The organism is Burkholderia sp. L-4, assembly GCF_056856535.1.
In genome coordinates this window covers 3,393,871-3,505,365 of the sequence record NZ_JBXEOX010000001.1, presented here as the reverse complement: position 1 = coordinate 3,505,365, position 111,495 = coordinate 3,393,871, and the positions used below count along the sequence as shown (strand labels likewise).

Here is a 111,495-nt window from a genome sequence, read left to right as displayed (position 1 = left end):
GTGACGTCGCCCGTCACGCGATCCTGGCCGTTGTAGGTGCCGACGAAGCCGTTCTCGCAATACTGCTCGAGCCCTTCGGCGCAGCTCGGGCAGGTGCGGCACGAATCGACGAGGCAGCCGACGCCGACCAGCTCGCCGACCTTGAAGCGCGAGACCTGCGGGCCGGTCGCCGTCACGCGGCCGACGATCTCATGACCCGGCACGACCGGGTAGATCGTGTTGCGCCATTCGTTGCGCGCCTGGTGCAGGTCCGAGTGGCAGACGCCGCAGTAGAGGACGTCGATCTGGACGTCGAGGTCGCGCAGCGCGCGACGCTGGAATTCGAACGGGGCGAGCGGCGACTGCGAATCGGTCGCCGCGTAGGCATAGGTAGTGCTCATGCGATGGGCTCCTTGTCCGGAACGGATCCGGCGAAACAGACTGCCGTCGCATCATGTGGCGATGCGGCGAGGCAGGACGTCATCGTAAGGATCGCGGCGCGCCGGCGAAATACACGAAGGTCTCGAAGATTTGCCTATTCCTCTTGAACTGCACGCGAACAGCCGTCAAAACGCGTGCAGGCTGCTACATTGCAAGCCAGATTCTCTTGCCGCGCAGGACCACGCCGATGAGCTTCCAACCCCTTTTGGCCGACGCGGGCGACCGCGTGCAGCGCCGCATGATCGAGCTGCACACGCATCTCGCGCCGAACGAGGGCGATACGCTCGCGGCGCTCGACGGCGTGCGCCTGATCCGCGTGAGCCGTCCCGTGCCGCGCCTGCCCGTGCTGTACGAACCGAGCATCATTGTCGTGTGCCAGGGGCGCAAGCTCGGCTATCTCGGCGACCGCTCGTTCGTCTACGACGCGCAGCAGTACCTGGTGCTGTCGGTGCCGCTGCCGTTCGAATGCGAGACCTTCGCGAGCATGGACGAGCCGTTTCTCGCGATCTCGATCCGCGTCGACCTCGCGGTGATCGCCGAGCTCGCGATCCTGCTCGACGAGACGCTCGGCGCGGCCGTCAGCGAACCGCTCGGCGTCTATTCGACGCCGCTCGACGCGCCGCTGGCCGACGCGGTCGTGCGGCTGCTCGAAGCGCTCGCATCGCCGCACGACACGCGCGTGCTGGGGCCCGCGATCATGCGCGAGATCGCCTATCGCGTGCTGACGGGCGAGCAGGGCGACGCGATGCGCGCGGCGCTCGTGCAGCAGCATCACTTCGGCCGTATCGCGAAGGCGCTGCGGCGCATCCATGCGGAACTGAACGCCGACCTCGACGTCGAGACGCTCGCGCGCGAGGCCGGAATGAGCCTCGCGGTGTTCCACGCGCAGTTCAAGCACGTGACGGCGACGTCGCCGATGCAGTACGTGAAGGCCGCGCGGCTGCACCAGGCGCGGCTGATGATGGTGCAGGACGGGATGGGCGCCGGCACGGCGGCCGCGCGCGTCGGTTATGCGAGCGCGTCGCAGTTCAGCCGCGAGTTCAAGCGGCTGTTCGGCCGCAGCCCCGGTGACGAGGTGCGCTGGATGCGTGAAAGCGGGGTCCGCCCAGTCGCGACCGGGGTGGACGCGTAGCGTCCGGCGTTACCCGGCGGCGCGCCGGACGACCTTGCGCCGTTGCGCGCTGATGCCCGCATAGTCGGGCAGCGCGTCGACCCGCTTGCCGATCGCCTTCGCATACAGCGGAATCAGGTCGGGCAGCCGGTTCAGCAGGTCCTGGCGTCGCGCGGTGCTGTACGGATGCGTGTAGATGAAGCCCGTCGCCTTGTTCGCGCGCGTCGCGACCGCGAGCTTGTCCCACAGCGTGATCGCGGCGCGCGGATCGAAGCCCGCGCGTGCGGCGATGTCGCCGCCGATCACGTCGGCTTCGGTCTCGTCGGTCGGCTCGTAGTGAAGCGACTGCAGGCGCTCGCCGAGATTCAGCGCCTGCGGCAGCGGATCGCCGACGCCGAACAGCGGCGGCAGCGCGGCCGCCCGCAGCGACGTCTGCGACGTCGCGCTGAAGTTGCTGCGCGCGTGTTCGCGCAGCGCGTGCGCGATGCCGTGCGCGAGCAGCACGCCGAGCTCGTCGTCGTTCAGGCGGATGCGGTCGAGCATGCCGCCGTACACGAGCACCTTGCCGCCCGGCAGGCAGGTCAGGCGGATGTCGCGCGAGCGGATCGCGTTGACGTCCCAGGCCCAGCTCTTCACGCGGTCGTTCCACTTCACCGAATACGGCGCGAGCTTCGCGACGATCGCGCGCAGGCGTTTCACGCGCGGCTGGTTCGCGGGCAGCAGCCGGTTGCTGTCGGCGGCCGTCTGCACGATCTGCGCATATTCGTTCGCGGTGAGCTGTTCGAGCAGCGGCGACGGGATCAGCGTGCGGAACGCGATCGCGTTGCCGTAGCGGACCTGCTGCTGAGGCGTTTGCGCATACGCCTTCGCCGGCGCGGCGGCGCCGGTCGGCTGCGCGGCTTCGGCGGCGGACGGCGCCACGGGCGCGGCGGAAGTCGCCGGCGCGGGCGGTGCGGCGGGCCCGGAGCCCGCCGCGGTCGCGGCGGCGTCGGATGCGTGCGCGAACGACGCCGCAAGTGCCGCGGCGCCGATGCTCAGCGAGGCCGCCGCGCGCGCGACGCGGTGCAGGCGGTCACTGCGCACGGCTGGCCTCGCCGTTGCGGGCGGTACCGTTCCACGGCGCGATCTTGAACAGCAGCAGCATGCCGGGAATCGCGAGCGCGGTACACACGATGAAGTAGTCGAACCAGCCGATCTTCGCGACGATGAAGCCGCTCGCGGCCGACGCGAGCGTGCGCGGCACCGACGCGAGGCTCGTGAACAGCGCGAACTGCGTGGCCGTGTAGCGCGGGTCGGTCGTGCTCGCGATATAGGCGACGAACGCGGCCATCGTCAGGCCCGTCGTGAAGGTTTCGAACCCGTAGACGATCGCGAGCGCGACCGTCATCGGGCTGAATTGCGGCGCGACGGCGATGCCGAACACCGACAGCGCCGATGCGATCGCATGGCTCGTCGAGACGGTGAAGTCGTACAGCATCGCGAGTACCGGCGAGCCGGGGCCGAGCTGCGCGAGCCACGCGAAGCCGAGCGTCGACACCATCTGCAGCGCGCCGAAGATCCACAGCCCGCGACCGATGCCGATCTTCACGAGCCAGATGCCGCCGATGATGCCGCCGGCGACGCTCGCGACGAGCGCGGTGGTCTTCGCGACAATGCCGATCTCGGTGCGCGAGAAGCCGATGTCGAGGAAGAACGACGTCGACAGCGTGGTGGCCATCGTGTCGCCGATCTTGAACAGGAAGATGAACGCGATGACGAGCAGCGCGCCGGCCCAGCCGTCGCGCTGGATGAATTCGCGGAACGGCAGCACGATCGCGTCGCGCAGGTTGCGCGGCGGCGTGCCGACCACTTCGGGCTCGCGCACGAGCAGCGTCATCAGGATGCCCGGCAGCATGAACGCGCCGGTGAGCGCGAACACCGCGTCCCACGGCATGTGGTCGGACAGGATCAGCGCCAGCGAGCCGGGGATCAGCGCGGCGAGCTTGTACGCGTTCACGTGCACCGCGTTGCCGAGGCCCTGCTCGGTGTCGCGCAGCAGCTCGCGGCGGTACGCGTCGATCACGATGTCGGAGCTCGCGCCGAAGAACGCGACGAGCGTCGTGAGCGCGGCGACCGTCCAGATCGAGTCGCGCGGCGACACGAAGCCGAGCGCGGCGATCGCGCCGGCGACCAGCACCTGCGTGAGCAGCATCCAGCCGCGCCGGCGGCCCGGCCGCCAGCCGGGCAGGCGCGGGATGTAGCGGTCCATCAGCGGCGCCCACAGGAACTTCCACGTATACGGGAACTGGATCAGCGCGAACAGGCCGATTTCCTTCAGGTTCACGCCCTCGGAGCGCAGCCATGCCTGCACCAGGTAGACGAGCGTGAAGAGAGGCAGGCCTGACGTGAAGCCGAGGAACACGCAGATCAGCATGTGCGTGTTCAGATAGGCTCGCCAGCCGGGGTGATCCTCGTGAGCGGTGAGTGCGGGCGCCTCGTGTGGCGTTTTCGACATGGACTGGAACTGGGTAGCGTTGACTGATTGCGGCGGCAGCGCGCGGCGGGGGCGGCGCGGGCCGGGCCCGGCGTCCGTCAACGGCCCCCCGGCTCAGCTGCGCTTGACGCGGTAGACAGCAAGACTACCACGCCAGTTCGCTCCCCATCGAATCGGCTGGCCCTCGTGCAGCACGACGCGGTCGAGGATCGTGACGCCGACTTCGGGCGCGAGCGCCTCGAAATCCTTGATCGTCAGCACCCGCACGTTCGGCGTGTTGTGCCACTGGTACGGCAGCGATTTCGACACGGGCATGCGGCCGTGCAGCACCGACAGCCGGTGCGGCCAGTAGCCGAAGTTCGGGAACGACACGATGCACTCGCGGCCGACGCGCGCCGTTTCGCGCAGGATCGCGGCCGTCTGGTGGATCGTCTGCAGCGTTTGCGACAGGATCGCGATGTCGAAGCTGTGGTCCTCGAACAGCCGCAGGCCGTCCTCGAGATTCTGCTGGATCACGTTGATGCCGTTCTTCGCGCTCGCGAGCACGCCCGCGTCGTTCAGCTCGATGCCGTAGCCGGTGACGTCCAGTTCCTCCATCAGCAGCGCCAGCAGCGAGCCGTCGCCGCAGCCGAGGTCGAGGACGGTCGAGCGCGGCTCGACCCAGCGCGCGATCGTGCGGAAATCCGCGCGCGCGGACAGGGAATTCAGCGCTTGCTGGTTCATGCACCCACCTCGTTGGCGATTCGTTCGTAATACGCGCGGATCAGGTTGTGATAGCGCGCGTCGTCGAGCAGGAACGCGTCGTGACCGTGCGGCGCATCGATTTCCGCGTAGCTGACCGTGCGCTTGTTGTCGAGCAGCGCCTTCACGATCTCGCGCGAGCGCGCGGGCGCGAAGCGCCAGTCGGTCGAGAAGCTCGCGATCAGGTACTTCGCCTGCGTGTGCGCGAGCGCGGCCGTCAGGTTGCCGTCGAACGCCTTCGCCGGGTCGAAGTAGTCGAGCGCGCGCGTGATCAGCAGGTACGTGTTCGCGTCGAAGTAGTCGGCGAACTTGTCGCCCTGGTAGCGCAGGTACGATTCGACCTCGAATTCGACGTCGAAGCTGAAGTTGTACGCGTCGAGCGCGCCGTCGGCGCGGCGCAGCGCGCGGCCGAATTTCTCGGCCATGTCGTCGTCGGACAGGTACGTGATGTGGCCGATCATCCGCGCGACGCGCAGGCCGCGCTTCGGTTTCACGCCGTGCGCGTAGTAGTCGCCGCCGTGGAAGTCGGGATCGGACAGGATCGCCGAGCGCGCGACCTCGTTGAACGCGATGTTCTGCGCGGACAGCTTCGGCGTCGACGCGACGTCGATGCAGTGCGCGACGCGCTCCGGATACATCAGGCTCCACGCGAGCGCCTGCATGCCGCCGAGGCTGCCGCCCATCACCGCGGCGAAGCGCTCGATGCCGAACGCGTCGGCGACGCGCGCCTGCGCATGCACCCAGTCCTCGACGGTCACCACCGGGAACTTTGCACCGTACGGCTTGCCGGTCGACGGATCGATGCTCATCGGGCCGGTCGAGCCGAAACACGAGCCGAGGTTGTTCACGCCGATCACGAAGAAGCGGTTGGTGTCGAGCGGCTTGCCGGGGCCGACCATGTTGTCCCACCAGCCGGTGCTGCGCGGATCGTCCGCGTAGACGCCGGCGACGTGGTGCGACGCGTTGAGCGCGTGGCAGACGAGCACCGCGTTCGAGCGCGCGGCGTTGAGCTCGCCGTACGTCTCGACGACGAGCTGATAGTTGCCGATCACGCTGCCGCTTTGCAAGCGCAGCGGTTCGGCGAAGTGCATGGTCTGTGGAGCGACGATGCCGATCGATTCCATTCGTTCCGCCTTATGACTGGGCGGCTAAATGGTGTCGGCGAGGCGCGGAGTCGGAGATGCGCGGCTGACGACCTCTTTAGCCGCATTTGTAGTGAACCGCCGGGACGGAGACATCGTCAACGCCCGGCCGGTTCGCGCGCCCGCAATCGAGTCAGCAAATCGGCGCGCTCCGACCTGCCGCCCGAGGAGCGACAGTCGGCAAAGTATAGCGGAAATTGCGCGGCGCGGATTCCGGCACGCATGGCGCGGCGTGCCGCCGGGCGCCGATCACTGCAGGATCAGCCGCAGATGCGCATCGGCCTGCTCGCCCGGCGGCTTGTGGAATCCGCCTTTCGCGAAGCGGTGCCAGCGGCCGATCACGTAGCTGACGAGCAGGCTCGCGCGGGCGGCGGGATCGTAGTCGGCTGGCAGCACGAAGGGCGTCGCGCCGTCGGGCGCCTGCGCCTCGGTGCGCGCGACGCGCAGGCATTGCTTGACGGTCGCCTCGATGCGGTCGAGCAGCTGGTTCACGCGCTCGGTCAGCCGCTCGTCCTCGCCGACCAGCGCCTCGCCGGTCAGCACGCGCGTCATCCCGGGGTTCTTCGCGGCGAAATTGAGCATCGTCAGCGCGATCGTTCGGGCCTGCAGCACGCCGTTCGGTTCCTTCGCGACGATCTGGTTGACGAGCCCGAACAGCGCCTGCTCGATGAACTCGATCAGCCCTTCGTACATCTTCGCCTTGCTGGCGAAGTGCCGGTACAGCGCGGCTTCCGACACGTCGAGCCGGGCCGCGAGCGCGGCGGTCGTGATCTTCTCGGGTTTCGGCGCCTCGAGCATCGTCGCGAGCATCTGCAGGATCATGACGCGGCGCTCGCCCGGCTTGGGGCGCGGGCGCGAGGGGGTAGCCTGGCTTTCGGTTACGGCTTGGTCCTGCGGGTAAGTCGGCTGCATTTTTGTCGCCCCGATCGTGTGCCCAGTCGGAGCGATTTTAGCGAACGAATGCGCTGGTCGACATAGTGGGGACGCCCGGTAACGGGCAGATGGCCCGGCAGGTGGCCGGTGATCCATACCGTGCCGATGCCGAGACGCTTGTAGCGCTTCAGGTGGCCGCGCGTATCCTCGACGAGGATCGCGTCGGACAGGCGGGCATGCGCGGCGCGCAGCGTCCGGCGCAGCATCGTGTGATCGGGCTTCGCGCGCCACGTGCGGCGGTCGCGCATGTGCTCGATCGCGATCACGCGCTCGAACAGCCGCTCGATGCGCAGCTCGCGCAGCACCGCGCGCGCATAGTTTTCCGGCGCGTTGGTCAGGATCAGCTTGCGGCCCGGCAGCGCGGCGACGATGCGCGCGAGGCCGCGCTCGGCGCGGACCATCGCGGGCAGGTCGGAAAACGTGTGGACCACGCGCAGGAAGTCGTGCGGGTCGATCGGGTGATGGCGCGTGAGGCCGAGCAGCGCGGCGCCGTAGCGCTCGGTGTAGCCGGTGCGCAGGCGGTCGGCTTCGGCGCGCTCGACCTGCAGCGTGTCGACGATGTACTGCGTCATCGCACGGTTGATCTCGGGAAAGATCGCGTGCGACGCGTGGTGCAGCGTGTTGTCGAGGTCGAACAGCCAGACGGGCGCGCCGGCGCGCGGCCGGCTGCGCGAGATGCGCCGGCGCCGCAGCGGGGCCGGCAGGTCGGGGCCGGGCGACTGGCGGCGTGCGCTCAATGCGAGCGGATCATCGTGCCGAACGGCTGCTCGGTCAGGATTTCCAGCAGCACCGAATGCTCGATCCGGCCGTCGACGATGTGTACCGACTTCACGCCGCTCTTCGCCGCGTCGAGCGCCGACGAGATCTTCGGCAGCATGCCGCCGGAGATCGTGCCGTCCTCGAACAGCGCGTCGATCTCGCGGGCGGACAGATCGGTCAGCAGGTTGCCGTCCTTGTCCATCACGCCGGGGATGTTGGTCATCATCAGCAGCTTCTCGGCGTTCAGCACGGTCGCGAGCTTGCCGGCGACGAGGTCGGCGTTGATGTTGTACGAGAGGCCGTCTTCGCCGAAGCCGATCGGCGAGATCACCGGAATGAACGCGTCGTCCTGCAGCGCCTTCACGACCGCCGGGTTGATCGCCTCGACTTCGCCGACCTGGCCGATGTCGATGTACTCGCCCGGGTTGTCGCGGTCCGGCATCAGCAGCTTGCGCGCGTGGATCAGGCCGCCGTCCTTGCCCGTCAGGCCCACCGCGTGACCGCCGAAGTGGTTGATCAGCATCACGATGTCCTGCTGCACTTCGCCGCCCAGCACCCACTCGACGACTTCCATCGTCTCTTCGTCGGTGACGCGCATGCCCTGGATGAAGGTGCCGGCCTTGCCGATCTTCTTCAGCGCGTGATCGATCTGCGGACCGCCGCCGTGGACGATCACCGGGTTGATGCCGACCAGTTTCAGCAGGATCACGTCGCGCGCGAAGCCCTGCTTGAGCCGCTCTTCCGTCATCGCGTTGCCGCCGTATTTGATGACCACGGTCTTGCCGTGGTAACGGCGGATGTACGGCAGCGCCTCGGCGAGGATTTCTGCTTTCAGCGTCGGGGCGATCTGCGAGAGGTCGATGGGCTCGGACATGGCGGCGGCTCTGGCTGGGAACGGTTGAAACACGGCGAATTGTACAGGAGTGGCGCAGCGCAGCATCGGGTTTTTGGGCGGCCCGGAATGCCGGCGGCGCGAGGTGGCACGGCGTGCGGCGGCCCGCCGGCTATGGCGCGGCGCGATTCCGGCGGCCGGGCGCGCGCGGTCGCGGCAGGGCGATGCGCGCCGGTTGGCGGCGGACGTCGGCCGGGCGGCCGGCGTGCAAAATCCGTGCGCCGCGCTATGCTTGTCGCGTGGGGCGGCTTTCCGCCCGTTTCCGCGATTGCGCCATGACCGACTCCGCCGCCGACGCCCGTTCCGTCCCGCGCCGCGCGCGTTGCCCGCACTGCGGGCGCGGCTTCGACTGCGGCGCGCGTACGCAGCCGTTCGACTGCTGGTGCGCGTCGATGCCGGTGCTGCCCGGCGGCGCCCCGCCGGCGGCCGGCGCACGCTGCCGCTGCCCCGAATGCCTCGCCGACGAGATCGCGCAGCGGCTGGCCGGCACGACCGGCTGACGGCGTCGGCCGTGCCGCGGTTCGCGCCGTCCGTGCGCGCCGATCCGGCCCCGCTAGAGGCGCCGCCCGCTAAACGGGTAAACTGCTCGGATGCAACGAATTACCACTACCGGGCGCGTCAACCTCAGTCACCTGTTCTGGCTTCGCAATCTCGCGATCATCGGCCAGCTCGTGACGATCGGCGTCGTGCAGACCTATTTCGGCGTGCATCTGCCGTTGCCGGCGATGCTGATGGTCATCGCGCTCGAGATCGTTTTCAATGCGCTGACCTGGGTGCGCGTGCTGCGCGCGCGGCCCGAGACCAATTTCGAGCTGCTCGGCCAGCTGTGGGTCGACCTCGGCGCGCTGTCCGCGCTGCTGTTCCTGTCGGGTGGCACGACCAACCCGTTCGTGTCGCTGTACCTGCCGTCGCTCGCGATCGCGGCGGCCGTGCTGCCCTGGCACCTGATGATCTGGCTCGCGGCGTTCGCGGTCGCGTGCTACGCGGCGCTCGGTTTCGATTCGGTGCCGCTCAACATGGACAATCCGGCTAACCTGTTCGACTACTACCGTACCGGCATGTGGGCGAACTTCATGGTGAGCGTCGGGCTGATCGCGTGGTTCGTCGCGCGCATGTCGAATGCGCTGCGCCAGCGCGATGCGGCGCTCGGCGAAGCGCAGCAGCATCTGCTGCGCGACGAGCGGGCCGTTGCGCTCGGCGTGCAGGCGGCCACCGTCGCGCACGAGATGGGCACGCCGCTGTCGACGATCGCGATGCTCGCCGAGGAACTGCGCGACGCGGCGCGTGCCGATCCGGGGCTCGCGCGCTACGAGGCCGACCTGAAGGTGCTCGAGGAGCAGATGACGCTCTGCACGTCGGCGCTCGCGCGCCTGCGCAGCCGCGCGAGCGCGCCGGCGAGCCGCCAGCCGGTGGACGACTGGCTCGACACGTTCGTCGAGCACTGGCGCCTGCGGCATCCGCATGTGCAATTCGAGCTGCTCGGCGCGCGTCCGGCGGGCGTCGCGCTCGACGACACGGTCGCGGCCGGCCAGATCCTGACGATCCTGCTCGACAACGCCGCGCGCGCGAGCCCGCAGCACGTGACGCTGGCCGCGAAGGTCGCGCATGGCGGCACGGCCGACGAGATCGAATTCGAGGTATGCGACGACGGGCCCGGCATTCCGGCGTCGCTGCGCGAATCGCTCGGCGCGATGCCGGTCGACAGCACGCAGGGCGGGCATGGGGTCGGCCTGTATCTCGCGTTCAGCGCGGCCGCGCGGCTCGGCGGCGAGATCGAGCTGTCCGATGTCACGCCGCGCGCGGCGGGCGGCAACGGGCGGGCCGGCGGTGCGGCGAACGGCCATGCCGCTGCCGCATCGGGACCACGCACGGGCCAGCGCACGGGCGAACGGGCAGCCGAACGGCCGGCCGGCACGCCGGACAGCCGCGCGACCGCCGCGCGCGGCACGCGGGCCGTGCTGCGCCTGCCGGTCGTGCGCGTCGCGGCGCCGGCCGCCTCAACCAACACGTAGACGGAGAAACCACATGAGCGAGAACAATTTCCTGGTGATCGACGACAACGAGGTGTTCGCGGGCACGCTCGCGCGCGGCCTCGAGCGGCGCGGTTACGCGGTCCAGCAGGCGCACGACAAGGAGGCGGCGCTGCGGCTCGCCGCCGGCGGCAAGTTCCAGTTCATCACCGTCGACCTGCACCTGGGCGAGGATTCGGGCCTGAGCCTGATCGCGCCGCTGTGCGACCTGCAGCCCGACGCGCGGATCCTGGTGCTGACCGGCTACGCGAGCATCGCGACGGCCGTGCAGGCCGTGAAGGAAGGCGCCGACAACTACCTCGCGAAGCCGGCGAACGTCGAGTCGATCCTGGCCGCGCTGCAGACCAACGCGACCGAGGTGCAGGCCGACGAGGCGCTCGAGAACCCGGTCGTGCTGTCGGTCGACCGGCTCGAATGGGAGCACATCCAGCGCGTGCTGGCCGAGAACAACAACAACATCTCGGCGACCGCACGCGCGCTGAACATGCACCGCCGAACGCTGCAGCGCAAGCTCGCGAAAAAGCCGGTGCGCCAGTAAGCGGGCGCACCAACGAAAACGGGCGGCCCGCCGGGCCGCCCGTTTCGTATCCGGTGCCGCGCGCGTTACAGCACGTAGCGCGACAGGTCCTCGTCCTGCGACACTTCGCCGAGTGCGCGATCGACATACTTCGCGTCGATCGTCACGCGCTCGCCGGCGTGGTTGCCGGCCGAGAACGACACTTCCTCGAGCAGCTTCTCGATCACCGTGTACAGCCGGCGCGCGCCGATGTTCTCGGTCTTCTCGTTGACCGCGAACGCGATCTCCGCGAGGCGGCGAATGCCGTCTTCGGCGAATTCGAGCTGCACGTCCTCGGTCGCGAGCAGCGCCTGGTACTGCTTGACGAGGCTCGCGTCGGTGGCGACGAGGATCGCTTCGAAGTCGTTCACCGACAGCGAGTCGAGCTCGACGCGGATCGGGAAGCGGCCTTGCAGTTCGGGGATCAGGTCGCTCGGCTTCGCGAGGTGGAACGCGCCGCTCGCGATGAACAGGATGTGGTCGGTCTTCACCATCCCGTACTTCGTGTTGACCGTCGTGCCTTCGACGAGCGGCAGCAGGTCGCGCTGCACGCCCTGGCGCGACACTTCGCCGCCGCTGCCTTCGTTGTTGCGCGACGTGATCTTGTCGATCTCGTCGAGGAACACGATGCCGTTCTGCTCGACGTTCTGCACGGCCTTCGTCTTCACTTCCTCTTCGTTCAGCATCTTCGCCGCTTCCTCGTCGGTCAGCAGCTTCAGCGCTTCCTTGATCTTCACCTTGCGGCGCTGCTTCTTGCCGCTGCCGAGGTTGGAGAACATCGAGCGGATCTGCTCGGTCATCTCTTCCATGCCCGGCGGCGCCATGATGTCCATGCCAGCCGACGGCTGCTCGAGGTCGAGCTCGACTTCCTTGTCGTCGAGCTGGCCTTCGCGCAGGCGCTTGCGGAAGGTCTGGCGCGTCGCGTTGTTGTCGTCGTTCGCGTGTTCGGCATTGCCGCCGAAGCCCACCGCGCGCGGCTGCGGCAGCAGGATGTCGAGGATGCGGTCTTCCGCCTGGTCGGTCGCCTTGCTGCGCACCTTGCGCATCTCGGTCTCACGCGTCTGCTTGACGGAGATCTCGATCAGGTCGCGCACGATGCTGTCGACGTCGCGGCCGACGTAGCCGACTTCGGTGAACTTGGTCGCTTCGATCTTGATGAACGGCGCATCGGCGAGCTTCGCGAGGCGGCGCGCGATTTCGGTCTTGCCGACGCCCGTCGGCCCGATCATCAGGATGTTCTTCGGCGTGATTTCCTGGCGCAGCGGATCGGCCACCTGCTGGCGGCGCCAGCGGTTGCGCAGCGCAACCGCGACGGCCTTCTTCGCCTTCGCCTGGCCGATGATGTGCTTGTCGAGTTCCGAGACGATCTCGGCAGGGGTCATGGTGCTCATGGTGCGGTCCTTACTCGATCGTTTCGATGATGCGGTTGTGGTTCGTGTAGATGCACATGTCGCCGGCGATCCCGAGCGACTTCTCGACGATCTCGCGCGGCGACAGCTCGGTGTTCTCGACGAGCGCACGGGCCGCGGCCTGCGCGTAGGCGCCGCCCGAGCCGATCGCGCAAATGCCGCCTTCGGGGTCGAGCACGTCGCCGTTGCCGGTGATCACGAGCGTGGTGGTGGCGTCGGCCGTGATCAGCATCGCCTCGAGGCGGCGCAGCATCCGGTCGGTGCGCCAGTCCTTCGCGAGCTCGACGGCCGCACGGGTCAGGTTGCCCTGGTGCTTCTCGAGCTTCGCCTCGAAGCGGTCGAGCAGCGAGAACGCATCGGCGGTGCCGCCCGCGAATCCGACCAGAACCTGGTTGTTGTAGATCCGCCGCACTTTCCGCGCGCCACCCTTCATGACGATGTTGCCGAGGGTTACCTGGCCGTCGCCGCCGAGCGCGACCTTGTCGCCGCGCCGGACCGAAACGATGGTCGTGCCGTGAAATTGCTCCATCTGCGTTCCTTGAGAAAAACGGGGAAGAGTCGGGCGGCGCGACGCGCCGCCGCGTGAATCCGCAGTGCGCCGGGGAGCGGCCCGGCGCGCGTCCGTTTCATTTTAGGGCGGGCACCGGGATATCAAGAGGCGGGGGGCAAATCGGCACACCGGGAACCGGTGCCGGAAAAACAAAAAGCGCGCGGCAGGCCGCGCGCTTTCGGGAAGCAGCGTGTCTGAGCGGAACGCCGCTCGATCAGTCGCCGAACAGCTTCTGGCGTAACTCGCGGCGCTCCTGCGCCTCGAGCGACAGCGTGGCGGTCGGACGGGCGAGCAGCCGCGGAATGCCGATGGGCTCGCCGGTCTCCTCGCACCAGCCGTAATCGCCGGAATCGATGCGGGCGAGCGACTGCTGAACCTTCTTGAGGAGCTTGCGTTCGCGATCGCGCGTACGCAGCTCGAGCGCGTGCTCTTCCTCGATCGTCGCGCGATCGGCGGGATCGGGGACGATCACCGTTTCGCGCAGGTTCTCGGTCGTCTGGCCTGCATTCTTGAGGATGTCCGCCTGCAACTGTTCGAGCCGATTTTTGAAGAAGGCGAGCTGATCCTCATTCATGTAATCCTTGTCGCTCATCTTCAGGATTTCGGCTTCGGTCAAGAGTTTCTTCGTCATCTGCTTGCTTCTTCAATGTGCGGCAAATCAAGAGATATTGCCTGCACTTTGGGATTACCCGCAACCGCGTTTGCATTCATTTGCGATTTGCCGCCGCGGGGCCGAAAGCCTCTGGAAAACCGGTTCTCAAATACCAGGATAGGCCTGGCGCGGAGTTGCGCGCGCTGCGAACCGGTGTGCTGCGCGGCACATCGCATCGGCCGCGGCCGGGAGGCGGATTGGCGATCCGGCGCGGTTGCGATGCCCGGAAAACTGGTTCAGCAAGAACCGGGCCTGTTTGTTGCCGTACTCCAGCGGGCACGTATTGTAACTGAATCGCAAGCGGGCGCCGTATCGGGTCGATCCCCGTCGGCTGCGCCAATATCTAGAAAATATAACGCGCAAATCGCGAAAAAGCGATGACGGCGAAACCCTGCCCGGAAAGTGCGCCGCGCGGGCGCCTCGGCCGCCGGGAAAGGCGGCCGGGCGACACCGTGCGCGGCGGTGCCCGCGCGTGTCAGGCGAGGCAGGCGTCGAGGCCGTCGGTGATCAGGTCCTGCGGCAGGTCGACGCCGATGAACACCATCTTGTTGGTCTTCTTCTCGACCGGCAGCCACTTCGCGGCGAGGTCGCTGCCCATCATCTGGTGCACGCCCTGGAACACGACCTTGCGGTCGACGCCCTTCATGTACAGCACGCCCTTGTAGCGCAGCATCCGCTCGCCGTAGATCTGCAGGATGCCGCCGAGGAAGTCTTCCAGCTTGTTCGGGTCGAACGGGCGGTCGTTGCGGTACACGAACGACTTGATCTTGTCGTCGTGGTGCGCGTGGTGGTGATGGTGGTGGCCGTGGTCGTGATCGTGCGCGCATTGGCCGTGATCGTGATCGCAACCGGCGTGATCGTGCTCATGGTCGTGATCGTGGTGGTGATGCGCGTGGTCGTCTTCGGCGAGGAAGTCGGGGTCGATCTCGAGTTTCGCGTTCAGGTTGAAGCCGCGCAGGTCGAAGATTTCCTTGATGTCGGCTTCGCCGAAATTCACGACCTTGATCGCGGCCTTCGGGTTCATGTGCATCAGGCGGTGCTTGAGGCCGGCGACGGTCTGATCGTCGACGAGGTCCGACTTCGTGATGAACAGGCGGTCGGCGAAACCGACCTGGCGCTGCACCACTTCGTGCTCGTCGAGCTGCGCGTTCGCGTGCTTCGCGTCGACGAGCGTGATGACCGCGTCGAGCAGGAAGTCGTCGGCGATTTCGCTGTCGATGAAGAAGGTTTGCGCGACGGGGCCCGGGTTCGCGAGGCCGGTCGTCTCGATCACGATGCGGTCGAAGTCGAGCTTGCCTTCGCGCTTCTTCGCGGCGAGATCGCCGAGCGCGCGGGCGAGGTCGCCGCGGATCGTGCAGCAGATGCAGCCGTTGCTCATCTGGATGATCTGCTCGTTCGAATCCTGCACGAGGATTTCGTTGTCGATGTTCTCTTCGCCGAATTCGTTCTCGATCACGGCGATCTTCATGCCGTGCTGTTCGTTCAGGATGCGCTTGAGCAGGGTCGTCTTGCCGCTGCCGAGGAAGCCGGTGAGGATGGTGACGGGAGTGGCCATGTCGGTCGCCTGTGGTTCGTGAATCGGGGTCAAAACCAGGATGTGCGTCGCGCCCTCGCGCTGCGAGCCGGGGCGCACAACCATCCATTGAAACATACCTGTCAAGCCCGCGCCCGTCGTCCGGACGACAGGGGCGAGCGCTGGTCCGCCAGGCGCGGAGGGCCGGCGGACGCGGGTGTGCGTCTAGATCGGGGCGATCAGACGATTTGCAACAGCAGGCCCTTCAGATATTCGCCTTCCGGGAACGCGGCGAGCAGCGGGTGGTCGACGCCCGCGCCGAGCCGCTTCAGGATGCGCGCGTCGACCTTCGCGTCGGCGGCCGCGCCCGCGACGATCTTCTGGAACAGGTCCATGTCGATCGCGCCCGAGCACGAGTACGTGAACAGCAGGCCGCCCGGACGCAGCAGCTTGAAGCCGCTCAGGTTGATGTCCTTGTACGCGCGCGCCGCGCGATCGACGCTGTCGCGGGTCGGCGCGAACTTCGGCGGATCGAGCACGATCAGGTCGAAACGCTCGCCTTCGTCGACGAGGCGGCGCAACGTCTTGAACGCGTCGGCGTCGAGCCAGGTCGCGCGTTCGGCGTCGAAGCCGTTGGCGACGACGTTCTGCTGCGCGAGCGCGAGCGCATCGCCCGACGAGTCGATCGACACGACGCGCGTCGCGCCGCCCTTGAGCGCCGCGAGCGAGAAGCCGCCCGTGTAGCAGAAGCAGTTCAGCACGTCGCGGCCGGCCGCGTACTGCGCGACGAGCGCGCGATTGTCGCGCTGGTCGACGTAGAAGCCCGTCTTGTGGCCGTTCGGCACGTCGACGTGATAGCGCACGCCGTTTTCGTTCGAGATCAGCGTCGCGGGCGGCGCATCGCCGGCCAGCACGCCGGTCGTCTGCTCGAGCCCTTCCTTGTCGCGGATCGACACGTCCGAGCGCTCGTACACGTTCGGGCAACCCGTCGCGCCGGTGAGCGCCGCGACGATCGCGTCCTTCCACGCTTCGACGCCGGCCGCCATGAACTGGCAGACGAGCTGGCCGCGCGGCGCGGCGCCGGCTTCGGCGGTGTCCGCGACGTAGTAGTCGACGATCAGCCCCGGCAGCCCGTCGGCCTCGCCGAACACGAGCCGCACCGCGCCGGTGCCCGACACCATCGTCGTGCGGTGCGCGACCGCGCGCTGCACGCGGCGCTTGAAGAAGGCGTGGTCGATCGGCTCGTGCTCGTCGAAGCTCCACACGCGCACGCGGATCTGCGACTGCGGGCTGTACGCGCCGCGCGCGAGGAAGCGGCCGTCGTGCGCGCGCACGAGCACGGTCGCGCCGGGCGCGGGCTTGCCGTCGACGCGGTCGATCGCATTCGCATAGATCCACGGATGGCGGCGCAGCAGCGATTTTTCCTTGGACGGCTTGAGGGTGACGGTTTGCATGATGAGATCGAAATGGGCCGCGACGGAAGCCGACCGTTATCGGTCGCCGTGCGCGGCGGGTAGCACGGGAAGGGCGTCAGTCGCGCTTCTTCGCGCGCGGATGCGCGCTGTCGTAAATCTTCGCGAGATGCTGGAAGTCGAGCGACGTATAGACCTGCGTCGCGGCGACGCTCGCGTGGCCGAGCAGTTCCTGCACCGCGCGCAGGTCGCCGCTCGACTGCAGTACGTGCGTCGCGAACGAGTGGCGCAGCACGTGCGGATGGACGTTGGCCGGGATGCCCGCGGCGAGCGCCGCGCGCTTCACGCGCTCGCGCACGACGCCCGGCGACATCCGGTTGCCGCGCACGGACACGAACAGCGGATGCGGGTCGTGCCTGACGAATTCGCCGCGCACCGCGAGCCACGCGTTCAGCGCGTCGATCGCCTTGCGGCCGACCGGCACCTTGCGTTCCTTGTTGCCCTTGCCGCGCACGGTGACTTCGGCTTCGGCGAGATCGAGCCAGCCGGTCGAACGGTAGCCGTCGGCCTGCGTATACATCACGTCGAGCCCGATCAGTTCGGCGAGGCGCAGCCCCGACGAATAGAACAGCTCGAGGATCGCGTGATCGCGGATGCCCTCGGTCGTGCCGGCGAGCGGCGCGTCCATCAGCGCGGACGCGTCGTCGACCGACAGCGCCTTCGGCAAGGTCTTCGGGCGTTTCGGCGCGCGCACCGCGGCAACCGGATTCGCGGGCATCTCGACGCGCTGCGCGAGCCAGCGGTAGAACGCGCGCCAGGCGGACAGCCGGTGCGAGATCGACCGCGCGGACAGCCCGCCCGCATGGGCGCGCGCGACCGCGCCGCGCATGTCGGCGGCCGTCAGCGCGTCGAGCGGCCGGCCGGCCGCGAGCTTCTTCAGTTCGTCGAGTTCGTGCGTGTACGCGCGCAGCGTGTGTTCCGACAGCTGCCTGACGTGTTTCAGGTTCGACAGGTAGGCGGCGATCGGGTCGTCGGTCATCGTGGGCGGCGGATCAGTGCGGCAGCAGGCGCGTGAGCGCGGCGCTCGCGAGCGTCGCGATCTGCGCGAGGAAGTCGGTGGCCATCCCGTCGTGGAAGCGGCGCGGATCGGGCGAGCCGAGCACGAGCAGGCCGAACGCGGGCGCATCGGTGCCGGCGAGCGGCGTGCGTAGCGCGAGCAGCGCGACCGAGGTGGCCGCGCCGTCGCCGGCCGGCGCGGCTTCGGCGCCTTCCGCTGCATGCGCGGCCGGCGCGGCGACCGCGGGCGCGAGCCACTGCGCCGCTTCGAAGCCCGTGTTCGCGCCGCAGTACGGCGTCGACAGCCCGTTCGTGAACAGGCGCACTTCCTCGCCGACTTGGCGGGCGAAGTCGGCCTGCGCGTAGGTGTCGGCGACGTCCCACACGCGCAGCGCCGTCTGCGGCACGTCGAACACGTCGGCGATGCCGTCGGCGATCGTGCGCGGCAGTGCGTACGGATCGCGTTCCGCGATCACGCGCGCGGTCCAGCGGCTGAACTTCGCGGACAGGCTGTCGTTCTCGTGGCCGTAGCGCACGAGTTCGGCCAGCCGGCGCTCGAGATGCTTGTTCTTGTCGCGCAGCATCTCCATCTGCCGCTCCTGCAGCGAGATCGCGGCCTTGCCGTGCGGGTTCGCGAGACGGATCGTCGCGAGCAGTTCGGCGTGCTGCGCGAAGAATTCGGGATTGGCGAGCAGGTAGTCGGCGACTTCGCGATCGTTCATGTGGCTGGCGCGTTCAGTTATCAAGGACGTTGCAGGGTCAGGCGTTCAGGTCGATCTCGCCTTCGAACACGGTCGCGGCGGGGCCGGCCATCATCAGCGCGGCGGCTTCGTCGCGCGCGCCGTCCCAGCCGATCGTCAGCGTGCCGCCGTGCGTGTGCACGGTCACGGGCGAGTCGAGCAGGCCGCGCCGGATGCCGGCCGCGACCGCCGCGCACGCGCCGGTGCCGCACGCGAGCGTCTCGCCCGCGCCGCGTTCGTACACGCGCAGCTTCACTTCGTTGCGCGACACGATCTGCATGAAGCCGGCGTTCACGCGCTGCGGGAAACGGGCATGGCGTTCGATCAGCGGGCCTTCTTCCAGCACCGGATACGCGTCGGTATCGTCGACGACCTGCACCGCGTGCGGATTGCCCATCGACACCGTCGAGATCCAGCGCGTCGCACCGCCGACGTCGAGCGGCCACAGCGTGTCGCGGCCTTCGCGGCGGCCGTCGAGGCCCGCTGCATCGAACGGCACCTGCGCCGGCGCGAACACGGGCGCACCCATGTCGACGACGACTTCGCCGTTGTCCTGCAGCGTCAGCGTGATCAGGCCCTTCATGACCTGCACGCGCACGCTGCGCTTGTCGGTCAGGCCGCGGTCGCTGACGAACTTCACGAAGCAGCGCGCGCCGTTGCCGCAGTGTTCGACTTCGCCGCCGTCGCAATTGAAGATCCGGTACTTGAAATCCGCGCCGTCGACGGTCGGTTTCTCGACCAGCAGCAACTGGTCGGCGCCGATGCCGAAATGACGGTTGGCGAGTGCGCGCACCTGCGCGTCGGTGAGCGGCGGCAACGCGCGCGAATAGCCGTCGAGCACGACGAAGTCGTTGCCCGCGCCGTGCATCTTGGTGAACGAGAGTTTCACTGGGTCCGGAATTCCATGACGAACAAGGCGGTCGGCACGGCATGAACGGCCGGCGGCCGGGCCGGGCGGTGTCGTTCGTCGTGCAGATCTCAACCGCAAATGATACATGCAGCCGACTGGGGCGTCCCGCGCGGGGGCGACGCTTCGCGTCGCGCCGGCGGGCGGTATCGGTCGATCGGTCGACTGGTCGGGCAGGTGACGGGCAGGCAAATTGTCGGGATACGGCGGGCGCCGTCGCGGCGAAAGCGGCGCTGGCGATGCGTGCCCGCCGCGCGGCGAAGGTACGGCGCGATCAGGACGCGCGTTTTCGTACCGGTCAAATCGGATATTCGGCGGTCAGCGTCAACGGCAGCTGGCGGCTGACGTTCCGGTTCGAAGGCGCCGATGCCGTGCTGGTCAACGACCAGGACCATCACTGAGGTGATTCAAGCCATGACCCGCGTCTTCAATCCGCCCCATCCGGGCGAAACGCTGCGCGACGACGTGCTGCCGGTGCTGGGCCTGAGGTCACCGAGGCCGCGTCGCAGCTGGGTGTGACGCGAGCCACACTGTCGCGCATCCTGCACGGCCATGCGGGCATCTCGCCGGACATGGCGCTGCGTCTCGAAGCGTGGCTCGGCGAGGACGGCGAGGGGCGGGCCGATCTGTGGCTCGCGCAGCAGTCGGCCTACGATCCGTGGCGGGCGCGCGCGAAAGGCGCGCCGAAGGTGGCGAGAGCGCAGGCGCGCACGTGACGGCGCGCCCGCGGGTTTCGCGCGGCAGGGTCAGTACAGGCTCGGCTCGCCGGGCGGGCGCGTCTTGAAGCGCTTGTGGACCCAGTAATACTGCTCCGGCATCAGCGGGATCTGCTCCTCGAGGAATGCGTTCATCCGCCGCGCGTCGAGATCGTCGTCGCCGGTCGGGTAGTGATCCCACGGCTTGAATACCTTCAGACGGTAGCCCTTGTAGTTCGGCAGCACCTCGCCGATGAACGGCACGACCTGCGCGCGGCCCGTCTTCGCGAGCCGGCCGACGGCCGTCAGCGTGCAGGCCGGCACGCCGAAGAACGGCACGAACGTCGAGTTGCGCAGCCCGTAGTCCATGTCGGCGCCGAGCATCACGGGCTTGCGGTCGCGCAGCCAGCGCAGCACGACGCGCGCGCTGTCCGCGCGGCCGACCATCTCGGCGTCGAAGCGCCCGCGCGCCTTCTTCGCCGCTTCCTCGAGCACCGCATTCGAGAACGGCTGGTACAGCGACCCGCAGCGGCGGTGCAGCGAACGATTCAGCCAGATCGAACCGGCCTCGATGCCGACGAAGTGCAGGCCGAGGAACAGCGTCGGCGGCAGGTCGGGATCGTCGAGATCGACCGCGCTGTCGACCTGGATCAGCTTCGCGAGCTTTTTCTCCGAGCCGAACCACTGCACGCTGCGCTCGACGTAGCTGCGGATCGCATGGCGGAAATGCTGGCCCGCCACTTCCTCGCGCCGCGCGTCGCTCCAGTCCGGGAAGCAGAGTTTCAGATTGGTGTGTACGATGCGCTTTCGCCGGCTGGGGATCTGGTACAGCAGCCAGCCGAGACCATCGCCGAACCGTGCGGTCAGGCCGTACGGCAGCAGGGCGAGCAGTTTCAGCAAGCCGATGGCGAGGTGCGTGGCTAGACGACCTAGCATGCGAAACCTCCGAGGGACCGGCTGGCCGGCATGTCGAGAACAGGGTGGTAAGACAGCGGAAGATGCAGCACGGGCGGCGCTCTGTGACAATTCAGGAAAGCCGCTATAATACGGGCTTCGCCGAGTTAACTGACAACTTGCGGGGCGAAGCCGGCTGGTGCCACACGCACTGCCCGGTCCTGGTAATCCGCTAAAGCGTCGCCGCTTCAGGCCCAACGAAGCTGGCTACGTGAAACCAACCGTAACCACACAGGAGCCTGAAAAAGTGGCAAACGATTATCTCTTCACGTCCGAATCCGTCTCCGAAGGCCATCCGGACAAAGTCGCGGACCAGATCTCGGACGCGATTCTCGACGCCATCCTCGAGCAGGACAAATATTCCCGCGTAGCGGCCGAAACGCTGTGCAACACGGGTCTCGTCGTTCTGGCCGGTGAAATCACCACGACGGCCAACATCGACTACATCCAGATCGCGCGCGACACCATCAAGCGCATCGGCTACGACAACACCGACTACGGCATCGACTACAAGGGTTGCGCGGTGCTCGTCGCGTACGACAAGCAGTCGCCGGACATCGCGCAGGGCGTCGATCGTGCTCACGACGACAACCTCGACCAAGGCGCGGGCGACCAGGGCCTGATGTTCGGCTATGCGTGCGACGAAACCCCGGAACTGATGCCGCTGCCGATCTACCTGTCGCACCGCCTCGTCGAGCGCCAGGCCAGCCTGCGCCGCGACGGCCGCCTACAATGGCTGCGTCCGGACGCGAAGTCGCAGGTGACGGTCCGCTACGTCGACGGCAAGCCCGATTCGATCGACACCGTCGTGCTGTCGACGCAGCACGCACCGGACATCGAACTGCCGGCGCTGCGCGAAGCCGTGATCGAGGAAATCATCAAGCCGACGCTGCCGGCCGAGCTGATCAAGGGCGACATCAAGTTCCTCGTGAACCCGACCGGCCGGTTCGTGATCGGCGGCCCGCAGGGCGATTGCGGCCTGACCGGCCGCAAGATCATCGTCGACACGTACGGCGGTGCCGCACCGCACGGCGGCGGCGCGTTCTCGGGCAAGGATCCGTCGAAGGTCGACCGTTCGGCCGCGTATGCAGGCCGCTACGTCGCGAAGAACATCGTCGCCGCCGGCCTCGCGTCGCGCGCGCTGATCCAGGTGTCGTACGCGATCGGCGTGGCCGAGCCGACCTCGGTGATGGTCAACACGTTCGGCACGGGCCGCGTGTCGGATGCGGTGATCACGAAGCTCGTGCGCGAGCATTTCGACCTGCGCCCGAAGGGCATCATCAAGATGCTCGACCTGCTGCGCCCGATCTACGAGAAGACCGCTGCCTACGGCCACTTCGGCCGCGAAGAGCCGGAATTCTCTTGGGAAGCGACCGACAAGGCGCTCGCCCTGGCCGAAGCGGCTGGCGTCGAGCCGACGGCACGCGTCGCGTAAGCGTCGTTCGCCCGCAAAGAAAAACCCCGGCTTGCCGGGGTTTTTTTACGGGTGCCGATCGCCGGCGCAACGGCGGCGATCGTGGCGGGGCGGGTGTGCCCGCCGGCGCGCGTTCAGCGTGCGCCGAACCCGAACCAGCCGTTGCTGGCCGCGAGGCGGCGCGGGCGGTTGATGCGGCGCTGCGGGCCGAGCGCGCGGCGCAACGCGAGCGCGCGCAGCGACGACGGCTTCTGCAGCAGCGAGCGCAGGCCGGCACGGCGTGTGAATGCCTGCGCGCTCATCATCGAGAAAAATGCGTGGAACCACGCACGGATACCGTCCAGCCGGCTGTGCGCGGGCGTACGCTCGGCCAGCGCCTGCGTGCGGGCGCGGTGATGGCGCAGCGAGCGGGCAGGAGCGGGCGGCACGACGCGCTTCGCAGCGCGGTTGAAACGGGAAGTCAGACGGAATGGCATGTGAACGATGCTTCGCTTGTATGGGTGGCGCCCTGGAGAGCGCACTGGTATGAACGGCCTCGGATGGCGCAACGGATCTTACCGAAACTCGCTGCGCGCCGCGCCCGCCAGAATTGACAGGCCGCGACAGGCTACAGGGGATTCATGACGGGCAAAAGTCGCGATAAACCCTTGAGCCGCAAGGCGTGTGCCGCATACCGCCTGTCGGTGAGGCAGGTGTCGCGACGAACAGTTCCCTTGAGCCGGATCAAATCCGCGATTGGCATGCCCCTGCGCACGACAATGGCGCTGTTCGCGGCATCCGGCGCCGATTTACAATCGTCACATTCACACAATAAACGTCTGGCATCCCATGTCGTCTTCATTGCAGTCGGAATCGATCCGCGCGCAAGTCGCGGAATTGCGCGAGCGCGGCTTCGTCGTCGCGCGCGGCCTCGTCGGCGAGCAGCAGTGCGCGACGCTCAGGCAGATCGCGGAGCGCCAGTTGCGCGAGGCCGCCGAGCCGATCGAATTCGAAGCCGATCTGCGCTACCCGGGCGCGCCCGAGTCGAAGCATGCGCCGGGCGGGCACACGGTGCGGCGGCTGCTCGATGCGTACTCGCGCGATCCGGCGTTCGCCGAACGGGCGATCGCCCCCGAAATCGGCGCGTGGATGCGCGAGTATTTCGGTGAAGAGCCCGTGCTGTCGCGCGCGCATCACAACTGCATGATGACGAAGCATCCCGCGTACGGCAGCCTGACGGGGTGGCACCGCGATTTCCGTTACTGGTCGTTCGCGCGTCCCGACATGGTGTCGGTGTGGCTCGCGCTGGGGCCGGAAACGAACGAGAACGGCGCGCTGTGGCTCGTGCCGGGCTCGCATACGGCGGAATTCGGGCCGGAAGCGTTCGACGACGCGAAGTTTTTCCGCGGCGACCTGCCCGAGAACCGCAAGCTGATCGACGCGGCCACCTGCCCGCCGCTGCAGACGGGCGATGTCGTGTTCTTCCACTGCAACACGCTGCATTCGGCCGGACAGAACCGCTCCGACCAGGTGAAATTCTCGCTCGTGTACACGTACCACGGCGCGAGCAACCGGCCGGTGCCCGGCACGCGCTCGGCGTCGAAGCCGGAAGTGCAGTTCTAGGTGTGAATCGGGCGGCGCGCAGATGCCGCGACGTATCGGGCGATGCGGCGCATCGCCGGCGCATGAAGCAACGGGCGGCCTGGCCGCCCGTTTCGTTTGGCGCGGCCCGATCGCAGGACGCGGGCCGTGCGTGCGCGGTGCGGCCGCGCGATCAGCGCTTGGCGCCCGGCATCGCGAGGCCGATCAGGCCGACGAGCGATGCGACGGCCCCGCCGACGATCAGCAGGATCGTCTTCGTCGCGGGCGAACCGGTGAAGAAGCGCGACACGTTGTCGTTGATCGAATGGAACGACTGGCCGCCGAAGTACAGCAGCACGACGCCGCCGACGAGCAATGCAACCGAGATGACCCGGGACATACCAACCTCGCTGAAACGGTGATTCGAGACGCCGCAGTGTAGGCGACGACCGCGGTCGCGTCCATCGCGACGCGGCCGTGCGCGTTCCGGCCGCTTTCGCTAACATAGTCGTCGTACGACTCCTTCGCCGCCGCCGCGCCGTGCGCGGCCGGCGCGCGTCCTTCTGTCCGATGTCCTGACGGGAATTATTCATGGCCTACGAAGCAGCTTCCGAACGTTATGCCGGCATGCAATACCGCACCTGCGGCAAATCCGGGCTCAAACTGCCCGCCCTGTCGCTTGGCCTGTGGCACAACTTCGGCGACTCGACGCCGATCTCGACGCAGCGCGAGATCCTGCGCACCGCGTTCGATCTCGGCATCAACCATTTCGATCTCGCGAACAACTACGGGCCGCCGTACGGCAGCGCCGAAACCAACTTCGGCCGGCTGCTGAAGGAGGATTTCCGGCCGTATCGCGACGAGCTGCTGATCTCGACGAAGGCCGGCTGGGACATGTGGCCGGGGCCGTACGGCAGCGGCGGCGGGTCGCGCAAGTACGTGCTCGCGAGTCTCGACCAGAGCCTGCAGCGCATGGGGCTCGACTACGTCGACATCTTCTACTCGCACCGCTTCGATGCGCACACGCCGCTCGAGGAAACGGCGGGCGCGCTCGCGTCGGCCGTGCAGCAAGGCAAGGCGCTCTACATCGGCATCTCGTCGTATTCGGCCGCGAAGACGCGCGAGATGGCCGAGCTGCTCGCGCAGTACCGCGTGCCGCTGCTGATCCACCAGCCGTCGTACAACATGCTGAACCGCTGGATCGAGGGCGACCTGCTCGGCGCGCTCGACGACGTCGGCGCGGGCAGCATCGCGTTCACGCCGCTCGCGCAGGGCCTGCTCACGTCGAAATACCTGAACGGCGTGCCGGCCGACGCGCGCGTGAACAAGCCGGGCGGCGGCTCGCTGAAGCAGGATCACCTGAGCGCGGACAACCTCGAGCACGTGCGCAAGCTCAACGCGATCGCCGAGCGGCGCGGGCAGAGCCTCGCGCAGATGGCGCTGGCGTGGGTGCTGCGCAATGGCCGCGTGACGTCCGCGCTGATCGGCGCGAGCCGTGCGGAGCAGGTGCGCGAAAACGTCGGTGCGTTGAAGAACCTCGAATTCTCGGCGGAGGAACTGGCGGAGATCGATCGTTACGCGACCGAAGGCGGCATCAATCTGTGGGAAAAGCCGTCCACCGATCAGGCGATCTGACCGGCAGTCGATACGGCATGCGAAACGATCTCGCGTGCCGTATCGCGGGCGTGCGGGCAACCCCTCGCATCGCCGCGGCGCAGCGATGCGTGCGATAACGCCGGGTTGCCGCGCTAGATCAGCGCAGGCAGGCCTTCGACGAGCAACACCGCGACGCCGACGCCGAGGATGACGCCGAGCACGCGCAGCAGGTTGTGACGGAATTCGGTGGCGCACGGTACCGCGCCGAGAAACAGCGCTCCGGCCAGCGCCATCGGAATCAACAGGATGAAGTCGCCGATCGTGAAATAGGTCGTCATGCGTGTCTCCAGTGCCGGCCGGAGTCAGCGCGTTGGCGCTTGATTCGGCCCCATGCCGGGTGTTTCTAGTGTTGGCCCGACCCGTTTGCGAGCGGGACGGTCAATTCGAGTATAGGCAACCGGCGGCGCTTTTCGCTATCCGAACCATTAAAAATCAGCGGAAAGCCCGCGGAAACACGCATTTTTTCCGCAAGCCAGACGAACGCCTTGCGCGTATCTTTCCCGTTCCTTTCGTTTTTCGCGCAATGGGCGCATGTGTCCGATGCGGGCCGCCGCACCGCAGCGCGGCGCGGCGGCCCGCACGCTTACGCGCGCTCGGGTTGCGCGCGGGCGGCCGATGCGCGGAACACGAGCGCGAGCCCCGCGACGATCGCCCCCATGCCGGCGAGCGCGAGCGGCTCCGGCCGGTTGCCGAGCCACACGGCATCCATCAGCGTGGTGACGACGGGCACGAGATAGAACAGGCTCGTCACGTTCACGAGATCGCCGCGCTGCATCAACCGGTAGAACAGCAGTTGCGCGATCACCGAAATCACGACGCCGAGCCACAGCAGCGGGACGACGAACGCCCAGTTCATCTCGAACGACACCGGCCGGAACGGCACGATCGCGACGCACAGCGCAAGGCCGATCGCATTCTGCAGCGGCAGCACGTCGGCGGGCGCCGCGCGTACGCGCTTTTGCAGCAGCGAGCCGGCGGTCAGCGCGACGAGCGAGGTGAGCGCGCACGCGATGCCTGCCGCCGACAGGCCGCCCGCACCGCCGCTCGCGCCCCGGCACACGACGAGCGCGAGCCCGGCCAGCGACAGCGCGAGACCCGCGACGCGCACGGGCTGCCAGCGTCGCTCGACGATCGCGAGCGTGAGGATCGGCTGTACGCCAAGGATCGTTGCGAGCACACCGGGCGCGATCCCGCGCTCGAGTGCGAGCAGGTAGAAGATCGAATAACCGCCCATCATCAGCACGCCGGTCAGCGCGGCCATGCGCCGCTCGCCGCGCGGCGGCAGCCAGCGTTTGCGCATGAAGGCCAGCGCGAGCAGCACGAGCGACGCGAGCGCGAAGCGCGCGGTGAGAAAGGCGAATGCGGACGCGTGACGCAGACCGAGTTCGGAGAAGATCGCGCCGCTGCTCCACAGCAGCACGAAGAGCGATGTCGCGCCATGCGCGGCGAGCGCGCGTTTGAACGAAACCATGTGAATCCACCTGTCGAACGGATCGGAACGTTCCATCCGCGCGCGCGGCAACAGGCGGTACGTGACGACGCACGCACTGCGGCCAGCGGGGGCGAATGGAAGACGAAACGGCAGCCGGCTGGTCAGCCGGCGCGCGCTGCCGGAGGGGGCGGCGCGGCGCCGACGAGCGGCGGTGCGACAGGAGGAGGCAGGACCGACGGATGCGCGCACGCCTGCGGCCGCGAGTCGAACTGCGGCCGGGATTGGGCGAGGGCGGACGTGAGCGGATGCATCGTGTCGGAAGGCGATTGAACGCGGATGAAGGCCAAAGGTACCGCAAGGCAAGGATCGAGCGCAACCCTTGTCGGCGGCGTCGCATCACGAACGACGCGATGCGTCGATCACGTGCGTGCCGGCGTGCCGGGCGGTTTCGGCGGGCAGTCACATTCGACAGGGTATGATGGGGGTAACCGGGCGGGCAAGTACGTGCCCGGCGCAGTGGTTGATTGGAGACATTCGACGAATTCGCGGCACTTCGCCTGCTTCTTCTTCTTTTCGTGCTTCGATAAACCGTGAACAATGGGATGACGCGCAACGCTTCGTCGAGAGCGGCGCGGATCGTGCATTTGCCGGCCCGCCAGCGGGCCGGGTTTCAAGAGTCAAGAGTGGGGAACCATCATGCATATCGGGTCGATTGTCTGCACTACCCATATCGCGGTGCCGAAGGGCGCGCGCGGCATCGTCCAGCGCATCCTGGGCGACATGGCCATGGTGACCTGGTACGCGGGCGTGCCGGGTGAGTCGAAAGAACTCAACACCGAGCCGTTCTTTCTCGAGGACCTGATCGACACCGGCGAATCCGTGCTGCCGGCCGGCGCGGCGCTTCACTAAGCGGGCGCCACACCGGACGCTCGTCTTTCGGTCCGGCTGGCGGCACAATGCGGGACATGACAGACGCCACTTCCGCTCCCGCTTCTCCCGCCAGCCCGCCGTTCGCCGGCCTCACGCCCGAGTGCGTGCTCGACGCGCTCGACAGCGTGCTGATACCGGCCGGCCTGCGCACCGACGGGCGCCTGCTCGCCCTCAACAGCTACGAAAACCGCGTCTACCAGGTCGGCATCGAAGACGGCCCGCCGGTCGTCGCGAAGTTCTATCGCCCGGCACGCTGGTCGGACGACGCGATTCTCGAAGAGCATGCGTTCGTCGCCGAACTCGCCGCGCGCGAGATTCCGGCGGTGCCCGCGCGCACATTCGACGGCCGCACGCTGCACGCGTTCGACGGCTTCCGCTTCTCGATTTTCGAGCGGCGCGGCGGGCGCGCCCCCGATCTCGACCGCAGCGACACGCTGGAATGGCTCGGCCGCTTCATCGGCCGGATTCACGCGGTCGGCGCGACCGAGCCGTATGTCGCGCGTCCCGTGCTCGACATCCATACGTTCGGCTACGAGCCGCGCGACTACCTGCTCGCGCACGATTTCATTCCGGATGACGTACGACCGGCCTACGAGACGGCCGTCGCGCTCGCGCTCGAGGGCGTCGAGGCCGCGTTCGAACGCGCGGGCGACATCCGCCTGCTGCGCACGCACGGCGACTGCCATCCGAGCAACGTGTTGTGGACCGATGCCGGCCCGCATTTCGTCGACTTCGACGACAGCCGGATGGCGCCGGCGGTCCAGGATCTGTGGCTGCTGCTGCCGGGCGATCGCGAAGGCGCGTCGCGCGCGCTCGCGGACCTGCTCGCCGGTTACGAGGATTTCTGCGAATTCGAGCCGCGCGAGCTGCATCTGGTCGAAGCGCTGCGCACGCTGCGGCTGATCCACTACGCGGCATGGCTTGCGCGGCGCTGGGACGATCCCGCGTTTCCGGCCGCCTTCCCGTGGTTCAACACGCACCGTTACTGGGAAGCGCGCGTGCTCGAGTTGCGCGAGCAGATCGGCGCGATGCAGGAAGGGCCGCTCTGGCCCGTGTGACGGCACGCGCGGCATCCCCGCCGCGCGGCAGGCTGGCGAGGGCCGCGGCGCGATGCGGGCGGCCCGTCCGATACGGCTGCCTCAGAGCTTCAGCATCAGCTTGATCAGCGCGGCGAAGCGCTTGCCGTACGGCGGCGCAAGCAGGTTGCGCGTGTTCAGGCGCGCCTGCGTGAGCACGGGCTTCATCTTCGAGAACGTCACGAAACCGTCGTAGCCGTGGTATGCGCCCATGCCGCTCGCGCCGACACCGCCGAACGGCAAGCTGCCGCACGCGATGTGCATCAGCGCTTCGTTGATCGTCACGCCGCCCGAGATCGTTTCGCGCATCACGCGGTCGATCGTGCCGCCATCCTCGTCGAACAGGTAGAGCGCGAGCGGACGCGGGCGGGCGTTCACGTACGCGATCGCCTCGTCGAGCCGCTCGTACGGCACGAGCGGCAGCAGCGGCCCGAAGATTTCCTCCTGCATCAACTGCGACGCGGCCGGCACTTGCGTGACCGCGCACGGCACGAAGCGGCGCGAAGCGGGATCGGAGGGCGCGTCGGACAGCGGATGCAGCTGCGCGCCGGCGGCCTGCGCGTCGCTCGCGAGTTGCTGCAGGCGCGCGTAGTGACGCGGCGACACGATCGTCGTGTAGTCGCCGTTCGTCGCCAGGTTCGGATACAGCTTCGCGAAGCGTGCCCGTGCGCGCTCGATGAACGCGGCTTCCATCCCGCGCGGCAGCAGCACGTAGTCGGGCGCGATGCAGGTCTGGCCCGCATTCAGCGACTTGCCGGCGACGATCGCGTCGACGGCCGCGTCGAAGCGCGCGTTCGGGCCGACGATGGCCGGCGACTTGCCGCCGAGCTCAAGCGTGACGGGCGTCAGGTTGTCGGCGGCCGCACGCATCACGTGGCGGCCGACATGCGTCGAACCGGTAAACAGCAGGTGATCGAACGGCAGCGCGCTGAACGCGGCGCCGACCTCCGCGTCGCCGTTCACGACCGCGACGTGGTCGCGCGTGAAGGTCTTGCCGATGAGTTGCTCGAACAGGGCCGACGTGCGCGGCGTCAGTTCCGACATCTTGATGATTGCGCGGTTGCCGGCCGCGAGCGCGCAGATCAGCGGCCCGGCCGCGAGCAGCACCGGATAGTTCCACGGCACGACGATGCCGACCACGCCGAGCGGCTGCGGAATCACCTTCGCGCGCGCTGGCCGCAGCCACTTGTTCATCGGCTTGCGGATCGGCTTCATCCAGCGCTTGCCGTGCTTCAGCGCGTCGTCGATCTCTTCCTTCGCCATCCAGATTTCCGACAGCAGCACTTCCTGCTTCGCGCGATGGCCGAAATCGGCGCTGATCGCCTCGGCGAGTGCGTCCGCATGGTCGATCAGCATCGTGCGCAGCGCGCGCAGGTGCTGCATGCGCGTCTCCCATGCCGGATACGGTGCGCGCAGGTACGCCGCGCGCTGGTCGCGCAGCAGCGCCGTCAGCGCGTCGACCGACGGCAGTGCTTGCGGGGCCAGTTCGGGCAGGTCGTTCTTCATGTCGTCTCCTCCAGTTGGACCGGGCGGGCCGGCCGGCCGTCACGCCGCACGCTCGGCGAGCGCGGCGGCGCGGATCGGGTGATGCGTGTCGCGCGGCGCGGGGCCGGATGCGACGTGTACTCGAAAACCGGTTGCATCCCGCGGCGGGCGTCGCATCCGCGCGACGGTGTCCGCCGTCGACACGCGTGTCGCACGGCACGCGTGCGCGCCCCGAGGCGGTGACGAGCGGTCGTGCGATGCTGCCGCGCGATCGCATGCCGGCGCACCGAAGCAGCGCCGGGCGACGTGTCTGCCGATCCGTATCGCGATGCATCGTGCGGCTGCGGCGATACGTTATCCAAACGGTCGGCGACGACCCGTGCCGTTCGATTTCGATCGACCGCGCGCATGATGCCGAGCGTCGCCGCGGGGGCGGCCGTTTGAAATGAAATGCGGGCCGCGCGCGTGACATCCGGACCACCCGGTCGGCACACGGCCTGCAGAATCCGGCGCTGCATCGTCGTCCCTCCCGTTTCGCGACGGACCGGCTTCTCGTGGCCGGCGTATCGCGCGAAGCGAATCGATACATCTTAAATTTAGTTCACGCGGGCGTTTAGAGGAATCGCTCTTGAATCCGCGCGCCGTGCATGCGACGGCCGTTCCTACAATGCCCGAACATTACAAGAGGAGACGCGGTCGCGCGGCGGTGCCGGGCGCCCTCCATGACACGACGGAGACGTGACATGCAATACGACTACATCATCGTCGGCGGCGGTTCGGGCGGGTCGAGCCTGGCCGGCCGTCTCGCCGATGCCTGCCCCGATGCGACGATCGCGCTGATCGAGGCCGGCTCGCATACGGAGCGCAACCTGCTCGTCAACATGCCGGTCGGCATCGCGGCGCTGGTGCCGTTCAAGCTCGGCACGAACTACGGCTACGAGACGGTGCCGCAGCCGGGCCTCGGCGGGCGGCGCGGCTACCAGCCGCGCGGGCGCGGGATGGGCGGCTCGAGCGCGATCAACGCGATGATCTACACGCGCGGCCATCCGGGCGACTACGACGAGTGGGCGCAGCTCGGCGCGACGGGCTGGGGCTGGCAGGACGTGCTGCCGTATTTCCGCCGCGCGGAAGGCAACGAACGCGGCGCCGATGCATGGCACGGCGCGGACGGCCCGCTGACGGTGTCGGATCTGCGCTTTCGCAATCCGTTCTCCGAACGATTCATCCAGGCCGCGCACGCGGCCGGCTATCCGCTGAACGACGACTTCAACGGCGCGACGCAGGAAGGCGTCGGCTTCTACCAGGTCACGCACCGCGACGGCTCGCGCTGTAGCGTGGCGCGCGCGTACATCTACGGCCGCAACCGGCCGAACCTGCACGTGATCACCGATGCGACGGTGCTGCGCGTCGGCTTCGACGGCAAGCGCGCGGTCGGTGTCGCGGTATCGCGCAACGGCCGCGTCGAGACGCTCGGCGCGCGCGCGGAGGTGATCCTGTCGGCCGGCGCGTTCAATTCGCCGCAGCTGCTGATGTGTTCGGGGATCGGCCCGGCCGAGCAACTGCGCCGGCACGGCATCGCGGTCGTGCAGGATGCGCCGGACGTCGGCACGAACCTGATCGACCACATCGACTTCATCATCAACACGCGCGTGAATTCGTCGGAGCTGGTCGGCGTGTGCGTGCGCGGGATCGCGAAGATGACGCCCGCGCTCGCGCGCTATTTCTCGAGCCGCACGGGGATGATGACGAGCAACGTCGCGGAGGCCGGCGGTTTCATCAAGAGCGATCCGTCGCTCGAGCGTCCCGACCTGCAGCTGCATTTCTGCACGGCGCTCGTCGACGACCACAACCGCAAGATGCACTGGGGGTTCGGCTATTCGCTGCACGTGTGCGCGCTGCGGCCGTTCAGCCGCGGCACGGTCGCGCTCGCGAGCGGCGATGCGCGCGACGCGCCGCTGATCGATCCGCGCTTCTTCAGCGATTCACGCGATCTCGACCTGCTCGTGCGCGGCACGCAGGCGATGCGCCGCATCCTGTCGCAGGCGCCGCTCGCGTCGCAGGGCGGGCGCGAGCTGTACACGCGGGCGGACCAGAGCGAGGCCGAGCTGCGCGCGACGATCGTCGCGCATGCCGACACGATCTACCACCCGGTCGGCACGTGCCGGATGGGCTCGGATGCGCGTGCGGTCGTCGATCCGCAGTTGCGCGTGCGCGGCGTCGAAGGGCTGCGGGTGGTCGATGCGTCGGTGATGCCGACACTGGTCGGCGGGAACACGAATGCGCCGTCGGTGATGATCGGCGAGCGCGCGGCGGACTTCATCGTCGCGGCGCGCAAGGGCGGGGTACCGCGCGGCGAGGCGGCTGCCGCGGTGCACGGCCGCTGAGCGCGGCGCGCGCACGGCAGCGGCCATGCTCAGGCAAACGTATCGACGAGGCCGGCGCGGCTCACGCTCGCGGCGGCCGGTGCGGATTGCGCAACGTCGGCCGGTGCATCGACGGCTGACGGTTCGCCGTTTCCGCGCCGCGACGACTGGCCGCCGGAGAAGGTCTGTTGCGGGTTCTGCTGCGGGGAAGCGAAGCCGCCGTCGCTGACGGTCGTGCTGCCGAGCCCGAGCCCGCCCGCTTCCATCGCCTCGCGCAGCTTCGGCAGCGCGGCTTCGACGGCTTCGCGCACCTGTGCGTGCTGCGACACGAACAGCGCGTGCGCATGGTTGTCCGCGACGCGCAGCACGACCTGCAGCGGCCCGAGATCGGGCGGGTTGAGCGTCAGCTCGGCGCTCTGCTGGTGCGCATTCGACAGGAACACGACCTTCTGGCTCAGGGCGTCCGTCCAGTCGGCGCTGCCGACGTGCGGCGCGAGTACGTGCGCGTTGGCGGAGGCGATCGCACCGGCGGCCGGCGACAGCTGCAGGTTCGCCTGCGCGGCGGCCGCGGCCGTTGCGCCGGCCGCGAGCGTCGCGCTGGCGGCCGGATCGGTCGCGTCGCCGGCGGCCGCGAGGGCATGCTGCGCGCCGGACTGCGCGTTCGCTTCGGCCTGCAGCGCCTGCGGCGTGGCCTGGGCCGGCGCCTGCTGGGTGGCGAGCGCGCCTTTCGCATCGGCGAGCGTACGGTCGAACGTCGGCACCTTCGGCGTCAGCGGCGCGGCGGCGCTCGACGCGGTAGCCGCCGGCGCCGAGGTCGTTGCCGCTGCGGACGTGCCGGTTGCCGGCAGCGCGATCGCGCCCGCACCGCCCGTCAGCTTGGCGAGCGCGGCTTGCAGCGCGTCGCGGCTCGACGCCGGTTCGAGCGGCTGGGCAGCCGTATCCCGGGTTGCATGATCGGCCAGCGTCGCCGTGGCGTCGGGCTGGCCGGACACGGCCGTTTTTTGCGTCGTGTCGGCGACAGCGGCAGCGGCGGCGGTGCCAGCCGCATCGGCCGGCGTCGTCGCGTTGTCCGTGCGCGCCTGCAGTTGCGCCTGCACGGCCGCCGCTGCCGCGAGCGCGGCGGCGTCCGGACTGGTCGTCGCGTTCGCGGCGTCGGTCGACTTGTCGTCGTCGTCCGTGCCCGACGGCTTCGTGCCGGCGGCCGGCTTCGACGCGGCCTGCGTCGTCGACGCATCGGGCGCGGCGGTACTCGACGCGTCGCGACGCGTGACGACGCTTTGCTTCAGCGTCTGCGCGAACGGCACGGCGGTCGCGGTCGCCGATGCATCGTTGCCGGCGGCGGACGAACCCGCGCCGCGGGCGGCCTTGAGTGCGGCGCCGGCGGTATCGAGCAGCGCGCCGAGCAGGGGCAGGGGAGGCATGTCGGTTCTCTCGTTCGAATGCGGTGGTCGGTTACGACGAGCGGGCCGCGTCGGCCCGCATGCGCAGGATCTTCGCGGCGTGTTCGTCGGCGTCGCGCTGTTCGCGCCGGGCCTCGCGCGTCGCTGCCTGCGCGACGCCGCGCGCCTGCAGGATTTCATACGAGCCGACGGTGCGTTTCTTTTGTTGCCAGTTCGGGCGCGCTTCGTCGATGCGGACTTCGGCGGCGGCCAGCACGTTGCGCTGCTGCGCGATCGCCGCGTCGAGCGTGTCGATGAACGCCTGGAAATTGCGCCAGTTGCCGGCCGGCATCCCGTGTTGCGCGGACTGCGCGAAGCGTGCGTGATATTCGTCGCGGTAGCGCAGCAGCGCGTCGAGCTGTTCGGCGGCCGCGGTGCGGTCGCGCTGCGCGGTGCCGAGCTGCTTCGCGGCCGAGTCGAGGTCGTCCTGCGCACGGTCGAGCAGCAGTTGAAGGGGAAAGCCGTGAGCCATCGGGATCAGCCTCCGTAAGCGTCGAACAGCGCATCGAGCGCGGCGAGGCTCGGTGCGAACGGCGCGCATTCGCGAAAGCCCTGCTGCAGGAATGCCTCGATGCGCGGATAGAGCGCGATCGCGCGGTCGAGCTGCGCGTCGCGGCCGGGTGCGTAAGCGCCGACCGCGATCAGGTCGCGATTGCGCTGATAGCGCGACAGCATCTGCTTGAACTGCCGTACATGATCGAGATGGCCTTCGTCGATCAGCGCCGTCATCGCGCGGCTGATCGACGCCTCGATGTCGATCGCCGGATAGTGGCCGGCCTCGGCGAGCGCGCGCGACAGCACGATGTGGCCGTCGAGGATCGCGCGCGCCGAATCGGCGATCGGATCCTGCTGGTCGTCGCCTTCGGTCAGCACCGTGTAGAACGCGGTGATCGAGCCGCCGCCCTCGGGCCCGTTGCCGGTGCGCTCGACGAGCGCGGGCAGCTTCGCGAACACCGACGGCGGATAACCCTTGGTCGCGGGCGGCTCGCCGATCGCCAGCGCGATCTCGCGCTGCGCCATCGCGTAGCGCGTCAGCGAATCCATCAGCAGCAGCACGTGCTTGCCCTGGTCGCGGAAATACTCGGCGAGCGAGGTCGCGTACGCGGCGCCCTGCATCCGCAGCAGCGGCGACACGTCGGCCGGCGCGGCGACGACGACCGAGCGCGCGAGCCCGTCCTCGCCGAGGATCTGTTCGATGAATTCCTTCACTTCGCGGCCGCGTTCGCCGATCAGCCCGATCACGATCACTTCGGCGCTCGTGTAGCGTGCCATCGTGCCGAGCAGTACCGACTTGCCGACGCCCGAGCCCGCGAACAGGCCCATCCGCTGGCCGCGGCCGACGGTGAGCAGCGCGTTGATCGCGCGCACGCCGACGTCGAGCACGTGGTGGATCGGCTCTCGATCGAGCGGGTTGATCGACGGCGCCGACAGCGGCGCATCGACTTTCGCGGTGAGCGGGCCGAGGCCGTCGAGCGGGCGGCCCGACGCGTCGACGACGCGCCCGAGCATCTCCCAGCCGACCGGCAGCCGCTTCGCGCCCGCGAGCGGATCGGCGACGGGCGCGGCCTCCCTCGGCCACACGCGCGCGCCGGGCAGGACGCCGGCGACGTCGGTGGTCGGCATCAGGAACAGACGGTCGCCGGCGAAGCCGACGACTTCGGCTTCCGCATGCGGCAGCGTGCTGCCGGGCGGCAGTTCGATCGTGCATTCGGCGCCGACCGACAGGCGCAGCCCGATCGCCTCGAGCACGAGGCCGGCCGCGCGCGTGAGGCGCCCGCAGGGCCGCAGCGGCAGCGCGCGGTGGCTGCGCGCGGCGAGCCCGTTCAGATGCGTGCGCCAGTGCGCGAGATGCGGATTGTGCGGCGCGCGCGGTGCGGCCGCGGCGGTGTCGGCGCCCGCGTGGGGCGCGGCGGGGCGGGTGGCGTCGGGCGCGGCGGCCGGCCCGAACGACGCGAGCGCGAGCTCGCGCTCGAGCGGCGTCATGCCGTCGTGCGCGAGCGCCTCGGGCGGCCGCGTTACCACGTGCTCACCTTGCCGATCGCGGCGGCGACGCGCTGCCAGCGGGTGGGCAGCGTCGCGTCGACCTCGCCGGTCGCGGCGTGCGCGCGGCAGCCGCCGCGCTCGATCGACGCGTCGGTGCGCACGGTCCAGCCGAGCGTATCGAGATCGTCCTGCAGATAGGCTTCGACGACGGGCAGGTCGGCCGGATTCACCGCGAGATGCGGCGCGCCGGACAGCGCGGGTTCGGCCGCGAGCACGTCGCGCACGGCCGCGACCAGCGCGGCCGGGTCATGCTTCACGTGCTGGCGCACGACCTGCTGCGCGATGTCGAGCGCGAGCTGCGCGATGTCGGACGCGAGATCGTGCTCGATGTTCGACACGGCCTCGCGGAACGATGCGGCAAGCGCCGCCAGCTGCGCGGCCTGTTCGCGCGCGTCGGCCTGGCCGGCCTCGAAACCCTGTTCGCGGCCCTGCTCGAAACCGGCCTGATAGCCGAGCGCCTGGCCTTCGACGTGGCCGGCGGCATGGCCTTCGGCGTGCGCGGCGTCGCGCACGCGCTGCAGGTCCTTGGCGAGCGCGGCGGCAGCGGCCGCCGCGTCGTCGGGCGGCGGCGGGGGCGGCGGCGGGTCGAACGACGCCATCTCCCACCGCTGGTACGCGGTGAGGGTGCCCACGCGATCGCTCGCCGAATCAGACATACGCGTCTTCCGCCTTGCCGCCGATCACGATCTGGCCGCTCTCGGCGAGATTGCGCACGATCTGCAGGATGCGGCGCTGCTGCGTCTCCACTTCGGACACGCGCACCGGGCCGCGCGCGTCGAGATCCTCGGCGAGCAGTTCGGCCGCGCGCTGCGACATGTTCGCGAGGAACTTCTGGCGCAGGGCGGGCGGCGCGCCCTTCAGCGCGATGATCAGCGTTTCCGACTCGACTTCCTTGAGCACCATCTGGATCGCGCGATCCTCGAGGTCGAGCAGGTTCTCGAACACGAACATCTGGTCGACGATCTTCTGCGCGAGATCGGCGTCGTACTGGCGCACGCTTTCGAGCACGCCTTCCTCGTGCACGCTCGTCATGAAGTTCAGGATCTCGGCCGCGGTGCGGATGCCGCCCATCGGGCTGCGCTTCAGGTTGTCGCTGCCGGACAGCAGGCCCGTCAGCACGTCGTCGAGTTCGCGCAGCGCGGCCGGCTGGATGCCGTCGAGCGTCGCGATCCGCAGCAGCACGTCGTTACGCAGCCGCTCGGTGAAGCACGATGCGATCTCCGATGCCTGGTCGCGGTCGAGGTGCACGAGGATCGTCGCGATGATCTGCGGATGCTCGTTCTTGATCAGTTCGGCCACGGCGCCCGAGTCCATCCACTTCAGGCCCTCGATGCCGCTCGTGTCGCTGCCCTGCAGGATGCGGTCGATCAGCACGCCGGCCTTGTCCTCGCCGAGCGCCTTCGTCAGCACCGAGCGGATGTAGTCGCTCGAATCGAGCGACAGCGCGGTGTGCTGCTCGGCTTCCTTCGCGAACTCCTGCAGCACGTCCTCGACCTGCTCGCGCGTGACGTTCTTCAGCGCGGCCATCGCGGCGCCGATCTTCTGGACCTCGCGCGGCGCGAGGAACTTGAATACCTGCGCGGCCTCTTCCTCGCCGATCGACATCAGCAGCAGTGCGCTCTTGGTCAAGCCTTCAGCGTTCATCGGACACCCAGTTCTTCACGACGGTGGCGACGATCTTCGGATCCTGGCGGGCGATCGTGCGCGCGTAGTCGAGGTTGCGTTCGTAGCGGTTCTTCTCGGTTTCGAAGCCGAGCAGCATCGTGTCGGGCTCCTCCGTCTTGGCCGGCGCGGGCAGGCCGTCGAGCGCGACCGGATCCTCCGGCGCCGCGAGCGCCGGCGCGGCCGGCTCGGGCGGCGGGAACGCGCGGCGCATCGCCGGGCGCACGAACATGAAGTAGAGCGCCGCCGCGGCCACCGCGATGCCGAGCCACTTCGCGGCTTCCTTCGCCATCGCGATCATGTCGGGCTGGCGCCACCACGGCAGGTCGGCGTACGGGTCGCTCGCGGTCGAGAACGCGCTGTTCACGACGTTCACCGAGTCGCCGCGCTTCTCGTCGTAGCCCATCGCGTCCTTCACGAGCTGCTCGACCTGCGCGAGCTTCGCGGGCGGCAGCGGCTGCATCGTCACGTGGCCCTTCGCGTCGGCGACCGGCTGGTAGTTGACGACGACCGCGACCGACAGCCGCTTCACGCTGCCCATCGGCTGTTCGAGGTGACGGATCGTCTTGTCGAGTTCGTAGTTGGTCGTCTGGTCCTTGCGGTCGCTGACCGGCGTCGTCTGCGGCGCGTTCTGGCCGTTGCCGGCGACCACCGGCGCGGACGCCGGCTGCGGCGGCGTGTTCGACAGCGCGCCCGGCACGCCGGAGGCGCCGCCCTGCGCGAGTTCGGTCGAGCTGCTGGTCTGCTGGCTGCGGATCGCCGATTGCTGCGGATTGCCGTTCGGGCCGTAGCTTTCGGACGTCTGCTCGACCTTCGAGAAATCGAGGTCCGCGCTGACCTGCGAGCGCGCGTTGCCGGCGCCGAAGATCGGCGCGAGGATCGCGTCGATGCGCTTCTGCGTGTTGCGCTCGACCTGCTGCACGTACTTGAGCTGGCTCGCGTCGAGGCCGGAGGCGGACGCGGTCTGGGTCAGCAGGTTGCCGTCCTGGTCGACGATCGTCACGTTCTTCGCGGGCATGTCGGGCACGCCGGACGACACCATCCGCGTGATCGCCTGGACCTGTCCCTCGTCGAGCACGCGGCCCGGGTAGAGGTCGACGAACACGGACGCGCTCGGCGCTTCCTTGTCGCGCACGAAGACCGACGGCTTCGGGATCGCGAGATGCACGCGCGCGCTGCGCACGGCGTTGATCGATTCGATGGTGCGCTGCAGCTCGCCTTCGAGCGCGCGCTGGTAATTGATCTGCTCGGCGAACTGGCTGATGCCGAATTTCTGGTTGTCCATCAGCTCGAAGCCGACCGAGCCGCCCTTCGGCAGGCCCATCGCGGCGAGCTTCAGGCGCGTTTCGTGCACCTGGTTCGACGGCACGAGGATCGCGCCGCCGGCGTCGGCGAACTTGTAGGGAACGTTTGCCTGCTGGAGCGCGGCAATGATCGCGCCGCCGTCGCGGTCCGACAGGTTGCTGTACAGCACGCGGTAGTCGGGCGCGCGGCTCCACAGCACGAGCGCGGTGATCGCGGCGATCGCGAACGCGACGGCGATCAGGAACGGCAGCTTCGGGTTGCCCTTCATCCGCGAGATGCCGGGAATGCGTTCCGCGAAGCCGCCCAGCCCGAAGTCAGCGCCGGCGACGCCCGCGCCCGGCAGCGCGGCGGCCGCGGCGGCGCCGGGCGCCGGGCTGGCGAGGCCCGCGCGGGCGTCGGGGTTGATCAGCGAGTTGGCCTGCGAATCCATGCGTCGAGTTTCTCCGGAGCGGGACCACTGAGCCCGCTCGGACGAGCGGGCGGACAATGACACGATGCGATTATCGGCATCCGACGCGCACTCCGATCGACCGAAAAGAGCGGGGTTTCCCCCGTACTTTCTCGGCTTTGACAGGCGGCGCGCTGCTATCCTTTTTTGCGATCCGGCATGGTGCGCGTGGTGCGGCGCCGGCGGAACGCCCGGTGCGTCCGGGTCTCTTCTCTAAGTCTGGGGACAGCATGACTGCGAACGTCAGCGGAATCGGTTCGGTGTTGCAACAGATGCAGTCGATGGCCGCGCAGGCGTCCGGCGGCGTCGCGAGCCCGACGGCGGCGCTTGCCGGCTCGGGCGCGGCGACGGCCAGCACGTTCGCGAGCGCGATGAAGGCGTCGCTCGACAAGATCAGCGGCGACCAGCAGCACGCGCTCGGCGAGGCGAAGGCGTTCGAGGTCGGCGCGCCGAACGTATCGCTGAACGACGTGATGGTCGACATGCAGAAAGCCAACATCGGCTTCCAGTTCGGGCTCCAGGTCCGCAACAAGCTCGTGAGCGCCTACAACGACATCATGCAGATGTCGGTGTGACGGGCGTGCCGGGCGGGGCCGGCGGGCCGGCTTCCCGAGTCGGCGGCCGCCGCTTGCGCCTAAAGGTTTTCAAATCCCTTCCGATAACTCCGGAGAAGGCCGCGCCGTGCGATGCACGGCGGCGGCGACCGTATAGCCAAGGCAAGACAAGGAGAAGCGCATGTTTTCCCCAGGGCACGCTGGAGCCAGTGCATACGCGCGTGTCGGCGTCGAGACGGGGGTGATGGGCGCCTCCCCGCACCGGCTGATCGCGATGCTGTACCAGGGCGCGCGGCAAGCGATCGCGCTGGCGCGCATGCATTTGCAGCAGGGCAACGTGCCCGCGCGCGGCGACGCGATCGGCAAGGCGATCCGGATCGTCGAGAGCGGCCTGCAGGCGTCGTTGAACCACGACGCGGGCGGCGAGATCGCGGACCGGCTGGGCGCGCTGTATGCGTATATCGGCCGGCGCCTGCTCGACGCGAACGCGCAGGCGAGCGACGCGATGCTGGTCGAGGTCGACGGGCTGCTCGCGACGCTCGAGGAAGCTTGGACGGGCATCGCCCCGGAAGTCGCGCGGATGGCCGCGCAACAGGCAGCGGAAGCATCACGATGAATCACAAGGCCGAATACTTCGCACGTTACGAGGCGCTCGCCGCCGTGTCGGGGCGCATGCTGTGCGCCGCCCGCGGCGCCGACTGGAGCGCGTTGCCGGGGTTGCAGGCCGAATTCATGCAGCTTGTCGACGGGCTGAAGGAAGCCGATCCGGGCGTCGCGCTCGACGAATCGGATCTCGGCCGCAAGCTTGACCTGATCCGCCGCATCCTGGCCGACGACGCGGCGATCCGCGATCTCGCGAGCCCGGACGTCGCGCGGCTGTCCGCGCTGTTCGAGGCGCGGCGCTCGACCCAGGTATTGACCGATCTCTATCGCGCGCGCGGCTAGGGCCCGTCGACGGGAGAGGCCGGCGCGCCGTACCCGCGGATGGCACCGGCGTGCCGTGCCCGGATTCGCAACGAAGTGGCTGAGGTGAGCAGGCTCCGATCATGACCGGTATCGACTCCGTTGCGGCCGCGCTGCTGGCAAGCCGCCTCGACAGCCTGCTGACCGACACCGTATCGGCACCCGCCGGCGGCGGCGCGACCGCGCAGGTCGGCACGCCGGGCAGCGGTGCGCCGTCGTCGTCGCCGGCCGGCAGCCCGCCGGCCGCGCCGCCGGCCTCCACGCAGACCGCGCTGTCCGATGTCGGGCGCGTGCTCGACGCGATTTCACGCGCGGGCGGCGATGCGACGCCCGCGATTGCCGGCCGCACGCCGCTGCTGGCCGATCCCGCCGTGCTGCTGACCGATCCGGCCGTGCCGGCGCCCGTTGCCGCCGCCCCCGCGTCGGCTTCATCCGCGCCGGCTGCGCCGTCCCCGCCGGCCTCCGCGGCGGCATCGTCCGCCGCGGCCGCCCGTGAAGCGGCCGCGCCGCTGCCGGTCGCCGCGCTGCGCGCGGCGCTCGCGCAGGCCGTGAGCGAGAGCGGCCTCTTCTACGAATCCCATCTGGCGCAGTGGCTGGCCGGCCAGCGTCCGCTCGCGGCGCTGATGCGCGAGCCGCAGGCGCGCCTGACGGCCGCACTCGCGCCGGCCGATCCCGATGCGTTGCCGCCCGGCTCGACCGATGTGCTCGACGAGCTGCTGGCGCAGCGTCCGCCGCCGCCTGCGACCGCGCGGGCGGCCGCGCAGCCGGGTACGCCGGCGCAGGGCGGGGGCGCGGCCCGCGATCCCGCGCAGGCCCTGCCGACGGCCGCCCGGCAGGGCGCATCGTTGCCGCCCGATCCCGCCGATCCGCTGGGCACGCATGCCGACACGCGCTGGACACCGGCGCGGGCTGACCTCGCTGCCGCATCGTCCGATCCGCAGGCGCAGACGCTTGCGACCGTCCATCCGGCCACCGTGCCGATCGTCCGGCAGCAGCTCGATGCGCTCGCGACCGACCAGTTTCGCTGGACCGGCGAGGCCTGGCCGGGCGCGCGGCTCGACTGGACGATCGAGCCCGACGCGCCGGACAACCGCGGGCAGCGCGGCGGAGGGGACGACGCGGGCGACGGCATCGCCTGGCGCACGCGCCTCACGCTGACGCTGCCGTCGCTCGGCACGGTCGATGCGGAACTGGTGCTGAACGGCGCGCAGCTCGTCGCGCGGCTGCGCGCGAACCAGACGGGCGCCGAGCGTCTCACGCGAAACGAGGCCGCGCTGCGGCAGCGGCTCGAGGGGTCGGGGCTCAAGGTCGGCGGACTGTCGATCCGCGCGGTCGACGACGGGCCGGACGGCTTCGACCTGTTCGCGGCCCAGGCGGCCGCCGCCGCGTATGCGCGGGGAGCGGCCGGCGCCCCGCCGACGCAGGTGGCCGACGACGAGGCGCCGCGATGAGCATGACGTCCCGCAAGCGCGCGGCCGCGCTCGTCTACGACCCGAAAGGCGGCGACACGGCGCCGCGTGTGGTTGCGAAGGGTTATGGCCTGCTCGCCGAGATGATCGTCGCACGCGCGCGCGACGCGGGGCTGTACGTGCATACGGCGCCGGAGATGGTGTCGCTGCTGATGCAGGTCGATCTCGACGACCGGATTCCGCCGCAGCTCTACCAGGCCGTCGCCGATCTGCTGGCGTGGCTGTACGCGCTCGATCGCACCGAGGCCGCGCCGGACGACACCGCGCCGCGCTTTCCGCTGCCGCCGCTGCGCTGACGCGCCTGGCGTCGCGCGACTTTCTTACGAAATGCTGTCTGGTCGTGTCGCGCCAGTCCGACGGCATTTGCCGCATATCGATCGGCATTTCCGTGCAACGCGCACTCATCAGCCGAATCTCTCCAGGCATGATGGGCCGCCGCCGGCGACCGTGACGGATTGAGCCGGCGATCGATTTATGTAATGATATCCATTCTCATTTTCATGTTGCCCGGCCGACGCGCACGCACTGCGCGCCGGCCGTTGTTTTGAACGAATGGAACCTTTCGCGTGAACGCGCCCGAAACGATCGACCCGCCCAAGACGGGCATGCCGCGCGCCGGCGTCACCGTGCTGCACCCGGCGGGCCGCCCGCTCAGCGACGACGAACTGGCCGCGCGCCGCCAGCGCTCGCGGCGCGCCACCTTCATCAAGTGGCTGCGCAAGGTGCACGGCTGGGTCGGGCTGTGGGGCGCGGTGCTGGGGCTGCTGTTCGGCGTGACGGGCGTGCTGCTCAATCACCGCGCGCCGCCGCTGAAGATCCCGACCGGCGAGCCGCAAGTCGAGGAGATGCAGATCGCGCTGCCGGATCCGGTGCCGAAGACGCCCGCCGCGATGACGAAGTGGCTGCAGCAGGAGCTGCATTTCGACGGCAAGCCGGGCCGCATGCGCAAGGAGCCCGCGCAGGCCGTCGCGTGGGGCGACAAACGCGTGATGCAGCCCGAGCACTGGCAGTTCGGCGTGTTCGGCCCGCACCAGAACCTGCAGGCCGAATACTGGGTCGGCAACGGCTACGTATCGGTGAAGCGTACCGGCAATACGTTCCTGACGACGCTGAACAACCTGCATCGCGGCGTCGGGATGAACCTCGGCTGGGTGCTGCTGATGGATACGATCGCGGGCTCGCTGATCCTGCTGTCGCTGACCGGCGTGCTGTTGTGGACCGAGCTGAACAAGCGCCGCACGGTCGGCGTCGTGCTGGTGGTCGGTTCGGTCGCCGCGGCGCTGGCCGCCGGCCTGGCCTGATCGGGGTTCGCGCCGGGCGGTCGCCGGCGCGATCGTCGTTGGCCGCCGCGGCGGCTCAGAGCCCGCAGGCCGCGCCGCTGTTCGCCGCGATCTCGCGGGCGGCTTTCGCGCCTTCGACCTGCAGGATCGTCGGCAGCGACACGTGATTCTTCGCGGCCGTGACCTCGGCGAGGATCGAGATCGCGATTTCCGGCGGCGTCCTGCTGCCGATGTAGATGCCGGCCGGCCCGTGCAGCCGGCCCAGTTCCGCTTCGTTCAGGTCGAATTCGCGCAGCCGTTCGCGCCGCGCCGCATTGTTGCGCCGCGAGCCGAGCGCGCCCACGTAGAACGCGGGCGTCTTCAGCGCTTCCATCAGCGCGAGATCGTCGAGCTTCGGGTCGTGCGTCAGCGCGATCACGGCCGAACGCGCATCGAGCTTCATCTCGAGCACCGTATCGTCGGGCATCGTGCGCACGACGCGCGTGCCCGGCACGTCCCACGCATCCGTGTATTCCTCGCGCGGATCGCACACCGTTACCTGGTAGTCGAGCCCGACCGCGATCTGGCACAGATAGCGCGACAACTGGCCGGCGCCGATCACGAGCATCCGGTAGCGCGGCCCGTGGATCGTCACGAGCCGCTCGCCGTCGAACGCGAGCCCGTCGGTGGCCTGGGCAGGCGACAGCGACGCGCGGCCGGTCGCGAGCGTCATCGTGCGCGTGACGAGGCGGCCGGCCTCGACTTCCGCGCACAGCGCGGCAATCCCGCTGTCGCGCGTGAGCGGCTCGAGCACGAGCTGGATCGTGCCGCCGCACGGCAGCCCGAAGCGGTGCGCCTCCTCGGCCGTCACGCCGTACTTCAGCGCTTCCGGGCGCGCGTCGGCCGCGATGCCGCTCGCGTGCACGCGGGCGATCAGGTCGTCCTCGATGCAGCCGCCGGACACGGAGCCGACCACCAGGCCGTCCTCGCGCACCGCGAGCATCGCGCCTTCGGGGCGCGGCGACGAGCCCCACGTCTTCACGACCGTCACGAGCAGCACGCGGCGCCCTTCTTCGAGCCAGCGCGCGCTGGATTTCAGTACATCGAGATCGACACTTTCCATCGTGTTTTCCTGTTGCCGGACGGCCCTTTGCCCGGGACCGTCGTTCGATGGCGGGATTATGAACCGCGCGGCGCACGCGTGCAGGCGGCGTGGCGGCCCGTGCGGGCAAATCCGGAGAATCGGGCAAGAGATCGCGACGATCGGACAGCGATCGCGCGCGGGAACGGCGCCTGGCCGGTTCGGGGGAGGGGGCGCGCAGGGCCGGTGGCGGCCCCGCGGATGTCGCGTTCGTCGTCGCGCGGCATGGGCGCGCGACGACGGCGCTCAGTGCGCGTCGTGGTGGCCGTGCGCGAGCTTCGAGTGGTGCCGCGAGTACAGGAAGTAGATCGCGAGACCGATCACGAGCCAGATGCCGAATGCGGCCCACGTGACGGGCTGCAGGTTCAGCATCAGGAACAGGCAGGCCGCGACCGCGAGGATCGGCACCACGGGCACGCCCGGGCAGCGGAACGCGCGCGGCAGGTCGGGGTGCGTGCGGCGCAGCACGAGCACCGCGATCGACACCATCGAGAATGCCGCGAGCGTGCCGATGTTGATCAGTTCGGCGAGCACGTTGAGCGGCACGAGCGCGGCGATCAGCCCGAAGAACAGGCCGACGAGCCAGGTCGTCAGGAACGGCGTCGCGTAGCGCGGGTGCACGCGCGACAGCATCGCCGGCAGCAGCCCGTCGCGCGACATCGCGAAGATCACGCGCGTCTGGCCGTAGCTCATCACGAGAATCACGGTCAGCATGCCGAGCACCGCGCCGAGATCGATGAAGCCCGCGACCCACGTCTCGCCGGCAACCTGCAGCGCGTACGAGATCGGGTGCGAGATGTTCGCGTACCGGGCCGCCGGCACGATGCCGGTCGCGACCGCGGCGACCGTCACGTACAGCACCGCGCACACCGCGAGCGACGCGATGATGCCGATCGGCAGGTCGCGTTTCGGGTTCTTCACCTCCTCGGCCGCCGACGACACCGCGTCGAAGCCGATGAACGCGAAGAACATCACGGCCGCGGCGCCGAACACGCCGTTCCAGCCGTGCGGCATGAACGGCTTCCAGTTCGCGGGCGTCACGTGGAACAGGCCGACCGCGATCACGAGCAGCACGACCGACACCTTGATGAACACCATGATGTTGTTGATGCGGGTCGACTCGCGGATGCCGATCGACAGCAGCGTCGTGATCACGATCATCACGAGGAACGCGGGCAGGTTGAACCACGTGACGACGCCCGGCACGGCGCCGGGCGCGGCCGTCAGCACGGTCGGCAGCGACAGTCCGAAGCCCTGCAGCAGCGACTGCAGGTAGCCCGACCAGCCGACCGACACGGCCGACGACGCGAGGCCGTATTCGAGCATCAGGTCCCAGCCGATGATCCACGCGACGAGCTCGCCGAGCGTCGCGTACGAATACGTGTAGATCGAGCCGGCGACGGGGATCGTCGACGCGAATTCCGCGTACGACAGCGCCGCGAGGCCGCACGCGATCGCGGCGATCACGAACGACAGCATCAGCGCGGGGCCGGCCTGCACGGCGCCGGTGCCGGTCAGCACGAAGATGCCGGTGCCGATGATCGCGCCGATGCCGAGGAAGGTGAGGTCGATCGCGCCGAGCGCTTTCTTGAGCCCAGCGGCGTGCGCGCCGGCGATCATGCGATCGACGTTTTTCTTGCGGAAGAGAGACATTGCGGATGAATCGCCGGCGCGCGCAGGGGCGGCGCGCTGACTGAGTGAAAACCCGTAATTTTAGCCGATTTGACGAACAAGACCCGCTGCGGCGCAGCGGCGTGTCGCGGAATCGTCCGGAAAAACAAGCGCTTGCGCGCGAAACGGGGGCGGTTTGAGGGCGACGCGGCACGTGCCGCGTCGTGGAATCGGACGAATCCGAGGTAGCGGGCGAATCGGGCCGGCCCAACGCCGGCGGGCCGGTCAGGCGCCGGTCGCGGGCGCCATGTCGACCAGCCGGTTGCTCATCACGTAGAACGTGAGTTCCGCGTTGTTCGACAGCCGCATCTTCTCGAGCAGCCGCGACCGGTACACGCTCACCGTCTTCACGGACAGCGACAGCGTGTTCGCGATGTCGGTGAGCCGCTTGCCCGACGCGAGCATGCAGAGCGTCTGGTATTCGCGGTCGGACAGCTTCTCGTGCGGCAGCGGCTCGTTCTCGAACGACACGTATTCGGCGAGCGCCTCGGCCATCGCGGGGCTCACGTACTTGCGGCCGGCCGCGACCTGCTGGATCGCGCCGATCATCTGCGCGGCGTTGACCGTCTTCGACAGGTAGCCGGCCGCGCCGGCCTTCAGCGCGCGTACCGCGTACTGGTCCTCGCGGTACATCGAGAACATCAGCACCGGCGTGCGCGGCAGCTTGCGCTTGAGGCGCTTGAGCACCTCGATGCCGTTGGTGTCCGGGAGCGAGATGTCGAGCAGGATCACGTCGAATTCCTGCTTGTCGACGGCCGCCATCGCGTCGCCGCCGGTCTCGGCCTCGGTGACGTCGCGCGCGATGCCGCGGTCGATCAGCAACTGGCGAATCCCTTGCCGGACGATCGCGTGATCGTCCACGAGCAGGATGTTCAGGCTCATGACGACCTCACGAAAGCGACGCGCGGCGGGCCGCGACGGGCACCGCGAGCAGCGAATCCCACGCGAAACGGGCGGTGACGCGCGTGCCGCGGCCGGTTTCCGGCGTGGCCGTCTCGAAGCCGCCGCCGAAGGCCTCGCAGCGGGCGCGCATGCCGGCGAGGCCGTAGCCGGTGCGGCGGCTGCGCGCGAAACCGGTCCCATCGTCGGCGACAATCAGTGACAGATGCGTGCCGTCGGTGACGATCCGTACGTCGACCGACGTCGCGCGGGCGTGCTTCGCGACGTTCGACAGCGCTTCCTGCGCGACGCGGAATATCGCGAGTGCGCTGGCGCCGGCGATCTGCGTGAGGCGCGCGTCGGCCGCACACACGAAGCTCGTGCGCAGGCCGGTGCGCGCCGCGTGCGTGTCGATCCACGACGACAGCGCGCCGATCATGCCCGCGTCGAGCGCCGGCGTGTCGCGTTCGTCGATCAGCCGGCGATTCGCGTCGGTGGCGGCGTCGAGCGCCTGCTGCGCCAGCTCCAGCGCGCGCAGGCAGCCGTCCGGCGCATCGGCCGGCAGCCACGTTTGAACGTTTGCGAGAGCGAAACGGGCAGCGGTCAATTCGGCGCCGAGCCCGTCGTGCAGCTCGCCGGCCAGATGGCGGCGGGCGGCTTCGTCGGCGGCGAGCAATTGGGCGGACAGGGCCGCGATCCGTGCGGCGGAGGCGTCGCGTCCGGACGCGGTGTCGGGAACGGGCGGAGTCGCGGCGCGGTTGGGCACGCGCTGCTGCGACGGGAACGGGGCGTGGGCGCCCGCGGGCGCGTTAAGCGACGTATCCATGACTCTCCCTGCTGTCAGAAAGCGGTTCAGACACCGGCTGGCTGCGTGAATCGGCTGCCGTTTCGATGACGGTCGCCGCCAGAGAATCGCTCCATGCCGAGGTAACAAAAGTTACACCTTGTAACACTTGCATCCGACCCTTCCACTCTCATTCGAACGACAACCACGCGCGCCGAATAATATCTCAAAATTTCCGAAAAGGTCATGTCGGGCGGACATTTAAGGGTAAATGTGAATAATCGGAATGAACCTGTTGTAGGAAAAACACTGACACCCGACGACCCGGCGATGACGTATCCAAATGTAACTATTTGAGATGAGATGGTCCCAGTTTGTTACGAATTCGCCAAGTGCGGACGAAAAAAAACCGGAGCTTTTGCTCCGGTTCTTGACGATGCGCAAATCTGGGGACCGATCAGTCCACGAACGCGCGCTCGATCACGTAGTGGCCCGGTGCGCTGTTCTTGCCTTCGACGAGGCCGGCCTGCTTCAGCAGGTCGGTCGTATCCTTCAGCATCGCGGTGCTGCCGCACAGCATCACGCGGTCGTTTTCCGGCGAGAACGGCGGGACGTCGAGATCCGTGAACAGCTTGCCCGTCGCGATCAGGTCGGTGATCCGGCCCTCGTTGTCGAACGCTTCGCGCGTGACCGTCGGGTAGTAGACGAGCTTTTCCTTGATGATGTCGCCGAGGTACTCGTGGCCCGGCAGGTCGTGCTTGATGTAGTCCATGTACGCGAGCTCGCCCTTCAGGCGGCACGTGTGCGTCAGGATCACCTTGTCGAAGCGCTCGTAGATCTCCGGATCGCGGATGATCGACATGAACGGCGCGAGGCCCGTGCCCGTCGACAGCATCCACAGCGTCTTGCCCGGCAGCAGGTTGTCGGCGACCAGCGTGCCCGTCGGCTTCTTGCCGATCAGCACGGTGTCGCCCACCTTCAGGTGCTGCAGGCGCGACGTCAGCGGGCCGTTCTGCACCTTGATGCTGAAGAATTCGAGATGCTCTTCGTAGTTCGGGCTGACGATCGAGTAGGCGCGCGCGAGCGGCTTGCCGTCGACCTCGAGGCCGACCATCGTGAATTCGCCGTTGTTGAAGCGCAGGCTCGCCTCACGGGTGCAGGTGAAGCTGAACAGCGTGTCGGTCCAGTGATGGACGGATTGGACGGTGGCGGTGTCGTATTTGCTCATGGCTTTGAAAACGGACGCGCGTGGCGAACGCGTGTAACGGGCCCAAAAACGGGCAAAAAAACCGAGTGCGACGGCCCGATCCTGGATCGGCCGGCCGGCGCGTCGGACACGCGCCTTCTCGATGACAGACGTTTGAGGAACTCGTTATTTTACCCTGTTGACGCCGATCGCGGGCTTGACCCCCGCGGCTGCGCGGATTTGGCGCAACAAATGCTTGCAACGAGCTTTCAGCGATCGGCCGCGAGTTTCGCGCCGAGGCCGACGAGCGCGACGCCGCACAGCGCGTCGAGCGGGCGCCGCACGCGCCGGTAGCCGCGCTGCGCGCGCGGGCTCGCGAACAGGTACGCGACGCACGAATACCAGCCGGCCGACAGCACGCCGATCGTCACCAGCACCGCGCCGTCGAACCACAGCGGCACGTGCGCGGGCAGCATCGCCGCGAACACGCTGGTCCAGAACGCGCACGACTTCGGGTTCGTCAGGCACGTGAACAGGCCGCTGCGGTACGCGCGCAGGTAGTCGCGCGCCTGCGGCGCGGCCAGCGGCGCGGCGGCGTCCGGCGCGTCGACCGGCGCCGCGTCGCGGCGCACGCCCGCGCGCAGCAGTTTCAAGCCGAAATACACGAGATACACGGCGCCGCCGATGCGGATCGCCTCGTACAGCCATTCGACCTGGTGCAGCACGGCCGCGAGACCGAGCATCGCGAGCGTCGCCCACGCGACCGACGCGGTGCCGACGCCGAGCGCCGACGCGGCGCCCAGGCTGCGCCGGCCGGCGAGCGACAGTTGCGAAATCATGAAGAAATTCGGGCCGGGCGTGATCGCCGCGACGAGGTAGACGACGGCGATCTGCAGCAGGATCGGCAGGTAGGTCATGGCGGCGCGGCCCGGCGGCGGGGCGAGGGCGGAATGGGCAAGCCGTTACTGTAGCGCGCGCGGTGCGGCCGCGCTTCGGCGGCGCGCGAGCGGGCCGCTATTGCGGATCGAGCCGCAGGCGCGCGATGTACGGCAGGTGGTCGGACAGCCACGCGGCCTCGCCGGACGGCGCGCGCCATTCGAGCGGCGTCAGGCCGCGCACGAACATCTTGTCGAGCGCGAGCGCCGGCGAGAACGCGGGGAACGTGCGGCCCGATTCGCCGAGCAGCGTCGCGACCTCGGACATCCCGATCTCGCCGAACAGCGCGACCGAGTCGTTGCGCCAGTCGTTGAAGTCGCCGGCGAGCATCAGCGGGCCGTCGCCCGCGTTGCGCACGATCCAGTGCGCGATCCAGTGCATCTGGCGCAGCCGCGCGGCGCGCGTGAGCGCGAGGTGCGCGCACAGCAGCGTGACCGGGCGCGCGCCCGCGAGCGTCGCGCGCGCGACGAGCAGCCCGCGCCGCTCGAAGCGGTGCGCGGAGATGTCCCAGCGGCCGCCGAGGTCGAGCGGGTGCGGCGACAGGATCGCGTTGCCGTGCCGCCACGACGGCTTGAAGACGTTCGGCCCGAGCGCGATCTGCCAGTCGAGCGCATGCGCGATCTCGGTGGCCTGGCAATGCCACACGTCGTCGACCGCGTCGTCCATCTGCGCACCGAAGCCGGGCGCGAGCACGGGGCGCGGCATGCGGCGCGCCATCGCTTCCTGCAGGAAATACACGTCGGCGTGCGTCGACTGCATCCAGTTGCGCATCGCGTTCCACGCGGTGAAGCCGAGCGGCGAGCGGCCCTTGTGCAGGTTCCAGCTGACCGCGGTGATTTCGTCGGGCGCGGCGTGCGGTTCGGCGAACGGCAGGGACAGGGCGTCGGCGGACATGACGCTCAGTCCTTCGCGACGTGCGCACGCACGCGGTACACGAGGTGCGGATGCTGCTCGACGAGCGTCCAGTCGGTCCACGCATCGCCGCCGACCGACAGGCCGGGATGGCTCGCGACGATCTGCCGCGGCGACGCCGGTATGCACGGATCGCTGCGCGTCGCGTTTTCGTCGTCGAGCGTTTCCTGCACGTCGAGCGCGAGCGACACCGTGTTCGCACCGGCATCGACGGCGAGCGGCGCGACGGTGACCGAACGCGTGCGCTCGGCCGGCACGACGCGCGCGGCATTGCCGCAGCCGACCGGCACGGCGGACGGATAACGATGGGTATCCGTGCGGCTCTGACCGACGGTGGTGCGCTGCTGGAACGTGTCGATCGTCTGACCGTCGCGCACCACCTGGATCTCCCACGCGACGGAGGCCGGCGCGGGGCTTTGCGCATGGGCGGCGAGCGCGACGCTCGCAAGCAGGACGGCCAGGCCGTGTTTCAGCATGAAACGTCTCCGGAAACGCGCGATAACGGGGAACGGACGCACATCTTACGCCCGATCGATTTCGCTCGTGATGTGACAGGACAGGCGGCGACAGGTTCGCCGCAAGATGCGGTCCTGCCGGAAAGGTAGGGCCGCCGCACGCGTTTTCAAGCGAAGAAGCGCGCGAACTCGGCGACGGGCGCGCGTTCGGTGACGAGGCGGTTCTCGATCGCGTCGGGGTCCGCGTGGCCGAGCGACATCCCGCAGACGAACTGTTCGTTGGCGGGAATGCCGAGGTGGCCGGCGATGATCCGGTGAAACGGCACGAACGCGGCCTGCGGGCAGGTGTCGAGCCCGCGTGCGTGCGCGGCCGTCATCACGCCCTGCAGGAACATCCCGCAATCGAGCCACGCGCCGTGCGTCATCACGCGGTCGAGCGTGAAGAACAGCGCGACCGGCGCATCGAAGAAACGGAAGTTGCGCGCATGCTGCGCATGCATGCGCGCCTTCTCGTCGCGGCCGATGTTCAACAGGCCGTACAGGTCCCAGCCGACCTTGCGGCGCCGGTCGACATACGGCGACACCCATTCGCGCGGGTAGTAGTCGTATTCGGCGACGTATTTCTCGTCGCGCGCGGGATCGTCGTGCGCCGCGGTCAGCGCGGCAGCGAGCGCATCGCGCGTGGCGCCCGTCGCGACGTACACGCGCCACGGCTGGATGTTGGTGCCCGACGGCGCGCGGCTCGCGGCTTCGAGGATCGCCTCGAGCGTGTCGCGCGGCACGGGCGTCGGCAGGAAGGCGCGGATCGCGCGGCGCGACGTGAGCGCCGCGTCGACGGCGTCGATCGCATCGGCATGAACGCGCGGGGAAGCAGTGGGGACGGACATCGGCATACCTTCGGGCCATCGGGCGACGCGCCGCGCGGGCGCCGTCGGCAACACCGGCGCGGCGGGTGGGTGAACCGACGATCATACGCCGCGGCGCGCGGCCGTGCAGCGCGCGCGAGGTGTTAGCAGCAGACTCGCCCGGCTGCTTGCTTGCGCGGTGATGCGGGATCGCTACACTGAAATCGTAAGGGTCTGATGATCATGTGATGGCAAGTGCAGCGAGGTTGGTATGACGACGGCGATGGTGAAACATGAACTGGCGGTGGCCTCCTTCAGCACGGTGTACGACCTCGAGCAGGTCGAGACGGCGCTGAGCGACCTGAACGAGAGCGCGAGCGACGCACTGCGCGCCACTTACGAGCGGATGCTCAAGACGGGGAATCTGCGCTTCTGCGTGAAGCCGAACCGGATGCCGTCGTTCGATGAGCTCGGCGAAGCATTGCCGAATTTCGGCGAGCCGCTCGACGACGTGCGCAAGCAGGTCGCGCTGTGCCTCGAAACGGACGACCGGCTCGAACTGATGCCGATCCTGCTGCTCGGGCCGCCCGGGATCGGCAAGACGCATTTCGCGAAGGCGCTCGCGCACCTGCTCGGCACCGCGTACCACTACGTGCCGATGAGTTCGCTGACGGCCGGCTGGATCCTGTCGGGCGCGTCGTCGCAATGGAAGAACGCGAAGCCCGGCAAGGTGTTCGAGGCGCTCGTGAACGGCAGCTACGCGAACCCGGTGATCGCGGTCGACGAGATCGACAAGGCCGGCAGCGATGCGCAATACGATCCGCTCGGCGCGCTGTACGCGTTGCTCGAGCACGACACGGCGCGCGCGTTCGTCGACGAATTCGCGGAAGTGCCGATCAATGCGGGCAACGTGATCTGGATCGCGACCGCGAACGACGCGCAGGCGATTCCGGAGCCGCTGCTCAACCGGATGAACGTGTACGAGATCGCGCCGCCCGATGCGGCCGGCGCGCGCCGGATCGCGCAGACGATCTACGACGAGATCCGCACGTCGCATGCGTGGGGGCAGCGCTTCCCCGACACGCTCGGCGACGACGCGCTCGACGTGCTGGCCGCGACGCCGCCGCGCACGATGCGCCGCGCGCTGCTGCACGCCTTCGGCGCCGCGCGGCTCGACGGCCGCGATGCGATCGGGCCGCACGACATCCGCGCGGACGAAGGCGCCCAGAAGCGCCGGCCGATCGGCTTCTGACACGCTGGCGCGTGCACGGCCGCGGGGTGGGCGGGGTGGGCGCGCTGCACGCGCCGCCGCCCCGCCGGCGGCCCCGTCGCGACGCGATGCAACCGGGTTCGGCAAGCGAATGAACCGGGACGTACAATTCTCTTCTCCCCCTTCGACGCGTTAGCGGCGCGAAATGTCATGGAGCAGATGGATTGTGTCGTGATCGGCGCGGGCGTCGTCGGTCTGGCGATCGCGCGGGAACTGGCCGCGCGCGGGCGTGAAACGATCGTACTCGAGGCGGCCGACGCGATCGGCACGGGCACGAGTTCGCGCAACAGCGAAGTGATCCACGCGGGGCTCTATTACGCGCGCGGGTCGCTGAAGGCGACGTCGTGCGTGCATGGCCGCGACATGCTGTACGAATTCTGCGAAACGCATCACGTGCCGCACCGGCGTGCGGGCAAGCTGCTCGTCGCGACGAGCGCCGCGCAGGTGAAGCAGCTGAAGGCGATCGCCGCGCGCGCGGTCGAAAACGGCGTGCTCGACCTGCTGCCGCTCACGCGTGCCGAGGCGCAGACGCTCGAGCCCGCGCTCGAATGCGTGGAGGCGCTGTTCTCGCCGTCGACGGGCATCGTCGACAGCCACCAGCTGATGCTCGCGCTGCTCGGCGACGCGCAGCGCGACGGCGCGATGTGCGCGTTGAAATCCCCGGTCGAATCGATCGACGTGCTGCGCGGCGGGCGCTTCGTCGTGCGCACGGGCGGCGACGCGCCGACCGAGATCGAGGCCGCATGCGTGATCAACAGCGCGGGGCTCGGCGCGCAGGCGCTCGCGCGCCGCACGCACGGGCTCGACCCGCGCTGGGTGCCGCCGCTCTATCTCGCGCGCGGCAATTACTTCAGCCTGTCGGGCCGCGCGCCGTTTTCGCACCTGATCTACCCGATGCCCGATCGCGCGGGGCTCGGCGTGCACCTGACGCTCGATCTCGGCGGGCAGGCGCGCTTCGGCCCGGACGTCGAGTGGTGCGATTCGCTGCGCTACGAAGTCGATCCGGCGCGCGCGGGCGCGTTCTACGCGTCGATCCGCGCGTTCTGGCCGGGCCTGCCCGACGGCGCGCTGCAGCCGGCGTACGCGGGCATCCGGCCGAAGCTCGCGGGGCCCGGCGAGCCGCCGGCCGATTTCATCGTGCAGGGTGCCGCGCAGCATGGCGTGCGCGGGCTCGTGAACCTGTTCGGCATCGAGTCGCCGGGGCTCACCGCGTCGCTCGCGCTCGCGCAGCGTGTGGGAGAGATGACCGCCCGCCGTTGACGCGGCGCGCGTGACGGCAGTGCGAAATCCCTTATCTCCGGAATTTCGGCGCGCACATTTATTCGCTTGAGCGTTATTCTGTCGAACGGCTGTCGCCAGAACAGCTTTCAAATCGATAACGTTGGAGCGAGTCCCCCATGAAAACATCCCGTCGGAGTTTCCTGATTACGAGCATTGGTGCCGTGTCCGCGCTGGCGCTGTCGCGCGAAGCGCTGGCCGATGCGCCGATGCTGTCGGAGACGGATCCGACCGCCGTGGCGCTCGGCTACAAGGCCGATGCCACCAAGGTCGACAAGACGAAGTACCCGAAATACGCCGCGGGCCAGGATTGCGCGGCCTGCATGCTGTACCAGGGCAAGAAGGGCTCGGCTTCGGGCCCGTGCGGCGCCTTCCCCGGCAAGCAGGTGTCGGCGAAGGGCTGGTGCAGCGCCTTCTCGAAGATGGGTTGAGGCCCGTGCGGCATCGTGCGATGCCGCATTGTGGCGAAAACCGCACAACGCCCGCCGTCGAACGATGGCGGGCGTTTTTTATTGCTTGAAAACGGTTCCGTCGCTTTCTACACTCGCTGCAAACCTGCGCGCCGCGGCCCACCCGCGCGACGCGCCGCCCGATACGGTGAATTCACGAGGACGACACACGCATGGCGACGATTGCGAATTCAACCAAAACGGTGCGGCCCGAGCGTGCGCTGAACCGCCGCGCGGTGGCCGCCGCCGTGATCGGCAACGCGCTCGAGTGGTACGACTTCACGGTGTTCGGCTTCATGACCGTCGTGATCGCCGAGCTGTTCTTCCCGACCTCCAGCGAATACTCGTCGCTGCTCCTCACCACCGCGACGTTCGGCGTCGCGTTCTTCATGCGCCCGATCGGCGGCATCGTGTTCGGGCTGTACGCGGATCGCGCGGGCCGCAAGGCCGCGCTGTCGCTCGTGATCCTGCTGATGACCGCCGGCATCTTCCTGCTCGCGATCGCGCCGCCCTATGCGGCGATCGGCATCGGCGGCCCGATCCTGATCGTGCTCGGCCGGCTGCTGCAGGGCTTTTCCGCGGGCGGCGAATTCGGCAGCGCGACGGCGCTGCTGATCGAAGCCGCGCCGTTCTCGAAACGCGGCTTCTACGGCAGCTGGCAGATGGCGAGCCAGGCGGCCGCGCTGCTGATCGGCGCGCTCGTCGGCGCGGCCGTCACGCGCGGGCTGTCGCACGACGCGCTGCGCAGCTGGGGCTGGCGCGTGCCGTTCGTCCTCGGGCTCCTGATCGGCCCGATCGGCTTCTACATCCGCCGCCATCTCGCCGATTCCGAGGCGTTCCTGCATGCGCAGCAGAGCGCGCGCCGCGCGACGCTCGGCGAAGTGTTCACGCGCCACCCGCGCGAGGTGCTGTGCGGGCTCGGCTCGGTGATCGCGCTGACGGTGACGATCTACGTGCTGATCAGCTATCTGCCGACCTTCGCGGTGAAACAGCTGAAGCTGCCGTACGCGGAATCGTTCTACGCGGTGATCGTCGGCAACCTGCTGCTGATGGTGTTGTCGCCGGTCGCGGGCGCATGGTCCGACCGCATCGGCCGCAAGGGGCTGTCGCTGTGGTCGCTGGTGCTGACGCTCGCGCTGATGTATCCGCTGTTCGCGTGGCTCGACGCGGCGCCGAGCATCGGGCGGCTGATCGCGGTGCAGGCCGTGCTGTCGGTGACGCTCGCGGGCTACTACGGGCCGTTCGGCGCGATGATCGCCGAGCTGTTCCCGGCCAACGTGCGCTCGACCGGGCTGTCGATTGCATACAACGTCGCGGTGATGCTGTTCGGCGGCTTCGGGCAGTTCATCGTCACGTGGCTGATCAAGGTCACGGGCACGCCGCTCGCGCCGACCTACTACGTGATGGCCGGCATCGCGCTGTCGATCGTCGCGGTCGCGTTCGTGCCCGCGCGCAGCGCCGACCTCGATGCGCCGGCGTGATCGCATGACGGATCGAGGACGGTCATCGGATCGTTTCGCAAAACGCAATGATGGACGGGTGGCAAAACGATGAAAACAGCCGCCGCCCCCCACGCGTTCGCGCCCGAATTGTTTAGTTGTCGAACGAAACTTGCGCCGGATGAACGGAACTGCCGTTCGCGCGCGTTCTCGCATTTCCCGCGGGGGCGAAACATCGGCAAAAACCCGCGCAAGGGCGTCGAGAAGAGTTTTTTCTCCAGCTTGTTGCAGCATCGCTAGCTCAAGTAATATCCGCGTACGCCGGACCCTGGCGGGAACGGTTCCGATCTGGAGACCTGGAGGAAACATGGAATACAACCGTCTGTTGCACACCCTGCGTGTTACAGCCATTGCAGGCGTGGCAGCGGCATCGCTCGGCGTCGCGGGCTCTGCATTCGCACAGATCCCGAACAAAACGCTCGTCTACTGCTCAGAAGGCAGCCCGGCGGGTTTCGATTCCGCGCAATTCACGACCGGCGTCGATTTCACCGCCGCCACGTTCACCGTCTACAACCGTCTCGTCGAATTCGAGCGCGGCGGCACGAAGGTCGAGCCGGGCCTTGCCGAGAAGTGGGACGTGTCGTCCGACGGCAAGGTGTATACGTTCCATCTGCGCCACGGCGTGAAGTTCCACACGACCGACTTCTTCAAGCCGACGCGCGAATTCAACGCGGATGACGTGCTGTTCACGTTCGAGCGCATGCTCGATCCGAACCAGGCGTTCCGCAAGGCGTACCCGGTGTCGTTCCCGTACTTCACCGACATGGGCCTCGACAAGCTGATCACGAAGGTCGAGAAGGTCGATCCGTACACCGTGAAGTTCACGCTGGCCGAGCCGAATGCGCCGTTCATCCAGAACATGGCGATGGAATTCGCGTCGATCCTGTCGGCCGAATACGGCGACCAGCTGATGAAGGCCGGCAAGGCCGCCGACATCAACCAGAAGCCGATCGGCACGGGCCCGTTCATCTTCCGCAGCTACACGAAGGACGCGACGATCCGTTTCGACGGCAATCCTGATTACTGGAAGAAGGGCGAAGTGAAGCTGTCGAAGCTGATCTTCTCGATCACGCCGGATCCGGGCGTGCGCGTGCAGAAGATCAAGCGCAACGAATGCCAGGTGATGAGCTATCCGCGTCCGGCCGACATCGCGACGCTGAAGGCCGACGCGAACGTCGACATGCCGTCGCAGGCCGGCTTCAACCTCGGCTACCTCGCGTACAACGTCGAGCACAAGCCGGTCGACAAGCTCGAAGTGCGTCAGGCGCTCGACATGGCGATCAACAAGAAGGCGATCCTCGAGTCCGTCTACCAGGGCGCCGGCCAGGCCGCGACCGCGCCGATGCCGCCGACCCAATGGTCGTACGACAAGAACCTGAAGATGGCCGCCTACGACACCGCGAAGGCGAAGGCGCTGCTCGCGAAGGCAGGCTTCCCGAACGGTTTCGAGATCACGCTGTGGGCGATGCCCGTGCAGCGCGCGTACAACCCGAACGCCCGCCTGATGGCCGAGATGATCCAGGCCGACTGGGCGAAGATCGGCGTGAAGGCGAAGATCGTCACGTACGAGTGGGGCGAGTACATCAAGCGCGCGCACACGGGCGAGCAGGATACGATGCTGATCGGCTGGACGGGCGACAACGGCGATCCGGACAACTGGCTCGGCACGCTGCTCGGCTGCGAGGCGATCAAGGGCAACAACTTCTCGCACTGGTGCTACAAGCCGTTCGACGAGCTGGTCCAGAAGGGCCGCACGACGACGGGCCAGGACGCCCGGACGAAGCTCTACACGCAGGCCCAGCAGATCTTCGCGCAACAGCTGCCGTTCTCGCCGATCGCGAACTCGACGGTCTACCAGCCGGTGCGCAAGAACGTGGTCGACATGCGTATCGAACCGCTCGGCTATGCCCGCTTCGACGGTGTTAGCGTGAAGTAACGCGCCTGTCGTAAGCTGTCGCGAAGACCGGCTAACTCATCCGGCGGCGGGAGGCCAAAAGCTTCCCGTCGCCGGTCGCACATTTCCCACAAGAAAATACGAGACGCATCATGTTCAGATTCGTGTTGCGCCGCGTGGGCATGGTGATCCCGACCTTCATCGGCATCACCATCCTGGCGTTTGCGCTGATTCACCTGATACCGGGCGACCCCATCGAAGTGATGATGGGCGAGCGTGGCGTCGATCCCGCGATGCATGCGGAGGCGATGAAACGCCTCGGGCTCGACCAGCCGCTGCCCATGCAGTACATCCACTACATCGGCCGGGCGCTGCATGGCGACCTTGGCACGTCGATCATCACCAACACGAGCGTCGCGGGCGAATTCTTCGCGCGCTTCCCGGCGACCGTCGAGCTGTCGCTGTGCGCGCTCGTGTTCGCGCTCGCGGTCGGGCTGCCGGCCGGCGTGATCGCCGCGCTGCGGCGCGGCTCGGTGATCGACCACGGCGTGATGGGGACCGCGCTCACCGGTTACTCGATGCCGATCTTCTGGTGGGGGCTGATCCTCATCATGGTCTTTTCGTCGTACCTCGGCTGGACGCCCGTGTCGGGGCGCATCGCCGTCGAATACGATTTCCCGCATCCGACGGGCTTCATGCTGATCGACGCGCTGCTCGCGCCGGACGAAGGCTCGTTCAAGTCGGCGGTCAGCCACCTGATCCTGCCCGCGATCGTGCTCGGCACGATCCCGCTCGCGGTGATCGCGCGGATGACGCGCTCGTCGATGCTCGAAGTGCTGCGCGAGGATTACATCCGCACCGCACGCGCGAAGGGGCTGTCGCCCGTGCGCGTGGTCGTCGTGCATGCGCTGCGCAACGCGCTGATCCCGGTCGTCACCGTGATCGGCCTGCAGATCGGCACGCTGCTCGCGGGCGCGGTGCTGACCGAGACGCTCTTTTCGTGGCCCGGTGTCGGCAAGTGGCTGATCGATGCGATCGGCCGCCGCGACTATCCGGTCGTCCAGGGCGGCATCCTGTTGATCGCGACGCTCGTGATCGTCGTGAACCTGGTCGTCGACCTGCTGTACGGCGTGCTGAATCCGCGCATCCGCCACACGAGGTAATTCCATGAGCAATCTGCAAAATACCCTGCCGACCGAATCCGCGCCGGCCGGCGGCCGTGCGCTCGCGCTGCGCGAGTTCTGGGCCAACTTCTCGCGCAACCGCGGCGCCGTCGGCGCCGGCATCGTCGTGATCGTGCTGATCCTCGTCGCGCTGCTCGCGCCGCTGATCGCGCCGCACAGCCCGGTCGAACAATACCGCGACTACGTGAAGATCCCGCCCGCGTGGCTCGCCGGCGGCAATTGGCAATTCATCCTCGGCACCGACGAAGCGGGCCGCGACATCCTTTCGCGGCTGATGTTCGGCGCGCGGATGTCGTTCTGGATCGGCTTCGTGTCGGTCGTGCTCGCACTGATCCCGGGCATCGTGCTCGGGCTCGTCGCCGCGTTCTTCCAGAAGTGGGCCGACACGCCCGTGATGCGCATCATGGACGTGCTGCTCGCGCTGCCGTCGCTGCTGCTCGCGGTCGCGGTCGTCGCGATCATCGGCCCGGGCCTCACCAACACGATGTTCGCGATCGCGATCGTCGCGCTGCCGGCCTACGTGCGCCTCACGCGCGCATCGGCGCTCGGCGAGCTGCAGAAGGAATACGTGACGGCGTCGCGCGTGGCCGGTGCCGGCACGCTGCGCCTGATGTTCTCGCAGGTGCTGCCCAACTGCACGGCGCCGCTGATCGTGCAGGCGACGCTCGGCTTCTCGTCGGCGATCCTCGACGCTGCCGCGCTCGGCTTCCTCGGCCTCGGCGTGCAGCCGCCGACCGCCGAGTGGGGCGCGATGCTGGCCTCCGCGCGCGACTACATCGACAACGCGTGGTGGATCGTGACGATGCCGGGCCTGTCGATCCTGATTTCGGTGCTCGCGATCAACCTGCTCGGCGACGGGCTGCGCGACGCGCTCGATCCCAAACTGAAACGGATGGCATGACCATGAGCACTCTTCTGACCATCCGCAATCTCGCGGTGAATTTCAACGGCCTGCCTGCCGTCGACCGGATCAACCTGTCGATCGCGCCGGGCGAGGTGGTGGGCGTCGTCGGCGAATCGGGCTCGGGCAAGAGCGTGACGATGATGGCGCTGATGGGCCTGATCGACGCGCCGGGCAAGGTGACGGCCGACGAGGTCACGTTCAACGGCGTCGACCTGCTGAAGGCGTCGCCGAAGGCGCGCCGCAAGATCGTCGGCAAGGACATCGCGATGGTGTTCCAGGACGCGCTGACGAGCCTGAACCCGAGCTACACGGTCGGCTACCAGATCAAGGAGGTGTTGAAGCTGCACGAAGGGCTGCGCGGCGACGCGCTGAACCGGCGCGCGCTCGAACTGCTCGACCAGGTCGGTATTCCCGACGCGAAGAACCGCATCGCGTCGTTCCCGCACCAGATGTCGGGCGGGATGAACCAGCGCGTGATGATCGCGATGGCCGTCGCATGCAACCCGAAGCTCCTGATCGCCGACGAGCCGACCACCGCGCTCGACGTGACGATCCAGGCGCAGATCATGGATCTGCTCGTGAAGCTGCAGAAGGAGCGCGGGATGGCGCTCGTGCTGATCTCGCACGACCTGGCCGTGGTGTCGGAGGTCGCGCAGCGCGTCGCGGTGATGTACGCGGGCGAGATCATCGAGACCAACAGCGTGCCCGACATCTTCCGTGCGCCGCATCATCCGTACACCGAAGCGCTGCTCGCCGCGATTCCCGAGCACAATCAGGGGGCGCGTCGCCTTGCCGCATTGCCGGGCATGGTGCCGGGCCGCGATGATCGCCCGTCCGGGTGCCTGTTCGCGCCGCGCTGCAAGTACGTCGTCGACGATTGCCGCAAGGCGCGGCCGGCGCTCGACACGCTGGTGCCGGGCAACGACGCGATGCGCGCGCGCTGCATCAAGCCGCTCAATGTTTCCAACCTCGACCTGACGGGAGGCGCACGATGAATGCAGTCCAAGATACGCGCCACGCGTCGCCCGACGAGGACGTCCTGGTGGCCGACAGCCTCGCGAAGCACTATTCGGTGAAGCGCGGGATGTTCGGGCAGGGCACGGTGAAGGCGCTGAACGGCGTGTCGTTCTCGCTGAAACGCGGCAAGACGCTCGCCGTCGTCGGCGAGTCGGGCTGCGGGAAGTCGACGCTCGCGCGCCAGCTCACGATGATCGAGACGCCCACGTCGGGCAGCCTGACGATCGACGGCAAGAATGTCGCCGGCGCGAGCCGCGACACGATCGCCGAGCTGCGCCGCCGCGTGCAGATGGTGTTCCAGAACCCGTTCGCATCGCTGAATCCGCGCAAGACCGTCGAGCAGACGCTGTCCGAGCCGCTCGAGATCAACGCGAACCTGACGGCTGCCGAGCGTGCCGCACGCATCGCGCAGATCATGCGCACGGTCGGCCTGCGGCCCGAACACGCGAAGCGCTATCCGCACATGTTCTCGGGCGGCCAGCGCCAGCGTGTCGCGATCGCGCGCGCGATGATCCTCGATCCGCGCATCGTCGTCGCCGACGAGCCGGTGTCCGCGCTCGACGTGTCGATCCAGGCGCAGATCCTGAACCTGTTCATGGACCTGCAGGAGCAGTTCAAGACGAGCTACGTGTTCATCTCGCACAACCTGTCGGTGGTCGAGCACGTCGCGGACGACGTGATGGTGATGTACTTCGGCAGCGTCGCCGAGCTCGGCGACAAGGCGACGATCTACGCGCGGCCGCGCCACCCGTACACGCGGGCGCTGATGTCGGCGACGCCGGCGATCTTCGAGGAAGACCGCCGCGTGCAGATCAAGCTGCAGGGCGAACTGCCGTCGCCGCTCAATCCGCCGTCGGGCTGCGCGTTCCACCAGCGCTGCCCGTATGCGGTCGAGCGGTGCCGCGCGGAGGAGCCGAAGCTGCGCGAGGTCGACGGCCGGCAGGTGGCCTGCCATCGCGCCGAGGAGGTAGGGGAGGCGAATGCCTGAAGCGTTGGCGGCGCGCGTGTCCGGCGTGCGCCGTGCGGGGGCAAGCGGGGCGCGCGTGATGCGCGCGTACCGCGACGCGCGGCGCTGGAGCGTGCGTACCGTCACGGGCGCGGCGCTGGCCGGCGCGTGCGTGGCGGCCAGCCTCGTGGTTCCCGTCGAATCCGCGCGCGCCGAAGGGCGCGCGCCGGCCACGTCACCGATCCATCCGTCGCAAGTCCCGCCGCCCGGCATGAGCCTGCCGGGCTTCCACGCGCCGTCCGTATCGGACGGCACGGTGTCGCGCGGCACCGTGCGCGTGCAGCCCGCGCGCATGCCGTTCTACGTCGCGACCAAGGGTAACGTCACGCTGTACGTGCTCGGCACGCTGCATACCGGCGACCCGTCCGATTACCCGAGCGCGCAGCCGTTCCGGCCGCGCATCCTGGCGGCGCTCGCCGCGTCGCCGACGCTTGCGCTCGAACTGTCGCCCGACGATCTGCTCGAATCGCAGGACGACGTGTCGAAGTACGGCGTGTGCCGCTACCCGTGCCTGCAACGCCTGCTGCCCGAGCCGTTGTGGCAGCGGCTCGCGGCACGCCTGCGCGGCAACCCGGCCGCGCTCGCCGAGATCCGCAAGATGCGGCCGTGGCTCGCGGCGCTCGTCGTCGAGACCTACGATTCGCTGTCGGCCGGCCTGCAGACCGAATACGGCACCGAGGCCCAGCTGCAGAACGTGTTCCTGAAGAAGAAGGGCGGCCGCGTGATCGGGCTCGAGACGCTCGCCGAACAGATGCGCGCGTTCACCGGGCTGACGCTGGCCGAGCAGCGCGAGATGCTCGCGCAGGACATGGTGCAGACACCCGCGCAGAACGCCGACGACATCAAGGCGCTGCACCGGCTGTGGCGAATTGGAGACGCCGACGCGATCTCCGCGTGGGCCGTCGCGAAGAGCGAGCGGCTCGCGCGTTCGAAGGTGCTGTCGGCGTCGATCGACAACAAGATCGTGTACGAGCGCAACCGGCGCTTCGTTGCACGGATGACTGCAATCGCCGCGCCGAACCGGCCGCTGTTCGTCGCGATCGGCGCGCTGCATCTGGGCGGCCCGCGCGGCGTGCTCGAATTGTTGCGTCAACAAGGTTACAGGGTCGACGCGAACTGATCGCCGCCGTCGCGCCCGAACCGATCCTCCCCTGTTTGATCGACGTCGTTCGGGCCACGTCAAACGCTTGTTTGTACACGCGATTCGATAAGGAAAACCCTCGATTCGTCGGAAAATAGCGTTTCAAACGATTGACATCCCGTTCCGCCAATATCTATTCTTCGATCCACAAGTTGAAAAATTGAAAAGAATAGAAAAAGTTCTACGGGGTAGCAGAAAACAAAGCGCGGGGTGAGCGCGTTGCCGGCACGTGGTGCACACGTGTCGGCCGCGGAAGTGTCTGCATGTACGGCGGGGCCAATCATCGTCGGACAACAACAATACATGCAGGCCGACTTGCGGATAAGCGACGCTCCGTCGTCTGACCGGGGAAGGCAGTGATCGGGCGGCGGCGGACGTTTTTTAATCCGGAATATTTTTCCGGTCCCGTCGAAAGACGGTTTCGGGGGGCGAATCGACAGACGGCGAAGCCGCAGCGATTGCGCCAACGGAAAAGCGCCACGAGGGCGCTTTTTTCTTTTGGGCGGCCGAGATGACGATGCGCGTTACGCGCCTTCGTCGGCCTGCAGCGCGCCGGGGGCCACCACGTCGACGCCGGCAGCCTCCAGCGCCGCGCGAATCCGTTTCGCGAACGCCAGCGCATGCGGCCCGTCGCCGTGCAGGCAGACGGTCTGCGCGTTGAGCGGCACCCATTCGCCGCTCAAGGCACGCACCTGCCGGTTGCGCACCATGTCGAGCGTGCGCGCGAGCACCGCATCCTCATCGTCGATCAACGCGCCGGGCTGGCTGCGCGGCACGAGCGAGCCGTCCGCGCGGTAGCCGCGGTCGGCGAACACTTCTTCCACCGCGGCGAGCCCCGCATGCCGCGCGGCCGCGACGAACACGCTGTTCGCGAGCCCGAACACCGCGAGCGACGGATCGAAGTCGTGGATCGCGGACACCACCGCATCGGCGATCATCGGGTCGCGCGCGGCCTGGTTGTACAGTGCGCCGTGCGGTTTCACGTGCGCGATGCGCCCGCCTTCGGCCTGCGCGATCGCCGACAGCGCGCCGAGCTGGTACAGCACGCCCGCGTAGATGTCGCCGGCCGGCAGCTGCATTTCCTTGCGGCCGAAATTCTCCGGATCGTGAAAGCTCGGGTGCGCGCCGATCGACACGCCTTTCTGCACGGCCCAGCGCACGCAGTCGCGCATCGCGTTCGCGCCGCCCGCATGCCAGCCGCATGCGATGTTCGCCGACGTGACGAGGTCGAGCAGCGCCTCGTCGGATCCGCATCCTTCGCCGAGATCGGCATTCAGATCGATTTCCATGATGTTCCTCGTCCACTGATGGCGTGGCGCGTCTTTCGTTACTGCTTCCGCCAGGGTCACGCTGCGCGCGATTGGGCGCGGCGGCGCGCTTCTTCTCGCATGTCGATCGCCACGTCGATCTGCCGCAGATAGGCACGTTCCGCGGCGAGGGCGGCGCGCGCGGCGTCGGGGGTCGTGCGCACGAAGCGGATCGGCAGGTTGAGCCGCGCCTGTGCGAGTTTCCACAGATCGGCGCGGATCACCGTGCCGATCTTCGGGTAGCCGCCGGTGGTCTGCGCGTCGTGCATCAGCACGATCGGCTGGCCGTTCGGCGGCACCTGGATCGTACCGGGCAGCACCGCGTGCGACAGCAGCTCGACCGGCTGTTCGCGCACGAGCTCGGCGCCCGCGAGGCGATAGCCCATCCGGTTGCTGTTCGCGGTGACGAGCCATTCCTCGTCCCAGAACGCCTGCTGCGAATCGGCCGCGAACGAGGCGTAGTCGGGGCCCGGCAGCACGCGCACGGGCATCGCCCACGGCGCATGCGCGGGGCGGTGGCGGCGCGGCGGCTCGTCGACGCGCACGAAGGCGCACCACGCGGGCGCCTTCACGCCGAATTCGGGCGCATCGGCCGCGAGGCAGCCCGCGCCGGCCGGCGGCACGCCGACCGGGAGCCGGTCGCCGTCGCGCAGCGTGCGGCCGCCGAGGCCGCCGAAGCGCGACGCGAGATCGGTGCTGCGCGAGCCGAGCATCGGCAGCACGTCGATGCCGCCCGCGATGCACAGATAGCCGCGCATCCCGCGTTTCGCGGCCGGCAGCACGAGCGTCTGGCCGGCCTCGACCGGCAGGCTCCACCACGAATACACGCGCCGGCCGTCGAGCGTCGCGCCGAATTCGGTGCCGGTGATCGCGATGCGCGTCGCGCGCGGGAAGCGGAACGCGGCGGGGCCGATCGTGATCTCGACGGCCGCCGCGTCGGGGCGGTTGCCGACGAGCCGGTTGCCGACCTCGAGCGCGAGGCCGTCGAGCGCGCCGCCCTGCGCGACGCCGAGGTGGCGTGCGCCGCGGCGCCCGAGATCCTGCACGGTCGACAGCGGGCCGGCGCGCAACACCTCGATGGTGCCCGGTGCGTTGCTCTGGGTCATGACGCGTCGACTCCCGCAATGGTGAAGCGCACGCGATCGCCGGGCAGCAGCAGCGTCGGCTGCGGCCGCGCCGGATCGAACAGCACCTGCGACGTGCGGCCGATCAGCTGCCAGCCGCCGGGCGACGTGGCCGGGTAGATGCCCGTCTGCGCGCCGCCGATGCCGACCGAGCCGGCCGGCACCTCGAGGCGCGGCGCCGCGCGGCGCGGCGTGTGCAGCGATGCGTCGAGGCCGCCGAGATACGCGAAACCCGGCTGGAAGCCGACGAAGAACACGACGTATTCACCGGCCGCGTGGCGGGCGACGACCTCGTCGGCCGGCAGGCCCGTGTGCGCGGCGACGGCCGCCAGGTCGGGGCCGGCGGCCCCGCCGTACTCGACCGGGATCTCGACCTCGCGGCCGTCCGCGTGCTCGACGTCGGCCGTCTCCCACGCGTCGCGCAGCGCGGGCGTGAGCGATTCGGCCGTCGCGGCGAGCGCGTCGAACACGATGGTCAGGTTGTTCATGCCGGGCACGACGTCGATCACGTCGGGCCACGCGCGCGCGGCCTCGGCAACGGCCCAGACGCGGCGCTGGCAATCGAGCGTGGCGGGCGGCGGCACCTCGCAGACGAGGGCGGCATCGCCGAGCGGATAAATGCGGGGTTGCGTCATCGGGCTGGCACGGTTCGGACGGCAATGTTAGCGCACATTGTCAATAAGATATCGATAAGTTACCAATAAGCGTTTTCGCCTAGCCCGTATACAGCGGCTTCTGGCGTACACTCGGCACACCCTGACATCCTGCTTGCGCCGCCTTTCCATGAAGCGTCATCCGACCAAGATCGTGTCATCCGAACACCTCGTTTCCGATTCGAGCGCGGAGCTGTCGGAGCTCGAATACGGGCTCATCATGGCCGGCAACGCATTCAACCGCTGGATGGTGCGCTGCATGTCGGCGGCCGGCGCGAAGGACATGACGGCGGTCGAGGTGTCGCTGCTGCATCACGTCAGCCATCGCGAACGCAAGAAGAAGCTCGCCGACATCTGCTTCGTGCTCAATATCGAGGATACGCACGTCGCGACCTATGCGCTGAAAAAACTGATCGCGCGCGGCTATGTGAAGAGCGAGAAGAGCGGCAAGGAAGCCTTTTTCTTCGCGACCGACGCGGGCCGCGAGCTGTGCCTGAAATACCGCGAGGTGCGCGAGCACTGCCTGATCGAGACGCTGAAGGACAGCGGGCTCACCAACGAGCAGATCGGCGACGCGGCGCAGTTGCTGCGCCACGCGTCGGGCCTCTACGACACGGCCGCGCGCGCGGCGGCGTCGCTGTAAACGATTGCCCGGGCGGTTGCGCGCGGCGTTGCGCTGACGGGCCGGCGACGACGATCGCGGCGCCGCGCGCCGCGTCATCCGGCGGCCGGGTAGAGCGCGCCGTCGGTCACGATCCAGCGCAGCGCGAGATCGTGCGCTTCGGCCGGCAGCGCGTCGACGCGGCACGCTTCATAGGCGATGCCGACCGTCACGGGCGGCGCGTCGCCCGGCCACGCGGCGAGCGTGCGGTCGTAATAGCCGCCGCCGTAGCCGAGCCGGTAGCGCTCCGGATCGAATCCCACACAGGGAATCAGCAACAGGTCGGGCACGACGACGATTCCCGACGCCGGTTCCGGAATCCGGTGATGACCTTCGCGCATCGGCGTGTGCGCATCCCATGCATGGAACGCGAGCGGCGCATGACGCGCGCCGATCACCGGCAACGCGGCGCGCCGGCCGGCGCCCGCCGCGCACCAGGCGAGCACCGCGTCGCGCGCATCGAATTCCCCGGGCAGCGGCCAGTAGAAGCCGACCGTGCGCGGCGCCAGACGGTCGAGCAGCAAGCGCAGGCGGGCGTCGAGCGCGGCGTTCGCGGCGGGCTGCGACGCGGCGTCGCGACGCGCGCCGGACAGCGTTTTGCGCAGCGCAACCTTCGGGTTCGGCACAGGGTTGCGTGCTATGCTTTCGCTCACTTCGTGCTCCATTCAAATCGATGTCGAACAGCCTTTTCCGAGTATATCGCGCGGTCGCGCTGACGCTTTCGGCCGCCGCGCTCGTCGCCGGTACGGCCGCGTGCGCCGCACCGAACGACGACACGGTCGCCGGGGATGACCAGATCTTCGTACAGCTTCGCGAAGCCGCACGCCGCAACGACGCCGCGAAAGCCGCGCAGCTCGCGTCGATGATCCCGAACTATCCGGTCCCGTCCTACGTCGAGTATTTCCAGATCAAGCCGCAGCTGTTCGATTCGACGGGACGCGCGCGCGTCGATGCGCCGGACGCGCCCGTGCAGTCGTTCCTGCAGCGCTACGACGGCCAGGCGATCGCCGACCGCCTGCGCAACGATTACCTGCTCGTGCTCGGCGCGCGCCACGACTGGCGCAACTTCGACGACCAGTACAAGCGCTTCGTGCTCGACGACGACACGCAGGTCAAGTGCTACGCGCTCGAATCGCGCGCGGCGCGCGGCGAGAACGTCGCCGACGCGGCGCGGGCGCTGCTCGTCGAGCCGAAGAACTACGGCGATGCGTGCGTCGACCTGATCACCGCGCTCACCGTCAACCAGCAGTTCACGAGCGACGACGTGTGGCAGCAGGCGCGCCTCGCCTACGAGCAGAACTACACGACGCTCGGCGGCAAGATCGTCGACGCGCTCGGCCCGCGCCCGGTCGGTTTCGACCAGGCGACGAGCGCGCCGCCGCTGTACCTCGCGCGCGGCGTCGGCGCCGACGCGACGTCGCACCAGCTCGCGCTGATCGCACTCGGCCGCATGGCGCGCAACGATCCGGACGCCGCCGCGGGGATGCTGACGACGGTCGCGCCGTCGCTGACCAAGCAGGAACAGGCGATCGCGTGGGGCGCGATCGGCTACCAGGGCGCGATCAAGCGTTCGCCGCTCGCGTCGGTCTGGTACGCGAAATCCGCGAACGCGCCGCTGTCGAATCCGGGCTACGAATGGCGCACGCGCGCCGCGCTGCTCGCCGGCAACTGGCCGATGGTGCGCTGGTCGATCGAGCAGATGCCGCCGTCGCTGCGCAACGATCCGGCGTGGATCTACTGGCATGCGCGCGCGCTCAAGCAGAGCGGCGACACGCTGCAGGCGAACCAGGAATTCGAGCAGGTCGCCGGGCAGTTCAACTTCTACGGGCAGCTCGCCGGCGAAGAGCTCGGCCAGCGCACGTCGATCCCGCCGCGCACCAAGGTGAGCGACGCCGAGATCGACGCGATGGGCAAGATTCCGGGCTTCGCGCTCGCGCAGCGCTTCTACGCGCTGAACCTGCGCCTCGAAGGCAATCGCGAATGGAACTGGCCGCTGCGCGGGATGACCGATCGCCAGCTGCTCGCGGCCGCCGAATACGGCAAGCGCGTCGAGCTGCTCGACCGCACGGTCAACACGGCCGACCGCACGAAGGCCGAGCACGACTTCACGCTGCGCTACCCGTCGCCGTACCGCAACATCGTCGAGCGCTATGCGCAATCGACGGGCCTCGACGTCGAATGGGCGTACGGGCTGATCCGCCAGGAATCGCGCTTCATCATCAGCGCGCGTTCGTCGGTGGGCGCGGGCGGCCTGATGCAGCTGATGCCCGCGACGGCTCAGATGGTCGCGAAGAAGCTCGGCATGGGCACGATCACGCGTGCGCAGATGCACGACATCGATACCAACATCCAGCTCGGCACCTGGTATCTGGCGGACATCTACAACAACTTCGACAGCTCGCCGGTGCTCGCCACCGCCGGCTACAACGCGGGCCCGGGCCGGCCGCGCCAGTGGCGCCAGGTGTTGACGCAGCCGGTCGAAGGCGCGATCTTCGCGGAGACGATTCCGTTCAACGAGACGCGCGACTACGTGAAGAACGTGCTGTCGAATACCGTCTACTACGCGGCGCTCTTCGAGGGCAAACCGCAGTCGTTGAAGAAACGTCTAGGCATGATCTCGCCCTGATACGCAATCTTCACACTGCCGCGCGAGACGCGGCAGTGCTCTTTTGAGGTTCCGAACATGGATCGCCAGACCGTCGCGCTGCTGGGCGGCACCGGCTTCATCGGCAGCCGGCTCGTCAATGCGCTGATCGACGCCGGCAAGCAGGTACGGATCGGCACGCGCCGGCGCGACCACGCGCGCCACCTCCAGATGCTGCCGGTCGAGATCGTCGAGCTCGACGCCCTCGACACGCGCACGCTCGCGCGCTTCGTCGCCGGCGCGCACGCGGCGATCAACCTGGTCGGCGTGCTGCACGGCGACCGCGGCACGCCGTACGGGCCCGGTTTCGAGCGCGCGCACGTCGCGCTGCCGGCCGCGCTCGCGAGCGCCTGCACCGAGGTCGGCGTGCGGCGCCTGCTGCACATGAGCGCGCTCGGCGCCGATTCGCGCGGCCCGAGCATGTACCAGCGCTCGAAGGGCGACGGCGAAGCCGCGCTGCATGCGGTCGCGGCGACCGATTCGCTCGCGCTGACGATCTTCCGCCCGTCGGTCGTGTTCGGCCCCGGCGACGCGTTCCTCAACACGTTCGCGAACCTGCAGCGCACGGTGCCCGTGCTGCCGCTCGCGATGCCCGATGCGCGCTTCCAGCCGGTGTTCGTCGGCGACGTCGTGCGCGCGTTCGTCAACACCCTCGATCTCGCGGCCGCGCACGGCAAGACCTACGAACTCGGCGGGCCGACCGTCTATACGCTCGAGCAGCTGGTGCGCTATTGCGGCACGCTGGTTGGCCGGCAGGCACGCATCGTGCGGCTGCCCGACGCGCTCGCGCGGCTGCAGGCGCGCGTGTTCGAATGCCTGCCCGGCGAGCCCGTGATCACACGCGACAACCTCGCGTCGATGTCGGTGCCGAACGTGCTGTCCGGCCCGCTCGCGCCGGAACTCGGGATCTCGCCCGCGAGTCTCGAAAGCATCGCGCCCGCGTATCTCGGCGAAGCGACGAAGCGCTCGCGCTTCGACTGGTTCCGCTCGCGCCGCTAGCGCGCCGCGCGGGGCGCGGACGTTCAGCCCCTTTCCGTTTCCTTTTTGCGTTGTCCGGAAAACCGTCATGAAACTCGTCATTGGTGACAAGAACTACTCGTCGTGGTCGATGCGCCCGTGGGTGCTGCTCACGCATTTCGGCATCCCGTTCGACGAGATCGCGGTCGAGTTGCGCCGCGACGACACCGCCGCGCGCATCCTCGAGTATTCGCCGTCCGGCAAGGTGCCGTGCCTCGTCGACGATCACGGCGTCGCGATCTGGGATTCGCTCGCGATCGCCGAGACGCTCGCCGAGCGCTATCCGCAGTTGCCGATGTGGCCGGCCGACCCGCTCGAGCGGGCGCATGCGCGCTGCGTGTCGGCCGAGATGCACGCGGGCTTCGCGGCGCTGCGCACGCAGATGGGCATGAACGTGCGCGCGTCGATGCCGGGGCGCGGCGCGACGCCGGATGCGCTCGCCGACGTCGCGCGCATCGATGCGCTGTGGAGCGCGTGCCTCGAGGCGTCGGGCGGGCCGTTCCTGTTCGGCGAATTCGGGATCGCCGATGCGATGTACGCGCCGGTGGTGATGCGCTTCAACACGTATGCGCCGGGCCTGTCGCCGGAAGCGGCCGGCTACGCGGCGCGCGTGACGGCGCTGCCGGCCGTGCAGCGCTGGATCGACGCCGCGCGCCGCGAAACGACCGTGATCGCCGAATACGAGCCGACGCCATGAATATCTACGCAGTAGGCGGAGCGATCCGCGACGAATTGCTCGGCGTGCCCGTGCAGGACCGCGACTACGTGGTGGTGGGCGCGACGCCCGAGCAGATGGCCGCGCAGGGGTTCCGGCCGGTCGGCAAGGATTTCCCGGTGTTCCTGCATCCGCAGACGCAGGAGGAGTACGCGCTGGCGCGCACCGAGCGCAAGACGGCGGCCGGCTATCACGGCTTCCAGTTCCACTACGCGCCGGACGTGACGCTCGACGAGGATCTCGCGCGGCGCGACCTGACGATCAACGCGATGGCGCGCGAGGTGAGCCCGGAAGGCGGGCTGGTCGGGCCCGTGATCGATCCGTTCGACGGGCAGGCCGACCTGCGGGCGCGCGTGTTCCGGCACGTGAGCGACGCATTCGTCGAGGATCCGGTGCGGATCCTGCGCATTGCGCGCTTTGCCGCACGGTTCGCGGATTTCACGGTGGCGGACGAAACGCTCGCGCTGATGCGCCGGATGGTCGACGCGGGGGAGGTCGACGCGCTCGTGCCCGAACGCGTATGGCAGGAAATCGCGCGCGGGCTGATGGAGGCGAAGCCGTCGCGGATGTTCGCGGTGCTGCGCGAGTGCGGCGCGCTCGTGCGCATCCTGCCCGAGGTCGACGCGCTGTGGGGCGTGCCGCAGCGGGCCGACTACCACCCGGAAGTCGATACCGGCGTGCACGTGATGATGGTGGTCGACTATGCGGCGAAGCAGCGCTATTCGCTGCCGGTGCGCTTCGCGGCGCTCACGCACGATCTCGGCAAGGCGACGACGCCCGCCGACGTGCTGCCGCGCCACGTCGGCCACGAAGGCCGCAGCGTCGACCTGCTCAAGCCGTTGTGCGAGCGGCTGCGCGTGCCGAACGAGTGCCGCGATCTCGCGCTGGTGGTCGCGCGCGAGCACGGCAACCTGCATCGCGTGATGGAGATGGGCGCGGCCGCGCTGGTGCGGCTGTTCGAGCGCAGCGATGCGCTGCGCAAGCCCGCGCGTTTCGCCGAGATGCTGCAGGCGTGCGAATCGGATGCGCGCGGGCGGCTCGGGCTCGAGACGCAGCCGTATCCGCAGGCCGAGCGGTTGCGTGTCGCGCTCGCGGCGGCGCGCAGCGTCGATGCCGGCGCGATCGCGCGCGGCATCGGCAACGACGCGGAGAAGATCAAGGATGCCGTGCATCGCGCGCGGATCCAGGCCGTCGCGCAAGCGCTCGAGATCGGCGAATAAGGGCGGCGAACCGGGCGGCGCGCGCCCGCGGCCGCTACGACTTCTTCTTGCGCGCCGGGGTGGCGGCCGCCGCGCGTTTGCCGGGGGCCGCGCGCGGCTTCGCCGAAGCCTGCGGGTCTGCCGTACCGGCCTTGGCCGGCCGTGCCGCATCGGCGCCACGATCGCCGCGTCGGGTCACGCGCGGCTTACCCGCCGCCGGCTGCCTGATGTCCATCGTCGCCGACGCCAGTTCGGCACACCGGTCGTCGAACAGCGGGAGCGTGCCGACCGCGATCAGCTCGGCCGGCCCGTCGCCGACGTTCGCGACCCGATGCCGCTTGCGCGCATCGAAGTGCAGCGAATCGCCGGGCGCCAGCGGGTAAACCTTCTTGCCGATCGTGTAGCAGATGCGGCCGGCCAGCACGTACACGAACTCGTCGCCGCCGTGCGACACCCATTCCGAGCGGTAGCCTTCCATCATCCGCACCTTGAGCGCGTGGACCTGGCTGCCGTCGAAGGTGGTGGAGAGCCGCTCGTACCACTGCGACGTGGCGTCGAGCGCGTACGGCTGGCGGCTGCCTTCGTGCGAATCGGGCTGCGCCTGGCGCGGCTGGTCGATCAGCGCGCCGAGCGGGACGTCGAGCGCCTTGGCGACGTTGACGAGCGAAGACAGCGAGATGCCGGTGAGATGCCGCTCGACCTGCGACAGGAACCCGACCGACAGCTTCGCCTCGGTCGCGACCTCCAGCAGCGTCTTCTTCGCTTCCCGGCGCAGGCCGCGAATGCGCAGGCCGATACGCATGATGTCTGAATCCATGAATCTCTTTCGTGGCAACGAGTCGGCAGGCGAGCGGAGAGGCGGTGCAGTCGCCGGGACTTGCTTTCCGCGCATCGCACGAAGCACGGCCGCCGGGACGGCGATGCCGGCGCATTGTACCGCGCGGTGTCGCCGGGCGATCTGGCGCTGTGCCGGGATCCGCAGCCATCGTGCCGATTTTAGTCCTACGAAAATTTTAGCTTGACCTCAATTTCAGCGTGCTCTAGATTCTGTCGCGCATCAAACAAAGTTAAGTGAGACAAAAATTCCCCGAGGGCCTGCTGCCGGAACGGCACCGCGGCCCGGCTGCGCGCCGGGCCGTGCGTGATCCGCGTCAGGGCGGCGTGTCGCTTCAGGCATGCGCCATGCCGCGTCACGCCGCCGGCCGCCGACAACAATGAATAACGGGCACACGATGATCGATCGACTGAAATACAGCTTCTCCGGCCTGCCTCCGTACGACGCGTCCGTCGCCGACACGCAGGCCGGCCTGTCGCGCCTGCTCGACGCCGCGCGCCTCGACGCGGTGGTCGTCACGTCGCAGGACGAATACGTGACCGAGTACCTGCCGCGCAGCAACAATCCGCGCTACGCGCTGTCGGGCTTCGACGGGTCGGCCGGCTGCGGGATCTTCGTGAGCGCGACCACCGCGCAGGCGCTCGGCGTGCCGCCGTTCGTGCTGTTCGTCGATGGCCGGTATCACCTGCAGGCCGAGCAGCAGTGCGATCCGGCGCGCGTGCATATCGAGAAGCTCGGGATGAACGTGACGATCTGGCAGGCGATGGCCGACTGGCTGGTTGCGCATGCGAGCCGGCTCGAGCGGGTCGGCTACGACGCGCTGCGGATCAGCGTCGCGCAGCGCGACCGGCTATTCGCGCAGACGCAGGCCGCGTCGCTCGACTGGACGGGCCTCGCCGATCGCGAGATCGACCGCGCGATCGCGCTGCCGGGCTGGATCGTCGAGCGGCCGATCTTCGAGGTGCCGGAATCGATGACGGGCCTGAGCGTCGCGCAGAACCTCGACACGCTGAACCGCCGGCTCGCCGCGCATACCGGCGCGGCCGACGGCAAGACCGCGTTCTTCTCGTGCGCGTCGGACGATCTCGCGTATCTGCTGAACAGCCGCGGTTATCACATCCCGAATGCGTCGTCGCACCTCGGGTTCCTGTTCGCGGTCGGCGGCCAGGTCGTGCTGTTCCTGCCGGAAGGCTGCGATCGCTGCCCGGTCGCGCTCGATTCGTATCCGGCGCTGCACGTGATCCGCCGCGATGTCGCGGCGCTCGAGCGCTTTCTCGCGCGGTTCGCGGTCGAGCACGTGTGCTACGGCTTCGAATCGGTGAATTGCGCGCTCGTCGACGCGGTGAGCCGCGTGTGGCCGCACGCGCGGCATGCCGATTTCAACCCGGTCGAGGCGATGCGGGCGAGCAAGACGCCGGCGGTGCTCGAGCGCTTCCGCGACGCATTCGCGCGCAGCTCCGCGGCGATCGCCGAGACGATGCGCTGGGCGAAGACCGGCGAGCCGGGCGCCCGCCATACCGAATACGACCTGGCGCGCACGATCAACGACGCGTACGGCGCGCGTTCGGCCGTCGCGCTGACGTTTCCGTCGATCGCGGCGAACGGCGCGAACAGCGCGTTCGCACACTACACGGCGGCGAGCGCCGGCGTCGAGCTGACGGAAGGCGAGCTCGTGCTGCTCGACAGCGGCGCTTACTACGAAGCCGGCTTCGCGACGGACTGCACGCGCGTCGTGCTGCGCCGCACGCGTCCGGATACGGTGGCGCAGCCGTGGCAGCGCGAGATCTACACCGTCGCGCTGAAGGCCTGCATCAAGGGGCTCGTCGCGCGCTTCCCGAGCACGGCGACGGGCGCCGACGTCGATGCGCTCGTGCGGCAGGTGTGCCGCGACCACGGCCACGATTTCGGCCACGGCACCGGGCATGGCGTCGGGATTCACGTGCACGAGGGCGGCGTGCGGTTCGCGCCCGGCGCGAAGTACGGGCTGGTGCCGAATGCGGTGATTTCGGTCGAGCCGGGCATCTACCTGGCGGGCAAGGGCGGCGTGCGGATCGAGAACATCGTGATCATCCGGCCCGACGACACGCAGCCGGATACCGTGACGTTCGAGAACATCGTGACGGTCGGCTACGACTGGGACCTGATCGATCTCGACCTGCTCGACGACGGCGAGCGCGCGTACCTGCGCGACTACGAGCGGCTGTGCGTGGAGCGCGGCACGCAGGTCACCGCGTGTCCGCTGCTGTAGGCACCGCCGCCCGCGGCGGTCAGTTCAGCAGGCGCGCGCGCACGAACGGCGCGATCCGCTCGGCGAGCCACGCATGCGTGCGCGTCGTCGGGTGCAGCGTGTCCCAGAACACGAAGCGCGCCGGGTCGCGGCAGTCCGCCCGCGGCGTCTGCGCGCCCAGGTAGGTGAGCGACGACGGTTTCGGGATGTCGAGGCACGCGCGCGTCGCGTCGTCGAAGCCGTACCGGGCCGGGTGGCTCAGCAGGTCGTCGAACGGCGCATAGGCGTCGAACACCTCGAGCCGCAGCGCCGCGCCGTAGCGATCGCGCAGCGCGGCGGCCGCGTCGACGAGCCGCCGGTTGTAGTCCCTGACCTGCGCGGCGACGCTCGCCGTGTCGGCGCGGGTCGCGAACACCGGCGCGCGCGACACGTCCGGCAGCGTGACGAGCATGATCCGCGTCGCGCCGGCCGCGGCGAGCCGCTCGAGGCTGTCGCGCACCGCATTCGCCGCCTGCTCGGGCGAGCGTCCGTAGTTCACGAGATCGTTGCCGCCCGCGAACACCGCGAACAGCGTGTTGGCGGGCCGGTAGTCCGGCGCGCGATCCATGTATTCGCGCCACGAGTCGATCTGCTGCACGAGGCCCGGCACGACGAGGTGCTGGTCGGTCGCCGCGCCGCCGATCGCCCAGTTGTAGAACGGCAGCCGCAGCGCGTTGGCGAGATATTCGGCCCACACCGGGCCGTTGCTGAAGCGCCCCGCATGCCAGCTCGTGCCGTTCGGCAGCTTCCACTGGCTCGCGTTGAACATGTTCTGGGTGTCGGACAGGCTGTCGCCGAACACGATCAGCTTGTTGACGCGCGCATCCTGCCGCGCGTCGTCGAGGGGCCACACCGTGTAGTTGAACGACAGCGCGTTGTTGGCCGCGACCGCCTGCGTGAGGCCGGCCTGGATGCCTTTCGCGGCCAGCGTCTTGCGGCACACGTCGGCGAGCGTGTCCTGCGGCGTCGTGCTGTAGAACATGTTCTTCCACTGCGTGGCGCCGTCGGCCCACCAGTAGCCGGGCACGCGATACCAGTCGCCGCCGGCCGGGTCGCGCGCCCATTCGTAGGTCGCGGCCGGCTTCAGCGGATCCGCGTCGATCCGGTACCAGCAGCGCAGGTACGTGTAGGTGTCGGACCCGCGGCGCGCGGCGCGCGCCGTCGCGCCGGGCGTGCCCGACGCGGCCGGCGGCGCGACGTCGGGGCCGGCCGGCGACAACGACATGTCGCCCGTCGGCGTGGGCAGCGGCGCGGGGCCGGCGGCGCGCGCGGCGGGGAGCGTCAGCGCGGCGCCCAGCGCCGCGGCAGCGGAAACGGCGACGATACGGGAAAACAACGGAATACGGAAATACGGCATGCGGCCCTCTTCTGATTGTTGTGACGGGACGGCGGCGCGGTTGCGCGGCCGTGTATCGGAAGGGACCGTGGGTGCCGGGCTCGGGCCCGGTCTGTCGAATCGTGAGTGGCCGCGAACGGCGGCGAGAGGCGGTGAGAGGCGGTGAGAGGCGGTGAGTGCGGCGGCGGCCGGTCAGCGGGCCAGCGCCGAGACGCGCCCGTCCGGGCCGTAGACGCCGGTGGGTGCGGGCGCCGAGCGCAGCACCGCGAGCGCGCGCTCGTTGTAGTCCATCCGGATGCGGATCAGCATCCCGTTGTTCGCATTGGCCTGGCGCGCGCGTTCGGCGGCCTGCTGCAGCAACTGCCAGCGGCCCGCGAGGCGCGCATCGCGCTCGGCGGCCTGGTCCATGCCCTTCTTGCCGGCCGGAAAACCGAGCGCGGAAAGCTGCGTGTCGCGCGTGCGTTCGAGCTGCGCGAGCCGGTCGATCAGCGCGCTTTTCCTTTCGACGATGCCGGGCAGCATCTCGAGCGGCTCGGCCGTCGTCAGCGCCTTTTCCTCGTAGACGAGCAGGGACGCGAACGCTTCGACCGTCGCGTGTTCGTCGTTGACCGTGGCCAGCAGCTCTTCTCTCATCGCGTCATGCTCGTCGCGCCGGTGCGCGCGGTGGGCGCGCGCCGGCAAACCGGTGGAACCGGCCTGGGCCGCTTAGTTACCCTGCGGGCGCTGCTGCTGCAGCAGCTCGCGGGCGGTGTTCAATACGCCGTCGGCAATCTTGCTCGCGTCGATCGTCAACGTGCCGTTGTTCAGCGCGTCCTTGATCGACTGGACCAGACCCGTGTCGATATCGGCGTCGCCCGACGCGGATACCGAGCGCAGCTGGCCGGACAGACCCGACAGGTTCACGCTCGTGTCGCCGCCGGTCGATCCGGCGTCGGCCGCCGGCGCGGACGACTGGGCCGTGCCGGATTGCGCACGGGACGCGCCGTTGCCGGTCGGCGCCAGGGGGCTCGGGTTCGGAGTGGAATCGATCTTCACGATGGGTTTCCTGTACGGTTTGACCCAGATAACGGCCGGGTCGGCCCGAACTTTAGCATCGCGAGCCCGAAATGCTCCGAATAAACAATTCTTTACACTCTTGCTGTTCGATCCGTCCCTATAGCGGAATTTCCACGGTGCCGGCGTCCTTGACGATCGCCGTGACGATCTGGCCCGCCGCCATCCGCACCCGCACCGACTGGCCCGGCGCCGCGTTCGCGAGCACGCTGCCTTCGGCCGAAATCGTGAAGCCGGGCCCGGCCGCGACGACCCGCACCGTCTGGCCGGCGGATACCGACGCCGCGCTCTTCAGCATGTCCTGCCGCAGCGGCAGGCCGGCCGAGATGCGCGCGAGCGCGGTCGCGCCGATCGCCTGCGCGGGATCGGTGATCACCGCGAGCGGCATGACCGTCAGGTCGCCGTCGCGGGCGACCAGGTCGGCCGCGGAGAGCGGCTCGCCGGGCGCGATCTGGCGCGCGGCGACGTAATAGGTGGCCTGCACGGCGACCTTCGCCTGCAGGTAGACGGTCCACGGCCGCTCGCCCGCGCAGCGCACGCCGACCGTCGTGCGGCCCCACAGGCGCGCGCCGGTCGGCAGGAACGGCTCGAGCGTCGTGCACGCGGCGAGCCCGCGCGGAAACGCGGTCGTGACCGTCGCGGTGGTCTTGCCGGGCAGGCCGGCGATCTGCTGCTGCAGGAACGCGAGGGCCGCGCGGCGGATCGTCTCGGGATCCTGCTGGCCGGGCGGCGTCGCGGGCTGCGCCGCGGCGGCGGCCGGGGCCGGAGGCGCGGAAGCCGCTGCCGCGCGCGGCGCCGGTGCGGCTGACGCGGCGCGGGCCGCTGCGAAACGGGCGGCGGCGGCAGGCGCGGGCGCCGGCCGCACGGGATTTGATGCGGATTCGGCCGTGCCGGCGACGACCGTCGCGATCGCGGTCGGGTCGGCGGCGCGTGGCTGCGCGCCGTAGCCGGCGTTCGCACGGGCGGCTGCACGAACGGGCGCGGGCGCCGGCGGCGGGACGGTCGTCACGACCATCGCGCCGGCCGGTTGCGCCGCGTAGCCGGCCGCGGCACCCGCACCCGAAACCGCGCGGCCCGCTTCCGGCGCGATGCCCGCGCCCGAGGCCATTCCCGTTGGCCCGCCGAACTGGCCGGCGTTCGCCGCGTTGGCGTGCGCGAGCGCGGCTTCCGCCGTCTCGCCGCGGCCGGGAATCACGATCATCCCGTCTTCCGCGTGCACGGCCGGTGCGGCGATCCACAGCGCCGCGGCGAGCACGCACGCACGCCGGACGCGCGTGAGCCGCCCGTTCCTGCCGCGAAGTGCGCTGTCCGTCATCGCCGTGTCCTCGATCCGTTGATCCGAGTTGCATTCTAGGGAGCCGGGCCGTCGCGCAAACGATGAATAGAGGGGGCCTTTGCCGCGTTATTCGCCCGATTGCCGGTTGCGTCCGACGCCTACCATCGCTGTCATGGAAAAAAGCCTCTCGGGTCGCCATCCGGCGCGAGGGGCGTGCAGCGCTTCATACGGAGAGACGCACACATGCTGGACAAACTCGATGCGGAATTCGCGTTCGGCCGACAGGCGCTCGACGTGCGCGCCTACCGGCAGGAACTGCTGTCGTCGAACATCGCGAACGCCGACACGCCGGGCTACCAGGCCCGCGACGTCGATTTCGCGTCGACGCTCGCGCGCTCGCTGAAGCAGACGAGCGGCGGCCTGGCGCCGAGCAACGCCGCGCAGTTGCCGATGACGCAGCCGGCCGGCGTGACGAGCGGCATGTCGATGGTGTCGACGGCGGCCGGCCACATGGCCGGCACCGCGAAGCTGATCCCGACCGGCGGCCCGTCGGACGACTACGGCCGCGCGCAATACCGGATGCCGCTGCAGCCGTCGCTCGACGGCAACACGGTCGATCTCGACGTCGAACGCGTGCAGTTCGCGAACAACGCGCTGCACTACGAGACCGGGATGACCGTGATGACCCAGCAGATCAAGGCGATGATCGCCGCGATCTCGACGAACTCGTAAGCGCAACCGTACCCGAGCACACGCACCAGGAGCCACCATGCCTTCGTTGATGAACATCTTCGGCGTCGCCGGTTCGGCGCTGTCCGCGCAATCGCAGCGCCTGAACGTCACCGCGTCGAACCTCGCGAACGCCGACAGCGCCACCGGCCCCGACGGCAAGCCGTACAAGGCCAAGCAGGTCGTGTTCGCGACCGACCCGATCGGCGGCGCGCGCACCGCGTCCGGCCAGGGCGTGGGCGGCGTGCGCGTGACGAAGGTGATGGACGACCCGTCGCCGATGAAGTCGACCTACGACCCGGCGAACCCGGCCGCCGACGCGAACGGCTACGTGCAGATGCCGAACGTCGATCCGGTGCAGGAGATGGTGAACATGATCTCGGCGTCGCGCTCGTACCAGGCCAACGTCGAGACGCTGAACACCGCGAAGACGCTGATGCTCAAGACGCTGACGATCGGCTCGTAAGCCGTTCGCCCGCCGACCTCACAGACCCGACAGAAGGCCAACCAGGATGACTTCCTCCAGCACGACGATCGGCAGCAACGGCACGAACGTGTCGAACCTGCCGACCGACACGATGAACACCAACAACGTGTCGTCGACCAACGGCACGTCGGCGAGCGACCTGCAGGCGACGTTCCTGAAGCTGCTCGTCACGCAGCTGCAGAACCAGGATCCGACGAGCCCGGTCGACAGCTCGCAGATGACGTCGCAGCTCGCGCAGATCAACACGGTGAGCGGCATCGCGCAGCTGAACACGTCGCTGACGTCGCTGTCGACGCAGCTCACGGCCGGCCAGCAGACGCAGGCCGCGCTGCTGATCGGCACGAACGTGCTCGCGCCGGGCAATTCGGTCGCGGTGAAGAGCGGCGCGGCGTCGCCGTTCGGCGTGTCGCTCACGAGCGACGTGTCGAACCTGACGATCACCGTGAAGAACAGCGCGGGCGTCGTCGTCAACACGATCAACGCGGGCAAGCAGTCGGCCGGCACCGTGCCGTTCAACTGGACGCCGACCGACGCGGCCGGCAACGCGCTGCCGGACGGCGCGTACACGGTCAGCGCGCAGTACACGGGCACCGACGGCAAGAACTACGCGCCGACCGTGCTGGCGGCCGCCACGGTGCAGAGCGTGATCAAGCAGGCGGACGGCACCGCGGGGCTGGTGCTGTCGAACGGTACGACGGTCGGGCTCACCCAGGTCGCGTCGATCTTCCCGAACGTCAAGACGTCGTCCACGGCCGGCGACACCACCACCAACTGATCGAGCTTTCACGAAACGGAGATCGAAATGGGTTATCAACAGGGTCTGAGCGGCCTCGCCGGTGCCTCGAACGCACTCGACGTGATCGGCAACAACATCGCGAACGCGAACACGGTCGGCTTCAAGTCGAGCACCGCGCAGTTCGCCGACATGTACGCGAACTCGGTCGCGACGTCGGTCAACACGCAGATCGGCATCGGCACGTCGCTGAATGCCGTGCAGCAGCAGTTCGGCCAGGGCACGATCAATACGACGAATTCGTCGCTCGACGTCGCGATCAACGGCAACGGCTTTTTCCAGATGTCGAACAACGGCGTGACGACGTACTCGCGCGACGGCACGTTCCAGCGCGACAAGAACGGCTTCATCGTCGACTCGCAGGGCCGCAACCTGATGGGCTACGCGGCCAACGCGGGCGGCGTGATCAACACCGCGCAGACCGTGGCGCTGCAGGCGCCGACGACCAACATCGCACCGACCGCGACGACCAAGATCACCGGCCAGTTCAACCTGAACTCGCAGGACAAGACGCCGACCAAGACGCCGTTCGACCCGACCGACAACACGACGTACAACTACTCGACGTCGATCCAGGTGTACGACTCGCTCGGCGGTTCGCAGGCGGTCAACATGTACTTCGTGAAGTCGTCGGCCGGGACGTGGGAAGCGTACGCGGGCGTGCAGGGCGCCGCGACGGCGACCGACCTCGGCACGGTCACGTTCGATACGTCGGGCGCGATCAAGAGCACGACGACGGGCACGCCGCCGACGCCGACCACGTCGCTCGGCCAGTTCCAGTTCACCGTGCCGAACACCGACGGCTCGGCGACGCCGCAAAGCCTCACGCTCGACCTGACCGGCACCACGCAGTACGGCGGCAAGGACGGCGTGAACAACCTCGCGCAGAACGGCTATGCGAGCGGCACGCTGACGACCTACTCGATCGGCGCCGACGGCAAGCTGACCGGCAACTACTCGAACGGCCAGACCGCCGTGCTCGGCCAGATCGCGCTCGCGAACTTCAACAACCCGAACGGGCTGGTGAACCTCGGCGGCAACCAGTATGCGGAAACCTCCGCATCGGGCGTGCCGCAGATCTCCGCGCCGGGCAGCACGAACCACGGCACGCTGCAGGGCAGCGCGCTCGAAAACTCGAACGTCGACCTCACGTCGCAGCTCGTCAACCTGATCACCGCGCAGCGCAACTACCAGGCCAACGCGCAGACGATCAAGACGCAGCAGACCGTCGACCAGACGCTCATCAACCTGTAAGCGCGGATAACCGGCAGCCATGGACCGACTGATCTACACGGCGATGACGGGCGCGTCGCAGTCGCTCGACCAGCAGGCGATCGTCGCGAACAACCTCGCGAACGCGTCGACGACGGGCTTTCGCGCGCAGCTCGCGACGTATCGCGCGGTGCCGATGAATTTCGGCGACGGCAGCAACGTCGACCCGACGACGACGCGCACCTACGTGCTCGCATCGACGCCCGGCGCGGATTACGCACCGGGCCCGATCACGCGCACCGGCAACCCGCTCGACGTCGCCGTGCAGGGCGCCGGCTGGCTGTCGGTGCAGGTGGCCGACGGCAGCGAGGCGTACACGCGCGCCGGCAACCTGCACGTCGACGAGAACGGCCAGCTCGTCAACGCGAGCAACCTGCCGGTGATCGGCAACGGCGGCCCGATCTCGGTGCCGCCGAACGCGGAAGTAACGATCGGCAAGGACGGCACGGTGTCCGCGCTGATGCCGGGCGATCCGCCGACGGCCGTCGCGATCGTCGACCAGATGAAGCTCGTCAATCCCGATCCGGCCACGCTCACGCGCGGCAACGACGGGCTGTTCCGCACCGCCGACGGCAATCCGGCCGACGCCGACCCGAACGTGGTCGTCACGCCGAATTCGCTCGAAGGCAGCAACGTCAACCCGGTGACCGCGATGGTCGCGATGATCGACAACGCGCGCGCGTTCCAGCTTCAGTCGAAGCTGATCCAGACGGCCGACCAGAACGAGCAGTCGGCGAACCAGCTGCTCAACTTCAGCTGAGCGCCCGCGCCAGCCCACGCAGGAGAATCGACAAGTGAACCGTTCGCTCTACATCGCCGCCACCGGCATGAATGCGCAGCAGGCGCAGATGGACGTGATTTCGAACAACCTCGCGAACACCAGCACGAACGGCTTCAAGGCGTCGCGCGCGGTATTCGAGGATCTGCTGTACCAGACCATCCGCCAGCCCGGCGCGAACTCGACGCAGCAGACCGAGCTGCCGTCGGGCCTGCAACTCGGCACCGGCGTGCAGCAGGTCGCGACCGAGCGCCTGTACACGCAGGGTGGCCTCACGCAGACCGGCAACTCGAAGGACGTCGCGATCAACGGCGCGGGCTTCTTCCAGGTGCTGATGCCGGACGGCACCAACGCGTACACGCGCGACGGCTCGTTCCAGACCAACGCGCAGGGCCAGCTCGTCACGTCGAGCGGCTACCAGGTGCTGCCGGCGATCACCGTGCCGCAGAACGCGCAGTCGCTGACGATCGGCAAGGACGGTGTCGTGTCGGTCACGCAGCCGGGCTCGAGCAACGCGGTACAGATCGGCTCGCTGCAGATCGCGACCTTCATCAACCCGACCGGCCTCGAGGCGAAGGGCGAGAACCTGTTCGCGGAAACGACGTCGTCGGGCGCGCCGAACGTGTCGCAGCCGGGGCTGAACGGCGCGGGCGTGCTCAACCAGGGCTACGTCGAGGCGTCGAACGTGAACGTCGTGCAGGAACTCGTCAACATGATCCAGACGCAGCGTGCCTACGAGATCAACAGCAAGGCCGTGACGACGTCCGACCAGATGCTGCAGACCGTCACGCAGATGAAGAGCTAACCGGAAAGTCCCGCCGTCGCCATGAAGCAGGTCCGCCTCCTCCCGTCAGCCCCCGTCCGCGCAGCCTGCGCGGTCGCGGTGGCGGCGCTCGCCGGTTGCGCGCAGATTCCGCGCGATCCGATCATCCAGCAGCCGATGACGGCGCAGCCGCCGATGCCGATGTCGATGCAGGCGCCCGGCTCGATCTACAACCCGGGCTACGCGGGGCGGCCGCTCTTCGAGGATCAGCGGCCGCGCAACGTCGGCGACATCCTGACGATCATGATCGCGGAGAACATCAACGCGACCAAGTCGTCGGGCGCGAACACGAACCGGCAGGGCAACACCGACTTCAACGTGCCGACGGCCGGCTTCCTCGGCGGGCTGTTCGCGAAGGCGAACCTGTCGGCCACCGGCGCCAACAAGTTCGCGGCGACCGGCGGCGCGAGCGCGGCGAACACGTTCAACGGCACGATCACGGTGACCGTCACCAACGTGCTGCCGAACGGCAACCTCGTGGTCAGCGGCGAGAAGCAGATGCTGATCAACCAAGGTAACGAATTCGTGCGCTTCTCGGGCGTCGTCAACCCGAACACGATCTCGGGCGCGAACTCCGTCTACTCGACGCAGGTCGCCGACGCGAAGATCGAATACTCGTCGAAGGGCTACATCAACGAAGCCGAGACGATGGGCTGGCTGCAGCGCTTCTTCCTCAACATCGCGCCGTGGTGATGACGATGCAGACGACCCCGATCCGCCGCCTGTCGGCCCGCGTGCAAGCCGCCGCGCGGCTCGCCGTCGCGTTCGCGGCCGTGGCCGCGGCCTGCGTGTTCGGCGCGGCGCCCGCGCAGGCGGAACGCCTGAAGGACCTCGCGCAGATCCAGGGCGTGCGCGACAACCCGCTGATCGGCTATGGCCTCGTCGTCGGCCTCGACGGCACGGGCGACCAGACGATGCAGACGCCGTTCACGACGCAGACGCTCGCGAACATGCTCGCGAACCTCGGCATCTCGATCAACAACGGTTCGGCGAACGGCGGCCCGTCGTCGCTGAACAACATGCAGCTGAAGAACGTCGCGGCCGTGATGGTGACGGCCACGCTGCCGCCGTTCGCGCGGCCGGGCGAGGCGCTCGACGTGACGGTATCGTCGCTCGGCAACGCGAAGAGCCTGCGCGGCGGCACGCTGCTGCTCACGCCGCTGAAGGGCGCGGACGGGCAGGTGTACGCGCTCGCGCAGGGCAACATGGCGGTCGGCGGCGCGGGCGCCAGCGCGAACGGCAGCCGCGTGCAGGTGAACCAGCTCGCGGCCGGCCGGATCGTCGGCGGCGCGATCGTCGAACGCGCGGTGCCGAACGCGATCGCGCAGATGAACGGCGTGCTGCAGCTGCAGCTGAACGACATGGACTACGGCACCGCGCAGCGGATCGTGTCTGCGGTCAACTCGAGCTTCGGCCCGGGCACCGCGACGGCGCTCGACGGCCGCACGATCCAGCTCGCGGCGCCGGCGGATTCGGCGCAGCAGGTCGCGTTCATGGCGCGGCTGCAGAACCTCGACGTGAGCCCGGACAAGGCCGCGGCGAAGGTGATCCTGAACGCGCGCACCGGCTCGATCGTGATGAACCAGATGGTCACGCTGCAGAGCTGCGCGGTCGCGCACGGCAACCTGTCGGTCGTCGTCAATACGCAGCCGGTCGTGTCGCAGCCGGGGCCGTTCTCGAACGGGCAGACCGTGGTGGCGCAGCAGTCGCAGATCCAGCTGAAGCAGGACAACGGCGCGCTGAAGATGGTGACGGCCGGCGCGAACCTCGCCGACGTCGTGAAGGCGCTGAACACGCTCGGCGCGACGCCCGCGGACCTGATGTCGATCCTGCAGGCGATGAAGGCGGCCGGCGCGTTGCGCGCCGACCTGGAGGTCATCTAAATGGCGGCGAACCTTCCGAACGCGAACGACCTCACGCAGCGCTTCGCGCTCGACGTGCAGGGTTTCGATGCGCTGCGCGCGCAGGCGAGGCAGTCGCCGCAGGCCGGCGCGAAGGCGGTCGCGGGCCAGTTCGACGCGATGTTCACGCAGATGATGCTCAAGAGCATGCGCGACGCGTCGCCGGACGGCGGCCTGTTCGATTCGCATACGTCGAAGATGTACACGTCGATGCTCGACCAGCAGCTCGCGCAGCAGATGTCGACGCGCGGGATGGGCGTCGCCGACGCGCTGATGAAGCAGCTGCTGCGCAACGCCGGCGCCGGTGCCGGCAGCGACACGGCGGCCGACGTGGGCGCCGGCGCGGGCGGCCTGGGGGCGGCCGGCTTCGGCACGGCCGGCAACGAAGGCAGCCTCGCCGCGATGAACGCGATGGCGAAGGCTTATGCGAACGCGGCGAACAACGGCGGGCTCGCCGGCGCGCGCGGCTATTCGGCCGGCAGCGCGCTGACGCCGCCGCTGAAGGGCGCGAGCGGCGTGCAGGACGCCGACGCGTTCGTCGACCGGCTCGCGGGCCCCGCGCAGGCGGCCAGCGCGACGACCGGCATCCCGGCGCGCTTCATCGTCGGCCAGGCCGCGCTCGAGTCGGGCTGGGGCAAGCGCGAGATCCGCGCGGCCGACGGCTCGACCAGCTACAACGTGTTCGGCATCAAGGCGAACAAGAGCTGGACGGGCCGCACGGTGTCGGCGCTGACGACCGAATACGTGAACGGCACGCCGCGCCGCGTGGTCGCGAAGTTCCGGGCGTACGACTCGTACGAGCACGCGATGACCGACTACGCGAACCTGCTGAAGAACAACCCGCGCTACTCGGGCGTGCTCAGCGCGAGCCGCAGCGTCGAAGGCTTCGCGCACGGGATGCAGAAGGCGGGCTACGCGACCGACCCGAACTACGCGAAAAAGCTGATCTCGATCATGCAGCAGATCGGCTGACGGCCCGCGCCCGGTTGCGCCGGAAACGGGCGCCCGCCGCCCTCCGCTCGCCCCTTTCGGACCGCGCCCGGCAACTCGCCGCGCGCGGTTTCAACGTTTGCGCGAAAAAATTCGCCAATTCGATCTAAACTTTCGGTCAGCACTGCCGCTAAGTGTGAGAGACCTGTGACCGGGCTCGTGATCTGGCCCGGTTTTACTGCGCACCGGTTGTCCGGGCGCTCATGACAAGAAAGACCGGCTAGCCATGAATATCGAAACGTCGACGGACCCCAGCCTGGATGCAGGCCACTCCGGGCCCGACTATGCCCGCCGCAATCCGCTGGAAATCGGCGTGCAGCTGCGCAACCTCGTGAACCGCGGCGATTTCCTGACCGTCCAGTACCCGGGCGGCCAGCTCGTCACGCGCCTGCTCGAGGTCGACGTCGGTGCGCGGACGTTCACGTTCGACTGGGGTGCGCTGTCCGAGCAGAACGCCGGCATCCTCGGCGCGTCGCATTGCACGTTCGCGGCCTCGCCGGAAGGCGTGCGCGTCGAATTCACCACGGGCACGCCGCGCGAGACGCGCTTCGAGGGGCTGCCCGCGTTCGTCGCCGATTTCCCCGACGTGCTGGTCTGCATCCAGCGCCGCGAATATTTCCGCGTCGACGCGCCGATCGTCGATCCGTTCCTGTGCCGCGGCAAGCTGCCGGACGGCGAGAGCTTCCTGTTCGAGGTGCATAACCTGTCGCTCGGCGGCGTGGGGCTGCGCACGGCCGACGAACGCGTCGAGGCGCTCGAGGTCGGCACGCTGCTGCCGGACGTCGAGCTCGAGCTGACCGGCCACGGCAAGCTGTCGCTCGACCTGCAGCTGGTGTCGCAGCGCTCGACGCAGATGCCGAACGGGTCGCGGCGCTACCAGCTCGGCTTTCGCTACATGTCGCTGCCGGGCAGCGCGGAAAACACGCTGCAACGGCTGATCACGCAGCTCGAAATGAAGCGCCGCTCGCTCGCGCGGGCCTGACGTGCCCGCGCCCGCCGGCCTTGCCCGGCGCGCCCCGCGACCCGCCGCCGGCCCTGCCCGCCGGACGCTTCGACCGGCGACGCGCACGCGCGCGTCGCGCGTGCATTTTTTCCTCAATTTTTTCGATCGGCGGCCGTTATACCGGGAGTCACGCAACCCGGCGGCCGCAGCGCGGCCGGCTCATCAGGATCGCGCATGTCCAACACACTCATGAACCTCGGCGTCAGCGGCCTGAATGCCGCGCTCTGGGGCCTCACGACGACCGGCAACAACATCAGCAACGCCGCGACGCCCGGCTATTCGGTCGAGCGGCCGGTCTATGCCGAAACGAGCGGCCAGTACACGGGCAGCGGCTACATGCCGCAAGGCGTGAGCACCGTCACCGTGCAGCGCCAGTACAGCCAGTACCTGAGCGACCAGCTGAACACCGCGCAGACGCAGGGCGGCGCGCTGTCGACGTGGTACACGCTCGTCGCGCAGCTGAACAACTACATCGGCAGCCCGACGGCGGGGATCTCGACCGGGATCACGAGCTACTTCACCGGGCTGCAGAACGTCGCGAACAACGCGTCCGACCCGTCGGTGCGCCAGACCGCGATCAGCAACGCGCAGACGCTGGCCAACCAGATCAACGCGGCCGGCCAGCAGTACGACGCGCTGCGCCAGAGCGTGAACACGCAGCTCACCAGCACCGTGTCGCAGATCAACACGTACACCGCGCAGATCGCGCAGCTGAACCAGCAGATCGCGGCGGCGAGCAGCCAGGGGCAGCCGCCGAACCAGCTGATGGACCAGCGCGACCTCGCGGTGTCGAACCTGTCGGGCCTCGCCGGCATCCAGGTCGTGCGCAACGACAGCGGCTACAGCGTGTTCCTGTCGGGCGGCCAGCCGCTCGTCGTCGCCGACAAGAGCTACCAGCTCGCGGCCGTCACGTCGTCGTCCGATCCGAGCGAGCTGACCGTCGTGTCGCAGGGGATCGCCGGCGCGAACCCGCAGGGGCCGAACCAGGCGCTGCCCGATTCGTCGCTGTCGGGCGGCACGCTCGGCGGCCTGCTCGCGTTCCGCAGCCAGACGCTCGATCCCGCGCAGGCCCAGCTCGGCGCGATCGCGACCAGCTTCGCCGCGCAGGTCAACGCGCAGAACGCGCTCGGCATCGACCTGTCGGGCAACCCGGGCGGCAACCTGTTCACGATGCCGTCGCCGACCGTGTACTCGAACCAGGGCAATACCGGCAACGCGTCGTTGTCCGTATCGTTCGCGAACGCGTCGCAGCCGACGACGAGCGACTACACGCTCTCGTTCGACGGCACGAACTACACGCTGACCGACCGCGCGAGCGGCGCGGTGGTCGACCAGAAGGCGGGGCCGATGCCGGTCTCGCTCGGCGGGCTGAATTTCTCGACCCCGTCCGGCGCGATGAACGCCGGCGACAAGTTCACCGTGCTGCCGACGCGCGGCGCGTTGAACGGCTTCGGCCTCGCGACGACGAGCGCGTCGGCGATCGCGGCCGCGTCGCCGGCCGTCACGTCGGCGGCGAGCACCAACACCGGCACCGGCAAGATCACGCTCGGCGGCGTGACCGCGGGCTACCAGGTGCCGACGACCAAGCTGACCTACGACGCGACGGCGAAGACGCTGACGGGCTTCCCGGTCGGCACCACGGTGACGATCGGCACCACGCCGCCGACGTCGGTCACGATCAACAACCCGACGGACACCGTCCCGTACGACCCGGCGGCCGGCGCGACGCTGACGATGTCGGGGACGGCCGCGGGCGCGCTCAACGGCGTGAGCGTCACGCTGTCCGGCGCACCGGCGACCGGCGACTCGTTCACGATCGGGCCGTACGCGGGCGGCACCAGCGACGGCTCCAACGCGCTCGCGCTGTCGAAGCTGGTCAACGCGAAGGCGCTCGGCAACGGCACGACGACGCTCACGGGCGCATATGCGAGCTACGTGAACGGCATCGGCAACACGACGACCCAGCTGAAATCGTCGAGCGCCGCGCAGACCGGGCTGATCGGCCAGATCACCGAGGCGCAGCAGTCGGTGTCGGGCGTGAACCAGAACGAGGAAGCGGCCAACCTGATGCAGTACCAGCAGCTCTACCAGGCGAACGCGAAGGTGATCCAGACGGCGGCGACGCTGTTCCAGACCGTGCTCGGCCTGTTCAACTGACCGGATTCGAGGAATAGAAGCGATGCGGATTTCCAGCGCCCAGTTCTTCCAGCTGAACGTTTCCCAAATGAACGATCAGCAGGCCCAGCTCGCGCAGCTGTATCAGCAGATCTCGAGCGGCGTGAGCCTGCAGACGGCGGCCGACAACCCGGCCGGCGCGGCGCAGGCCGTGCAGCTGTCGATGACGTCGGCGACGCTGTCGCAGTACGCGACCAACCAGAACACCGCGCTCGCGTCGCTGCAGGCCGAGGACCAGACGCTGCAGAGCGTGAGCAGCGTGCTGACGAGCGCGCAGACGCTGCTCGTGCGCGCCGGCGACGGTTCGTTGTCCGACAGCGACCGCTCGGCGCTCGCGACGCAGCTGCAGGGTTACCGCGACCAGTTGATGACGCTCGCGAACACCAACGACGGCGCGGGCAACTACCTGTTCGCCGGCACGAAGAATTCGGCGGCGCCGTTTTCGACGACGCCGAGCGGCAGCGTCACCTATGTCGGCGACACGGGGACGCGCCAGGTGCAGATCGCCGATTCGAGCACCGTGGCGCAGGGCGACACGGGCGCGGCCGTCTTCATGTCGGTGCCGGCGATCGGCAGCTCGCCGGTGCCGTCGGCCGGCGCGGGCAACACGGGCACCGGCACGATCGGCGCGGTCACGGTGACGAACCCGTCGATCGCGACGAACGGCCATCAGTTCTCGATCACGTTCGGCGGCACGGCCGCCGCGCCGACCTACACGGTGACCGACAATTCGGCCAGCCCGCCGACCACCACGCCGGCGCAGGCCTATTCGGCGGGCTCGGCGATCTCGCTCGGCGGCGGGATGACGGTGGCCGTATCGGGCACGCCGGCCGCCGGCGACACGTTCGCGGTCTCGCCCGCGCCGCAGGCGAGCGGCGGCTCCGACGTGTTCTCGACGCTCGACGCGATGATCTCGGCGCTGAAGACGCCCGTGACGGCGAATGCGGTGGCGGGCGCGGCGCTGAAGAATGCGCTGATGACCGGCTCGACCAAGCTCGGCAACACGATGCGCAACGTCACGACGATCCAGGCATCGGTCGGCGGCCGCGAGCAGGAAGTCAAGGCAATGCAGGCCGTCAACCAGACGGCGTCGCTGCAGACGACCAGCAACCTGTCGGACCTGACCAGCACCAACATGGTCACGACGATCAGCCAGTACCTGCAGGTGCAGAACGCGCTGACCGGCGCGCAGAAGGCCTACGTGCAACTGCAGAACATGTCGCTGTTCCAGTACATCAACCCCTGATGCACCGCGCGCCGGCGGCGATGTGAGCGCACGCTTACGTCCGTGCCGGCGCCCTCCGCCGCCCGCGTGCCCCGCGCGGGCGGCCGCTTCGCCGGGCCGCGCGGCCGCGCACCGGTCCGCGCGGGCGGGACACCCCGTCCCGCGCCCGTCAGCCGCGCGTGCCGGCGCGCTTGCCAGCCCCATCTCCGCTCCGTAAACTCGCGCCAGATTCCAGACCGGCGCATCCCAGGCAGCCGGCGACCGACAGGAGCCCTTTCCCCATGTCCGATTCCTACTTCCCGCGCTGGCGGGTCCAATCGACCGGCGCGGCATCGCGCGTGGTCGGCCCCGACGAACGCCTGGCGTGGCCGCAGATGATCGCGATGGGCGTGCAGCACGTGGTCGCGATGTTCGGCTCGACCGTGCTCGCGCCGCTGCTGATGGGCTTCGACCCGAATCTGTGCATCTTCATGTCGGGCATCGGCACGCTGCTGTTCTTCGTGCTGGTCGGCGGCCGCGTGCCGAGCTACCTCGGCTCGAGCTTCGCGTTCATCGGCCTCGTGATCGCGGTGACGGGCTACGGCGGCAGCGGCCCGAACCCGAACATTCCGGTCGCGCTCGGCGGGATCGTCGCGTGCGGCGTCGTCTACGTCGCGCTTGGCGCGCTGGTGCAGGCGATCGGCACGCGCTGGATCGAGACGCTGATGCCGCCGGTCGTGACCGGCGCGGTGGTCGCGGTGATCGGGCTGAACCTCGCGCCGATCGCGGTCAAGGGCGTCTCGGCGTCGACCTTCGATTCGGTGATGGCGCTCGTCACGGTGCTGTGCGTCGGCGGCGTCGCGGTGTTCGCGCGCGGGATGATGCAGCGCCTGCTGATCCTCGTCGGGCTCGCGATTGCCTACGCGATCTATGCGATCGCGACCAACGGGATGGGCCTCGGCAAGCCGATCGACTTCTCGATCGTCGGGCAGGCCGCGTGGTTCGGCGTGCCGGCCTTCCGCGCCCCGGTGTTCGACCCGCACGCGATGCTGATGCTCGCGCCGATCGCGGTGATCCTCGTCGCCGAGAACCTCGGCCACATCAAGGCCGTCAGCGCGATGACGGGGCATAACCTCGACCGCTACGTCGGTCGCGCGTTCATCGGCGACGGCCTCGCGACGATCGTGTCGGGCAGCGTCGGCGGCACGGGCGTCACGACGTACGCGGAGAACATCGGCGTGATGGCCGTCACGCGGATCTACTCGACGCTGGTGTTCGCGCTCGCCGCGCTGATCGCGATCGGGCTCGGCTTCTCGCCGAAATTCGGCGCGGTGATCCAGACGATCCCGGGCCCCGTGCTCGGCGGCGTGTCGATCGTCGTGTTCGGGCTGATCGCGGTGACGGGCGCGCGGATCTGGGTCGTCAACAAGGTCGACTTTTCCGACAACCGCAACCTGATCGTCGCGGCCGTCACGCTCGTGCTCGGCGCCGGCGACTTCTCGCTGAAGTTCGGCGGCTTCGGCCTCGGCGGGATCGGCACCGCGACGTTCGGCGCGATCATCCTGTACGCGATCCTGCGCAAGGAAAAGGAACCGGGCCCGGTGGTCTGACCGGGGACGGGCGGCGCGCTGCCGCCCGCCGGCGCGCCTTCACGCGCCGGTATTCGACTGCGCCTGCAGCCACGCGCAGAACTGCGCGACGAGCGGATCGTCGCCCGGCGCGTGCGGCGTGATCCACCAGTAGCTGCGCGTCGCGATGCGCGGCCCGGCCAGCGGCATCACGAGCCGTCCGCTCGCGAGCTCGTCGTCGATCAGCGGCAGCGGGCCGAGCGCGACGCCGAGCCCGTCGACGGCGGCCTGCAGCGCCAGGTAGAAGTGGTCGAACGACTGCCGTTTGCGCCCCTTCATCGTCACGCCGGCCGCCGCGAACCAGTCGCGCCAGCCTTCCGGCCGCGTATCCGAATGCAGCAGCACGTGCCGCGCGAGATCGTCCGCGCGGGTAATCGGCGCGCGCCTGAGCAGCGCCGGGCTGCAGACCGGGATCACGCTTTCGTCGAGGAAGTGGCCGCTCGTGCAGGTCGGCCAGTGGCCGGGGCCGCGGCGGATCGCGACGTCGAAGCCGTTCAGCGTGTCGAGCGGCGCATTCGACGTCGACAGCTTCAGCTCGACGTTCGGCACGTCGCGCTGGAACCGCGACAGGCGCGGCAGCAGCCATTTCATCGCGAAGGTCGGCAGCGCGTTGATGCGCAGCACGCGCGCCGCGCCGGTATGGCGCAACTGCTCGGTCGCGTGCGCGATGCTGTCGAACGCCGCCCGCACGGTGTCCAGGTAGCGGCGGCCTTCGTCGGTGAGCTTCACGCGCTTGCCGTAGCGGTGGAACACCGGCTTGCCGAGCCACGCCTCGAATCCGGCGATCTGCCGGCTGATGGCACCATGGGTCACATGCAGCTCGTCGCCGGCGGCGCTGAAGCTTTCATGTCGTGCCGCGGCTTCAAAGGCCCGAAGCGCGGAAAAGGGCGGGAGATCGCGTGCCATGCTTGTGATTCTAGATCACAAGGACGCACCGATAAAATCGTTTTGCCATCCTCCGGAACGGCGGTAACCTCGGTTCACCGTTTAGTGAGGAGCACCATGCAATCCGTTTCCCCGCCGTCCGCCGCGACGCCCCGCCGCGTCGGCCTCGCCGAGCTGTTCACCGGTTTCCTGTCGCTCGGCCTGATGTCGTTCGGCGGCGCGTTGCCGTTCGCGCGGCGCACCATCGTCGACGAGCGCAAGTGGCTCTCCGCCGATGAATTCACCGATCTGCTCGGCCTGTGCCAGTTCCTGCCGGGCGGCAACGTGATCAACCTGTCGGTCGCGGTCGGCATGCGCTTTCGCGGCGTTGCCGGCGCGTTCGCCGGCATTCTCGGGCTGATCGCGGGCCCGACGCTCGTCGTCGTCGCGCTCGGCGTGCTGTACGCGAAGACGCAGAACGATCCGCACGTGCAGCACCTGTTCGCGGGGCTCGCGGCCGCGGCCGCCGGGCTGCTCGTCGCGATGGCCGTGAAGGTCGCGAAGCCGCTGCTGCGGGCGCCGCGCTCGGCGGCCGCGATCGCGGCGCTGGCGTTCGTCGCGATCGCGGTGGTGCGCCTGCCGCTGCTGACCACGATGCTCGTGCTGACACCCGTCAGCGTGTGGCTCGCGTCGCGCCGCCGCGACGCGGGCACGCCACAGCCGGCGCCGGCCGCCGCGCGGGGCGCGCACGATTCGCAGGGCACGCCCGACTCGCAACCGGAGCGCCGGCCATGAACGACACGCTGATCGCCATCGCGACGATCTTCAGCCAACTGTCGCTGCTCGCATTCGGCGGCGGCAACACGATCCTGCCGGAGATGCAGCGGCAGGTCGTCGACGTGCATCACTGGATGAGCGCGCACGAGTTCACCGCGCTGTTCGCGCTGGCCCAGGCGGCGCCCGGGCCGAACATGATGATCGTGTCGCTGGTCGGCTGGCACGTGGCCGGCTGGGCGGGGCTGCTGGTCGCGTCGCTCGCGAAGTTCGGGCCGTCGTCGATCGTCACCGTGCTCGCGCTGCATGCGTGGGAGCGCTTTCGCGACCGGCCGTGGCGCCGCTACGTGCAGCAGGGGATGATGCCCGTCACGGCCGGGCTCGTCGCGGCGAGCGCGCTGCTGATCTCCGAGGCGTCGAACCGCACGGCGATCCAGTGGGGCATCACGGCCGCGTGCGCGGTGCTGGCGTGGCGCACGCGCATCCATCCGCTGTGGCTGCTCGCCGGCGGCGCGCTGATCGGCCTCACGGGCATCGGGCAGTGAGCGGCCCGCGGCCGGCCGGCTAGCGCGACGCCGGCAGGTCGCCGTTCACGAGGCCGAGCAGCCGGCCGCGCGCGCTGCCGACGTCGTCCGTCACCGCCGGCCAGTCGGCCACGAAACCCGCGTCGAGCGCGTCGCGCATGATCGCGCCGTAATCGGCCTTGCCGACCTTGCCGCCGCGCAACGCGTCGGCCACCTCGTGCTTCAGCTTCGGTGTGAACGACGGATAGGCGGCCACCCGCGCCGCGTACTGGCGCGCATCGATCTCGCCCGATTCGCGGTTGAACGCCCGGACGGCCACCAGCACGATCGCGGCGAACGGGATCACGGTATGGCGCAGGAAGAACTTCGCGAGTGTCATTCGAAGGCTCGGTGAAGCGGCGCGGGGCGGCGCTCGGGGGGCAGTCGTGGCGCGATCGGAGCCAGTCGGCCCGGTATACTCGGCCGGTCTTCCGGCGACGCAACCCGCCCGGTCGCGAGGCTTCGAGGCTTCGGCGCGCGGCGATGCGCGCCGGGAATCGGCCCTCCGACGGCCAGCATCATATTGGCGCGCGGCACGCGGGCGAGGTCCGGCCGCGCGGCGCCGGCGGCGTTCGCGCCGGCCGGCAGGACTGAATTTCGCACCGCCCGCCGCGCATGGCCGGGCGGCGTGCACCACGGGAGGATCGATGGATCTCGACGGCGCCAGCCGCAATCTCACCGTCGCCGCATTGCTCACGCTGTCCGGCGGCTACCTCGACGCGTACACGTACGTCGGCCACGGCCACGTGTTCGCGAACACGATGACCGGCAACGTCGCGCTGCTCGGCATCAACCTGTCGGCCGGCGAATGGGCCGCTGCGCTGCATCACGTGCCGCCGCTCGTCGGCTTCGTGATCGCGGTGTTCGTCGCGCACCTGCTCGGCCTTGCCGCGCAGCGCGGCTGGATGCGGCACACGGCGTTCACGAGCCTGATCGTCGAGATCGCGTTTCTCGGCATTGCCGCGAGCGGGCTCGTCGGCGTGTCGAGCGCGTGGCTGATTCCGGGCATCTCGTTCGTCGCGACGCTGCAGACGCTGTCGTTCACCCATCTGGAGGAACTGTCGTACACGTCGGTGATGACGACCGGCAACCTGCGGCGCGCCGCGCAGAAGCTGTTCGTCGGGCTGATCCCGCGCTACGACGCGGGCGCGCTGCACGACTCGGCGCTGCTCGCGACGATCAGCTTCTGCTTCCTGGCCGGCGCGGTGGCCGGCGGCCTCGTGACGCGGCTCATGCCGGACCTCGCGCTGTGGGGCGCGGTGCTGCTGCTCGTCGGCGCGTTCGCGGAAATCGTGCGGCGCGCGTGGCGCCGGCATACGGCCGACGGCGGGCCGGCGGCGGCGTGACCCCGTACACGGCGCACGCTTGCGTGCGCCGATCCGTTCCGGGGCGCCTGTCGCGCGATCCTGACAAACCCGACGCACCGTAAACTCGCGGCCGGTTGCCGCCGCGCGGCGCTCGCCGCCCGCCGGGCAGGCGTCACGCCCGTAACGTTGTGCGCGGGCGACAGTTCCGCGATTACCGCGCATTTCAATTTCTTTCAGCGATTGCACTCGTCATATGATTCAGGCCACATCGCGCGCGCCAAAAACGCGAGCGATCGCCACCCGGCTGCGCACGCGGCCGGCCATGAATGGAGACTCCAACAAACAGGAAAGCTCATGAAGCAGACCACCCGACTCGCAGCCATCGCAGGGGGCGCCGCGCTCGCATTTGCCAGCCAGTACGCGGCCGCGCAAAGCTCGGTCACGCTCTGGGGCGTCGCCGACGCCAGCATCCGTTACCTGACCAACGCCAACGCCAAGAACGACGGCCTGCTGTCGATGACCAACGGCGCGATCACGAACAGCCGCTTCGGCATCTACGGCACGGAAGACCTCGGCGGCGGCCTGAAGGCCGTGTTCAACCTCGAAAGCGGCGTGAACCTGCAGAACGGCGCATTCGCCGACAGCGGCCGCCTGTTCAACCGCGCAGCGTACGTCGGCCTGCAGAGCCCGTACGGCACGGTGACCCTCGGCCGCCAGAAGACGCCGCTGTTCGACCTGCTGTCGGACACCTACGATCCGCTCACGGTCGGCAACTACCTCGAAAACGCATGGCTGCCGGTGGCACTCGGCGGCGGCCTGTATGCGGACAACCAGATCAAGTACACCGGCAAGTTCGACGGCCTGACCGCGAAGGCGATGTACTCGACGGGCACCAACTACGAATCGACCGGCGCCGGCGGCTTCTCGGGCCAGATTCCGGGCTCGCTCGGCAAGGGCAATGCGTGGGGCGTGTCGCTGTCGTACGTGATGGGGCCGCTCAGCATCGCGGCCGGCGCGCAGCAGAACAGCGACAACTCGGCACGCAAGCAGACGATCTACCACGCGAACGTCGTGTATGCGTTCAGCAAGGCGAAGATCTACGCGGGCTACCTGCGTTCGAAGGACGACACCGGCTTCGTCGACAGCCTGCTCGCGCAGCAGACGATTCCGGTCGCGAAGGGCACGGGCCGGATCGACGACGGTCCATTCGCGGGCGTGAGCTGGCAGGTCAGCGCACCGCTGACGCTGACGGGCGCGTTCTACTACGACCACATGCGCAACGCGATGACCACGAACGGCACGCTCGCGAGCGGCAACCGCTATGCGATCGTCGGCATCGCGGAGTACGCGCTGAGCAAGCGCACCGAAGTCTACGGCACCGTCGACTTCAACAAGACGAACGGCGCGGCGAACGTCGAGCTGCCGGGGCGCAGCAACCAGACGGGCATCGCGATCGGCCTGCGCAATATCTTCTGACGAACGTCGGAACGCATGCGCCGGCATTCGCCCGGCGCGCATCGAAGAGGCGCCGCGAGGCGCCTCTTTTTTTTCGATCCGCGACCTTCATACGCGCGCACGACTATTCGGTAATCGCTCCATTGCCGAACTCCCGCGCCGTAAGCGATCCGTCGGCATTCCAGAACATACTTTTACAGTACGCGCGCAGGCTTTCCGCTACGCTGCGTGCATCGCCCGTTGCGTGCCGTCAGGCCCGCGCGTGCGTCGTTCCGGTGGCGCGCGTCGAGCGCGGCCGGCCAGGTGCGTAACTTGTGTATCCGGCGATGACAATCGCGGTCCGCCGGTTTTTTTCGTGGGACGATGCGCTCACGATTTTCTTGAAGGGGACGACGATGGGTATCCTGAACACCGTGGGTGAAATCGCCGGCGCAATCGCAGCCGTGGAAGGCGCGGAGAAGCTCGATCCGGATGCGGGCCTGCTGACCAAGGCGGCCGCGGCCGTGGCCGGCTTCAAGGGCGCCGAAGCGATCGAAGGCATGCTCGAGAAGAAGGAAGAGCAGCCGCAGCAGGCAGACGACACGCAGGCGACGGACGGCAGCGACACGTCGCAGGCATGAGCATGGCGGCGGTCCGGCTGCGGGCGCGCCCTTCGCGCGCCCGGGCGGACCGGTGCCGCGCGGCCGGCGGGTCGGGCATGCGGTCGATCGGTGACGCATGGCACACCCGGCAGCCGGTTTGATCGGCGAGAGGCCACGTCTCTCGCCGTTTTTTATTGGGCGCGCGCCCGGCGCCGCGCGCCGCACGCATCCCCGAATCTTGCTATCGTCCGTTCATCCGAACTGCGATGAGGCAATGCGATGGATTTCGACTACGACCTGTTCGTCATCGGCGCCGGCTCCGGCGGCGTGAGGCTCGCGCGGATGTCCGCGTCATACGGCGCACGCGTCGGCATAGCGGAAGAAGAGCAGATCGGCGGCACCTGCGTGCTGCGCGGCTGCATCCCGAAGAAGCTGCTCGTCTACGCATCGCACTATCCGCATGAAGTCAAGGACGCGAAGGGCTTCGGCTGGACCTTCGGCGCCGGCACGCTCGACTGGCCCGCGCTGATCGCCGCGAAGGATCGCGAGATCAACCGGCTCAGCGGCATCTACATCAACCTGCTGACGCAGTCGGGTGTCGACATGCACGCGGGCCGCGCGACGCTCGTCGATGCGCATACCGTCACGATCGGCGGCCGCACGCTCCGTGCGCGCCACATCGCGATCGCGACCGGCTCGCGTCCGTCGTTGCCGCCGCGTCCCGGTATCGAGCACGCGATCACGTCGCGCGAGGCGCTGTCGCTCCCGGCGCTGCCCGCGCGCATCGCGGTGGTCGGCGGCGGGTATATCGCGGTCGAGTTCGCGGGCATCTTCAACGGCTTCGGCAGCCAGGTCGACCTGTTCTATCGCGGCGAAAAGATCCTGCGCGGCTTCGACGACGACGTGCGCCAGTTCCTGACCGACGAGATGACGAAGCAGGGCGTCGCGATCCACGCGCGCGCGGTGGTCGAGTCGATCGAACGCGCGGACGACGGCACGTTGAGCGTGCGCGTCGGCGATGCATGGCACGGGCCGTACGACCAGGTGCTCTATGCGACCGGCCGCGTGCCGAACGTCGACGGGCTCGGGCTCGAGCAGGCGGGCGTGATGCTCGACGCGCGCGGCGCGATCGCCGTCGATGCGTATTCGGCGACATCGGTGCCGTCGATCCACGCGATCGGCGACGTCACGTCGCGGCCGCAGCTCACGCCGGTCGCGACGCGCGACGGCGGGCTGCTCGCGCGCACGCTGTTCGGCGGGTCGCGCGTCGCGGCCGATCATGCCTGCGTGCCGTCGGCCGTCTTCAGTCAGCCCGAGGTCGCGACGGTCGGTCTGACCGAGGCCGATGCGCGTCACGCGCACGGCGAGGTCGACGTCTACCGCACGTCGTTCAAGGCGCTGCGCCATACGCTGTCGGGGCGCGACGAGCGCACGATGATGAAGCTCGTCGTCGCGCGCGACAGCCAGCGCGTGGTCGGCGCGCACATGGTCGGCCGCGACGCGGGCGAGATCATCCAGGGCATCGCGATCGCGATTCGCGCGGGCGCGACGAAGGCGCAGTTCGACGACACGATCGGCATTCACCCGACCGCGGCGGAGGAATTCGTGACGATGCGGCAGAAGGTGGCCGAGTAGCGGGCCCGGCGCGCATTCATACCGGCGCGTGGGCACCGGCCACGTTCGCGCGCAGCCGTTCGTCGCGGGCGCGCATGCCGCTCAATGCACGCCGAACGCGTCGAGCAGCCGGTACCAGCTCATCGCGAGCACCAGCGCCGGCGTGCGCAGCGCTTCGCCGCCGGGGAAGTCGCGATGCCGGATCTTGTCGAACAGGTCGAAGCGGCTCGCCTGTCCGTCGATCGCTTCGGCGATCAGCTTGCCCGCGAGCGCGGTCGTGTTTACGCCGTGCCCCGAAAACCCCTGCGCGAAGTACATCGTCGGCGCGATGCGGCCGAAGTGCGGCGCGCGGTTCATCGTGATGTCGACGAAGCCGCCCCACGCGTAGTCGACCTTCACGTCCGCGAGCTGCGGGAACGTCTTCAGCATGTCGGCACGCATCGCCGCGGCGAGGTCGCGCGGTTCCCGCGTCGAATAGCTGACCTTGCCGCCCCACACGAGCCGCGTGTCGGGCGCCGGCCGGAAATAGTCGAGCACGAAGCGGCTGTCGCAGATCGCCGCGCGGGCAGGCATCAGCGCGGCGGCGCGCGCTTCGCCGAGCGGCTCGGTCGCGATCACGTAGGTGCCGACCGGCATGATCTTCCTCGCCAGCGCGGGCGCGAGCGTGCCGACGTAGGTGTTGCACGCGAGCACGACGAAGCGCGCGCGCACGTTGCCGCCGCGCGTCTCGACGACGTGGCCGCCCGCTACGTCGCGCACGCGCGTCACGCAGCTGTCCTCGTGGATGCGCACGCCCGCGCCGGTCGCCGCCCGCGCGAGGCCGAGCGTGTAGTTGAGCGGATGCAGGTGGCCGCTGTCGGGGTCGTACAGCCCGCCGCAATAGCGGGCCGACTGCACGTAGTCGCCGAGTTCGTCGGCTTCGACGAAGTGGAAGCGGTCGTAGCCGAAGCGTTTCGCGGCGTCGTCGCGCCAGCGTTTGAGCGAATCGGCGTCGCGCTCGGTGTTCGCGGCGGTCAGGTAGCCGGGCACCAGCGCGCAGTCGATGTCGTGCTGCGCGATACGCGACTTCACGAGCGACAGCGTTTCGAGCCCCATGTCCCAGATGCGCTTCACGTCGCTTTCCGGCATGAACTGGCCGAACGTGTCGATGTCGCACGCAAAGCCGCCGATCAGCTGGCCGCCGTTGCGGCCGCTCGCCGCCCATCCGACCCGCGACGCTTCGAGCACGGCCACCGAATGGCCGCGCTCGGCGAGGTTGAGCGCGGCGGAGAGGCCCGTGAGGCCCGCTCCGATCACGCACACGTCGGCGTCGATCGTGCCGGCGAGCGGCGGGTGGCGGGTCGTATCGTTGGCGGTTGCCGCGTAGTACGACGCGACGTGCGGCTGGTTGGCGAAGGTCTGCATGATCGGGAGTACGGAGAAAAGGAGTTCAGAACAGCTCGCGCACGCGGTGGTACAGCATCCCGAGTTCGAGCGCGGGTTGCCGCCATGCGTCGCCGCCGGGAAAGCGCCGGTGACGCAAGCGTGCGAACAGGTCGAACGCATGCGTGTCGCCCGCGATCGCGCCGGCGATCGCGCGTCCGGCGATGCCGGTGAGCGCGACGCCGTGGCCGCTGAAGCCCTGGACGTAGAAGAAGTTCGGATCGAGTGCGCCGAAGTCCGGCGCGCGGTTGCGCGTGACGTCGACGAAGCCGCCCCACGCGTGGTCGACGCGTACGTCGCCGAGCTGCGGGAACACGCCGACCATGCGCTGCCGGATCGCTTCGGCGAGCGCGGCGGGCGAGGCGCCGGCCGAGTTCGCGCGGCCGCCGAACAGCATCCGGTGGTCTGCCGACAGCCGGAAGTAGTCGAGGAAGAAGTTGTTGTCGCACACGGCTTCGCGGCGGGCGATCAGCGCGTCGGCGCGCGTCTGCCCGAGCGGCTCGGTCGCGATGATGTACGACGCGATCGGCGCGATGCGGGCGGCGGTCGCGGCCGGGAGAATGCCGCCGGGCCCCGCGTTGCAGCACGCCACGACGAAGCGGCAGCGCACCTCGCCCGACGGCGTGCGCACGACGGGCCGCGCACCGCGCACGATGTCGAGCGCCGGCGTGTGCGCATGCAGCGCGATGCCTTCGCGGCGCGCCGCGTCGGCGAGGCCGAGGCAGTACTTGAGCGGATGCAGGTGGCCCGACAGCGGATCGTGCACGCCGGCCAGGTAGCGTGTCGATGCGATGCGTGCGCGGATCTCGCCGGTATCGAGCCATGCGAGCGACGGATGGCCCCATCGCGACGTCGCGGCTTCCATCCACGCGCGCAGGTCGTCGATACGGCGCGGTTTCGTCGCGACCGTCAGGTAGCCGCGCGTGAAGTCGCAGTCGATCCCGTAGCGCGCGATCCGTTCGGCGATCAGCGCGACGCCGTCGAGCGACAGCGACCACGCGGCACGCGCGCCGTCGGCGCCGAGCTGCCGCTCGATCACCTCGTCCTTCGCGAAGCCCGTGATCGCCTGGCCGCCGTTGCGGCCCGACGCGCCCCAGCCGGGCCGGTGCGCATCGATCACGGCGACGGACAGCCCGCGCGCGCGGCAATCGAGCGCCGTCGACAGGCCCGCGAAGCCGGCGCCGATCACGCACACGTCGACGTCGATCGCGTCCTCGAGCACCGGATCGTCCGCCATCGGGCGTGCGACCGTTGCTTCGTAGTACGAGTCGCGCGCGAGCGCATCCGCGCGGCGGGTGAAAGACTGCGTCATCAAAACGTCTCCTTCGAAAAGGCGGCAAGCTGCGCGCAGCCACCCCTGAAAACGGCGCGGGACGCCGTGCGCGCGGCACGGCGTCCCGCGTGTGCTGCGTCAGAACGAATAGATGAACTGCGTGGCGAGCAGGTCGTTGGACTTGCCGTACGAACCGTCGTTGCGCAGGAACACCTTGTTGTTCGCCCAGTCGTGCCGGTATTCGACCTTCACGGTGATCTGCTGGGTCGGATAGAACAGCAGGTCGAGCGCGACGTCCTGGCGTACCGCCCCCTTGCACTCGAAGCCGAGGCCGCCGCCGGCCTTCGACTGCGCGAGGCAGTCCGCGTCGACGCCGAAGCCGTTGCTCGGATCCATCCCGTTGCCGTTCAGCGCGATGCCGCCGCCGCCGCCGCCGTTCTTCGAGTTGGCGAGCAGGTCGTAGCGCAGCGTCACGCCCATGCGGCCGACCACCGGCGCGTTGAACTTGCGGTGCGCGAGCAGCGACAGGCCGTACCACTGCGCGAGCCCGCCGTTGAACGCCGCGTGCTGCTGCCGGCCGTAGTCGACTTCCGCGTTGTACTGAATATCGGCGAGCGTGTAGGTCGCGTCGAGTTCGCCGAAGAAGAACGAACCGTATGCGCTCGGTGCCGCCCCGCCCGGGCCGTAGTGGACGACGCCGTTGTCATCGATCGCGCTCGACAGCGTCTGCCGCCCGATGTTGAACGAACCGCCGATATCGAGCGCGCTCGACCACGTGTAGTCCGCGCGCGCGGTGAAGGTCGGCACCTTGTTGCTGGTGGTGATCGGATCGCCGAGCGCATTGGTGCCCGTCTGCGTGACCGAACCGTACGTGCGGTACTGCTCGTTGCCGAGGAAGAACTTCCACGCCCAGTTGCCCTTCGTGTAGTTCGCGCCGACACCGACGTAGCTGCCCGGATCGGAGAAATCGTACAGCAGGTTGTGCGTGAGCGTGAGCATCTGGTTCGACTGCTGCACCTCGTAGCCGCCGAAGCTCGGGATCAGGCCGGCGACCAGTGTCGTCGTGGCGGTGATCGGCACGTTGACGACCGCCGTGTTCAGCAGGTTGTCGGTGATCGAGCCGCGCGAGTTCTGCAGCAGCGTGATGCCGTTGCCGCGGTTCGGCATCAGCGTGATCTCGGCCGACGGCGCCATCGGGCCGACGCCGAACGTCTTCTTGATGTCGAGGTAGAGATCGCCGAACGTGCTGTTGAAGTAGTTGTACGCGTTCTCGTGGTTCGCGAACAGGAACGACGACGTGCCGGCCGCGCGGTTGTAGATGTAGGTCGGGTCGATGTAGCCCGTGACCGACAGGCCGGCCAGCGGGCCCGTGTTGGCCGCGTCGGTCAGCGAATCGACCTTCAGCTGCTGGTTCGCGATCTGCTGCTTCATTTCGCTGACCTCGTCGTTGGTCAGCGTGGCCTGTGCCTTGCCGTAATCCGGCGAGCCCGGATCGGCGGCCACCGCGACGACCTTGCCGCCGCCGCCCGTGCCGGCGCCTGCACCCGCGCCGGCAGTCGCGACCGCCGTGCCGCCCGGCTTCGCGGCGAGCTGCGCCTGCATCGCCTTCATCTGTTTCTGCAGTGCTGCGACCTGCGCCTGCAGCGCCTTGATCTCGGCGGATGTGGAACCGGCCAGCGCGATGCCCGGCAACGCGCCGGCCACCAGCAGGCAGATCAGTTTCTTCTTCATTGCGGATTCTCCTTGTCGTGCGCCTGTCAAATCGGGATCGAATCGCGCGCCCCCCCTGGGGCAGCGCGTCTTGCTTGTCTGCCGTGCTTGTTATCCTCGAAGCGGGTGGGCCGTCATGCCGCCGCGAACGCTGCCTTCAGGTCGGCCATGCGGCGCCGCTCGCGGGCGATCATCATCCGGTTCACGACGATCACGCCGATCGTCACGGCCGTGATGAACAGCGTCGCCAGCGCATTCATCTCCGGGTTCAGCCCCAGCCGCACGCGCGAGAACACCACCAGCGGCAGCGTCGTCGAGCCCGGCCCGGACAGGAACGCCGACAGCACCAGGTCGTCGATCGACAGCGTGAACGACAGCAGCCAGCCCGACAGCAGCGCCTGCGAGATCAGCGGCAGCGTCACCACGAAGAACACCTTCAGCGGCGTTGCCCCGAGATCGAGCGCCGCTTCTTCCAGCGACTTGTTCATCTCCTTCACGCGCGACTGCACGATGATCGCCACGTACGACACGCACAGCATCACGTGACCGATCCAGATCGTCAGCATCCCGCGGCCCTTCGGCCAGCCGAACATCTGCTCCAGCGCCACGAACAGCAGCAGCAGCGAGATGCCCTGGATCACTTCCGGAATCACCAGCGGCGCGTTGATCATCCCCGTGTACAGCGTGAAGCCCTTGAAGCGGCCGAAGCGCGCGAGCACGAAGCCCGCCCACGTGCCGATCACGACCGACGCGGTCGCCGTCAGGAGGCCGATCTTCAGCGACAGCCACGCGGCCGTCAGCAGCTCGTCGTCCTCCAGCAGCGCCGCGTACCACTTCAGCGAGAAGCCCGACCACACCGTCACCAGCTTCGACTCGTTGAACGAGTACACGATCAGGCTGATGATCGGGATGTACAGGAACAGGAAGCCGAAGGCGAGGACGCCCGTCGACAGCGGTTTGCTCGGCTTGATCATTTCGCTTCCTCCAGTTCCTTGACCTGGTAGTACTGGAACAGCGCCATCGGCACCAGCAACAGCAGCACCATCGCGACCGTCACCGCGGACGCCATCGGCCAGTCCATGTTGTTGAAGAATTCATCCCACATCACGCGGCCGATCATCAGCGTGTCGGCGCCGCCGAGCAGCTCCGGAATCACGTACTCGCCCACCGCCGGGATGAACACCAGCAGGCTGCCGGCGATGATCCCGTTCTTCGACAGCGGCAGCGTGATCCGCGTGAACGCGACCCACGGCTTCGCGCCCAGGTCGTATGCGGCTTCGAGCAGCGTCAGGTCCATCTTCACGAGGTGCGCGTACAGCGGCATCACCATGAACGGCAGGTACGAATAGACCATCCCGATGTAGACGCCCGCGTCGCTGTGGTACAGCCGCAGCGGCGTGTGGATGATGCCGAGCGCGATCAGCGTGTGGTTCAGGAGGCCGTCGTCCTTCAGGATCCCGATCCACGCGTACACGCGGATCAGGAACGACGTCCAGAACGGCAGCATCACGGCCATCATCAGCACGTTGCGGCGGTTCGGCTCCGAGCGCGCGATGTAGTACGCCATCGGGTACCCGATCAGCAGGCACAGCACCGTCGACACGGCGGCCATCTTCAGCGAGCTGAGGTAGGTCGCGATATACAGGTCGTCCTGCAGCAGGAACGCGTAGTGCGACAGCTGCAGCGCGAAGTGCACGACGCCGTCCTTGATCTCGACGAGCGACGTGTACGGCGGAATGCCCATCACCTGGTCGGCGAAGCTGATCTTCAGCACTAGCACGAACGGCAGCGCGAAGAACACCGCGAGCCACAGGAACGGCACGCCGATCGCGACGCTGCGGCCCGACGGCAGGAAGCGCGACAGCGCGGCGAAGCGGCCCGGGCGCGAGCGGCCGGCGGCCGTGCTCGAGGCGCCGGCCGACACCGGCGTGGAAGGCGTGGAAGCAGAGGTTCTCATCGCGTCGCCCTCATTGCGTCAGCACGACGCCGCTGGCCGGCGACCACGACACGAACACGTCGTCGTTCCACGCCGGCGCGTTGTCGTTCATCAGGTGCGAGCTCGACAGGTTCGACACGACCGTCTTGCCGCTTGGCAAGCGCACGTGGTACAGCGAGTAGCTGCCCATGTACGCGATGTCGGTCACGACGCCGCGCGCCCAGTTGTGCTTCGAGCCCGGCTTCTCGCGCGACACGTGGATGCGCTCCGGGCGCACCGAGATGCCGACCGGCATGCCGAGCGGGCCCGTGACGCCGTGGCTCACGTACATGCGCGCCTCGAGGTCGTCGCTCTCGACGAAGATGTGATCGGGTTCGTCCTCGACGACGCGGCCCTCGAACAGGTTGGTCGAGCCGATGAATTCGGCCGAGAAGCGGCTGTTCGGGAACTCGTACACCTCGCCCGGCGCGCCGATCTGCACGATCTTGCCTTCGCTCATCACCGCGAGGCGGCTGGCCATCGTCATCGCCTCTTCCTGGTCGTGCGTGACCATCACGCAGGTCACGTCGACCTTCTCGATGATGTTCACGAGTTCGAGCTGGGTCTTCTGGCGGATCTTCTTGTCGAGCGCGGACATCGGCTCGTCGAGCAGCAGCAGCTTCGGGCGCTTGACCAGCGAGCGGGCCAGCGCGACGCGCTGCTGCTGGCCGCCGGAGAGCTGGTGCGGCTTGCGCTGCGCGTACTTGCCCATCTGCACGAGCGCGAGCGCATCGGCCACGCGCTCCTTGATCTCGTTTTTCGGCGTGCCTTCCTGCTTCAGGCCGAACGCGACGTTCGATTCGACCGTCATGTGCGGGAACAGCGCGTACGACTGGAACATCATGTTGACCGGGCGGCGGTACGGCGGCAGCGACGCGAGGTCCTCGCCGTCGACGAAGATCTTGCCGGAGGTCGCCGTTTCCAGCCCGGCGAGCATGCGCAGCAGCGTCGACTTGCCGCAGCCCGAGCTGCCGAGCAGTGCGAACAATTCGTTCTTCGCGATCGTCAGGTTCACGTTGTCGACGGCCGTGCTGTCGCCGAACTTCTTCACGACGTTTTCGATGCGCACGAACGCGTCGTTTTGCGGACGGGCCGCGGCGGCCGGTTGGGTCTGTCGTGCAGCAGCGGAAGAGGGTATCGATTGCATGGGAGTCACCATTCGTTCTTCACGGATTGCAGGCGTGAGCGTCCCCGCACGAGGCGCGCAACGCGACTCGCGGACAACGGCTCGTGCCGGATGGAACAGTGCGCGCGGCGCGCGCGGGCGGACGGAGGTCCGCGAATCTCAGGCGGGCAGGCGTGATGCGATGCCTGCGCCGCCGTAATGCATGACGATCAGTGGCCCGTCTTCAGCTGGGCCCACAGACGGTTCTCGAGGCGCAGGATGTCGGCCGGCATCGGCTTCATCAGCACCATCTTCTTCAGCACGTCTTCCGGCGGGTAGACGGTCGGATCCTGCGCGACGGCCGGCGTGACGAACTGGTGCGCCGCCTTGTTCGCGGTCGGGTAGAACACCGTGTTGGTGATCGCCGCGTTGACCTTCGGATCGGACACGTAGTTGATCCACTTCAGTGCGGCCTCGGGGTGCGGCGCATCCTTCGGGATCACCATCACGTCGAACCACAGCAGGCCGCCTTCCTTCGGGTTCGAGAACTTGATGTCGTACGAACGCTTCGCTTCCGCCGAACGGCGGTGCGCGATGCCGACGTCGCCCGACCAGCCGAGCACGACGCACACGTCGTTGTTCGCGAGGTCGTTGATGTAGCCGGACGAGTTGAACTGGGTGATGTACGGGCGGACTTTCTTCAGGACTTCGAATGCGGCCTGGTAGTCGCCGGGGTTCGTGCTGTTCGGGTTCTTGCCCATGTATTGCAGCGTGGCGGCGAACACGTCGACGGCCTGGTCGAGGAACGACACGCCGCAGCTCTTCAGCTTTTCCATGTTGGCCGGGTCGAACACCAGCGCCCAGCTGTCGACCGGCGCCTTGTCGCCGAGCGCCTTCTTCACCGCCTGAGCGTTGTAGCCGATGCCGTCCGTGCCGTAGGCCCAGGGCACGCCGTACTGGTTGCCCGGATCGGCGTCGGCAATCATCTTCATCAGCAGCGGGTCGAGGTTCGCGAGGTTCGGAATCTTCGACTTGTCGAGCTTCTGGTACACGCCGGCCTGGATCTGCTTGGCCATGTAGTTCGACGTCGGCACGACGATGTCGTAGCCCGAGCTGCCGGCCAGCAGCTTCGCCTGAAGCGTGTCGTCGCTGTCGTAGTTGTCGTACTTGACGTGGATGCCCGTCTGCTTCTGGAAGTTCGGGATCGTGTCCGGTGCGATGTAGTCGGACCAGTTGTAGACATTCAGCTCGTCGGCGCGCGCCGTCGGGCTGGCGACCGACGTGAACGCGGCCGCGGCGGCAAGGGCGGCAACAGAACAGGCTTGGCGAAGAAAGCTGGCACGCATGGTGGAATTCCCCTGGTTATGGCGGCGTGCGGCGCCCGCCGCACGCCTGTAGGCAAAGCCGTTACGAAATACCCAGTTGTTGGGCGGTTGCATCGACGGCTTTCTTCGCCTTCGACACGAGTTCATCGATTTCCTGGCGCGTGATCACGAGCGGCGGCGACAGCAGCATCCGGTCGCCGGTCGCGCGCATGATCAGGTTGCCGTTGAAGCAGAAGTCGCGGCAGATCGTGCCGACGTCGCCGCCGTTCGCGAAGCGGCGGCGATCGGCCGACGATTCGGCGAGCTGGAGGCTCGCGACGAGGCCGTGACCATGCACCTCGCCGACGATCGGGTGACGCGCGAAGGTCTCGCGCATCAGCGCCTGGAAGTACGGGCCCGTGTCGGTCTTCACGCGCTCGACGATGCCTTCGTCGCGCAGCAGCTTCAGGTTCGCGACCGCGACGGCCGCCGCGACCGGATGGCCCGAGTACGTGAGGCCGTGATTGAATTCGCCGTTGTCGATGATCGGCCGCGCCACGCGCTCGTGAATGCCGACCGCCCCCATCGGCACGTAGCCCGACGTGAGGCCCTTGGCCATCGTGATCAGGTCCGGCTCGAAGCCGAAGTGCTGATGCGCGAACCATTCGCCGGTGCGCCCGAAGCCGCCGATCACCTCGTCGGCGACAAGCAGGATGTCGTACTTGCGACAGATCCGCTGGATTTCCGGCCAGTACGTCGACGGCGGGAAGATCACGCCGCCCGCGCCCTGGAACGGCTCGCCGATGAACGCGGCAACGTTCTCCGCGCCGAGTTCGAGGATCTTCGCCTCGAGCTGCTGCGCGCGCGCGAGGCCGAACGCTTCCGGCGTCTCGCCCGGCTGCGCTTCGCCGAAGAAATACGGCTGGTCGATGTGCACGATGTGCTCGACCTTCGACGGCATCTGCTCGTGCATGTAGCCCATCCCGCCGAGCGTGCCGCCCGCGATGGTCGAGCCGTGGTAGCCGTTCTTGCGCGAGATCACGAACTTCTTCTGCGGCTTGCCCTGCACGCGCCAGTACTGGTGCACGAGGCGCAGCACGGTGTCGTTGCCTTCCGAGCCGCTGTTGCAGTAGAAGAAGTGGTTGAAGCCGGCCGGCGTCAGTTCCGCGAGCAGCGCGGACAGCTCGATCACCGGCGGGTGCGTGGTCTTGAAGAAGGTGTTGTA

At 68.7% G+C, this 111,495-nt stretch carries 108 protein-coding genes and 1 pseudogene (2 of these 109 cut by a window edge); 53 read left to right on the top strand and 56 right to left on the bottom strand.

The genetic code is table 11. The annotated features are described in order from the left end of the window. Positions 1–380: the 5' end (the start) of an NAD(P)-dependent alcohol dehydrogenase gene (locus AC1VVG_RS16335; protein ID WP_034190242.1), read on the bottom strand. The gene continues 673 nt to the left of window position 1, outside the view; the window shows 380 of its 1,053 coding nt (coding positions 1–380); it begins with the start codon at positions 378–380; its stop codon lies off the left edge, out of view. A gap of 227 nt (positions 381–607) precedes the next feature. On the opposite strand from AC1VVG_RS16335, the gene AC1VVG_RS16330 reads away from it, so the two are divergent. Next, the gene (locus AC1VVG_RS16330) at positions 608–1,552 is read left to right on the top strand and encodes an AraC family transcriptional regulator (protein WP_034190243.1); all 945 of its coding nucleotides are present in this window, start codon (positions 608–610) and stop codon (positions 1,550–1,552) included. Positions 1,553–1,561: 9 nt separating this feature from the next. On the opposite strand, the gene AC1VVG_RS16325 is transcribed toward AC1VVG_RS16330, so the two are convergent. The 7 genes from AC1VVG_RS16325 to argB all read right to left on the bottom strand — a co-directional run bounded on the left by AC1VVG_RS16325 (position 1,562) and on the right by argB (position 8,453). Next, on the bottom strand, positions 1,562–2,614 hold the full coding sequence (locus tag AC1VVG_RS16325; RefSeq protein WP_069706568.1) for a M48 family metallopeptidase: 1,053 nt from the start codon (positions 2,612–2,614) through the stop codon (positions 1,562–1,564). Beyond that, complete coding sequence (locus tag AC1VVG_RS16320) at positions 2,604–4,025, bottom strand: AmpG family muropeptide MFS transporter (RefSeq protein ID WP_059561492.1); 1,422 nt, start codon at positions 4,023–4,025, stop codon at positions 2,604–2,606. Before AC1VVG_RS16320 ends, AC1VVG_RS16325 begins: the two co-directional genes overlap by 11 nt. 93 nt (positions 4,026–4,118) lie before the next feature. After that, complete coding sequence (gene metW / locus AC1VVG_RS16315; RefSeq protein ID WP_034179337.1) at positions 4,119–4,727, bottom strand: methionine biosynthesis protein MetW; 609 nt, start codon at positions 4,725–4,727, stop codon at positions 4,119–4,121. Further along, the gene (gene metX, locus AC1VVG_RS16310; RefSeq protein WP_034190246.1) at positions 4,724–5,869 is read right to left on the bottom strand and encodes a homoserine O-succinyltransferase MetX; all 1,146 of its coding nucleotides are present in this window, start codon (positions 5,867–5,869) and stop codon (positions 4,724–4,726) included. The genes metW and metX overlap by 4 nt, the downstream gene beginning before the upstream one ends. Before the next feature lie 267 nt (positions 5,870–6,136). Beyond that, positions 6,137–6,799, bottom strand: coding sequence for a nucleoid occlusion factor SlmA (gene slmA / locus AC1VVG_RS16305; RefSeq protein WP_034190247.1), 663 nt, complete (start codon positions 6,797–6,799; stop codon positions 6,137–6,139). Next, on the bottom strand, positions 6,766–7,557 hold the full coding sequence (locus AC1VVG_RS16300) for an HAD-IA family hydrolase (RefSeq protein WP_034190248.1): 792 nt from the start codon (positions 7,555–7,557) through the stop codon (positions 6,766–6,768). Before AC1VVG_RS16300 ends, slmA begins: the two co-directional genes overlap by 34 nt. Beyond that, complete coding sequence (gene argB / locus AC1VVG_RS16295) at positions 7,554–8,453, bottom strand: acetylglutamate kinase (protein ID WP_034190249.1); 900 nt, start codon at positions 8,451–8,453, stop codon at positions 7,554–7,556. Before argB ends, AC1VVG_RS16300 begins: the two co-directional genes overlap by 4 nt. Before the next feature lie 293 nt (positions 8,454–8,746). On the opposite strand from argB, the gene AC1VVG_RS16290 reads away from it, so the two are divergent. The 3 genes from AC1VVG_RS16290 to AC1VVG_RS16280 all read left to right on the top strand — a co-directional run bounded on the left by AC1VVG_RS16290 (position 8,747) and on the right by AC1VVG_RS16280 (position 11,039). Next, positions 8,747–8,971: a cysteine-rich CWC family protein gene (locus tag AC1VVG_RS16290; protein ID WP_034190250.1), complete on the top strand. Its 225-nt coding sequence runs from the start codon at positions 8,747–8,749 to the stop codon at positions 8,969–8,971. A gap of 90 nt (positions 8,972–9,061) precedes the next feature. Then, positions 9,062–10,483 (top strand): ATP-binding protein, encoded by a 1,422-nt coding sequence (locus tag AC1VVG_RS16285; protein ID WP_482835843.1) that lies wholly within the window; start codon positions 9,062–9,064, stop codon positions 10,481–10,483. A 13-nt stretch (positions 10,484–10,496) separates the two neighbouring features. Next, on the top strand, positions 10,497–11,039 hold the full coding sequence (locus AC1VVG_RS16280; RefSeq protein ID WP_021156278.1) for a response regulator transcription factor: 543 nt from the start codon (positions 10,497–10,499) through the stop codon (positions 11,037–11,039). 65 nt (positions 11,040–11,104) lie between these two features. On the opposite strand, the gene hslU is transcribed toward AC1VVG_RS16280, so the two are convergent. From hslU to dapF, 8 genes are all read right to left on the bottom strand, one after another. Next, complete coding sequence (hslU, locus tag AC1VVG_RS16275) at positions 11,105–12,448, bottom strand: ATP-dependent protease ATPase subunit HslU (protein WP_034190252.1); 1,344 nt, start codon at positions 12,446–12,448, stop codon at positions 11,105–11,107. A gap of 10 nt (positions 12,449–12,458) precedes the next feature. Further along, the gene (gene hslV, locus AC1VVG_RS16270) at positions 12,459–12,995 is read right to left on the bottom strand and encodes an ATP-dependent protease subunit HslV (RefSeq protein ID WP_006477497.1); all 537 of its coding nucleotides are present in this window, start codon (positions 12,993–12,995) and stop codon (positions 12,459–12,461) included. 235 nt (positions 12,996–13,230) lie between these two features. Beyond that, the gene (gene dksA / locus AC1VVG_RS16265; protein WP_006477498.1) at positions 13,231–13,647 is read right to left on the bottom strand and encodes an RNA polymerase-binding protein DksA; all 417 of its coding nucleotides are present in this window, start codon (positions 13,645–13,647) and stop codon (positions 13,231–13,233) included. Between the two features lie 496 nt (positions 13,648–14,143). Continuing rightward, positions 14,144–15,223 carry a CobW family GTP-binding protein gene (locus AC1VVG_RS16260; RefSeq protein ID WP_034190341.1) on the bottom strand — a complete coding sequence of 360 codons (1,080 nt, stop codon included), beginning with the start codon at positions 15,221–15,223 and terminating at the stop codon, positions 14,144–14,146. 197 nt (positions 15,224–15,420) lie between these two features. Further along, the gene (locus AC1VVG_RS16255; protein ID WP_049035196.1) at positions 15,421–16,635 is read right to left on the bottom strand and encodes a class I SAM-dependent rRNA methyltransferase; all 1,215 of its coding nucleotides are present in this window, start codon (positions 16,633–16,635) and stop codon (positions 15,421–15,423) included. A 76-nt stretch (positions 16,636–16,711) separates the two neighbouring features. Continuing rightward, positions 16,712–17,632, bottom strand: a complete 921-nt coding sequence (gene xerC, locus AC1VVG_RS16250; protein ID WP_034190254.1) for a tyrosine recombinase XerC — start codon at positions 17,630–17,632, stop codon at positions 16,712–16,714. Between the two features lie 13 nt (positions 17,633–17,645). Beyond that, positions 17,646–18,371 carry a DUF484 family protein gene (locus tag AC1VVG_RS16245; RefSeq protein WP_034190255.1) on the bottom strand — a complete coding sequence of 242 codons (726 nt, stop codon included), beginning with the start codon at positions 18,369–18,371 and terminating at the stop codon, positions 17,646–17,648. Between the two features lie 37 nt (positions 18,372–18,408). Beyond that, positions 18,409–19,278 carry a diaminopimelate epimerase gene (gene dapF / locus AC1VVG_RS16240; protein ID WP_034190256.1) on the bottom strand — a complete coding sequence of 290 codons (870 nt, stop codon included), beginning with the start codon at positions 19,276–19,278 and terminating at the stop codon, positions 18,409–18,411. A gap of 41 nt (positions 19,279–19,319) precedes the next feature. Between dapF and AC1VVG_RS16235 the strand changes: the two genes are divergently transcribed. Both AC1VVG_RS16235 and AC1VVG_RS16230 read left to right on the top strand, forming a co-directional pair. Then, entirely contained in the window at positions 19,320–19,697 is a 378-nt protein-coding gene (locus AC1VVG_RS16235) for a hypothetical protein (protein WP_083286622.1), read from the top strand. A 13-nt stretch (positions 19,698–19,710) separates the two neighbouring features. Then, positions 19,711–20,012, top strand: a pseudogene (locus AC1VVG_RS16230) (HigA family addiction module antitoxin). A gap of 30 nt (positions 20,013–20,042) precedes the next feature. Here AC1VVG_RS16230 and lpxL read toward each other — a convergent pair. Then, the gene (lpxL, locus tag AC1VVG_RS16225) at positions 20,043–20,927 is read right to left on the bottom strand and encodes a lauroyl acyltransferase LpxL (RefSeq protein ID WP_034190258.1); all 885 of its coding nucleotides are present in this window, start codon (positions 20,925–20,927) and stop codon (positions 20,043–20,045) included. 265 nt (positions 20,928–21,192) lie between these two features. On the opposite strand from lpxL, the gene metK reads away from it, so the two are divergent. Next, positions 21,193–22,380 carry a methionine adenosyltransferase gene (gene metK, locus AC1VVG_RS16220; RefSeq protein ID WP_011546455.1) on the top strand — a complete coding sequence of 396 codons (1,188 nt, stop codon included), beginning with the start codon at positions 21,193–21,195 and terminating at the stop codon, positions 22,378–22,380. 113 nt (positions 22,381–22,493) lie between these two features. Here the strand turns inward: metK and AC1VVG_RS16215 are convergent, their stop codons facing one another. Further along, on the bottom strand, positions 22,494–22,835 hold the full coding sequence (locus AC1VVG_RS16215) for a hypothetical protein (RefSeq protein WP_034190259.1): 342 nt from the start codon (positions 22,833–22,835) through the stop codon (positions 22,494–22,496). Between the two features lie 352 nt (positions 22,836–23,187). Here AC1VVG_RS16215 and AC1VVG_RS16210 point away from each other — a divergent pair, with 352 nt between their 5' ends. Continuing rightward, a complete protein-coding gene (locus AC1VVG_RS16210) occupies positions 23,188–23,961 on the top strand; it encodes a phytanoyl-CoA dioxygenase family protein (RefSeq protein WP_049028738.1) in 774 nt (257 codons plus the stop codon). A gap of 151 nt (positions 23,962–24,112) precedes the next feature. Here the strand turns inward: AC1VVG_RS16210 and AC1VVG_RS16205 are convergent, their stop codons facing one another. Continuing rightward, positions 24,113–24,319 (bottom strand): DUF3185 family protein, encoded by a 207-nt coding sequence (locus AC1VVG_RS16205; RefSeq protein WP_034190261.1) that lies wholly within the window; start codon positions 24,317–24,319, stop codon positions 24,113–24,115. Between the two features lie 191 nt (positions 24,320–24,510). Between AC1VVG_RS16205 and mgrA the strand changes: the two genes are divergently transcribed. Continuing rightward, positions 24,511–25,554, top strand: coding sequence for an L-glyceraldehyde 3-phosphate reductase (gene mgrA / locus AC1VVG_RS16200; protein WP_034190262.1), 1,044 nt, complete (start codon positions 24,511–24,513; stop codon positions 25,552–25,554). 113 nt (positions 25,555–25,667) lie between these two features. Here mgrA and AC1VVG_RS16195 read toward each other — a convergent pair whose 3' ends face one another. Next, the gene (locus tag AC1VVG_RS16195; RefSeq protein WP_011353526.1) at positions 25,668–25,853 is read right to left on the bottom strand and encodes a hypothetical protein; all 186 of its coding nucleotides are present in this window, start codon (positions 25,851–25,853) and stop codon (positions 25,668–25,670) included. Positions 25,854–26,158: 305 nt separating this feature from the next. After that, positions 26,159–27,046: a DMT family transporter gene (locus AC1VVG_RS16190; protein ID WP_482835842.1), complete on the bottom strand. Its 888-nt coding sequence runs from the start codon at positions 27,044–27,046 to the stop codon at positions 26,159–26,161. Between the two features lie 657 nt (positions 27,047–27,703). Here AC1VVG_RS16190 and AC1VVG_RS16185 point away from each other — a divergent pair. Beyond that, positions 27,704–27,916 carry a hypothetical protein gene (locus AC1VVG_RS16185; RefSeq protein ID WP_006477514.1) on the top strand — a complete coding sequence of 71 codons (213 nt, stop codon included), beginning with the start codon at positions 27,704–27,706 and terminating at the stop codon, positions 27,914–27,916. A 47-nt stretch (positions 27,917–27,963) separates the two neighbouring features. Beyond that, a complete protein-coding gene (locus AC1VVG_RS16180; RefSeq protein WP_034190264.1) occupies positions 27,964–28,995 on the top strand; it encodes a serine/threonine protein kinase in 1,032 nt (343 codons plus the stop codon). A gap of 81 nt (positions 28,996–29,076) precedes the next feature. Here AC1VVG_RS16180 and AC1VVG_RS16175 read toward each other — a convergent pair whose 3' ends face one another. After that, entirely contained in the window at positions 29,077–30,519 is a 1,443-nt protein-coding gene (locus tag AC1VVG_RS16175) for a coniferyl aldehyde dehydrogenase (RefSeq protein WP_059561506.1), read from the bottom strand. A 722-nt stretch (positions 30,520–31,241) separates the two neighbouring features. Between AC1VVG_RS16175 and AC1VVG_RS16170 the strand changes: the two genes are divergently transcribed. Further along, positions 31,242–32,882 carry a GMC family oxidoreductase gene (locus AC1VVG_RS16170; protein ID WP_034190267.1) on the top strand — a complete coding sequence of 547 codons (1,641 nt, stop codon included), beginning with the start codon at positions 31,242–31,244 and terminating at the stop codon, positions 32,880–32,882. Between the two features lie 29 nt (positions 32,883–32,911). On the opposite strand, the gene AC1VVG_RS16165 is transcribed toward AC1VVG_RS16170, so the two are convergent. From AC1VVG_RS16165 to fliF, 6 genes are read right to left on the bottom strand one after another with little or no spacing between them, the layout of a single operon-like run. Further along, positions 32,912–34,282, bottom strand: a complete 1,371-nt coding sequence (locus AC1VVG_RS16165; RefSeq protein ID WP_482835841.1) for a flagellar hook-length control protein FliK — start codon at positions 34,280–34,282, stop codon at positions 32,912–32,914. 31 nt (positions 34,283–34,313) lie between these two features. Further along, on the bottom strand, positions 34,314–34,772 hold the full coding sequence (gene fliJ / locus AC1VVG_RS16160) for a flagellar export protein FliJ (RefSeq protein ID WP_034190269.1): 459 nt from the start codon (positions 34,770–34,772) through the stop codon (positions 34,314–34,316). A gap of 5 nt (positions 34,773–34,777) precedes the next feature. Further along, a complete protein-coding gene (gene fliI, locus AC1VVG_RS16155) occupies positions 34,778–36,283 on the bottom strand; it encodes a flagellar protein export ATPase FliI (protein ID WP_482835905.1) in 1,506 nt (501 codons plus the stop codon). A gap of 32 nt (positions 36,284–36,315) precedes the next feature. Continuing rightward, positions 36,316–36,999 carry a flagellar assembly protein FliH gene (fliH, locus tag AC1VVG_RS16150; protein WP_034190271.1) on the bottom strand — a complete coding sequence of 228 codons (684 nt, stop codon included), beginning with the start codon at positions 36,997–36,999 and terminating at the stop codon, positions 36,316–36,318. Continuing rightward, on the bottom strand, positions 36,992–37,987 hold the full coding sequence (gene fliG, locus AC1VVG_RS16145; RefSeq protein ID WP_034190272.1) for a flagellar motor switch protein FliG: 996 nt from the start codon (positions 37,985–37,987) through the stop codon (positions 36,992–36,994). The genes fliH and fliG overlap by 8 nt, the downstream gene beginning before the upstream one ends. Continuing rightward, positions 37,977–39,740 carry a flagellar basal-body MS-ring/collar protein FliF gene (gene fliF, locus AC1VVG_RS16140; RefSeq protein ID WP_124609225.1) on the bottom strand — a complete coding sequence of 588 codons (1,764 nt, stop codon included), beginning with the start codon at positions 39,738–39,740 and terminating at the stop codon, positions 37,977–37,979. The genes fliG and fliF overlap by 11 nt, the downstream gene beginning before the upstream one ends. Positions 39,741–39,988: 248 nt before the next feature. Between fliF and fliE the strand changes: the two genes are divergently transcribed. The 6 genes from fliE to AC1VVG_RS16110 all read left to right on the top strand — a co-directional run bounded on the left by fliE (position 39,989) and on the right by AC1VVG_RS16110 (position 44,045). Continuing rightward, positions 39,989–40,333, top strand: coding sequence for a flagellar hook-basal body complex protein FliE (gene fliE / locus AC1VVG_RS16135; protein WP_034190274.1), 345 nt, complete (start codon positions 39,989–39,991; stop codon positions 40,331–40,333). Between the two features lie 160 nt (positions 40,334–40,493). Then, positions 40,494–40,928: a flagellar export chaperone FliS gene (fliS, locus tag AC1VVG_RS16130; RefSeq protein ID WP_034190275.1), complete on the top strand. Its 435-nt coding sequence runs from the start codon at positions 40,494–40,496 to the stop codon at positions 40,926–40,928. Beyond that, entirely contained in the window at positions 40,925–41,257 is a 333-nt protein-coding gene (locus AC1VVG_RS16125; protein ID WP_006486993.1) for a flagellar protein FliT, read from the top strand. The genes fliS and AC1VVG_RS16125 overlap by 4 nt, the downstream gene beginning before the upstream one ends. Positions 41,258–41,358: 101 nt before the next feature. Further along, the gene (fliK, locus tag AC1VVG_RS16120; protein WP_473376209.1) at positions 41,359–42,726 is read left to right on the top strand and encodes a flagellar hook-length control protein FliK; all 1,368 of its coding nucleotides are present in this window, start codon (positions 41,359–41,361) and stop codon (positions 42,724–42,726) included. Then, positions 42,723–43,040, top strand: a complete 318-nt coding sequence (locus AC1VVG_RS16115; RefSeq protein ID WP_200086571.1) for an EscU/YscU/HrcU family type III secretion system export apparatus switch protein — start codon at positions 42,723–42,725, stop codon at positions 43,038–43,040. Before fliK ends, AC1VVG_RS16115 begins: the two co-directional genes overlap by 4 nt. Positions 43,041–43,310: 270 nt before the next feature. Beyond that, positions 43,311–44,045: a PepSY-associated TM helix domain-containing protein gene (locus AC1VVG_RS16110; RefSeq protein WP_034190278.1), complete on the top strand. Its 735-nt coding sequence runs from the start codon at positions 43,311–43,313 to the stop codon at positions 44,043–44,045. Positions 44,046–44,100: 55 nt separating this feature from the next. On the opposite strand, the gene AC1VVG_RS16105 is transcribed toward AC1VVG_RS16110, so the two are convergent. The 9 genes from AC1VVG_RS16105 to AC1VVG_RS16065 form a co-directional block, all read right to left on the bottom strand. After that, positions 44,101–45,126: an XdhC family protein gene (locus tag AC1VVG_RS16105; protein WP_059561519.1), complete on the bottom strand. Its 1,026-nt coding sequence runs from the start codon at positions 45,124–45,126 to the stop codon at positions 44,101–44,103. 264 nt (positions 45,127–45,390) lie between these two features. Further along, a complete protein-coding gene (gene bcaP / locus AC1VVG_RS16100; protein ID WP_059561522.1) occupies positions 45,391–46,797 on the bottom strand; it encodes a branched-chain amino acid transporter BcaP in 1,407 nt (468 codons plus the stop codon). Between the two features lie 243 nt (positions 46,798–47,040). Further along, positions 47,041–47,697, bottom strand: a complete 657-nt coding sequence (gene rqpR / locus AC1VVG_RS16095; RefSeq protein WP_049036699.1) for a response regulator transcription factor RqpR — start codon at positions 47,695–47,697, stop codon at positions 47,041–47,043. Between the two features lie 7 nt (positions 47,698–47,704). Continuing rightward, positions 47,705–48,520, bottom strand: a complete 816-nt coding sequence (gene rqpS / locus AC1VVG_RS16090) for a quorum system sensor histidine kinase RqpS (RefSeq protein ID WP_049036700.1) — start codon at positions 48,518–48,520, stop codon at positions 47,705–47,707. A gap of 415 nt (positions 48,521–48,935) precedes the next feature. Beyond that, on the bottom strand, positions 48,936–49,706 hold the full coding sequence (locus AC1VVG_RS16085) for a ferredoxin--NADP reductase (RefSeq protein ID WP_034190283.1): 771 nt from the start codon (positions 49,704–49,706) through the stop codon (positions 48,936–48,938). A gap of 227 nt (positions 49,707–49,933) precedes the next feature. Then, positions 49,934–50,581: a LysE family translocator gene (locus AC1VVG_RS16080; RefSeq protein WP_069245721.1), complete on the bottom strand. Its 648-nt coding sequence runs from the start codon at positions 50,579–50,581 to the stop codon at positions 49,934–49,936. 97 nt (positions 50,582–50,678) lie between these two features. Next, the gene (locus AC1VVG_RS16075; protein WP_034190285.1) at positions 50,679–51,494 is read right to left on the bottom strand and encodes an endonuclease/exonuclease/phosphatase family protein; all 816 of its coding nucleotides are present in this window, start codon (positions 51,492–51,494) and stop codon (positions 50,679–50,681) included. A 5-nt stretch (positions 51,495–51,499) separates the two neighbouring features. Beyond that, entirely contained in the window at positions 51,500–51,988 is a 489-nt protein-coding gene (locus AC1VVG_RS16070; RefSeq protein WP_059561530.1) for a hypothetical protein, read from the bottom strand. Positions 51,989–52,134: 146 nt separating this feature from the next. Then, positions 52,135–52,854: a nitroreductase gene (locus AC1VVG_RS16065; protein ID WP_473376206.1), complete on the bottom strand. Its 720-nt coding sequence runs from the start codon at positions 52,852–52,854 to the stop codon at positions 52,135–52,137. 229 nt (positions 52,855–53,083) lie between these two features. On the opposite strand from AC1VVG_RS16065, the gene AC1VVG_RS16060 reads away from it, so the two are divergent. The 10 genes from AC1VVG_RS16060 to AC1VVG_RS16015 all read left to right on the top strand — a co-directional run bounded on the left by AC1VVG_RS16060 (position 53,084) and on the right by AC1VVG_RS16015 (position 64,433). Then, positions 53,084–54,064: an AAA family ATPase gene (locus AC1VVG_RS16060; protein ID WP_034190287.1), complete on the top strand. Its 981-nt coding sequence runs from the start codon at positions 53,084–53,086 to the stop codon at positions 54,062–54,064. 168 nt (positions 54,065–54,232) lie between these two features. Further along, complete coding sequence (locus AC1VVG_RS16055) at positions 54,233–55,342, top strand: NAD(P)/FAD-dependent oxidoreductase (protein WP_034190288.1); 1,110 nt, start codon at positions 54,233–54,235, stop codon at positions 55,340–55,342. Between the two features lie 137 nt (positions 55,343–55,479). Further along, on the top strand, positions 55,480–55,791 hold the full coding sequence (locus tag AC1VVG_RS16050; RefSeq protein WP_021163765.1) for a high-potential iron-sulfur protein: 312 nt from the start codon (positions 55,480–55,482) through the stop codon (positions 55,789–55,791). A 191-nt stretch (positions 55,792–55,982) separates the two neighbouring features. Beyond that, positions 55,983–57,290 (top strand): MFS transporter, encoded by a 1,308-nt coding sequence (locus AC1VVG_RS16045; protein ID WP_034190289.1) that lies wholly within the window; start codon positions 55,983–55,985, stop codon positions 57,288–57,290. 325 nt (positions 57,291–57,615) lie between these two features. After that, positions 57,616–59,244 (top strand): ABC transporter substrate-binding protein, encoded by a 1,629-nt coding sequence (locus tag AC1VVG_RS16040; protein ID WP_034190290.1) that lies wholly within the window; start codon positions 57,616–57,618, stop codon positions 59,242–59,244. Positions 59,245–59,354: 110 nt separating this feature from the next. Next, the gene (locus AC1VVG_RS16035; protein ID WP_034190291.1) at positions 59,355–60,365 is read left to right on the top strand and encodes an ABC transporter permease subunit; all 1,011 of its coding nucleotides are present in this window, start codon (positions 59,355–59,357) and stop codon (positions 60,363–60,365) included. Positions 60,366–60,369: 4 nt separating this feature from the next. Continuing rightward, positions 60,370–61,287 (top strand): ABC transporter permease subunit, encoded by a 918-nt coding sequence (locus AC1VVG_RS16030; protein WP_034190292.1) that lies wholly within the window; start codon positions 60,370–60,372, stop codon positions 61,285–61,287. Positions 61,288–61,289: 2 nt separating this feature from the next. Continuing rightward, positions 61,290–62,285 (top strand): ABC transporter ATP-binding protein, encoded by a 996-nt coding sequence (locus tag AC1VVG_RS16025; protein ID WP_175029089.1) that lies wholly within the window; start codon positions 61,290–61,292, stop codon positions 62,283–62,285. Continuing rightward, entirely contained in the window at positions 62,282–63,295 is a 1,014-nt protein-coding gene (locus tag AC1VVG_RS16020) for a peptide ABC transporter ATP-binding protein (protein WP_482835840.1), read from the top strand. The genes AC1VVG_RS16025 and AC1VVG_RS16020 overlap by 4 nt, the downstream gene beginning before the upstream one ends. Next, entirely contained in the window at positions 63,288–64,433 is a 1,146-nt protein-coding gene (locus AC1VVG_RS16015; protein WP_034190295.1) for a TraB/GumN family protein, read from the top strand. The genes AC1VVG_RS16020 and AC1VVG_RS16015 overlap by 8 nt, the downstream gene beginning before the upstream one ends. Positions 64,434–64,978: 545 nt before the next feature. On the opposite strand, the gene pxpA is transcribed toward AC1VVG_RS16015, so the two are convergent. From pxpA to pxpB, 3 genes are read right to left on the bottom strand one after another with little or no spacing between them, the layout of a single operon-like run. Next, positions 64,979–65,743, bottom strand: coding sequence for a 5-oxoprolinase subunit PxpA (gene pxpA, locus AC1VVG_RS16010; protein WP_034190296.1), 765 nt, complete (start codon positions 65,741–65,743; stop codon positions 64,979–64,981). Between the two features lie 56 nt (positions 65,744–65,799). Then, the gene (locus AC1VVG_RS16005; protein ID WP_069707089.1) at positions 65,800–66,867 is read right to left on the bottom strand and encodes a 5-oxoprolinase subunit C family protein; all 1,068 of its coding nucleotides are present in this window, start codon (positions 66,865–66,867) and stop codon (positions 65,800–65,802) included. Then, positions 66,864–67,520 (bottom strand): 5-oxoprolinase subunit PxpB, encoded by a 657-nt coding sequence (gene pxpB, locus AC1VVG_RS16000; RefSeq protein WP_059561538.1) that lies wholly within the window; start codon positions 67,518–67,520, stop codon positions 66,864–66,866. Before pxpB ends, AC1VVG_RS16005 begins: the two co-directional genes overlap by 4 nt. Positions 67,521–67,668: 148 nt before the next feature. On the opposite strand from pxpB, the gene AC1VVG_RS15995 reads away from it, so the two are divergent. Beyond that, positions 67,669–68,181: a winged helix DNA-binding protein gene (locus AC1VVG_RS15995; RefSeq protein WP_034190299.1), complete on the top strand. Its 513-nt coding sequence runs from the start codon at positions 67,669–67,671 to the stop codon at positions 68,179–68,181. 74 nt (positions 68,182–68,255) lie between these two features. On the opposite strand, the gene AC1VVG_RS15990 is transcribed toward AC1VVG_RS15995, so the two are convergent. Then, a complete protein-coding gene (locus AC1VVG_RS15990) occupies positions 68,256–68,864 on the bottom strand; it encodes a 5-formyltetrahydrofolate cyclo-ligase (RefSeq protein ID WP_051701040.1) in 609 nt (202 codons plus the stop codon). Positions 68,865–68,872: 8 nt separating this feature from the next. Here AC1VVG_RS15990 and AC1VVG_RS15985 point away from each other — a divergent pair, with 8 nt between their 5' ends. From AC1VVG_RS15985 to AC1VVG_RS15970, 4 genes are all read left to right on the top strand, one after another. Continuing rightward, entirely contained in the window at positions 68,873–70,825 is a 1,953-nt protein-coding gene (locus AC1VVG_RS15985; RefSeq protein WP_034190300.1) for a lytic transglycosylase domain-containing protein, read from the top strand. A 57-nt stretch (positions 70,826–70,882) separates the two neighbouring features. Then, the gene (locus AC1VVG_RS15980) at positions 70,883–71,842 is read left to right on the top strand and encodes a complex I NDUFA9 subunit family protein (RefSeq protein ID WP_482835839.1); all 960 of its coding nucleotides are present in this window, start codon (positions 70,883–70,885) and stop codon (positions 71,840–71,842) included. Positions 71,843–71,909: 67 nt separating this feature from the next. Further along, positions 71,910–72,557, top strand: a complete 648-nt coding sequence (locus tag AC1VVG_RS15975) for a glutathione S-transferase family protein (RefSeq protein ID WP_034190302.1) — start codon at positions 71,910–71,912, stop codon at positions 72,555–72,557. Then, positions 72,554–73,795, top strand: coding sequence for a multifunctional CCA addition/repair protein (locus tag AC1VVG_RS15970; protein ID WP_034190303.1), 1,242 nt, complete (start codon positions 72,554–72,556; stop codon positions 73,793–73,795). Before AC1VVG_RS15975 ends, AC1VVG_RS15970 begins: the two co-directional genes overlap by 4 nt. A 34-nt stretch (positions 73,796–73,829) precedes the next feature. Here AC1VVG_RS15970 and AC1VVG_RS15965 read toward each other — a convergent pair whose 3' ends face one another. Further along, the gene (locus AC1VVG_RS15965) at positions 73,830–74,591 is read right to left on the bottom strand and encodes a helix-turn-helix domain-containing protein (protein ID WP_482835838.1); all 762 of its coding nucleotides are present in this window, start codon (positions 74,589–74,591) and stop codon (positions 73,830–73,832) included. A gap of 415 nt (positions 74,592–75,006) precedes the next feature. On the opposite strand from AC1VVG_RS15965, the gene AC1VVG_RS15960 reads away from it, so the two are divergent. After that, a complete protein-coding gene (locus AC1VVG_RS15960; protein WP_482835837.1) occupies positions 75,007–76,857 on the top strand; it encodes a M24 family metallopeptidase in 1,851 nt (616 codons plus the stop codon). Positions 76,858–76,876: 19 nt separating this feature from the next. Here the strand turns inward: AC1VVG_RS15960 and AC1VVG_RS15955 are convergent, their stop codons facing one another. The 4 genes from AC1VVG_RS15955 to flgA all read right to left on the bottom strand — a co-directional run bounded on the left by AC1VVG_RS15955 (position 76,877) and on the right by flgA (position 80,579). Beyond that, positions 76,877–78,232 (bottom strand): SGNH/GDSL hydrolase family protein, encoded by a 1,356-nt coding sequence (locus tag AC1VVG_RS15955; protein WP_482835836.1) that lies wholly within the window; start codon positions 78,230–78,232, stop codon positions 76,877–76,879. Positions 78,233–78,403: 171 nt separating this feature from the next. After that, a complete protein-coding gene (locus AC1VVG_RS15950; protein WP_034190345.1) occupies positions 78,404–78,844 on the bottom strand; it encodes a flagella synthesis protein FlgN in 441 nt (146 codons plus the stop codon). Between the two features lie 72 nt (positions 78,845–78,916). Then, positions 78,917–79,246 (bottom strand): flagellar biosynthesis anti-sigma factor FlgM, encoded by a 330-nt coding sequence (gene flgM / locus AC1VVG_RS15945; protein ID WP_034190307.1) that lies wholly within the window; start codon positions 79,244–79,246, stop codon positions 78,917–78,919. Positions 79,247–79,364: 118 nt separating this feature from the next. After that, positions 79,365–80,579 carry a flagellar basal body P-ring formation chaperone FlgA gene (gene flgA / locus AC1VVG_RS15940; protein WP_226229414.1) on the bottom strand — a complete coding sequence of 405 codons (1,215 nt, stop codon included), beginning with the start codon at positions 80,577–80,579 and terminating at the stop codon, positions 79,365–79,367. 204 nt (positions 80,580–80,783) lie between these two features. On the opposite strand from flgA, the gene flgB reads away from it, so the two are divergent. The 13 genes from flgB to AC1VVG_RS15875 all read left to right on the top strand — a co-directional run bounded on the left by flgB (position 80,784) and on the right by AC1VVG_RS15875 (position 94,305). Beyond that, positions 80,784–81,272 (top strand): flagellar basal body rod protein FlgB, encoded by a 489-nt coding sequence (gene flgB / locus AC1VVG_RS15935; RefSeq protein WP_034190309.1) that lies wholly within the window; start codon positions 80,784–80,786, stop codon positions 81,270–81,272. A gap of 37 nt (positions 81,273–81,309) precedes the next feature. After that, a complete protein-coding gene (gene flgC / locus AC1VVG_RS15930; RefSeq protein WP_034190310.1) occupies positions 81,310–81,735 on the top strand; it encodes a flagellar basal body rod protein FlgC in 426 nt (141 codons plus the stop codon). Positions 81,736–81,781: 46 nt separating this feature from the next. Next, positions 81,782–82,531 carry a flagellar hook assembly protein FlgD gene (locus AC1VVG_RS15925; RefSeq protein WP_034190311.1) on the top strand — a complete coding sequence of 250 codons (750 nt, stop codon included), beginning with the start codon at positions 81,782–81,784 and terminating at the stop codon, positions 82,529–82,531. A gap of 27 nt (positions 82,532–82,558) precedes the next feature. Continuing rightward, positions 82,559–83,803, top strand: a complete 1,245-nt coding sequence (gene flgE, locus AC1VVG_RS15920) for a flagellar hook protein FlgE (RefSeq protein WP_034190312.1) — start codon at positions 82,559–82,561, stop codon at positions 83,801–83,803. A 19-nt stretch (positions 83,804–83,822) separates the two neighbouring features. Continuing rightward, positions 83,823–84,581 carry a flagellar basal-body rod protein FlgF gene (gene flgF, locus AC1VVG_RS15915; RefSeq protein WP_034190313.1) on the top strand — a complete coding sequence of 253 codons (759 nt, stop codon included), beginning with the start codon at positions 83,823–83,825 and terminating at the stop codon, positions 84,579–84,581. Between the two features lie 34 nt (positions 84,582–84,615). Then, complete coding sequence (flgG, locus tag AC1VVG_RS15910; protein WP_006477564.1) at positions 84,616–85,404, top strand: flagellar basal-body rod protein FlgG; 789 nt, start codon at positions 84,616–84,618, stop codon at positions 85,402–85,404. A gap of 21 nt (positions 85,405–85,425) precedes the next feature. After that, positions 85,426–86,115 (top strand): flagellar basal body L-ring protein FlgH, encoded by a 690-nt coding sequence (flgH, locus tag AC1VVG_RS15905; protein ID WP_034190314.1) that lies wholly within the window; start codon positions 85,426–85,428, stop codon positions 86,113–86,115. A gap of 5 nt (positions 86,116–86,120) precedes the next feature. Beyond that, positions 86,121–87,305, top strand: a complete 1,185-nt coding sequence (locus AC1VVG_RS15900) for a flagellar basal body P-ring protein FlgI (RefSeq protein WP_034190346.1) — start codon at positions 86,121–86,123, stop codon at positions 87,303–87,305. After that, positions 87,306–88,295, top strand: a complete 990-nt coding sequence (flgJ, locus tag AC1VVG_RS15895; RefSeq protein WP_034190315.1) for a flagellar assembly peptidoglycan hydrolase FlgJ — start codon at positions 87,306–87,308, stop codon at positions 88,293–88,295. A 244-nt stretch (positions 88,296–88,539) separates the two neighbouring features. Then, the gene (locus AC1VVG_RS15890) at positions 88,540–89,295 is read left to right on the top strand and encodes a flagellar brake protein (RefSeq protein WP_034190316.1); all 756 of its coding nucleotides are present in this window, start codon (positions 88,540–88,542) and stop codon (positions 89,293–89,295) included. Positions 89,296–89,490: 195 nt separating this feature from the next. Further along, the gene (gene flgK / locus AC1VVG_RS15885; RefSeq protein WP_034190317.1) at positions 89,491–91,473 is read left to right on the top strand and encodes a flagellar hook-associated protein FlgK; all 1,983 of its coding nucleotides are present in this window, start codon (positions 89,491–89,493) and stop codon (positions 91,471–91,473) included. A gap of 22 nt (positions 91,474–91,495) precedes the next feature. Then, a complete protein-coding gene (gene flgL / locus AC1VVG_RS15880; RefSeq protein WP_034190318.1) occupies positions 91,496–92,737 on the top strand; it encodes a flagellar hook-associated protein FlgL in 1,242 nt (413 codons plus the stop codon). 260 nt (positions 92,738–92,997) lie between these two features. Then, positions 92,998–94,305: a solute carrier family 23 protein gene (locus AC1VVG_RS15875; protein WP_034190319.1), complete on the top strand. Its 1,308-nt coding sequence runs from the start codon at positions 92,998–93,000 to the stop codon at positions 94,303–94,305. Between the two features lie 39 nt (positions 94,306–94,344). Here AC1VVG_RS15875 and AC1VVG_RS15870 read toward each other — a convergent pair whose 3' ends face one another. Beyond that, entirely contained in the window at positions 94,345–95,229 is an 885-nt protein-coding gene (locus AC1VVG_RS15870; protein WP_482835835.1) for a transcriptional regulator GcvA, read from the bottom strand. Positions 95,230–95,325: 96 nt separating this feature from the next. Between AC1VVG_RS15870 and AC1VVG_RS15865 the strand changes: the two genes are divergently transcribed. Next, on the top strand, positions 95,326–95,982 hold the full coding sequence (locus AC1VVG_RS15865) for a chromate transporter (protein ID WP_049028234.1): 657 nt from the start codon (positions 95,326–95,328) through the stop codon (positions 95,980–95,982). Next, complete coding sequence (locus tag AC1VVG_RS15860; RefSeq protein WP_034190322.1) at positions 95,979–96,506, top strand: chromate transporter; 528 nt, start codon at positions 95,979–95,981, stop codon at positions 96,504–96,506. Before AC1VVG_RS15865 ends, AC1VVG_RS15860 begins: the two co-directional genes overlap by 4 nt. A 19-nt stretch (positions 96,507–96,525) precedes the next feature. Here the strand turns inward: AC1VVG_RS15860 and AC1VVG_RS15855 are convergent, their stop codons facing one another. Beyond that, positions 96,526–96,864, bottom strand: coding sequence for a hypothetical protein (locus AC1VVG_RS15855; protein WP_482835834.1), 339 nt, complete (start codon positions 96,862–96,864; stop codon positions 96,526–96,528). A 307-nt stretch (positions 96,865–97,171) separates the two neighbouring features. On the opposite strand from AC1VVG_RS15855, the gene AC1VVG_RS15850 reads away from it, so the two are divergent. The 4 genes from AC1VVG_RS15850 to gor all read left to right on the top strand — a co-directional run bounded on the left by AC1VVG_RS15850 (position 97,172) and on the right by gor (position 101,502). Continuing rightward, positions 97,172–97,870 (top strand): YoaK family protein, encoded by a 699-nt coding sequence (locus AC1VVG_RS15850; RefSeq protein ID WP_049028231.1) that lies wholly within the window; start codon positions 97,172–97,174, stop codon positions 97,868–97,870. Between the two features lie 315 nt (positions 97,871–98,185). Beyond that, entirely contained in the window at positions 98,186–99,307 is a 1,122-nt protein-coding gene (locus tag AC1VVG_RS15845; RefSeq protein ID WP_034190325.1) for a porin, read from the top strand. Between the two features lie 374 nt (positions 99,308–99,681). Beyond that, on the top strand, positions 99,682–99,906 hold the full coding sequence (locus tag AC1VVG_RS15840) for a hypothetical protein (RefSeq protein ID WP_027788932.1): 225 nt from the start codon (positions 99,682–99,684) through the stop codon (positions 99,904–99,906). A gap of 240 nt (positions 99,907–100,146) precedes the next feature. Then, positions 100,147–101,502, top strand: coding sequence for a glutathione-disulfide reductase (gor, locus tag AC1VVG_RS15835; RefSeq protein ID WP_482835833.1), 1,356 nt, complete (start codon positions 100,147–100,149; stop codon positions 101,500–101,502). Between the two features lie 81 nt (positions 101,503–101,583). On the opposite strand, the gene AC1VVG_RS15830 is transcribed toward gor, so the two are convergent. The 8 genes from AC1VVG_RS15830 to AC1VVG_RS15795 form a co-directional block, all read right to left on the bottom strand. After that, positions 101,584–102,885: an NAD(P)/FAD-dependent oxidoreductase gene (locus AC1VVG_RS15830; RefSeq protein ID WP_034190327.1), complete on the bottom strand. Its 1,302-nt coding sequence runs from the start codon at positions 102,883–102,885 to the stop codon at positions 101,584–101,586. Between the two features lie 25 nt (positions 102,886–102,910). Further along, on the bottom strand, positions 102,911–104,215 hold the full coding sequence (locus AC1VVG_RS15825; RefSeq protein ID WP_482835832.1) for an NAD(P)/FAD-dependent oxidoreductase: 1,305 nt from the start codon (positions 104,213–104,215) through the stop codon (positions 102,911–102,913). Between the two features lie 99 nt (positions 104,216–104,314). After that, positions 104,315–105,907 carry a DUF3138 family protein gene (locus AC1VVG_RS15820; RefSeq protein WP_034190329.1) on the bottom strand — a complete coding sequence of 531 codons (1,593 nt, stop codon included), beginning with the start codon at positions 105,905–105,907 and terminating at the stop codon, positions 104,315–104,317. Between the two features lie 113 nt (positions 105,908–106,020). Next, complete coding sequence (locus tag AC1VVG_RS15815; protein ID WP_034190330.1) at positions 106,021–106,860, bottom strand: ABC transporter permease subunit; 840 nt, start codon at positions 106,858–106,860, stop codon at positions 106,021–106,023. After that, complete coding sequence (locus AC1VVG_RS15810) at positions 106,857–107,843, bottom strand: ABC transporter permease subunit (protein WP_175028865.1); 987 nt, start codon at positions 107,841–107,843, stop codon at positions 106,857–106,859. The genes AC1VVG_RS15815 and AC1VVG_RS15810 overlap by 4 nt, the downstream gene beginning before the upstream one ends. Positions 107,844–107,853: 10 nt before the next feature. Continuing rightward, the gene (locus AC1VVG_RS15805; protein ID WP_034190332.1) at positions 107,854–109,008 is read right to left on the bottom strand and encodes an ABC transporter ATP-binding protein; all 1,155 of its coding nucleotides are present in this window, start codon (positions 109,006–109,008) and stop codon (positions 107,854–107,856) included. Between the two features lie 188 nt (positions 109,009–109,196). Beyond that, the gene (locus AC1VVG_RS15800; RefSeq protein WP_034190333.1) at positions 109,197–110,312 is read right to left on the bottom strand and encodes a polyamine ABC transporter substrate-binding protein; all 1,116 of its coding nucleotides are present in this window, start codon (positions 110,310–110,312) and stop codon (positions 109,197–109,199) included. A 61-nt stretch (positions 110,313–110,373) separates the two neighbouring features. Continuing rightward, positions 110,374–111,495, bottom strand: the 3' portion of a protein-coding gene (locus AC1VVG_RS15795) for an aspartate aminotransferase family protein (protein ID WP_226229404.1). The gene runs 312 nt beyond the window's last position; only the last 1,122 of its 1,434 coding nucleotides appear in the window; its start codon lies beyond the right edge, outside the window; it ends in the stop codon at positions 110,374–110,376.

Excerpts from the sequence above, each read along its gene's own strand:
- AC1VVG_RS16330 (WP_034190243.1), top strand. The coding sequence starts at position 608 with ATGAGCTTCCAACCCCTTTTGGCCGACGCGGGCGACCGCGTGCAGCGC.
- AC1VVG_RS16320 (WP_059561492.1), bottom strand. The coding sequence starts at position 4,025 with ATGTCGAAAACGCCACACGAGGCGCCCGCACTCACCGCTCACGAGGAT.
- metW (WP_034179337.1), bottom strand. The coding sequence starts at position 4,727 with ATGAACCAGCAAGCGCTGAATTCCCTGTCCGCGCGCGCGGATTTCCGC.
- metX (WP_034190246.1), bottom strand. The coding sequence starts at position 5,869 with ATGGAATCGATCGGCATCGTCGCTCCACAGACCATGCACTTCGCCGAA.
- slmA (WP_034190247.1), bottom strand. The coding sequence starts at position 6,799 with ATGCAGCCGACTTACCCGCAGGACCAAGCCGTAACCGAAAGCCAGGCT.
- argB (WP_034190249.1), bottom strand. The coding sequence starts at position 8,453 with ATGTCCGAGCCCATCGACCTCTCGCAGATCGCCCCGACGCTGAAAGCA.
- AC1VVG_RS16290 (WP_034190250.1), top strand. The coding sequence starts at position 8,747 with ATGACCGACTCCGCCGCCGACGCCCGTTCCGTCCCGCGCCGCGCGCGT.
- AC1VVG_RS16285 (WP_482835843.1), top strand. The coding sequence starts at position 9,062 with ATGCAACGAATTACCACTACCGGGCGCGTCAACCTCAGTCACCTGTTC.
- AC1VVG_RS16280 (WP_021156278.1), top strand. The coding sequence starts at position 10,497 with ATGAGCGAGAACAATTTCCTGGTGATCGACGACAACGAGGTGTTCGCG.
- hslU (WP_034190252.1), bottom strand. The coding sequence starts at position 12,448 with ATGAGCACCATGACCCCTGCCGAGATCGTCTCGGAACTCGACAAGCAC.
- hslV (WP_006477497.1), bottom strand. The coding sequence starts at position 12,995 with ATGGAGCAATTTCACGGCACGACCATCGTTTCGGTCCGGCGCGGCGAC.
- dksA (WP_006477498.1), bottom strand. The coding sequence starts at position 13,647 with ATGACGAAGAAACTCTTGACCGAAGCCGAAATCCTGAAGATGAGCGAC.
- AC1VVG_RS16260 (WP_034190341.1), bottom strand. The coding sequence starts at position 15,223 with ATGGCCACTCCCGTCACCATCCTCACCGGCTTCCTCGGCAGCGGCAAG.
- AC1VVG_RS16255 (WP_049035196.1), bottom strand. The coding sequence starts at position 16,635 with ATGCAAACCGTCACCCTCAAGCCGTCCAAGGAAAAATCGCTGCTGCGC.
- xerC (WP_034190254.1), bottom strand. The coding sequence starts at position 17,632 with ATGACCGACGACCCGATCGCCGCCTACCTGTCGAACCTGAAACACGTC.
- AC1VVG_RS16245 (WP_034190255.1), bottom strand. The coding sequence starts at position 18,371 with ATGAACGATCGCGAAGTCGCCGACTACCTGCTCGCCAATCCCGAATTC.
- AC1VVG_RS16235 (WP_083286622.1), top strand. The coding sequence starts at position 19,320 with ATGAACGGCCGGCGGCCGGGCCGGGCGGTGTCGTTCGTCGTGCAGATC.
- lpxL (WP_034190258.1), bottom strand. The coding sequence starts at position 20,927 with ATGCTAGGTCGTCTAGCCACGCACCTCGCCATCGGCTTGCTGAAACTG.
- AC1VVG_RS16215 (WP_034190259.1), bottom strand. The coding sequence starts at position 22,835 with ATGCCATTCCGTCTGACTTCCCGTTTCAACCGCGCTGCGAAGCGCGTC.
- AC1VVG_RS16210 (WP_049028738.1), top strand. The coding sequence starts at position 23,188 with ATGTCGTCTTCATTGCAGTCGGAATCGATCCGCGCGCAAGTCGCGGAA.
- AC1VVG_RS16205 (WP_034190261.1), bottom strand. The coding sequence starts at position 24,319 with ATGTCCCGGGTCATCTCGGTTGCATTGCTCGTCGGCGGCGTCGTGCTG.
- mgrA (WP_034190262.1), top strand. The coding sequence starts at position 24,511 with ATGGCCTACGAAGCAGCTTCCGAACGTTATGCCGGCATGCAATACCGC.
- AC1VVG_RS16195 (WP_011353526.1), bottom strand. The coding sequence starts at position 25,853 with ATGACGACCTATTTCACGATCGGCGACTTCATCCTGTTGATTCCGATG.
- AC1VVG_RS16190 (WP_482835842.1), bottom strand. The coding sequence starts at position 27,046 with ATGGTTTCGTTCAAACGCGCGCTCGCCGCGCATGGCGCGACATCGCTC.
- AC1VVG_RS16185 (WP_006477514.1), top strand. The coding sequence starts at position 27,704 with ATGCATATCGGGTCGATTGTCTGCACTACCCATATCGCGGTGCCGAAG.
- AC1VVG_RS16180 (WP_034190264.1), top strand. The coding sequence starts at position 27,964 with ATGCGGGACATGACAGACGCCACTTCCGCTCCCGCTTCTCCCGCCAGC.
- AC1VVG_RS16175 (WP_059561506.1), bottom strand. The coding sequence starts at position 30,519 with ATGAAGAACGACCTGCCCGAACTGGCCCCGCAAGCACTGCCGTCGGTC.
- AC1VVG_RS16170 (WP_034190267.1), top strand. The coding sequence starts at position 31,242 with ATGCAATACGACTACATCATCGTCGGCGGCGGTTCGGGCGGGTCGAGC.
- AC1VVG_RS16165 (WP_482835841.1), bottom strand. The coding sequence starts at position 34,282 with ATGCCTCCCCTGCCCCTGCTCGGCGCGCTGCTCGATACCGCCGGCGCC.
- fliJ (WP_034190269.1), bottom strand. The coding sequence starts at position 34,772 with ATGGCTCACGGCTTTCCCCTTCAACTGCTGCTCGACCGTGCGCAGGAC.
- fliI (WP_482835905.1), bottom strand. The coding sequence starts at position 36,283 with ATGACGCCGCTCGAGCGCGAGCTCGCGCTCGCGTCGTTCGGGCCGGCC.
- fliH (WP_034190271.1), bottom strand. The coding sequence starts at position 36,999 with ATGTCTGATTCGGCGAGCGATCGCGTGGGCACCCTCACCGCGTACCAG.
- fliG (WP_034190272.1), bottom strand. The coding sequence starts at position 37,987 with ATGAACGCTGAAGGCTTGACCAAGAGCGCACTGCTGCTGATGTCGATC.
- fliF (WP_124609225.1), bottom strand. The coding sequence starts at position 39,740 with ATGGATTCGCAGGCCAACTCGCTGATCAACCCCGACGCCCGCGCGGGC.
- fliE (WP_034190274.1), top strand. The coding sequence starts at position 39,989 with ATGACTGCGAACGTCAGCGGAATCGGTTCGGTGTTGCAACAGATGCAG.
- fliS (WP_034190275.1), top strand. The coding sequence starts at position 40,494 with ATGTTTTCCCCAGGGCACGCTGGAGCCAGTGCATACGCGCGTGTCGGC.
- AC1VVG_RS16125 (WP_006486993.1), top strand. The coding sequence starts at position 40,925 with ATGAATCACAAGGCCGAATACTTCGCACGTTACGAGGCGCTCGCCGCC.
- fliK (WP_473376209.1), top strand. The coding sequence starts at position 41,359 with ATGACCGGTATCGACTCCGTTGCGGCCGCGCTGCTGGCAAGCCGCCTC.
- AC1VVG_RS16115 (WP_200086571.1), top strand. The coding sequence starts at position 42,723 with ATGAGCATGACGTCCCGCAAGCGCGCGGCCGCGCTCGTCTACGACCCG.
- AC1VVG_RS16105 (WP_059561519.1), bottom strand. The coding sequence starts at position 45,126 with ATGGAAAGTGTCGATCTCGATGTACTGAAATCCAGCGCGCGCTGGCTC.
- bcaP (WP_059561522.1), bottom strand. The coding sequence starts at position 46,797 with ATGTCTCTCTTCCGCAAGAAAAACGTCGATCGCATGATCGCCGGCGCG.
- rqpR (WP_049036699.1), bottom strand. The coding sequence starts at position 47,697 with ATGAGCCTGAACATCCTGCTCGTGGACGATCACGCGATCGTCCGGCAA.
- rqpS (WP_049036700.1), bottom strand. The coding sequence starts at position 48,520 with ATGGATACGTCGCTTAACGCGCCCGCGGGCGCCCACGCCCCGTTCCCG.
- AC1VVG_RS16085 (WP_034190283.1), bottom strand. The coding sequence starts at position 49,706 with ATGAGCAAATACGACACCGCCACCGTCCAATCCGTCCATCACTGGACC.
- AC1VVG_RS16080 (WP_069245721.1), bottom strand. The coding sequence starts at position 50,581 with ATGACCTACCTGCCGATCCTGCTGCAGATCGCCGTCGTCTACCTCGTC.
- AC1VVG_RS16075 (WP_034190285.1), bottom strand. The coding sequence starts at position 51,494 with ATGTCCGCCGACGCCCTGTCCCTGCCGTTCGCCGAACCGCACGCCGCG.
- AC1VVG_RS16070 (WP_059561530.1), bottom strand. The coding sequence starts at position 51,988 with ATGCTGAAACACGGCCTGGCCGTCCTGCTTGCGAGCGTCGCGCTCGCC.
- AC1VVG_RS16065 (WP_473376206.1), bottom strand. The coding sequence starts at position 52,854 with ATGTCCGTCCCCACTGCTTCCCCGCGCGTTCATGCCGATGCGATCGAC.
- AC1VVG_RS16060 (WP_034190287.1), top strand. The coding sequence starts at position 53,084 with ATGACGACGGCGATGGTGAAACATGAACTGGCGGTGGCCTCCTTCAGC.
- AC1VVG_RS16055 (WP_034190288.1), top strand. The coding sequence starts at position 54,233 with ATGGAGCAGATGGATTGTGTCGTGATCGGCGCGGGCGTCGTCGGTCTG.
- AC1VVG_RS16050 (WP_021163765.1), top strand. The coding sequence starts at position 55,480 with ATGAAAACATCCCGTCGGAGTTTCCTGATTACGAGCATTGGTGCCGTG.
- AC1VVG_RS16045 (WP_034190289.1), top strand. The coding sequence starts at position 55,983 with ATGGCGACGATTGCGAATTCAACCAAAACGGTGCGGCCCGAGCGTGCG.
- AC1VVG_RS16040 (WP_034190290.1), top strand. The coding sequence starts at position 57,616 with ATGGAATACAACCGTCTGTTGCACACCCTGCGTGTTACAGCCATTGCA.
- AC1VVG_RS16035 (WP_034190291.1), top strand. The coding sequence starts at position 59,355 with ATGTTCAGATTCGTGTTGCGCCGCGTGGGCATGGTGATCCCGACCTTC.
- AC1VVG_RS16030 (WP_034190292.1), top strand. The coding sequence starts at position 60,370 with ATGAGCAATCTGCAAAATACCCTGCCGACCGAATCCGCGCCGGCCGGC.
- AC1VVG_RS16025 (WP_175029089.1), top strand. The coding sequence starts at position 61,290 with ATGAGCACTCTTCTGACCATCCGCAATCTCGCGGTGAATTTCAACGGC.
- AC1VVG_RS16020 (WP_482835840.1), top strand. The coding sequence starts at position 62,282 with ATGAATGCAGTCCAAGATACGCGCCACGCGTCGCCCGACGAGGACGTC.
- AC1VVG_RS16015 (WP_034190295.1), top strand. The coding sequence starts at position 63,288 with ATGCCTGAAGCGTTGGCGGCGCGCGTGTCCGGCGTGCGCCGTGCGGGG.
- pxpA (WP_034190296.1), bottom strand. The coding sequence starts at position 65,743 with ATGGAAATCGATCTGAATGCCGATCTCGGCGAAGGATGCGGATCCGAC.
- AC1VVG_RS16005 (WP_069707089.1), bottom strand. The coding sequence starts at position 66,867 with ATGACCCAGAGCAACGCACCGGGCACCATCGAGGTGTTGCGCGCCGGC.
- pxpB (WP_059561538.1), bottom strand. The coding sequence starts at position 67,520 with ATGACGCAACCCCGCATTTATCCGCTCGGCGATGCCGCCCTCGTCTGC.
- AC1VVG_RS15995 (WP_034190299.1), top strand. The coding sequence starts at position 67,669 with ATGAAGCGTCATCCGACCAAGATCGTGTCATCCGAACACCTCGTTTCC.
- AC1VVG_RS15990 (WP_051701040.1), bottom strand. The coding sequence starts at position 68,864 with ATGGAGCACGAAGTGAGCGAAAGCATAGCACGCAACCCTGTGCCGAAC.
- AC1VVG_RS15985 (WP_034190300.1), top strand. The coding sequence starts at position 68,873 with ATGTCGAACAGCCTTTTCCGAGTATATCGCGCGGTCGCGCTGACGCTT.
- AC1VVG_RS15980 (WP_482835839.1), top strand. The coding sequence starts at position 70,883 with ATGGATCGCCAGACCGTCGCGCTGCTGGGCGGCACCGGCTTCATCGGC.
- AC1VVG_RS15975 (WP_034190302.1), top strand. The coding sequence starts at position 71,910 with ATGAAACTCGTCATTGGTGACAAGAACTACTCGTCGTGGTCGATGCGC.
- AC1VVG_RS15970 (WP_034190303.1), top strand. The coding sequence starts at position 72,554 with ATGAATATCTACGCAGTAGGCGGAGCGATCCGCGACGAATTGCTCGGC.
- AC1VVG_RS15965 (WP_482835838.1), bottom strand. The coding sequence starts at position 74,591 with ATGGATTCAGACATCATGCGTATCGGCCTGCGCATTCGCGGCCTGCGC.
- AC1VVG_RS15960 (WP_482835837.1), top strand. The coding sequence starts at position 75,007 with ATGATCGATCGACTGAAATACAGCTTCTCCGGCCTGCCTCCGTACGAC.
- AC1VVG_RS15955 (WP_482835836.1), bottom strand. The coding sequence starts at position 78,232 with ATGCCGTATTTCCGTATTCCGTTGTTTTCCCGTATCGTCGCCGTTTCC.
- AC1VVG_RS15950 (WP_034190345.1), bottom strand. The coding sequence starts at position 78,844 with ATGAGAGAAGAGCTGCTGGCCACGGTCAACGACGAACACGCGACGGTC.
- flgA (WP_226229414.1), bottom strand. The coding sequence starts at position 80,579 with ATGACGGACAGCGCACTTCGCGGCAGGAACGGGCGGCTCACGCGCGTC.
- flgB (WP_034190309.1), top strand. The coding sequence starts at position 80,784 with ATGCTGGACAAACTCGATGCGGAATTCGCGTTCGGCCGACAGGCGCTC.
- flgC (WP_034190310.1), top strand. The coding sequence starts at position 81,310 with ATGCCTTCGTTGATGAACATCTTCGGCGTCGCCGGTTCGGCGCTGTCC.
- AC1VVG_RS15925 (WP_034190311.1), top strand. The coding sequence starts at position 81,782 with ATGACTTCCTCCAGCACGACGATCGGCAGCAACGGCACGAACGTGTCG.
- flgE (WP_034190312.1), top strand. The coding sequence starts at position 82,559 with ATGGGTTATCAACAGGGTCTGAGCGGCCTCGCCGGTGCCTCGAACGCA.
- flgF (WP_034190313.1), top strand. The coding sequence starts at position 83,823 with ATGGACCGACTGATCTACACGGCGATGACGGGCGCGTCGCAGTCGCTC.
- flgH (WP_034190314.1), top strand. The coding sequence starts at position 85,426 with ATGAAGCAGGTCCGCCTCCTCCCGTCAGCCCCCGTCCGCGCAGCCTGC.
- AC1VVG_RS15900 (WP_034190346.1), top strand. The coding sequence starts at position 86,121 with ATGCAGACGACCCCGATCCGCCGCCTGTCGGCCCGCGTGCAAGCCGCC.
- flgJ (WP_034190315.1), top strand. The coding sequence starts at position 87,306 with ATGGCGGCGAACCTTCCGAACGCGAACGACCTCACGCAGCGCTTCGCG.
- AC1VVG_RS15890 (WP_034190316.1), top strand. The coding sequence starts at position 88,540 with ATGAATATCGAAACGTCGACGGACCCCAGCCTGGATGCAGGCCACTCC.
- flgK (WP_034190317.1), top strand. The coding sequence starts at position 89,491 with ATGTCCAACACACTCATGAACCTCGGCGTCAGCGGCCTGAATGCCGCG.
- flgL (WP_034190318.1), top strand. The coding sequence starts at position 91,496 with ATGCGGATTTCCAGCGCCCAGTTCTTCCAGCTGAACGTTTCCCAAATG.
- AC1VVG_RS15875 (WP_034190319.1), top strand. The coding sequence starts at position 92,998 with ATGTCCGATTCCTACTTCCCGCGCTGGCGGGTCCAATCGACCGGCGCG.
- AC1VVG_RS15870 (WP_482835835.1), bottom strand. The coding sequence starts at position 95,229 with ATGGCACGCGATCTCCCGCCCTTTTCCGCGCTTCGGGCCTTTGAAGCC.
- AC1VVG_RS15865 (WP_049028234.1), top strand. The coding sequence starts at position 95,326 with ATGCAATCCGTTTCCCCGCCGTCCGCCGCGACGCCCCGCCGCGTCGGC.
- AC1VVG_RS15860 (WP_034190322.1), top strand. The coding sequence starts at position 95,979 with ATGAACGACACGCTGATCGCCATCGCGACGATCTTCAGCCAACTGTCG.
- AC1VVG_RS15855 (WP_482835834.1), bottom strand. The coding sequence starts at position 96,864 with ATGACACTCGCGAAGTTCTTCCTGCGCCATACCGTGATCCCGTTCGCC.
- AC1VVG_RS15850 (WP_049028231.1), top strand. The coding sequence starts at position 97,172 with ATGGATCTCGACGGCGCCAGCCGCAATCTCACCGTCGCCGCATTGCTC.
- AC1VVG_RS15845 (WP_034190325.1), top strand. The coding sequence starts at position 98,186 with ATGAAGCAGACCACCCGACTCGCAGCCATCGCAGGGGGCGCCGCGCTC.
- AC1VVG_RS15840 (WP_027788932.1), top strand. The coding sequence starts at position 99,682 with ATGGGTATCCTGAACACCGTGGGTGAAATCGCCGGCGCAATCGCAGCC.
- gor (WP_482835833.1), top strand. The coding sequence starts at position 100,147 with ATGGATTTCGACTACGACCTGTTCGTCATCGGCGCCGGCTCCGGCGGC.
- AC1VVG_RS15830 (WP_034190327.1), bottom strand. The coding sequence starts at position 102,885 with ATGCAGACCTTCGCCAACCAGCCGCACGTCGCGTCGTACTACGCGGCA.
- AC1VVG_RS15825 (WP_482835832.1), bottom strand. The coding sequence starts at position 104,215 with ATGACGCAGTCTTTCACCCGCCGCGCGGATGCGCTCGCGCGCGACTCG.
- AC1VVG_RS15820 (WP_034190329.1), bottom strand. The coding sequence starts at position 105,907 with ATGAAGAAGAAACTGATCTGCCTGCTGGTGGCCGGCGCGTTGCCGGGC.
- AC1VVG_RS15815 (WP_034190330.1), bottom strand. The coding sequence starts at position 106,860 with ATGATCAAGCCGAGCAAACCGCTGTCGACGGGCGTCCTCGCCTTCGGC.
- AC1VVG_RS15810 (WP_175028865.1), bottom strand. The coding sequence starts at position 107,843 with ATGAGAACCTCTGCTTCCACGCCTTCCACGCCGGTGTCGGCCGGCGCC.
- AC1VVG_RS15805 (WP_034190332.1), bottom strand. The coding sequence starts at position 109,008 with ATGCAATCGATACCCTCTTCCGCTGCTGCACGACAGACCCAACCGGCC.
- AC1VVG_RS15800 (WP_034190333.1), bottom strand. The coding sequence starts at position 110,312 with ATGCGTGCCAGCTTTCTTCGCCAAGCCTGTTCTGTTGCCGCCCTTGCC.